The 115,343-nt window shown below is 40.0% G+C and carries 104 protein-coding genes and 1 tRNA gene (1 of these 105 only partly in view); 47 read left to right on the top strand and 58 right to left on the bottom strand.

Features of this window, described 5'->3' with window-relative positions; translation table 11 throughout:
- On the bottom strand, positions 1-355 hold the start of the coding sequence (locus AC3CAU_RS06920) for an SDR family oxidoreductase (RefSeq protein ID WP_131213991.1). The gene continues 452 nt to the left of window position 1, outside the view; only the first 355 of its 807 coding nucleotides appear in the window; it begins with the start codon at positions 353-355; its stop codon lies off the left edge, out of view.
- Positions 356-401: 46 nt separating this feature from the next.
- The gene (locus tag AC3CAU_RS06915; protein WP_131213993.1) at positions 402-1,082 is read right to left on the bottom strand and encodes a hypothetical protein; all 681 of its coding nucleotides are present in this window, start codon (positions 1,080-1,082) and stop codon (positions 402-404) included.
- 185 nt (positions 1,083-1,267) lie between these two features.
- Here AC3CAU_RS06915 and AC3CAU_RS06910 point away from each other — a divergent pair, with 185 nt between their 5' ends.
- The 3 genes from AC3CAU_RS06910 (at position 1,268) to AC3CAU_RS06900 (ending at position 6,340) form a co-directional block, all read left to right on the top strand.
- On the top strand, positions 1,268-4,159 hold the full coding sequence (locus AC3CAU_RS06910; RefSeq protein ID WP_131213995.1) for a valine--tRNA ligase: 2,892 nt from the start codon (positions 1,268-1,270) through the stop codon (positions 4,157-4,159).
- Between the two features lie 62 nt (positions 4,160-4,221).
- Positions 4,222-5,667 carry an AAA family ATPase gene (locus AC3CAU_RS06905; RefSeq protein ID WP_131266930.1) on the top strand — a complete coding sequence of 482 codons (1,446 nt, stop codon included), beginning with the start codon at positions 4,222-4,224 and terminating at the stop codon, positions 5,665-5,667.
- Positions 5,660-6,340 (top strand): HNH endonuclease, encoded by a 681-nt coding sequence (locus tag AC3CAU_RS06900; RefSeq protein ID WP_131215007.1) that lies wholly within the window; start codon positions 5,660-5,662, stop codon positions 6,338-6,340. Before AC3CAU_RS06905 ends, AC3CAU_RS06900 begins: the two co-directional genes overlap by 8 nt.
- Before the next feature lie 49 nt (positions 6,341-6,389).
- Here the strand turns inward: AC3CAU_RS06900 and AC3CAU_RS06895 are convergent, their stop codons facing one another.
- The gene (locus AC3CAU_RS06895; protein ID WP_131215009.1) at positions 6,390-7,439 is read right to left on the bottom strand and encodes a molecular chaperone DnaJ; all 1,050 of its coding nucleotides are present in this window, start codon (positions 7,437-7,439) and stop codon (positions 6,390-6,392) included.
- Between the two features lie 267 nt (positions 7,440-7,706).
- On the opposite strand from AC3CAU_RS06895, the gene AC3CAU_RS06890 reads away from it, so the two are divergent.
- The 5 genes from AC3CAU_RS06890 to AC3CAU_RS06870 all read left to right on the top strand — a co-directional run bounded on the left by AC3CAU_RS06890 (position 7,707) and on the right by AC3CAU_RS06870 (position 11,907).
- Entirely contained in the window at positions 7,707-8,384 is a 678-nt protein-coding gene (locus tag AC3CAU_RS06890) for a DUF421 domain-containing protein (protein WP_447054127.1), read from the top strand.
- Positions 8,385-8,720: 336 nt separating this feature from the next.
- On the top strand, positions 8,721-9,671 hold the full coding sequence (locus AC3CAU_RS06885; RefSeq protein WP_447054126.1) for a transporter substrate-binding domain-containing protein: 951 nt from the start codon (positions 8,721-8,723) through the stop codon (positions 9,669-9,671).
- A gap of 69 nt (positions 9,672-9,740) precedes the next feature.
- Positions 9,741-10,484, top strand: a complete 744-nt coding sequence (locus tag AC3CAU_RS06880) for an amino acid ABC transporter permease (protein ID WP_447054125.1) — start codon at positions 9,741-9,743, stop codon at positions 10,482-10,484.
- Positions 10,484-11,167 (top strand): ABC transporter permease subunit, encoded by a 684-nt coding sequence (locus tag AC3CAU_RS06875; RefSeq protein ID WP_131215017.1) that lies wholly within the window; start codon positions 10,484-10,486, stop codon positions 11,165-11,167. The genes AC3CAU_RS06880 and AC3CAU_RS06875 overlap by 1 nt, the downstream gene beginning before the upstream one ends.
- A gap of 14 nt (positions 11,168-11,181) precedes the next feature.
- Positions 11,182-11,907, top strand: coding sequence for an amino acid ABC transporter ATP-binding protein (locus tag AC3CAU_RS06870; RefSeq protein ID WP_171459134.1), 726 nt, complete (start codon positions 11,182-11,184; stop codon positions 11,905-11,907).
- Between the two features lie 55 nt (positions 11,908-11,962).
- Here AC3CAU_RS06870 and AC3CAU_RS06865 read toward each other — a convergent pair whose 3' ends face one another.
- Positions 11,963-12,700, bottom strand: coding sequence for a carbonic anhydrase (locus AC3CAU_RS06865; RefSeq protein WP_447054124.1), 738 nt, complete (start codon positions 12,698-12,700; stop codon positions 11,963-11,965).
- Positions 12,701-13,304: 604 nt separating this feature from the next.
- Between AC3CAU_RS06865 and AC3CAU_RS06860 the strand changes: the two genes are divergently transcribed.
- Positions 13,305-14,492 (top strand): ammonium transporter, encoded by a 1,188-nt coding sequence (locus AC3CAU_RS06860; protein ID WP_424620350.1) that lies wholly within the window; start codon positions 13,305-13,307, stop codon positions 14,490-14,492.
- Positions 14,493-14,630: 138 nt separating this feature from the next.
- Here AC3CAU_RS06860 and AC3CAU_RS06855 read toward each other — a convergent pair whose 3' ends face one another.
- Positions 14,631-15,317, bottom strand: coding sequence for an HAD family hydrolase (locus tag AC3CAU_RS06855; RefSeq protein ID WP_424620348.1), 687 nt, complete (start codon positions 15,315-15,317; stop codon positions 14,631-14,633).
- Positions 15,318-15,530: 213 nt separating this feature from the next.
- On the opposite strand from AC3CAU_RS06855, the gene AC3CAU_RS06850 reads away from it, so the two are divergent.
- Positions 15,531-16,217 carry a phosphatase PAP2 family protein gene (locus AC3CAU_RS06850; protein WP_447054123.1) on the top strand — a complete coding sequence of 229 codons (687 nt, stop codon included), beginning with the start codon at positions 15,531-15,533 and terminating at the stop codon, positions 16,215-16,217.
- A gap of 7 nt (positions 16,218-16,224) precedes the next feature.
- Here the strand turns inward: AC3CAU_RS06850 and AC3CAU_RS06845 are convergent, their stop codons facing one another.
- The 5 genes from AC3CAU_RS06845 to AC3CAU_RS06825 all read right to left on the bottom strand — a co-directional run bounded on the left by AC3CAU_RS06845 (position 16,225) and on the right by AC3CAU_RS06825 (position 22,562).
- On the bottom strand, positions 16,225-17,547 hold the full coding sequence (locus AC3CAU_RS06845; protein WP_447054122.1) for a sensor histidine kinase: 1,323 nt from the start codon (positions 17,545-17,547) through the stop codon (positions 16,225-16,227).
- A 12-nt stretch (positions 17,548-17,559) separates the two neighbouring features.
- Complete coding sequence (locus AC3CAU_RS06840) at positions 17,560-18,237, bottom strand: response regulator transcription factor (protein ID WP_424620341.1); 678 nt, start codon at positions 18,235-18,237, stop codon at positions 17,560-17,562.
- A 9-nt stretch (positions 18,238-18,246) separates the two neighbouring features.
- On the bottom strand, positions 18,247-19,914 hold the full coding sequence (locus AC3CAU_RS06835; RefSeq protein ID WP_424620339.1) for a phosphoethanolamine transferase: 1,668 nt from the start codon (positions 19,912-19,914) through the stop codon (positions 18,247-18,249).
- Positions 19,915-20,035: 121 nt separating this feature from the next.
- Positions 20,036-21,172, bottom strand: a complete 1,137-nt coding sequence (locus AC3CAU_RS06830; RefSeq protein WP_447054121.1) for a porin — start codon at positions 21,170-21,172, stop codon at positions 20,036-20,038.
- 142 nt (positions 21,173-21,314) lie between these two features.
- Entirely contained in the window at positions 21,315-22,562 is a 1,248-nt protein-coding gene (locus AC3CAU_RS06825) for an MFS transporter (RefSeq protein WP_447054120.1), read from the bottom strand.
- 146 nt (positions 22,563-22,708) lie between these two features.
- Here AC3CAU_RS06825 and AC3CAU_RS06820 point away from each other — a divergent pair, with 146 nt between their 5' ends.
- The 5 genes from AC3CAU_RS06820 to putP all read left to right on the top strand — a co-directional run bounded on the left by AC3CAU_RS06820 (position 22,709) and on the right by putP (position 27,428).
- Positions 22,709-23,335 carry a 1-acyl-sn-glycerol-3-phosphate acyltransferase gene (locus AC3CAU_RS06820; RefSeq protein WP_447054119.1) on the top strand — a complete coding sequence of 209 codons (627 nt, stop codon included), beginning with the start codon at positions 22,709-22,711 and terminating at the stop codon, positions 23,333-23,335.
- Between the two features lie 73 nt (positions 23,336-23,408).
- Positions 23,409-24,317 (top strand): patatin-like phospholipase family protein, encoded by a 909-nt coding sequence (locus AC3CAU_RS06815; RefSeq protein WP_447054118.1) that lies wholly within the window; start codon positions 23,409-23,411, stop codon positions 24,315-24,317.
- 98 nt (positions 24,318-24,415) lie between these two features.
- Positions 24,416-24,889: an NfeD family protein gene (locus AC3CAU_RS06810; protein WP_131215043.1), complete on the top strand. Its 474-nt coding sequence runs from the start codon at positions 24,416-24,418 to the stop codon at positions 24,887-24,889.
- A 14-nt stretch (positions 24,890-24,903) separates the two neighbouring features.
- Positions 24,904-25,758 (top strand): SPFH domain-containing protein, encoded by an 855-nt coding sequence (locus tag AC3CAU_RS06805; RefSeq protein WP_131215045.1) that lies wholly within the window; start codon positions 24,904-24,906, stop codon positions 25,756-25,758.
- A gap of 179 nt (positions 25,759-25,937) precedes the next feature.
- The gene (putP, locus tag AC3CAU_RS06800; RefSeq protein WP_447054117.1) at positions 25,938-27,428 is read left to right on the top strand and encodes a sodium/proline symporter PutP; all 1,491 of its coding nucleotides are present in this window, start codon (positions 25,938-25,940) and stop codon (positions 27,426-27,428) included.
- Between the two features lie 94 nt (positions 27,429-27,522).
- Here the strand turns inward: putP and AC3CAU_RS06795 are convergent, their stop codons facing one another.
- A complete protein-coding gene (locus AC3CAU_RS06795) occupies positions 27,523-28,431 on the bottom strand; it encodes a polyprenyl synthetase family protein (RefSeq protein WP_447054116.1) in 909 nt (302 codons plus the stop codon).
- A 154-nt stretch (positions 28,432-28,585) separates the two neighbouring features.
- Positions 28,586-29,776: a 2-methylaconitate cis-trans isomerase PrpF gene (gene prpF / locus AC3CAU_RS06790; RefSeq protein WP_447054115.1), complete on the bottom strand. Its 1,191-nt coding sequence runs from the start codon at positions 29,774-29,776 to the stop codon at positions 28,586-28,588.
- Positions 29,777-30,096: 320 nt separating this feature from the next.
- On the opposite strand from prpF, the gene AC3CAU_RS06785 reads away from it, so the two are divergent.
- The 4 genes from AC3CAU_RS06785 (at position 30,097) to AC3CAU_RS06770 (ending at position 34,973) form a co-directional block, all read left to right on the top strand.
- Positions 30,097-31,452, top strand: a complete 1,356-nt coding sequence (locus tag AC3CAU_RS06785) for an amino acid permease (RefSeq protein WP_131215052.1) — start codon at positions 30,097-30,099, stop codon at positions 31,450-31,452.
- 91 nt (positions 31,453-31,543) lie between these two features.
- Positions 31,544-31,616 (top strand) — tRNA-Arg (locus AC3CAU_RS06780).
- Positions 31,617-32,211: 595 nt separating this feature from the next.
- Positions 32,212-33,489 (top strand): OmpP1/FadL family transporter, encoded by a 1,278-nt coding sequence (locus AC3CAU_RS06775; RefSeq protein ID WP_131215054.1) that lies wholly within the window; start codon positions 32,212-32,214, stop codon positions 33,487-33,489.
- 329 nt (positions 33,490-33,818) lie between these two features.
- Complete coding sequence (locus AC3CAU_RS06770; protein ID WP_447054114.1) at positions 33,819-34,973, top strand: OmpP1/FadL family transporter; 1,155 nt, start codon at positions 33,819-33,821, stop codon at positions 34,971-34,973.
- A 73-nt stretch (positions 34,974-35,046) separates the two neighbouring features.
- Here AC3CAU_RS06770 and thrH read toward each other — a convergent pair whose 3' ends face one another.
- Positions 35,047-35,664: a bifunctional phosphoserine phosphatase/homoserine phosphotransferase ThrH gene (gene thrH / locus AC3CAU_RS06765; protein WP_131215058.1), complete on the bottom strand. Its 618-nt coding sequence runs from the start codon at positions 35,662-35,664 to the stop codon at positions 35,047-35,049.
- 199 nt (positions 35,665-35,863) lie between these two features.
- Between thrH and AC3CAU_RS06760 the strand changes: the two genes are divergently transcribed.
- Positions 35,864-36,598: a phosphoadenylyl-sulfate reductase gene (locus AC3CAU_RS06760; protein WP_131215060.1), complete on the top strand. Its 735-nt coding sequence runs from the start codon at positions 35,864-35,866 to the stop codon at positions 36,596-36,598.
- Positions 36,599-36,769: 171 nt separating this feature from the next.
- Positions 36,770-38,152, top strand: coding sequence for a WS/DGAT/MGAT family O-acyltransferase (locus tag AC3CAU_RS06755; RefSeq protein WP_131215062.1), 1,383 nt, complete (start codon positions 36,770-36,772; stop codon positions 38,150-38,152).
- A gap of 53 nt (positions 38,153-38,205) precedes the next feature.
- Here the strand turns inward: AC3CAU_RS06755 and AC3CAU_RS06750 are convergent, their stop codons facing one another.
- The 6 genes from AC3CAU_RS06750 to AC3CAU_RS06725 form a co-directional block, all read right to left on the bottom strand.
- Positions 38,206-38,376 carry a PA1571 family protein gene (locus AC3CAU_RS06750; protein ID WP_350416978.1) on the bottom strand — a complete coding sequence of 57 codons (171 nt, stop codon included), beginning with the start codon at positions 38,374-38,376 and terminating at the stop codon, positions 38,206-38,208.
- A 133-nt stretch (positions 38,377-38,509) separates the two neighbouring features.
- The gene (gene rng / locus AC3CAU_RS06745; RefSeq protein ID WP_447054113.1) at positions 38,510-39,964 is read right to left on the bottom strand and encodes a ribonuclease G; all 1,455 of its coding nucleotides are present in this window, start codon (positions 39,962-39,964) and stop codon (positions 38,510-38,512) included.
- Positions 39,965-40,005: 41 nt separating this feature from the next.
- Positions 40,006-40,572 (bottom strand): Maf-like protein, encoded by a 567-nt coding sequence (locus AC3CAU_RS06740; protein WP_447054112.1) that lies wholly within the window; start codon positions 40,570-40,572, stop codon positions 40,006-40,008.
- Complete coding sequence (gene mreD, locus AC3CAU_RS06735) at positions 40,560-41,051, bottom strand: rod shape-determining protein MreD (protein WP_131215068.1); 492 nt, start codon at positions 41,049-41,051, stop codon at positions 40,560-40,562. The genes AC3CAU_RS06740 and mreD overlap by 13 nt, the downstream gene beginning before the upstream one ends.
- Positions 41,038-41,895, bottom strand: coding sequence for a rod shape-determining protein MreC (mreC, locus tag AC3CAU_RS06730; protein ID WP_131215070.1), 858 nt, complete (start codon positions 41,893-41,895; stop codon positions 41,038-41,040). Before mreC ends, mreD begins: the two co-directional genes overlap by 14 nt.
- Positions 41,896-41,911: 16 nt before the next feature.
- On the bottom strand, positions 41,912-42,961 hold the full coding sequence (locus AC3CAU_RS06725; RefSeq protein ID WP_131215072.1) for a rod shape-determining protein: 1,050 nt from the start codon (positions 42,959-42,961) through the stop codon (positions 41,912-41,914).
- Between the two features lie 132 nt (positions 42,962-43,093).
- Between AC3CAU_RS06725 and gatC the strand changes: the two genes are divergently transcribed.
- Genes gatC through gatB form a run of 3 tightly spaced genes read left to right on the top strand, consistent with a single transcriptional unit; the run spans position 43,094 to position 46,432 of the window.
- The gene (gene gatC / locus AC3CAU_RS06720; protein ID WP_131215074.1) at positions 43,094-43,408 is read left to right on the top strand and encodes an Asp-tRNA(Asn)/Glu-tRNA(Gln) amidotransferase subunit GatC; all 315 of its coding nucleotides are present in this window, start codon (positions 43,094-43,096) and stop codon (positions 43,406-43,408) included.
- Positions 43,409-43,460: 52 nt separating this feature from the next.
- On the top strand, positions 43,461-44,939 hold the full coding sequence (gene gatA / locus AC3CAU_RS06715; RefSeq protein ID WP_447054111.1) for an Asp-tRNA(Asn)/Glu-tRNA(Gln) amidotransferase subunit GatA: 1,479 nt from the start codon (positions 43,461-43,463) through the stop codon (positions 44,937-44,939).
- Entirely contained in the window at positions 44,939-46,432 is a 1,494-nt protein-coding gene (gatB, locus tag AC3CAU_RS06710) for an Asp-tRNA(Asn)/Glu-tRNA(Gln) amidotransferase subunit GatB (RefSeq protein ID WP_131215078.1), read from the top strand. Before gatA ends, gatB begins: the two co-directional genes overlap by 1 nt.
- A gap of 47 nt (positions 46,433-46,479) precedes the next feature.
- Here the strand turns inward: gatB and AC3CAU_RS06705 are convergent, their stop codons facing one another.
- Entirely contained in the window at positions 46,480-47,670 is a 1,191-nt protein-coding gene (locus AC3CAU_RS06705) for a phospholipase D family protein (RefSeq protein ID WP_165494025.1), read from the bottom strand.
- A 190-nt stretch (positions 47,671-47,860) separates the two neighbouring features.
- On the opposite strand from AC3CAU_RS06705, the gene AC3CAU_RS06700 reads away from it, so the two are divergent.
- Positions 47,861-48,391: a hypothetical protein gene (locus AC3CAU_RS06700; RefSeq protein WP_424622207.1), complete on the top strand. Its 531-nt coding sequence runs from the start codon at positions 47,861-47,863 to the stop codon at positions 48,389-48,391.
- Positions 48,392-48,448: 57 nt separating this feature from the next.
- Here the strand turns inward: AC3CAU_RS06700 and AC3CAU_RS06695 are convergent, their stop codons facing one another.
- From AC3CAU_RS06695 to sbmA, 5 genes are all read right to left on the bottom strand, one after another.
- On the bottom strand, positions 48,449-48,844 hold the full coding sequence (locus AC3CAU_RS06695) for a lysozyme inhibitor LprI family protein (protein WP_424622209.1): 396 nt from the start codon (positions 48,842-48,844) through the stop codon (positions 48,449-48,451).
- An 80-nt stretch (positions 48,845-48,924) separates the two neighbouring features.
- Positions 48,925-49,449 carry a hypothetical protein gene (locus AC3CAU_RS06690; RefSeq protein ID WP_131215083.1) on the bottom strand — a complete coding sequence of 175 codons (525 nt, stop codon included), beginning with the start codon at positions 49,447-49,449 and terminating at the stop codon, positions 48,925-48,927.
- A gap of 253 nt (positions 49,450-49,702) precedes the next feature.
- Complete coding sequence (locus AC3CAU_RS06685) at positions 49,703-50,671, bottom strand: hypothetical protein (protein ID WP_447054365.1); 969 nt, start codon at positions 50,669-50,671, stop codon at positions 49,703-49,705.
- Between the two features lie 415 nt (positions 50,672-51,086).
- Positions 51,087-52,160, bottom strand: coding sequence for a DUF1176 domain-containing protein (locus AC3CAU_RS06680; RefSeq protein WP_447054110.1), 1,074 nt, complete (start codon positions 52,158-52,160; stop codon positions 51,087-51,089).
- A gap of 225 nt (positions 52,161-52,385) precedes the next feature.
- A complete protein-coding gene (sbmA, locus tag AC3CAU_RS06675; protein WP_447054109.1) occupies positions 52,386-53,582 on the bottom strand; it encodes a peptide antibiotic transporter SbmA in 1,197 nt (398 codons plus the stop codon).
- Positions 53,583-54,256: 674 nt separating this feature from the next.
- Here sbmA and AC3CAU_RS06670 point away from each other — a divergent pair.
- Positions 54,257-54,457 carry a hypothetical protein gene (locus AC3CAU_RS06670; protein ID WP_131215088.1) on the top strand — a complete coding sequence of 67 codons (201 nt, stop codon included), beginning with the start codon at positions 54,257-54,259 and terminating at the stop codon, positions 54,455-54,457.
- A gap of 518 nt (positions 54,458-54,975) precedes the next feature.
- Here the strand turns inward: AC3CAU_RS06670 and AC3CAU_RS06665 are convergent.
- The gene (locus AC3CAU_RS06665) at positions 54,976-55,788 is read right to left on the bottom strand and encodes a hypothetical protein (protein ID WP_447054108.1); all 813 of its coding nucleotides are present in this window, start codon (positions 55,786-55,788) and stop codon (positions 54,976-54,978) included.
- 266 nt (positions 55,789-56,054) lie between these two features.
- The gene (locus tag AC3CAU_RS06660; protein WP_447054107.1) at positions 56,055-56,852 is read right to left on the bottom strand and encodes a hypothetical protein; all 798 of its coding nucleotides are present in this window, start codon (positions 56,850-56,852) and stop codon (positions 56,055-56,057) included.
- A gap of 309 nt (positions 56,853-57,161) precedes the next feature.
- Here AC3CAU_RS06660 and metG point away from each other — a divergent pair, with 309 nt between their 5' ends.
- The gene (metG, locus tag AC3CAU_RS06655; RefSeq protein ID WP_447054106.1) at positions 57,162-59,219 is read left to right on the top strand and encodes a methionine--tRNA ligase; all 2,058 of its coding nucleotides are present in this window, start codon (positions 57,162-57,164) and stop codon (positions 59,217-59,219) included.
- Positions 59,220-59,266: 47 nt separating this feature from the next.
- Here the strand turns inward: metG and AC3CAU_RS06650 are convergent, their stop codons facing one another.
- Complete coding sequence (locus AC3CAU_RS06650; RefSeq protein ID WP_447054105.1) at positions 59,267-61,147, bottom strand: P-loop NTPase fold protein; 1,881 nt, start codon at positions 61,145-61,147, stop codon at positions 59,267-59,269.
- A gap of 114 nt (positions 61,148-61,261) precedes the next feature.
- Here AC3CAU_RS06650 and AC3CAU_RS06645 point away from each other — a divergent pair, with 114 nt between their 5' ends.
- Complete coding sequence (locus AC3CAU_RS06645) at positions 61,262-62,230, top strand: MBL fold metallo-hydrolase (RefSeq protein WP_447054104.1); 969 nt, start codon at positions 61,262-61,264, stop codon at positions 62,228-62,230.
- Positions 62,231-62,277: 47 nt separating this feature from the next.
- On the opposite strand, the gene AC3CAU_RS06640 is transcribed toward AC3CAU_RS06645, so the two are convergent.
- Complete coding sequence (locus AC3CAU_RS06640) at positions 62,278-63,258, bottom strand: sensor domain-containing diguanylate cyclase (protein ID WP_447054103.1); 981 nt, start codon at positions 63,256-63,258, stop codon at positions 62,278-62,280.
- Positions 63,259-63,558: 300 nt separating this feature from the next.
- On the opposite strand from AC3CAU_RS06640, the gene AC3CAU_RS06635 reads away from it, so the two are divergent.
- The 3 genes from AC3CAU_RS06635 (at position 63,559) to AC3CAU_RS06625 (ending at position 68,918) form a co-directional block, all read left to right on the top strand.
- The gene (locus tag AC3CAU_RS06635; RefSeq protein WP_131215101.1) at positions 63,559-63,936 is read left to right on the top strand and encodes a VOC family protein; all 378 of its coding nucleotides are present in this window, start codon (positions 63,559-63,561) and stop codon (positions 63,934-63,936) included.
- Between the two features lie 125 nt (positions 63,937-64,061).
- The gene (locus tag AC3CAU_RS06630) at positions 64,062-65,312 is read left to right on the top strand and encodes an exonuclease SbcCD subunit D (protein WP_447054102.1); all 1,251 of its coding nucleotides are present in this window, start codon (positions 64,062-64,064) and stop codon (positions 65,310-65,312) included.
- Between the two features lie 9 nt (positions 65,313-65,321).
- Positions 65,322-68,918, top strand: coding sequence for an AAA family ATPase (locus AC3CAU_RS06625; protein WP_447054101.1), 3,597 nt, complete (start codon positions 65,322-65,324; stop codon positions 68,916-68,918).
- 62 nt (positions 68,919-68,980) lie between these two features.
- Here the strand turns inward: AC3CAU_RS06625 and AC3CAU_RS06620 are convergent, their stop codons facing one another.
- Complete coding sequence (locus tag AC3CAU_RS06620; RefSeq protein ID WP_447054100.1) at positions 68,981-69,778, bottom strand: thioesterase family protein; 798 nt, start codon at positions 69,776-69,778, stop codon at positions 68,981-68,983.
- Positions 69,779-69,939: 161 nt separating this feature from the next.
- On the bottom strand, positions 69,940-70,626 hold the full coding sequence (locus AC3CAU_RS06615) for a YggS family pyridoxal phosphate-dependent enzyme (protein WP_447054099.1): 687 nt from the start codon (positions 70,624-70,626) through the stop codon (positions 69,940-69,942).
- Positions 70,627-70,749: 123 nt separating this feature from the next.
- On the opposite strand from AC3CAU_RS06615, the gene AC3CAU_RS06610 reads away from it, so the two are divergent.
- Entirely contained in the window at positions 70,750-71,787 is a 1,038-nt protein-coding gene (locus tag AC3CAU_RS06610) for a type IV pilus twitching motility protein PilT (RefSeq protein ID WP_131215111.1), read from the top strand.
- A 25-nt stretch (positions 71,788-71,812) separates the two neighbouring features.
- Positions 71,813-72,934: a PilT/PilU family type 4a pilus ATPase gene (locus AC3CAU_RS06605; RefSeq protein WP_424619882.1), complete on the top strand. Its 1,122-nt coding sequence runs from the start codon at positions 71,813-71,815 to the stop codon at positions 72,932-72,934.
- Between the two features lie 61 nt (positions 72,935-72,995).
- Here the strand turns inward: AC3CAU_RS06605 and fur are convergent, their stop codons facing one another.
- A complete protein-coding gene (gene fur, locus AC3CAU_RS06600; protein WP_131215115.1) occupies positions 72,996-73,433 on the bottom strand; it encodes a ferric iron uptake transcriptional regulator in 438 nt (145 codons plus the stop codon).
- Between the two features lie 112 nt (positions 73,434-73,545).
- Between fur and AC3CAU_RS06595 the strand changes: the two genes are divergently transcribed.
- On the top strand, positions 73,546-73,944 hold the full coding sequence (locus AC3CAU_RS06595) for an outer membrane protein assembly factor BamE (protein WP_131215117.1): 399 nt from the start codon (positions 73,546-73,548) through the stop codon (positions 73,942-73,944).
- A 44-nt stretch (positions 73,945-73,988) separates the two neighbouring features.
- On the opposite strand, the gene AC3CAU_RS06590 is transcribed toward AC3CAU_RS06595, so the two are convergent.
- From AC3CAU_RS06590 to AC3CAU_RS06550, 9 genes are all read right to left on the bottom strand, one after another.
- On the bottom strand, positions 73,989-74,312 hold the full coding sequence (locus AC3CAU_RS06590; protein ID WP_131215119.1) for an RnfH family protein: 324 nt from the start codon (positions 74,310-74,312) through the stop codon (positions 73,989-73,991).
- Positions 74,312-75,394 (bottom strand): hypothetical protein, encoded by a 1,083-nt coding sequence (locus AC3CAU_RS06585; RefSeq protein ID WP_447054098.1) that lies wholly within the window; start codon positions 75,392-75,394, stop codon positions 74,312-74,314. The genes AC3CAU_RS06590 and AC3CAU_RS06585 overlap by 1 nt, the downstream gene beginning before the upstream one ends.
- Positions 75,395-75,535: 141 nt before the next feature.
- On the bottom strand, positions 75,536-75,991 hold the full coding sequence (locus AC3CAU_RS06580; RefSeq protein ID WP_131215123.1) for a bacteriohemerythrin: 456 nt from the start codon (positions 75,989-75,991) through the stop codon (positions 75,536-75,538).
- Between the two features lie 436 nt (positions 75,992-76,427).
- On the bottom strand, positions 76,428-77,276 hold the full coding sequence (locus AC3CAU_RS06575; RefSeq protein ID WP_131215125.1) for a class II glutamine amidotransferase: 849 nt from the start codon (positions 77,274-77,276) through the stop codon (positions 76,428-76,430).
- A 209-nt stretch (positions 77,277-77,485) separates the two neighbouring features.
- The gene (gene argB / locus AC3CAU_RS06570; protein WP_447054097.1) at positions 77,486-78,385 is read right to left on the bottom strand and encodes an acetylglutamate kinase; all 900 of its coding nucleotides are present in this window, start codon (positions 78,383-78,385) and stop codon (positions 77,486-77,488) included.
- Between the two features lie 10 nt (positions 78,386-78,395).
- Entirely contained in the window at positions 78,396-79,820 is a 1,425-nt protein-coding gene (locus AC3CAU_RS06565) for a phosphomannomutase/phosphoglucomutase (protein WP_131215130.1), read from the bottom strand.
- A 461-nt stretch (positions 79,821-80,281) separates the two neighbouring features.
- Entirely contained in the window at positions 80,282-80,734 is a 453-nt protein-coding gene (gene dut, locus AC3CAU_RS06560) for a dUTP diphosphatase (protein WP_447054096.1), read from the bottom strand.
- Between the two features lie 35 nt (positions 80,735-80,769).
- Positions 80,770-82,809 (bottom strand): UvrD-helicase domain-containing protein, encoded by a 2,040-nt coding sequence (locus AC3CAU_RS06555; RefSeq protein ID WP_131215134.1) that lies wholly within the window; start codon positions 82,807-82,809, stop codon positions 80,770-80,772.
- Positions 82,810-82,934: 125 nt separating this feature from the next.
- Positions 82,935-83,585, bottom strand: coding sequence for a YiaD family glycine zipper/OmpA-like lipoprotein (locus tag AC3CAU_RS06550; RefSeq protein ID WP_131215136.1), 651 nt, complete (start codon positions 83,583-83,585; stop codon positions 82,935-82,937).
- Positions 83,586-83,830: 245 nt separating this feature from the next.
- Between AC3CAU_RS06550 and yihG the strand changes: the two genes are divergently transcribed.
- The 6 genes from yihG to AC3CAU_RS06520 all read left to right on the top strand — a co-directional run bounded on the left by yihG (position 83,831) and on the right by AC3CAU_RS06520 (position 88,388).
- Positions 83,831-84,754 (top strand): 1-acylglycerol-3-phosphate O-acyltransferase, YihG family, encoded by a 924-nt coding sequence (gene yihG, locus AC3CAU_RS06545; protein ID WP_131215138.1) that lies wholly within the window; start codon positions 83,831-83,833, stop codon positions 84,752-84,754.
- A gap of 19 nt (positions 84,755-84,773) precedes the next feature.
- Positions 84,774-85,826, top strand: coding sequence for a preprotein translocase subunit SecA (locus AC3CAU_RS06540; RefSeq protein ID WP_447054095.1), 1,053 nt, complete (start codon positions 84,774-84,776; stop codon positions 85,824-85,826).
- A 121-nt stretch (positions 85,827-85,947) separates the two neighbouring features.
- Positions 85,948-86,682: a septum site-determining protein MinC gene (gene minC, locus AC3CAU_RS06535; protein WP_131215142.1), complete on the top strand. Its 735-nt coding sequence runs from the start codon at positions 85,948-85,950 to the stop codon at positions 86,680-86,682.
- 66 nt (positions 86,683-86,748) lie between these two features.
- Positions 86,749-87,561 (top strand): septum site-determining protein MinD, encoded by an 813-nt coding sequence (minD, locus tag AC3CAU_RS06530; RefSeq protein ID WP_067862937.1) that lies wholly within the window; start codon positions 86,749-86,751, stop codon positions 87,559-87,561.
- 3 nt (positions 87,562-87,564) lie between these two features.
- The gene (gene minE, locus AC3CAU_RS06525) at positions 87,565-87,837 is read left to right on the top strand and encodes a cell division topological specificity factor MinE (RefSeq protein WP_004648029.1); all 273 of its coding nucleotides are present in this window, start codon (positions 87,565-87,567) and stop codon (positions 87,835-87,837) included.
- Positions 87,838-88,100: 263 nt separating this feature from the next.
- Positions 88,101-88,388 (top strand): PA4642 family protein, encoded by a 288-nt coding sequence (locus AC3CAU_RS06520; protein WP_447054094.1) that lies wholly within the window; start codon positions 88,101-88,103, stop codon positions 88,386-88,388.
- An 86-nt stretch (positions 88,389-88,474) separates the two neighbouring features.
- Here AC3CAU_RS06520 and AC3CAU_RS06515 read toward each other — a convergent pair whose 3' ends face one another.
- Positions 88,475-89,377, bottom strand: coding sequence for an AEC family transporter (locus AC3CAU_RS06515; protein WP_447054093.1), 903 nt, complete (start codon positions 89,375-89,377; stop codon positions 88,475-88,477).
- A gap of 149 nt (positions 89,378-89,526) precedes the next feature.
- The gene (locus AC3CAU_RS06510) at positions 89,527-92,577 is read right to left on the bottom strand and encodes a DNA translocase FtsK (protein ID WP_447054092.1); all 3,051 of its coding nucleotides are present in this window, start codon (positions 92,575-92,577) and stop codon (positions 89,527-89,529) included.
- Between the two features lie 286 nt (positions 92,578-92,863).
- On the opposite strand from AC3CAU_RS06510, the gene trxB reads away from it, so the two are divergent.
- From trxB to AC3CAU_RS06495, 3 genes are all read left to right on the top strand, one after another.
- Positions 92,864-93,820 (top strand): thioredoxin-disulfide reductase, encoded by a 957-nt coding sequence (gene trxB, locus AC3CAU_RS06505; protein WP_447054091.1) that lies wholly within the window; start codon positions 92,864-92,866, stop codon positions 93,818-93,820.
- A 113-nt stretch (positions 93,821-93,933) separates the two neighbouring features.
- On the top strand, positions 93,934-94,665 hold the full coding sequence (gene aat, locus AC3CAU_RS06500) for a leucyl/phenylalanyl-tRNA--protein transferase (protein WP_424622150.1): 732 nt from the start codon (positions 93,934-93,936) through the stop codon (positions 94,663-94,665).
- Between the two features lie 21 nt (positions 94,666-94,686).
- The gene (locus AC3CAU_RS06495) at positions 94,687-95,502 is read left to right on the top strand and encodes an arginyltransferase (RefSeq protein ID WP_424622152.1); all 816 of its coding nucleotides are present in this window, start codon (positions 94,687-94,689) and stop codon (positions 95,500-95,502) included.
- A gap of 6 nt (positions 95,503-95,508) precedes the next feature.
- Here the strand turns inward: AC3CAU_RS06495 and rimI are convergent, their stop codons facing one another.
- The 7 genes from rimI to AC3CAU_RS06460 all read right to left on the bottom strand — a co-directional run bounded on the left by rimI (position 95,509) and on the right by AC3CAU_RS06460 (position 103,417).
- The gene (rimI, locus tag AC3CAU_RS06490; protein ID WP_131215156.1) at positions 95,509-95,967 is read right to left on the bottom strand and encodes a ribosomal protein S18-alanine N-acetyltransferase; all 459 of its coding nucleotides are present in this window, start codon (positions 95,965-95,967) and stop codon (positions 95,509-95,511) included.
- A 101-nt stretch (positions 95,968-96,068) separates the two neighbouring features.
- Entirely contained in the window at positions 96,069-96,950 is an 882-nt protein-coding gene (locus AC3CAU_RS06485; protein ID WP_447054090.1) for a metal-dependent hydrolase, read from the bottom strand.
- Positions 96,951-97,224: 274 nt separating this feature from the next.
- Positions 97,225-98,415, bottom strand: a complete 1,191-nt coding sequence (gene tuf / locus AC3CAU_RS06480; protein ID WP_131215160.1) for an elongation factor Tu — start codon at positions 98,413-98,415, stop codon at positions 97,225-97,227.
- Positions 98,416-98,508: 93 nt separating this feature from the next.
- Positions 98,509-100,647: an elongation factor G gene (gene fusA / locus AC3CAU_RS06475; protein ID WP_131218521.1), complete on the bottom strand. Its 2,139-nt coding sequence runs from the start codon at positions 100,645-100,647 to the stop codon at positions 98,509-98,511.
- A 126-nt stretch (positions 100,648-100,773) separates the two neighbouring features.
- Positions 100,774-101,244 carry a 30S ribosomal protein S7 gene (gene rpsG, locus AC3CAU_RS06470; protein WP_004648014.1) on the bottom strand — a complete coding sequence of 157 codons (471 nt, stop codon included), beginning with the start codon at positions 101,242-101,244 and terminating at the stop codon, positions 100,774-100,776.
- 177 nt (positions 101,245-101,421) lie between these two features.
- On the bottom strand, positions 101,422-101,796 hold the full coding sequence (rpsL, locus tag AC3CAU_RS06465; protein ID WP_004648013.1) for a 30S ribosomal protein S12: 375 nt from the start codon (positions 101,794-101,796) through the stop codon (positions 101,422-101,424).
- Positions 101,797-101,965: 169 nt separating this feature from the next.
- Positions 101,966-103,417, bottom strand: coding sequence for an EcsC family protein (locus AC3CAU_RS06460; protein WP_447054089.1), 1,452 nt, complete (start codon positions 103,415-103,417; stop codon positions 101,966-101,968).
- Between the two features lie 279 nt (positions 103,418-103,696).
- Here AC3CAU_RS06460 and AC3CAU_RS06455 point away from each other — a divergent pair, with 279 nt between their 5' ends.
- Together AC3CAU_RS06455 and hemJ are read left to right on the top strand one after the other, a co-directional pair.
- Positions 103,697-104,926 (top strand): beta-ketoacyl-ACP synthase II, encoded by a 1,230-nt coding sequence (locus AC3CAU_RS06455; RefSeq protein WP_447054088.1) that lies wholly within the window; start codon positions 103,697-103,699, stop codon positions 104,924-104,926.
- A gap of 70 nt (positions 104,927-104,996) precedes the next feature.
- Positions 104,997-105,449 carry a protoporphyrinogen oxidase HemJ gene (gene hemJ, locus AC3CAU_RS06450; protein ID WP_131218527.1) on the top strand — a complete coding sequence of 151 codons (453 nt, stop codon included), beginning with the start codon at positions 104,997-104,999 and terminating at the stop codon, positions 105,447-105,449.
- 398 nt (positions 105,450-105,847) lie between these two features.
- On the opposite strand, the gene cfa is transcribed toward hemJ, so the two are convergent.
- From cfa to AC3CAU_RS06425, 5 genes are all read right to left on the bottom strand, one after another.
- Complete coding sequence (gene cfa / locus AC3CAU_RS06445) at positions 105,848-106,987, bottom strand: cyclopropane fatty acyl phospholipid synthase (RefSeq protein WP_447054087.1); 1,140 nt, start codon at positions 106,985-106,987, stop codon at positions 105,848-105,850.
- Positions 106,988-107,450: 463 nt separating this feature from the next.
- Positions 107,451-108,881, bottom strand: a complete 1,431-nt coding sequence (locus AC3CAU_RS06440; protein WP_447054086.1) for an amino acid permease — start codon at positions 108,879-108,881, stop codon at positions 107,451-107,453.
- Between the two features lie 163 nt (positions 108,882-109,044).
- Complete coding sequence (locus AC3CAU_RS06435; RefSeq protein ID WP_447054085.1) at positions 109,045-109,404, bottom strand: RidA family protein; 360 nt, start codon at positions 109,402-109,404, stop codon at positions 109,045-109,047.
- Positions 109,405-109,457: 53 nt separating this feature from the next.
- On the bottom strand, positions 109,458-110,561 hold the full coding sequence (gene alr, locus AC3CAU_RS06430) for an alanine racemase (protein WP_447054084.1): 1,104 nt from the start codon (positions 110,559-110,561) through the stop codon (positions 109,458-109,460).
- A 32-nt stretch (positions 110,562-110,593) separates the two neighbouring features.
- Positions 110,594-111,853, bottom strand: a complete 1,260-nt coding sequence (locus AC3CAU_RS06425; protein WP_131217618.1) for a D-amino acid dehydrogenase — start codon at positions 111,851-111,853, stop codon at positions 110,594-110,596.
- 139 nt (positions 111,854-111,992) lie between these two features.
- Here AC3CAU_RS06425 and AC3CAU_RS06420 point away from each other — a divergent pair, with 139 nt between their 5' ends.
- On the top strand, positions 111,993-112,457 hold the full coding sequence (locus AC3CAU_RS06420) for an Lrp/AsnC ligand binding domain-containing protein (protein WP_424620408.1): 465 nt from the start codon (positions 111,993-111,995) through the stop codon (positions 112,455-112,457).
- A 92-nt stretch (positions 112,458-112,549) separates the two neighbouring features.
- Here the strand turns inward: AC3CAU_RS06420 and AC3CAU_RS06415 are convergent, their stop codons facing one another.
- Positions 112,550-113,197 carry an HAD-IA family hydrolase gene (locus tag AC3CAU_RS06415; RefSeq protein WP_424620406.1) on the bottom strand — a complete coding sequence of 216 codons (648 nt, stop codon included), beginning with the start codon at positions 113,195-113,197 and terminating at the stop codon, positions 112,550-112,552.
- Positions 113,198-113,298: 101 nt separating this feature from the next.
- Between AC3CAU_RS06415 and AC3CAU_RS06410 the strand changes: the two genes are divergently transcribed.
- Positions 113,299-114,066, top strand: a complete 768-nt coding sequence (locus AC3CAU_RS06410; protein WP_424620404.1) for a hydroxymethylpyrimidine/phosphomethylpyrimidine kinase — start codon at positions 113,299-113,301, stop codon at positions 114,064-114,066.
- A 154-nt stretch (positions 114,067-114,220) separates the two neighbouring features.
- Here AC3CAU_RS06410 and AC3CAU_RS06405 read toward each other — a convergent pair whose 3' ends face one another.
- Both AC3CAU_RS06405 and AC3CAU_RS06400 read right to left on the bottom strand, forming a co-directional pair.
- Positions 114,221-114,556, bottom strand: a complete 336-nt coding sequence (locus AC3CAU_RS06405; RefSeq protein ID WP_424620402.1) for a YegP family protein — start codon at positions 114,554-114,556, stop codon at positions 114,221-114,223.
- 248 nt (positions 114,557-114,804) lie between these two features.
- Positions 114,805-115,164, bottom strand: a complete 360-nt coding sequence (locus tag AC3CAU_RS06400) for a 5-carboxymethyl-2-hydroxymuconate Delta-isomerase (RefSeq protein ID WP_424620400.1) — start codon at positions 115,162-115,164, stop codon at positions 114,805-114,807.
- Positions 115,165-115,343: the final 179 nt, after the last annotated feature.

Genomic DNA, 115,343 nt, shown 5'->3' with positions numbered 1-115,343 from the left:
AGAAATAATCCACTTCCATAATTGCACGTTCAGTTTGCATGGTGGTATCGCCAATTAAGGCACGCTGACTGAGTCCAGCATTATTAATTAACCAGTCAATACGTCCTTTCTCATTTAAAACCTGTTCATAAGCATGACGAACTTGAGTTTCATCAGTAATATCGGCACTGATACAAATATGTCGATCTGGACTAACTAAACTTTGACGAACATTTTCCAGTTCATCCATACGACGAGCGGTGAGTACAACCTGTGCACCCTGTAAGGCACATTCTTGTGCAAGTGCCTTACCCAAACCTGAAGATGCACCGGTAATCCATACCACCTTATTGTCTAAACTGTCCTGCTGCGCCATATTGCTGTCCCTCATGCTACTTATAGATTGATAATGTATTGATATCTTAATGAATTGATCTGTTATTAGTATTTTCCTCGTGATTTAAAAACATCAGAAAATGATCAAAATAACGATGCGTCAGTTGCGAATCGTAGTGGGTACCCAGCCTTTCTAAACGCTTATAACCCATCTGTGTAGTCAAATGAATCACGCCATTTAAGGTTTTATCGACCACCAAATTGAATTTTAATATGTTTTTAGGTTCACGAACCAGACTGGTCACCCCTTGATCGACCAACTGGGTAAATGCCTTTAAGCCTGGCGAAACATAATGGGTATTGCCCTGTTTCATTTGCTCTACACATTCCAGCAGCTCAACCACCAAGACATGATCGACGCTATAGGAAATATAATTTTGACCATTTTTCTCATAGGCCTTATCTTTTAGATAATTTACCATCGGGACCAAGCGATCATTGCCAAAGAATGAAACCGACCAGGGCATATATTTACGTACGGTCTCTAAAATTTGTTGGACCATCTTTTCGGATTCTCGATCAACCGAAGTCGATAACCGTGCAATTTCCCCAAACACCTGATCGACAATTTCACAGGAAATATCAGCCAAAACCTCGCCTAAAGGTTTGGCTAAACTCTGGCTTTCACCTTGGTTCAATTGCTGATGAATCTGCTGAAAGCGCTGATGGGTTTCCCGGGTTAATTTTAAAGAAATAAAATAGCTCATACCGATAATGTCCTTTTTAGAATTGTTCTGCGACCATTCGCGCTGTTTTTATTCAACTCTTATCATAAGATCTTATTCAGTGTATGCCAATTGCATAAAGTTTGCATTTGGCGAAGCTGCCTCATTCGGTAATTTTTTTGCTACAATAGTCCTAATTTTTCATTCACTTTTGATCTGTTCTGACTATGACTGATTCTGCGCAAAATATTGCTACGACATACGATCCTACCGAGATCGAGAAAAAATGGTACAAGACTTGGGAAGAAAACGGCTACTTTAAGCCGTCTGAAAAAGGCGACTCTTTCTGTATCATGATTCCGCCGCCAAACGTCACTGGTAACTTGCACATGGGTCATGGTTTTAACAATGCCATTATGGATGCCTTGACCCGTTATAACCGTATGTCAGGTAAAAATACCTTGTGGCAACCGGGAACGGACCATGCCGGTATCGCAACCCAAATGGTGGTAGAACGTCAATTGGCTGCACAAGACATCAGCCGTCATGACTTGGGTCGTGAAAAGTTCATTGAAAAAGTCTGGGAATGGAAAGAACAGTCTGGTGGCAACATTACCAATCAGATTCGCCGTTTAGGTTCATCGGTAGACTGGTCACGTGAACGCTTCACCATGGATGATGGTTTATCCAATGCAGTGAAAGAGGTATTCGTACGTTTGCATAAAGAAGGCTTGATTTACCGCGGTAAACGCCTGGTGAACTGGGATCCTAAACTGCAAACTGCGCTGTCTGACCTTGAAGTTGAATCGATAGAAGAAAAAGGTTCACTCTGGCACTTTAAATATTTCTTTGAAGATAAAGACCTTCGCACCAAAGATGGCAACGACTTCCTTGTTGTAGCAACCACGCGTCCGGAAACCTTGCTCGGTGACTCGGCTGTTGCGGTACACCCTGAAGATGAACGTTATGCACATCTTGTCGGCAAGAATATTGTTCTGCCAATTTCAGGCCGTCTGGTTCCTGTGGTTGCCGATGAATATGTCGAAAAAGATTTCGGTACAGGCTGCGTAAAAATCACTCCTGCACATGACTTCAATGACTATGAAGTGGGTAAACGTTGCAACTTGCCAATCATCAACATCTTCAACAAAAATGCTGAAGTGTTGGCTGAGTTTGAATACATTGCCAAAGCGGGTGAACAAATTTCTAAAACCATTGCTGCACCTGCAGACTATATTGGTTTAGAGCGTTTTGCTGCACGTAAAAAACTGGTTGAACAAGCCGAAAGCGAGGGCTGGTTAGAACAAATTCAACCGTACGACTTGAAAGCACCTCGCGGTGACCGTTCAGGCGTCATCGTTGAACCACTTTTAACAGACCAATGGTATGTGAAAATTGCACCGCTTGCTGAGCCTGCAATTAAAGCGGTTAAAGATGGCGACATCAAATTCGTGCCTGAGCAATACAGCAACATGTACATGGCCTGGATGAACAACATTCAAGACTGGTGTATCTCACGTCAACTCTGGTGGGGTCACCGCATTCCGGCTTGGTACGATGTAGATGGCAACATTTATGTAGGTCGTTCTGAAGCGGAAGTGCGCGCGGAAAATGGCATTGCGGCGGATGTAGAACTGAAACAAGACGAAGACGTTTTGGATACCTGGTTCTCCTCTGGTCTTTGGACATTCTCAACTTTAGGTTGGACTGGCGATGCGAAAAAAGATGCTGAAAACTATTTCCTCAATACCTTCCATCCAACAGATGTATTGGTAACCGGTTTTGACATCATCTTCTTCTGGGTTGCCCGCATGATCATGATGACCATGCACTTCATGAAAAATGAAGATGGCACGCCACAAGTTCCGTTCAAAACTGTGTATGTACATGGTTTGGTACGTGATGGCGAAGGTCAGAAAATGTCTAAATCTAAAGGCAACGTGCTTGATCCTTTAGACCTGATTGACGGTGTAGATTTAGAAACGTTGGTACAAAAACGTACCACTGGTCTGATGAACCCGAAACAGGCAGCGAAGATTGAAAAATCAACCCGTAAAGAATTCCCGGAAGGCATTCAGGCTTACGGTACGGATGCGGTTCGTTTCACTTTCTGTGCGCTTGCCAACACCGGCCGTGACATCAAGTTCGACATGAAACGTGTTGAAGGCTACCGTAACTTCTGTAACAAAATCTGGAACGGTACACGTTTCGTTCTGATGAATGTGGAAGGTCAAACTGTAGGTCAAACTGCACGTCCAGATCTTTGGGAATTGCCTGAACAATGGATCATAAGCCGCCTGCAAAAAGCGGAACTTGCAGTTCAACAAGCCTTTGCAACCTATCGTTTAGACTTGGCTGCACAAGCGATTTATGAGTTCATTTGGAATGAATACTGTGACTGGTATGTCGAGCTGACCAAGCCTGTTCTGAACGATGAAAATGTGTCTGAAGAGCGTAAAGCTGAAGTTCGTCGTGTTCTTCTTGCGGTGATGGAAGCATCTTTACGTCTTGCACATCCAATCATGCCCTACTTGACTGAAGAAATTTGGCAAACTCTTGCGCCAATAATTGGTTTGGGCGGTGAAACCATTATGACTGCAGCTTACCCTGTTGCTGACCCAGCGAAAATCAATGACCAAGCTGAAGCTGATATGCATTGGCTACAAGGTTTGATTGGTGCAGTACGTAACATCCGTGGTGAAATGGGCTTGGGTAATGCGCGCTTACTTCCAGTATTGATGCAAAACATCACTGATGCTGAAGTGGCGCAAATTTCACGTATCGAGCCATTGTTTAAAGCATTGGCGAAAGTGGAAAGCATCACTTACTTGGCAGATGGCGAACAACCACCATTGTCGTCTTCATCCGTTGTGGGTCATGCCTCTGTATTTGTTCCAATGAAGGGCTTAATTGATCCTAAAGCGGAATTGGGTCGTTTGCAAAAAGACTTTGATAAAGTTCAAAAGCAACATGACCAAATTGCAGGAAAACTTTCAAATGAAGGTTTTGTGGCAAAAGCACCTGCTGCTGTGGTTGAAGGCGAGAAAGTAAAACTTGCTGAATTTGCTGACCAGTTAGCGAAGATTAAAGCGAATATGGATCAGATTGCAGCGCTTTAAGATGTTGTAATTTAAAAATTAAGATGTAATATAAAAGGCTGATTATTCAGCCTTTTATATTTATGAAGCTTATTAAAGCAATTATCATTAGAGATAAAATAATACCTTTAAACAATAAGAATCTCATTATTATTGGCAATAATGGCTCAGGAAAAACTTATATACTAGATAATATTTATAGTGAAATAAAAAAAATAGTAGCTGGAACAGACTATATTAAAAAAAATACATATTATAAAAGAGAGAAAATACTTGATGAGCTTGGTATTGCATTCAATAATTTCTCAGCTGTATTGGATCTAGATGAGAATGAAAAAAATAGATTTAAAGATTTATTAAATAATATTGAAATTTATAATACTCATGAGTTTTCATCAAAATTATACAATTTGAAAAGTTCAATAACTAATAAATATAATATATTTTTAGAAAATTATAAAAAATTCCTAGAAAATCAAGTTACTGACATTTACACAGAATTTGATCCAAAACCAAAGCTTAAAAATTCATATAAAAAAGAGTATTATTATCAAAATTCTAGTCATCTAAGCTTCTATATTAAAGATTTAAATAGCCAAATAAAAAAATTTACCAGCACATCAGTTTCAATTAAAATTGATAATAATTTTTGTTTCAGCAAAGATACTAGTAATTTAGTTATAAATTTTTTTAATGCAAAAAGAACAGAAACTTCAGAAAGAATTAAAGACTCTACTGAAATTTCAATTTATTCTGATCTTGATAATTTATTTGAAGAATACTTAATATCACAATTTAAATCAAACACTCCCACAAAAAAACTCATAACAGATGAAGAATTCGAGTATTTAGACTCAAAAAACAGCTGGCTTAATAAAGTAGAAAGTGATTTAAAATATATTTTTGAAGAGAAAAATACTATAATTTCATTTGATAAGTTTCAGAAAAAAATTGTAATTATTTCTGGTGAAAAACACTTTAACATGAATAATCTCTCTTCAGGTTTACAAGCTATTTTTAAAATTTACTCTAGTCTTTTAATGAGAACAAAGCTTGCAAGTATAGATCCAACTGAACTATTTGGAATAGTAGTAATTGATGAAATTGATGTTCATTTACATATTTCACTTCAAAAAAAAGTTATGCCATTTTTAACTAAAGCCTTCCCTAAAATTCAATTTATAGTAAGTACACATTCTCCTTTTGTTATCACTTCAACAGATAATGATACTGTAGTTTATGATATTTCTAGTGGTGATTTTTATGAAGAGGATTTAAGCCGATATTCTTATGAATCTGTAGTTAAAGGTTTATTCCATGTCGATGCACAATCCGAACAACTACAAGCCGAAATTAAAGATATAGCTAGAATTTTAAATCATGAAGCAAATAATTTTGAAGAGCTTAGAAATATATTAAGAAAAATTACTCCTTTTGCTAAACAACTTGATGTTGAATCTAAGTCTTTTTACTTCAAAGCATTAAATCATTTATTAGACAATCAAGAACTAGGAGATCTTGATGTTTAAAGTTACACGATCAGATAAACCTGAAGATTGGGAAAATAAAAACTATAGAGACTCTGCTGTGGTGAAACAATTGAAAAGAGATTTTTTTTCAAAATGTTATATTTGTGAGATGAAAGATTTTGGCAATGTGAATATTGAACATTTTGTTCCCCATTTAAACCAAGACAACGACTTAAAGATCGAATGGGAAAATCTATATTATGCCTGTTCTCATTGTAATGGTATTAAAGGGGCAAGACATCGAGAACTTCTTGATTGCTGTAGCAATGACTATAATGTTGCTGATAAAATTGAGTATTATCCTCCTGTCGTTCCAAATGGTACAGTTACAATAAAGAATGCATGTTCAACTGAACTAGAAATACATGCTTTAACTGAGAAAACTATAGCTTTGTTAAACCAATGTTATAACAATTCTAATAATGGTCCTCAAAATGTTAGTCATTCAACCCTAATTCTAGAAATCCATAAGGAATATGGTTACCTTTGGCAAATTAGATTTGAACTCTTAATTAATAAGGATCGTTATACAGAATTTGAATTGAATCAGGCTATTGAAAAAATCATAAATATGACAAAACCTAATTATCCTTTTTCAGGGTTTTGGAGAACATTCATCAATAATGATCCTGATCTATTAGAAATATTATCTGATAACGATATTCAGTTCTAATTTATCATCGGTGCCGAAACCCTCTCCAAAAGGGAGAGGGAGAAAAGCATTAAAGTACTCTATTCTCCAACAACATCTCCAACCCTTTCACCCGACTCATATATTTAAGCCGTTCCTTTTCCCATTTCACTTGCTGTTTAATGGCTGCTGTGTCGGCATCGATTTGCTTATACAAATCCGAAATTTGAACCTTTCCTTTGGACTTTTGCACTGCAATTTTGGCATTCTCTGACCAAACCAATGAATCAATAATTTCATTTATTTCATCATCAAGTTTTTGACTTTGTGCATCAAGTGCCAATTTATAAAACTTGATTTGATCTGCACTTAAACCTTTTTGCACTGCCCCTCTATTCTGCTCAATCTGTATCTGCAACTTGAGTAAATAAAACAAATCCTGCTGCTCATAAGCGGCATTGGCATATTGCAACATTTCAGTTTTTTCAAGTTTCTTGCTTTCATCCTGTTCACGGTCAGGGTGAATAATGGCAGCAATTTTTAAATAAACAGTTTTTAAAGACTGCTCTGCCATTTTCTCAGCTTGCTCGCGCTTCTCTTGTTGTTTTTTAAGTTTGGCTTGTTCACGTTGCTGTTCGTGCTGTGTACTATCCCATTCATCGAAGGGATCAAATGCTGTTTCCTCTTCATCTGAATCAGTATCTTCAAATTTAGAATCTGTTTCAACGAAAGGCTTTTTCTTGGTTTTCTTCGCGTTGGTATGTTCTGTATGTTGCTGGTAAAAGGTATCAATTTCTTCGACTGTATGGGCTTGTTGCGCTGACAAGGCTTTTGAATCTTTTAAATATGCTGCAAGGTGTTGGATTTTTTCATCAAGCTGCATGACTTCCGCTTTTGAAAAATCACTGCCATGTAAATATTTCCATAATTGTTCAAGCTGCTTAAACAATACAGTGTGTAATTCGTTATAAACCGGCACCAAAGTTTGACGTGCATATTGCTGAATATCGTTTTGAGCTTTTTCCCAAGCTGCCAGGTGTATTTTTTGCTGTTCAATTTTTTCAATCAGACGATTCAGCTTTTTTTGTTGTGGAGAAAGCTCTGCATCTGGCTGAACTGTGATTTTTAAATCGAAAGACATAGGAAAGAAAAAAGCAAAAGAAAAACTATAGCAATATTCCTGACTCAATGACAGATAACAGCAAGTAGTCTAAAGCTAGGCAAAAGTTAAAAGTGCACATTTAGTTATTAGATTATTCATTTTTTTATTGCATAAACCTAGTGACTTTAAATTCAGTAAGTTACTAAAATACTGGCGGTTCTTTACCTAAATATAAACATACGCCCTGCTCTACTCAGGCATAGTATAAGAAGAATGATGAACCAATTATAGAAAGGAACAACATTGATGGATTGGGCAACTATCTTTATTCATGACACCACCTGGACATTTGCCGCAGAAATCACCATACGCGTAGTACTTATGTTTAGCATGATCATGATCTTTCTGCGCCTAACCGGGAAACGCGGTATCCGGCAACTGTCCATTTTTGAGCTGGCCATTATTTTATCACTCGGTTCCATTGCCGGTGACCCGATGTTCACCGAAGACCTGCCGCTGATTCAAGCCCTGCTGATCATGAGTATTGTCATTATACTTTACCGCCTGACCACCTGGCTGATGATGAAATACCAGCCTTTTGAAGACTTAATTGAAGGAAAGTCGCTGTATATTGTGGAAGACGGCATGCTGGTGCTGGACAAAATTAAACGCGGTAAAATGTCACATGATGAATTCTTTGCGGAAATGCGTCAGCAAGGCATCGAACATTTAGGTCAGGTACGTGCCGGCTTGCTGGAAACCGACGGTAAATTTAGTATTTTGTTGTTTAAGCCCGATGAAATTCGTTACGGTCTCCCCCTTTTCCCTAAAAAATACAAGGAAGTCACACAGGTAGAATCGGAGATCTATTATGCCTGTATGTACTGCGGCTATGTCGACCATATTTCCAAACCGGATCAGCAGTGTTCTCGTTGCAAATGCTGCCGCTGGGCCAAAGCCATGAATGAGCAGATGCTAAGATAAAATGGTATAAAAACTAAACACTTTCATCTTTTATTCAAATAAAATCCTCTTAAACTTTAGTCGTGAGTCTGAAAAACAGACTCAATCTGGCATGTTTTCTGCTGTAGTTAAAGTCGCTTACTGTCCGGATTTTGTCCTAAAAACTGGTTATTTCCTCAATATTTATCATTAACAAATTCTGCCAAAATTTTGCTTGAGCAATTGTTCAAAACTCGCTTAAGATGAAATCTGATGTATGTATATACATAAAAGAAAACATCTTTTGCATATAAATCGGTGGCGTTCCACCCACAATTCAGCACTTGATGATAATGAAATAAAAAAGGAGTTTTATAGATGACACATAAACGCAGCGTAACATCCCTACTTTGTGCAAGCGCGCTCATGCTTGGTCTGAGTGCTTGTAGTGATAATAAAGCTCCAACATCGGGGGAAAAGGCAGCGGGAACCAGTACCGATGCTGCCACTTCAGGTACCCTCGATAAAATCAAAAAATCTGGCACCATTGTGCTGGGCTATCGCGATTCTTCCATTCCTTTTTCTTATATCGCAGACAATCCAAATCAACCGGTCGGTTATGCGCATGACCTGCAATTAAAAGTGGTCGATGCTGTTAAACAAAAACTGAATATGCCGGACTTAAAAATTCGCTATAACCTGGTGACCAGTCAAAACCGTATTCCGCTGGTTTCAAATGGCACGGTCGATTTGGAATGTGGTTCAACCACCAACAACAAGGAACGTCAGCAACAAGTCGATTTCTCTGTGGGTTTCTTTGAAGTCGGTTCTCGTCTGCTTACCGCCAAAAATTCTGGGGTGAAAGACTTTACGGACCTGAAAGGCAAAAAACTGGTTACGACAGCCGGAACAACATCTGAACGTTATATCCGTCAGCATCAGCAGGAACTCGGGATTGGTGAAATTATTTCTGCCAAAGACCATGCAGAATCATTCTTGATGCTACAAAATGGACGTGCTGCAGCCTTTATGATGGATGACATCTTGCTGGCAGGTGAAAAATCTAAAGCCACTGATCCAAATAAGTGGGAAATTGTCGGTAAAGCACCAATTCACGAAATTTATGGCTGTATGCTGCGTAAAGGCGACACGGGCTTTAAACAAGTGGTCGATGATGCGATTAAAGCCACGTATAGTTCCGGTGAAATCAACAAAATGTACGAGAAATGGTTCCAGCAGCCGATTCCACCAAAAAATATTAATCTAAACTTCAAAATGTCAGATCAGCTTAAAGCGTTAATTGCTACACCGCACGATCGCGATCAATAAACTTTAAAACAACATACGTTCAAGATCAGGTAAACATGGATTTTTACCTGATTCTTCGGTGGAGTCACTATGAATTATAGTTGGAATTGGAGTGTTTTGTGGCAATCCACAGGGGTCGGTGATAGTACCTATTTGCAATGGGTTTTAGTGGGTCTGGGCTGGTTGTTGGTGATTGCCCTTGTCGCGTGGAGCATTGCCATGGTTTTGGGCAGTATTCTGGGCATCATGCGAACCTTGCCGAATAAGACTGCACGCGCGATTGGTACAGGCTATGTCACTATTTTCCGAAATGTACCGTTACTGATTCAATTATTTATCTGGTTTTATGTGGTTCCCAACTTTTTGCCATCAGCTATTCGAGACTGGTGGATCAATGACCTGGGTGCCAATACCACAGCACTGATCTCAGCCAGTGTCGGTTTGGGTTTATTTACCGCTGCACGGGTGTGTGAACAGGTGCGTACCGGGATTGAAGCCTTGCCGGTCGGGCAGGTGAATGCCGGTTATGCCATGGGTTTTAGTACGGCCCAGCTCTATCGCTACGTTATTTTACCGCAGTCCTTTCGGACCATTTTGCCACCGCTCAGTTCAGAACTGACCAACTGTGTAAAAAATACCTCGGTTGCTTCACTGGTGGGAGTTGCAGAAATTATTTCCCAGATGAAAACCATCAGTGAGTACACGCAAAATACCATTGAAATTTACACCATTGTGACCGTAATTTTCATTGTGATTAACGTGTGTTTAATCTCTGCGATGACCCTGCTGGAAAAACGCTTATATGTACCCGGTTTAATTGCAGGAGGTAAATAATGGAATGGCTCTCTGCATTTTTAAATGACTTACAACTGTCTGGTCCTGCCTTATGGCATGGCTTTAGTATCACTTTAAAAGTGGTCTGTATTGCAACCGTCGGTGGTATTCTGATTGGCACCATTTTGGCTTTAATGCGTTTATCTTCCATTAAAGTGTTGAACTGGATTGCACAAGGCTACGTAAACCTGTTTCGTTCCATTCCTTTACTGCTGGTATTGATGTGGTTCTACTTCGCGGTGCCTTTTATTTATACCGCAGTTACGGGAAATTACCTGACCATTGATACCGCATTGGTCTCCAGCATTGTTGCCTTTATGCTATTTGAAGCAGCTTATTTTTCTGAAATTGTGCGTGCCGGCATTCAGTCGATTCCGCGCGGACAATCCGCTGCAGCTTCGGCTTTAGGCATGAGTTATGGGCAATCTATGCGACTCATTATCTTGCCGCAAGCCTTTCGTAAAATGACGCCTTTGCTACTGCAACAAACCATTATCTTATTTCAGGATTCAACCATGGTCTATGCCATCGGTTTACTGGACTTTTTCAGAACCAACTATGTCCGTGGTGACCTGATGTCATTACTGACCCAGTACATTTTATTTGCAGGGCTGGTATATTTCACCATTAGTCTTTTGGCCACGTATGCTGTTAAAAAATTACAAAGAAGGTTACACGTATGAATGATAACAAAGTGATGATCGACATTCAGAACGTGAGTAAATGGTACGATAAATTTCAGGTACTCACAGATTGTACAACGCAAATTCGTCAAGGTGAAGTGGTGGTGGTCTGTGGTCCTTCGGGTTCGGGGAAATCGACCCTGATTAAAACGGTGAATGGTCTGGAAGCCTTTCAGCAAGGCACTATTATGGTAGATGGCATTTCGATTAAAGACCCGAAAACCAATTTAAACCTATTGCGCAGTCGTGTCGGTATGGTGTTTCAGCATTTTGAGTTATTTCCACATTTAACCATTACTGAAAATTTAACCATTGCCCAGATTAAAGTTTTGGGACGTTCTGAAGCCGAAGCCAAGAAAAAAGGTTTGGCATATCTAGATCGGGTTGGACTGAGTGCTCAGGCGGATAAATTTCCTGCACAACTTTCCGGTGGACAGCAACAACGGGTTGCCATTGCCCGTGCGTTGAGTATGGATCCAATTGCCATGCTGTTTGATGAACCGACCTCGGCACTTGACCCTGAAATGATTACCGAAGTTTTAGACGTGATGGTGGGACTGGCCAAAGAAGGCATGACCATGATGTGTGTCACGCATGAAATGGGCTTTGCACGTCAGGTGGCTAACCGGGTAATCTTTATGGATCAGGGGAAAATTGTAGAAGACTGTACTAAAGATGAATTCTTTAATACCCAGCGTGGCGAACGCGCTCAGCAGTTCCTGAATAAAATTTTGCATTAAACCTGAACGTATTTAAAAAGCAGATCTTAAGATCTGCTTTTTTTATGGGAAAAAATTATTCAAGCACCAAGCGTGCATTGGCCGGCTGTACAGGACGATTATTCGGATGTTCTAACAAACTTGAAAATGCCTTGATTTGCTGTTTTGACGCTTGTTGAATATCTTTAAGCACAATCCAGCGTACACCTTCAGAACACGGTGGCGTGGTGAGCGAACCATTAAAACGATAATAATCTAATTTTTCAGGTAGGAAAGCAGCAGCTAAATCTTGATGTTTCAGCTGTACGGCATTGCCTGCTTTTTTCGGCAATTCTTTCCAAAGTTGTTTCAGTTTTTTATTTTCCTGACCCTCATCAAACATCACAGCTACTACTGCCAACTCGCCTTGTTCTGTGGCATGTACCAAATGCATCTCCATCGCAAAACTTTTTCCCTTAATGGTATTTTCGCTTGGACTGTGTAAATGGAATTGTTTGAGATGAAAGAGCTTATGATCCAATTCCAGGGTATTGCCCTCGGCAAAATTAATTTGCACAGTCCGGTTATTATTAATAATCGTATCTGCTTTCGAGCTGTAATTTAATTTTAAAGCAGGCAGTTTTGCTGAGATGGTTTGATCAATATTAATCGGTGCTTGATTCAGCCCTTCGCAGGCTTGATATTCAGATTTAATCTTGCTCCATTGCGCTGGTGCAGTCTGTTGTGCATAACTCCAGTCAAACTGACTGCCCTCTGCTGCAAATGAATAATCAAAACTTACCAGTGCCACTACCGCAAGCATACTCCGCTTCATCTTTAAGACCTAAAATATAATATAAAATGAGCACTTATCTTCCAAGGTTGCAACTGGGATATCAAAACTAAAGCTACCAATTCATTATAGGTTTTGTATCCAATATTAATTAATCATTCACTCTATTTAGAGTTAAAAATTAAGCTCGATTCATTTTTATTTTATTTGTAGCTTCGGCTCCTTGCACTTGAATTCCGAATAACAACGATTTCTTTACACTGCCCCATAATTGATTGTAAAAGCATCTAAAAATTGCTTCATCAAAACGTATATTACTATTTTACTTTTAAATTATTTTTAATATTTTAGATTAATAGCCTTTGCCACTATTCAGTGCCATGAATTCAAAGCTAAAAACCAGAAAAAATAAAAATAAAAAATTAATCTAATTATCATATATTTATTTATAATTTTAGAATAAAAAAGCGCACCATAATGAAACAAATATTGTTTATTAAAGCAACACTCTGCTTTATATCGAGTCTTGATCATTTTTTTGCATCAATGATCAAAATTTCCCTCTTTCAAACATCTTTCTCAAATCCTAGGCCTCGATATACTGATCTTCTTTTTGTGAAAAACAGCACTAAAATGGGGCCAAAATATGCAAAATATAGATTTACTCTTTCTCCTCCTTGGTGCGGTTTTAGTTTTAGCCATGCATGCAGGTTTTGCATTTTTGGAGTTGGGTACAGTCCGACATAAAAACCAGGTCAATGCGCTGAGTAAAATTCTGACTGATTTCTCCATTTCAGCTATCGCCTATTTTTTTGTTGGCTACTATATTGCGTATGGACAGCATTTTTTCCATATTGGCACGACCTTAGCTGCGGATCATGGCTATAACCTGATGCGCTGTTTCTTTCTGCTGACCTTCGCTGCGGCTATTCCTGCCATTATTTCTGGCGGTATTGCCGAACGTGCCAAAATGCGTTCCCAAGCGATTGCGACCTTATTATTAGTCGCCTTGATCTATCCTTTCTTTGAAGGCATTGCATGGAATGGTAATTTAGGACTGCAAAAATGGTTAGCAAGCACATTTGGTGCAAGTTTTCATGACTTTGCCGGTTCTGTGGTGGTGCATGCCATGGGCGGATGGATTGCTTTAGTGGCGGTGCTTTTACTTGGTGCGCGTTATGGACGTTATAAAAAAGATGGCCGAGTGAGCGCACATCCTCCTTCTTCCATTCCGTTTCTGGCTTTAGGTTCCTGGATCTTAATCGTGGGCTGGTTTGGTTTTAACGTGATGAGCGCACAACGTCTGGATGCCATTTCAGGACTGGTGGCAATTAACTCACTCATGGCGATGGTCGGTGGAACTCTGGCTGCCAACTTTATGGGTAAAAATGACCCGGGTTTTTTACACAATGGTCCTTTGGCGGGCTTAGTGGCCATCTGTGCAGGTTCTGATGTGGTGCACCCGGTCGGAGCACTTATTATTGGAGCAGTTGCAGGGGTGATTTTCGTGAAACTCTTTACCTATACCCAAAACAAACTTAAAATCGATGACGTCTTGGGGGTTTGGCCATTGCACGGCGTATGCGGCACATTTGGTGGCTTAGCCGTAGGTATTTTCGGACAACAATGGTTAGGCGGCCTCGGCAACGTTTCCATGATTTCGCAAATGATTGGTACATTCCTCGCAATCTCGATTGCACTTACTGGTGGCTTTCTGGTTTACGGTGCCCTTAAAATCACCATGGGTATCCGCTTATCCCAAGAAGATGAATTTCGTGGTGCGGACTTATCGATTCACAAAATTTCAGCCAACTCAGAAGACGCCCTATTTTAGGGCTTAAATTTTAAACCTGATTTTTAAACCTGATTTTTGAAACTTAATGACGATTTTCAGCGTGACTCGAAAGGGTCGCTTTTTTTATCTGTATAAATATTATTTCTATTTCTGAAAATAGATAAGGGATAATAAACCTTATAAATATTGCTTAATTTCAGCTAAATTTTGAATTGTATTGATGGGTTTATGCGCTCCGGTCTTATGAAAACCCTGCAGCCATAAAGCCTTCATACCGGCTTGAGTTGCGCCTTGTATATCATTGACGGGATGATCGCCAATAAAAAGACAATTTTCCGGGACAATATTTAATTGACGGCTGGTATGCAGAAAAATTTCAGGATTCGGTTTGCTGATACCGACCAGTTCAGAACTGATAATTTCATCGAAATAATGGCTAAAACCCAAGCCTTGCAGAATGGTTAAACGGGTGGCATGTCCACCATTGGAAATGACTGCCAGTTTATAACCCTGCTGTTTTAACTCTGCTAATAAGCTATTCGCACCTGGCATGGCAACCGCAGATAACCCAAATTGCTGAAACCAGAACTGAGTGAGTTCATCCAAGTCCGGCAGACTGCTCCACGTCAGTTCTTGTTGCAGCGCATATCCCACGGAAGCTGCAATACTCGGATGGGTGAGCAACTCTTTTTTAGGATAACCCCCATTATCAATACGGCGAATAATTGACGGGATTTGACTAATCTGATCATGCTGTAATTGCTGCTGATATGTATGAGCCAAATGTTGGCTATACGCCAAGATACTTTGATCACGATGGGTTAAGGTATTATCCAGATCAAATAAAACAGCACGAATCGTCATTTTAATACCTCACAAATCTTGTGGACTAATGTAGCACCGAAGACGTGCCTGCTTAGGCTGTTTCCTTGATAGGTTTATTACGATTCAGCACAAGGTTATTGTCCATCCGCACATAACTTTCTAGGTGATTAGAGCATCTTTGCCGCCATTACTTAAGTCTAGATTAAGTTTTTGTTGCTGTAATAGCACAAATAAAATTAATCGATCTTTTTTATGCACGACAAGCAACGCTTCATCCTTTATCAAGGCTGCTTCCTGGTCATTAGTTTTTGCATGCTTTGGGTGTTTTTTCCTATCGGTGGATCACTCGATCTTGCACTGATTCATCCTTGGGTAAGTGAATCTGGACAATTCTTGCTGCGAGATAACTGGTATTTAGCCGAACTGAATCACCGTTATGTCAAAGATCTGATCATTTTGGTCTATGTCATTTTTTTTATCATGTGGCTGGCGTCTTTTAAAGTTGAAAAGTTAAGACCGGTACGCTGGAGCTATGGCTATTTTTTCGGCCTGGTCATACTATCGACCTCCATCATTGGACTGTTAAAATCTCAATCCGCCCATGCCTGTCCTTGGAATATCACAATACCTACATCTCAAGGCTTCTTTTGGGATTTTTCAGCCACTAAAGGGCATTGTTTCCCGGGTGGGCATGCGTCTACAGGTTTTGCGCTTATGGCAGGTTATGCTGTATTTCGCCTATCCAATAAAAAGCGCGCGTACTTTTTTCTGGTCTCGGGGTGTATTTTAGGTTTTGCCATGGGTTGGGCCCAGATGATGCGTGGAGCGCATTTTCTCAGTCATAATCTGTGGACAGCATGGGTTATCTGGCTGGTTAATGTGGTTTTTTACTTTTTCAATTACAAGCATTTTACCACCACTCACTCATCTCAAGAATAATGGTTCTTTAAATCTGCTTGAACAGCGGCAATTGCACATTCACTTGTAAGCCACCCAGACTGGCACTCGTTGAGAAAGAAATATGGCCTCCTAACCGTTCCGTGGCTTTATCGACAATAGAAAGCCCTAAACCACTACCCATTTCTAAATGATGATGAACCCGATAGAAACGTTTCAGAATTTGCTGGTGTAGCTCAGGGGCTATCCCCGGGCCACTATCTTCGACTTGAACCATGGCGAAACCGTCTTGTTCAAATACAGAAACGTTAATCACGCCTTGATTCGGCGTGTATTTAATCGCGTTATCAACCAGGTTAAAAATAATCGAATGCACAGCAGATTCCTGGCTATTTAGCAGGATTTCTTCCTGACGTTCCATCCCTAAATCAATTTCTTTTTGCATCGCTAAATGAATCAACTGCTCCACACAATTTGCCGCGACCTGATTGAGTAAAAACTGCTGTTTGCTTTCCAGCTCCAGCATCGAAGCGTCTTGTTTTGCCAGATTGAGTAACTGGCTAACCAAATGTTGAATGCGGATTAATCCTTTACTCAAATTCTGTAAATCACGATCTTCTGGAAATTGTTTTAACAGAATTTGCATTTGTAAATTTAGTGCAGTGATGGGGGTGCGTAACTCATGTGCAGCATCGGCAATAAACTGTCGCTGTTCCTGTTGCGAATGTAAAATACGCTCAAACAAATGATTCATTTCGGTAATGGTAGGCTCGATTTCCACAGGATAATCATTGAGTTGTATTGCACTTAGCTCGTCTGAATCACGCTGTGCCAATTCCGCTTTAAAATCATCGAGTGGTTGTAAACTGCGACTAATAATCCAGCTTAATCCCCAAATCACAAAAGGCATAAACAGCAAATAAGGAATAAACATGTTTCCAGCAAGCTCGAGTGCTAAACGCTGCCGTGTCGATTGCTGCTGGCTGACCTGAACCTGATAATGTTCTAAAGGTAAAACATAAGTATGCCAAATGTCTTGTGCGGTTTTGTGGGTATAAAATCCTGCTTTATGAACAGGATGGATCAACAAATTTAAAGCATGACTTTTATGTTCTTCACTTGCATAAGACCACACATCAACAAACAAATCTTCTTCGTGATAATGCTTGGATGGATCAAACTGGCTTTTAACTGGTTCAGGATCATGAGCCGCGACGCGTTCTGCCAAATTTTGCATCTGCGCATCTAAAACTTCATTAATTTCTTGTAGCGCAATCCGATAAGCAGAAAAAATCAGCAGGCAACCCAAGGCAATACTAAAAACAGAAATATAAATAATCAGGCGTTTTCTTAATGAATACTGTGACTGCACCAAATGCTAACCTTATAGTTGTCCGAGTCGATAGCCTAAACCACGAATGGTGCGAATGAAATCTTTGCCCAGTTTGGCACGCAAATGATGCACATAGACCTCAATAGTATTACTGCTTACTTCGCTATCCAGATCATATAACTTATCTTCTAAATTGGCTTTAGAAAAAATCTTGTTCGGATGACTGACCAAAGGAGTTAAAATCGCCCACTCACGATTGGAGAGATCAATATATTGCCCTTTGAACTTGGCAATATGCTGCTCGACATCCAAGACCAAATCGCCATAACTTAAAATTTTCAGACTGTCTTGCAGTGCCGATTCTGCGCCACTACGGCGTAATAAAGCGTGAATACGCGCCAACAATTCATCAAACTCATAGGGCTTGATCAAGTAGTCATCTGCACCATTATTCAATCCGTCCACACGGTTTTGCAACTGGTCACGTGCGGAAATAATCAGTACCGGCAAAGCCGGCCACTGCTGACGAATCTGTTTTAAAACTTGCATACCGTCCATCATCGGTAAGCCAAGGTCGAGCAAAACAATATCAAACTTTTCCTGGGCCAGTTTTTTTAAACCATCAATCCCATTGTTGACCCATTCCACATCAAATTGCTGATATTTCAACAACGTCATGCTGGATTCAGCAATCATAAAATCATCCTCAATCATTAATATTTTAGTCATGCCTTAAACTCACACTTTCTTTTTTGATTCACATTGCTGCAGCATATTATTCTGTTCATCAATAACCTGGGTTTTAACATCCAACAAACTGAGCAGACTTGGGAACAAGTTATCTTGGCTCAATTCTTTGCTTTTTTGCTTGGCTAAGCAAGCGATTTGTGCAGAATTGTGCTGAGTCCATTCCGGTGAAAACCACATCAGCATTGGAATATGAGTTTGTTGCGTTGGTGCAATGGCATACGGTGAGCCATGTAGATATAAACCATGTTCCCCTGTCGATTCACCATGATCAGATAAATACCAGAAGCCAGTTTGATGAGAGCTATTGCCTTTTAACACCTGAATGAGCGAGCTTAAAACATGGTCTGTATAGACAATCGAATTATCATAACTGTTCAATAATTCTGTACTACTACAGCCTTGAATCGCATTGGTATTACAGCTGGGTTTAAACGGTTGGAATTTCTGTGTTGAACGCTGGTAATAAGCAGGTCCATGACTTCCCATTTGATGTATGACAATTAAACGTGGGGTTTTGTCAGCTTCAGGAATCGCTGCAAGATAAGCTTTTAAGCTATCCACCAAAATTTCATCATAACAATCACCATCTTTGGCACACCATTTGTCTTTTAACTGTTGTGGAATTTGATACTGTTCCACTCGATTACACGTCCCTTTACAACCTGAATTGTTGTCTATCCAGGTGACTTTGTAACCTGCTCGCTGTGCAATATCGAGTAGCCCTTCACGGTGACTGGCAAGTTGTGCATCATAATCTGAACGAGGCATCCCGGAGAACATACAAGGTACTGAAACTGCTGTTGCCGTACCGCATGAACTGACCTGATTAAAATTAATGATATCCAGTTTAGAGAGTTCAGGATTGGTATTTTTAGCATAGCCATTTAAAGAAAAACTTTCTGCACGTGCCGTTTCACCGACCACTAAGACCATCAATTTCGGTTTATGCTGTTTACTTACCGGGTCAATCAAATGGGCATCATCACCATAAGTCACTAAAGGCAAATTCTGCGCAGGTTTAGATTTATGATAATAAGAAAGTGTTGATGAGATGGTATTTTGTGGAGAAATCATGCCTTTTAAATCACGATGTTCACGAAAGATTGCTGCATAATCCACATAGAACAGAAATAACAACCCGCCTACCAATAATAATGAAACGATGCTATTGATGAGCTTCTTAGTGACTTTAGATAACAAAACTTCAGGCTTGATACGAACCAAAGCAACCAAAATGAGCGGACAGATCACAAAGCCCACTGTCCACAGTACAAAGCGTAAAGACAATAAACCCCGGACTTCACGCGCATCGGTTTGCATCATATTCTGAACTTGTTCAGGTGAAATCACCACGCCCAGGCTATTCACAAAATATGCAGTAAAACCGCCAATGAAAAGCAATACATAAGCAAATATTTTTGCATTCCATTTCCATTGGATCAGTTGAAAAATGAAGTTATAGGCTGCAACAATCACCAATACGGTTGCCATTAAAAATAAATAGGCTTTAGGGCCTTGATAAGGCGTTAAATTTTGTATTTTTTGAAAAAAAGCAAAATTAAGAACCATACCCAACCAAATCGCCAGCAATAAATTAAATTGGCTTAATGAAATCGGCTTTATCTTATTACGTATTGGACTGATTATATTTGACATGATTGCTGGCTAATCTTTTTACTGATGTCTTAATCTAAAATGCCAAACTTAAAACTCACTTAATAAAAGAAAATAATAAAAAAGGCAATGTTTCCATCACCTTTTAAAATCTAGCTACAGATTAGAATCTGTATTCTAGACCTGTACCTAGTACCGGTTGTTTGTCTTCTTTGGAACCTTGCTCAAGGGTTAAATAACCTGCATAACCGTATGCCTTAACTTGCTTGTTAAATGCATAGTCCAGACCTGCAAGAATTTGTTTGGCTTCAAAGTCATTCGGATCGACTGCGTTTGATTTAAAGGCTGTCGTGTTTTGGCTGTATTGCGCTTTTACAGTCCAGGCCTTTGCAGTCGGAAGATTATATTCAGCTCCCAGCAACCAGCCCTGAGCATCATCAATCGTATTTGCTAAAGCAGCTGTAGCAGGATTCGCATTTGGACGGCCTACATCTGAAGTTTGAAAAAGTGCTCTTAATGACAACCCGCTGTCTAAATTTAAACGACCAATTGCACGAATGGTATCGGCTTCAATGGTCTGATTTAGCGCCAGCGTATTTTCTGTAGAAGTCGCATTCAGGAAACCTTTACCATTGAAACGACTCGGAATCGCTTTGTCATAACCTAGACCGACAACAAACAGATTATCGGTGTAGGTAATAGAGGTAGACCATGAATCCCCTAGACCACGACCCGCAACCTTGGTGCCGCCTTTCGTTGCTTTAATGGTATCGCCTTCACCAGTTGCCAGTAATACTTTTGCTTCTAATTTGCCGGTACCAATTTTGAATGCGGGGGTCTCATATACAAGTACATTATCAATCCGGTTTTCACCGGCCAAAATTCCATTTACATCAGCTGAATTTTCAATGTAATTATTAAAGGTATCTACAGTTGCAGATAACTGTTTGACTGGCGTATCAATTTTACCGGCTTTTAAAGTCCCTAACTTTTCGTCCTTCAGACCAATCAATAAATTACGTGGAACAAACACATCTGTACCATTTTCACCATCATCGACATAAAAAGTAAATTCCGCTTGATACAAAGCACTTAAACGGTCTGTAAGTTTTTCATCACCTTTTAAACCAATAAACGAGTTGTTTGAACTGAGTTCAACCACATCACGGTCTGCGGTATTGGCATTGTTTTCTGGCAAGTAATCTAGAGTTGCATCTACTTCTCCATAGAAGGTTGGCGCTGCAAAAGTAGCGCCTGCAAGTAGAGTTAAAGCAATTGTCGCTGCAATTTTGGTTTTCATTTTTAAATACCCCTAAGTTATTTTGTAACAGATGTTACTGTTTAGAAATATTTAAAAAAATGATTTAGATTTTATTAGGTTATCTTTTTTATTGCTTAGATTTTAAATAGATATTGAATTGAATTAAAAAGCTTTTATCTCATTATTGCAGCGTGGCTTTCCATCTAAGAACAGGCAATAAACAGATCACTGCAACTACTGTAATGAAGGCTAAATAATCTGCATAACCTAACAGATCACCCAATATTCCGCTTAGGCTATATAGTCCCCCACTGACCGTCGCCATCAGCGCCACCTGAAAAGTAAAATCTGTTGCTGCGAAATGTTTGCGGCTGTATTGCATTACCAAAGTCAACATCACCACCAGCAACATGGCTGAAATCATATCTTCAGCGGCATTAATCCCATAAATGAGCCACGGTTTAATTGGTTGTTGTGCTTCATATTGAAAAGCCAGCCATGCGTATGCGGCCAAGCTGAAAATTTTCAAAACAGAAAAACTAAGCAGTGCATTGGCACGAGAAATATATTTCAGACTCAGGCCGGCCAATCCTGCTCCTATAAGTGCAGCCAATGCCCCCAGCATGGTCACATAAATACCAATCTGGGAAAAAGTTAGTCCCATATCCACCATTAAAGGTTTCAGTAAAGGACCTGACAAACCATCGGCCACTTTGAACGTGATCAGTACGACCAGCCATAAAGCCAGACTGCGGCTTTGATAGAAATAACCTAGATAACTTTTGATTTTTTCCCAGCTGAATGATTCTTTATCAGTCGCTTGCTGAATATGCTGGAATCGCACAGGTTCTTTAAAAAACAGAATTGGTAATGTATTTAGAAGAACCAGTCCTGCTAAAACTAAAAAAGTGTTTTGCCAATCCAGCCAGTCCAGTGCCCATAAAATCGCACCGCCCCCGACAATAAACCCCAGCCGTGAACCAATCACCTGAAAAGTATTGCCCCAATGCTGCTGTTCATTTTTAAGAATATTGACTGCCAAGCCATCGGTTGCAATATCTTGGGTGGCACCGACCAGATTCATACTCAATAAAGCCACAAAAAAAGCCAGTAAATATTCAGGTTGATTTAAAGCTTGAATCGGCAAAAAGGATAAGCCGATCAGTACTGCAACACTGAGTAACTGGGTGGGAATAATCCAGCTGCGATAATGTCCAAAAGCTGAAGAACCAAAATGATCAACCCAGGGTGCCCAAAAAATTTTAATTGACCACGGCAACATCAATAATCCGAAGCCGCCAATATGTGCCAGTGACACCCCTTGAGCACGTAAAATCACCGGTAAGGCGTGGGTCATAAAACCCACAGGTAAACCTTGTGCCCAATATAAAGAGAACAACACGATATAAATGTTAGGTGTACCCGGCATAGAGTGCCCTTATGATCAGAACAGGATTGATTATTTATATCAGGCAAGCTGAATGACGCTTTACATTTTGCCAATGAATCTTATTTAACAAAAGCTTAACATTATTAAAACGCGATAAACTTTTGTCAGGGAGGCGGATAATCACCATGTCAGCACATTTCCCCACATTGCCCGATCAAGTGCCTGCTCGCGGTAGCCGCTTAAGCCGAACGATTTTCAAAAAAATATTTCTTGCCCAAGGCTGGCATTTTGAAGGTAAATTTCCTAACTTGCCTAAAGCTGTCGCTATTATTTCGCCACATACATCCAATATAGATGCCTGGCATGGTTTCACAGCCCTGCTTGGACTGGGCATTAAAATTACCATTTTTGGCAAACACACCTTATTTAACACACCGTTGAAACCCTTACTGGAATGGATTGGTGTGATTCCGGTCAATCGCAGTATTCAGCAAGGTACAACTCAGCAAATTATTAACTTCATTGATACCCAAGAGCAGATCTGGGTCGGTATGGCGCCTGAAGGAACACGCAAACAGGCTGAATCGTTTAGAAGTGGGTTTTATCGTATTGCGCTAGGTGCCAATATTCCGATTGTGATGTTTTCTTTTGATTACAACCGTAAAACCATTTACTGCTTAGGTGTGTTTCAACCAACTGGGAATTATGAACAGGATTTAGAACGGATATTGAACCGATACGTGGGGAAATTTTCTCCGAAAAATCCACAGTGGTTGGCCAAGCCCTTACAAAATCGTATAAAAAATAGCTAGCCAAATCAGGCATTATCTGCTGTCATGTGCGCAACTTTTGTCTATTTAACGCCCACCTTTAATTATGAATCTTGTGCAATACTCTTTCATTGCTCTGTTTACGCTTAGCCTGATTGGCTGTGATAAAGCCACTAAAACCTCCCCACAAACAACTACTATAAAAGCACGTGAACCAGTAGTTGCGATAGCTTTAGGGGGCGGCGGTGCCAAAGGATTTGCTCATATTGGGGTACTGAAAGTTTTAGAATCACATGGCATTAAACCGAAAATTGTCACCGGTACCAGTGCCGGGAGCTTTGTCGGCAGTATTTATGCCAGTGGTAAAACCCCTTATCAATTACAGCAAATTGCACTGACCCTTAAAGAATCTGACATTCGCGATTTAACCTTAAACAGCCAAGGCGTGGTGCAAGGTCAAAAATTGCAGAACTATGTCAACAAGCACATTGCCAACAAACCGATTGAGCAGTTTCCAATTCGTTTTGCAGCTGTTGCAACGCGCCTCGACACCGGTCGTAAAGCCGAGTTTATTAAAGGCAATGCAGGCCAGGCGGTTCGTGCCTCCTGCAGTATCCCGAATGTCTTTGTGCCTGCAACCATTGGTGGAAAACAATATGTCGATGGCGGTTTGGTCAGTCCGATTCCAGTGAAAACTGCCAAGGATATGGGCGCCGATATTGTCATTGCGGTAGATATTTCTGCACGTCCAGTTGGTGGCAAACCTCTAAACATGTGGGGTTTGCTCGACCAAACCATAAACATTATGGGACAGCAAAGTATCAATGAAGAACTCAACCAAGCCACTGTGGTGATTCAACCTAAAGTGGGGCACTTGGGAACTTTAGATTTAAAAGCCAGCAACCAGTCGATTCTAGAAGGTGAAAAAGCGGCCCAACTGAAAATCATCGCGATTGACAAAGCCATTTCCGATTTTAAAAAGTCTCCAGCTGCCTTCAAGCCTGCACCCAAAGCCAAAATTTAAAAAAGATGCTTTTTTAATATTCAAAGACTTACTCATCTGCTAAATTGATATAGACGCTTGGTTATCTATATCAATTTTAACAATACACGAGTAGATGTATGGAATTTGCTTTCGAACCTTGGCATTGGTTTGTACTGGGTGTTTTACTCATTCTCTCTGAATTAGTATTGCCCGCTTTTGCTGCACTATGGTTTGGCATTGCAGCCATCATGGTGGGTGTTTTACTGTGGCTGTTCCCGATGATGGGCTTTACCACTCAACTCGTCATCTGGATTGTTTTATCCATACTGTGCACATTACTTTGGTTTAAGTTTATTAAACCGCTTTCAACCGATAAAACCAAAGCCGGTTTATCCCGCGAGGCCACCATTGGTCAAGTCGGCATGGTCATTCAAATTCATATGGAACATGACCTGATTACCGTCCGTTTCCCTATGCCGGTTTTGGGTTCTGACGAGTGGAACTGCCGTAGCTTAGAACCTGTACGTGTTGGAGATCGCGTGCGCGTGGTCGATATTTTAGGTAATGAACTTGTGGTCAAGCCACATCATTCAAATAATGAAAATATATAAAGTGAGGAAATGACATGTCTGGCGGATCTATTATTGTTTTAGCTATCCTGGTTTTTGCAGGCGTTACCATTTTTAAAGGGGTGCGCATTGTTCCTCAAGGTTATAAATGGATTGTACAACGTCTGGGTAAATACCATACCACGCTAACACCGGGTCTCAATTTTGTGATTCCTTATGTTGATGAAGTTGCATATAAAGTCACCACCAAAGACATTGTGATGGATATTCCTTCTCAGGAAGTGATTACCCGTGATAATGCGGTTTTACTGATGAATGCCATGGCCTATATCAATATCACCACTCCGGAAAAAGCAGTGTATGGTATTGAAAACTATACCTGGGCAATTCAAAACCTGGTACAGACTTCACTGCGCTCTATCGTAGGTGAAATGGATCTGGATGATGCTTTGTCATCGCGTGATCACATTAAGGCCAAACTGAAAGCAGCCATTTCTGATGATATTTCTGATTGGGGTATTACACTAAAGACTGTTGAAATTCAGGATATTCAACCTTCAGCTACCATGCAGTCCGCAATGGAAGCGCAAGCAGCGGCCGAACGTCAGCGCCGTGCGACCGTGACCCGAGCAGATGGTGAAAAACAGGCTGCTATTTTAGAAGCAGATGGCCGGTTGGAAGCTTCGCGTCGTGATGCTGAAGCACAAGTAGTCTTGGCTGAATCATCACAACGTGCCATTGAAATGGTGACCTCTGCGGTCGGTGATAAAGAAATTCCGGTGGCTTACTTGCTCGGTGAACAGTATGTCAAAGCCATGCAAGACATGGCGAAATCGAATAACGCCAAAACTGTGGTGTTGCCTGCGGATATCATGAATACCATTCGTGGCGTGATGGGTCGTAATCCATAAACTTTCAATTTTTTATATGAAATAGACAGCTTTAGCTGTCTATTTTTATTTCAGTTGCGAAAAACTCTGCAATCATTGTGAAATTATGCTTAAATTTCGCGTTATTTTTTTGAAATTATTTGTGCTTCTTTTATAAGCCTTTGTTTCGATCTACTGTCCACCTTGTAAATGGATACCGTATGAGCTCCCTGAATCCGACCTTAATTACCTTTCTTTTTTATATTGTCGCCATGATTGCGATTGGCCTGATGGCTTATCGTGCGACAGCCAATTTCTCTGATTATATTTTGGGGGGTCGTCGTTTAGGTAGTTTCGTAACGGCGCTCTCTGCGGGTGCTTCAGATATGAGTGGCTGGTTGCTGATGGGGCTGCCAGGTGCAATTTATCTTTCAGGTTTGTCTGAAATGTGGATTGCCATTGGCTTGATTATTGGTGCATGGCTAAACTGGCGACTGGTTGCCGGACGCCTTCGTGTGCATACCGAAGTTCAGCACAATGCCTTGACTTTGCCAGACTATTTCTCCAATCGTTTTAACGATCAAAAGAAAATCCTGCGTATTGCTTCTGCTTTCATCATTTTGATTTTCTTTGCGATTTATTGTGCTTCAGGCATGGTTGCAGGCGCACGTCTGTTCGAAAGCATGTTTGACATGTCGTATAGCACAGCGCTTTGGATCAGTGCGATTGCGACCATCAGTTATGTATTTATTGGTGGTTTCTTGGCAGTCAGCTGGACGGATACCATTCAGGCCGGCCTGATGATTTTTGCCTTGTTGCTGACGCCTGTAGTTGTGGTTTTAAGCTTTGCCGATATGAATCAAATCACTTTGGCACTTGAAGCGGCTCGTCCGCAAGCCACCGATGTCATAGGCAATTTAAGCTTTGTCGCGATTATTTCATTATTGGCCTGGGGCTTGGGCTATTTTGGTCAACCGCATATTCTGGTGCGTTTTATGGCTGCTGACTCAGTCAAGTCCATTCCCAATGCGCGCCGTATTGGCATGACCTGGATGATTCTTTGCTTAGGTGGTGCAGTGGCTGCCGGTTTCTTTGGTATTGCTTACTTCCAGCAACATCCTGAACTTGCAGGTGCAGTAACTGCCAATCCAGAAACCGTGTTTATGGAACTGACCAAAATTCTGTTTAATCCATGGATTGCAGGTATTGTCTTGGCTGCTATTTTAGCGGCAGTAATGAGTACCTTAAGCTGCCAGTTACTGGTCTGCTCAAGTACCTTAACCGAAGACTTTTACAAATCATTCTTACGCAAAAATGCAACGCAAACAGAACTGGTCTGGATTGGCCGTTTAATGGTGCTACTGATTGCCTTGCTTGCAATCTGGATGGCTGGAAATCCTGAATCTAAAGTTTTAGGCTTAGTGGCTTATGCATGGGCTGGCTTCGGTGCTGCCTTCGGTCCACTGATTATTCTATCCTTGTTCTGGCGCCGTATGACTTTAAATGGTGCACTTGCCGGCATGTTGATTGGTGCGGTTGTGGTGATTATCTGGAAAAATATGTTCAGTGCCACCGGGCTGTATGAAATTATTCCAGGCTTTATTTGCTCACTGATTGCGATTGTCGTGGTCAGCTTAATGGGTAAAGCACCAACGGAAGAAATCACCACGCGTTTCGATGAAGGTGATCGTTTATATCAAGACTCTAAATAGTCTTGAGCAAATAATCTGTAGCGCATAAAAAAGAGGACTTATAAGTCCTCTTTTTTAATTCAATTTTTTCCAGATGCCCTTTCAAACTCAATATTTAACTTTTACGCGACAACAAAAACTGTGAGATCTGATTCAGTTCAGCTGCACTGTCACCAAAAATCTCTAAAGCGCGAAAGGCCTGATCATGCAACTCTTTGGCATAGATTTGGGCATTTTCCAAACCCATCAATGCAGGATAAGTCGATTTATCCACTTGCTGGTCTTTGCCGGCGGTTTTTCCTAGAACTTCGGTATCGGAAATAATATCCAGAATGTCATCTTGCACCTGAAATGCCAGTCCAATCGCTTGGGCATATTCACGTAGTTTAGGAATGGCTTGATCGGTGCCTTCAAATACGCATACTGCGGCCAACATCACCGCGGCAGAAATCAGAGCACCCGTTTTATTGCGATGAATATTTTCCAAAGCTTCCTGATCAACACGCTTGCCTTCTGCCTGTAAATCCAGTACCTGACCACAGACCATTTTTGAACTGGCAGTCGCCAAAATCTGCATCTGCTTTAAAACAATAGACGGATCAACCGTAGGGCCTTGATCAAACAGACGGCTGCCTAATATTTCAAATGCCATCGACTGTAAAATATCACCGGCAAGTAAGGCTGTGTCTTCACCAAAAGCCACATGACAAGTCGGCTGGCCACGACGCAATAAATCATTATCCATACAGGGCAAGTCATCATGCGCCAGTGAATAGCAATGGATCATTTCAATGGCTACTGCCGCACGACGTACCGCAGCAAAATTTGCATTGGGCTTTATGGCTGCCGTTGCATAACAAAGCGCCGGACGTACACGTTTCCCACCGAGCATCACCGCATGATGCACAGCGCCTTTCAGCGGTTCCGGAATGGAAAATGCGTCTAATGCCGTCAATAAATCGTGTTGGATACGTTGCTGTGCTTGGGTTAATACATTTGCATGTACGTCAGTTAAAGATGACACATTCGCCTCGAATACTTTGCTTTGGTGAGTAAATCTAAATCCACAGAAATACTGCCAGATCTAGCTTAATCTAATCTACAACGCTCTTGTCATCATCGACAGAGAACTTGCGACTCATCATACTGCTTTCTCGCAAGATTCTCTATCTGGTTTGTTATTTCAAGCTATCTTCAGGAATTCGCACCCAGCCCTCCATCAACACGCGTGCACTACGGCTCATTACCGCCTTTTTCACCTGCCATTGTCCATTTTCCTGCACTGCTTGCGCACCGACGCGTAAAGTCCCTGAGGGATGACCAAAACGTACCGCTTCACGCGCCCCACCGCCTGCAGCCAAATTCACCAGTGTTCCCGGAATCGCAGCGGCTGTTCCAATGGCGACAGCAGCTGTTCCCATCATGGCATGATGCAATTTACCCATCGACAAGGCACGAACCAGTAAATCGACATCACCGGTTTGAAGGGCTTTACCACTTGAAGATGTATAGGCTTTAGGTTTAGAGACAAAGGCAATTTTAGGCGTGTGTTGACGTTTTTCAGCTTCGGAAATGTCTTGGATTAAGCCCATCTGTTTTGCACCATAGGCACGGATGGTTTCAAAACGTGCCAGTGCCTGAGCATCACCATTAATGGCTTCTTGCAATTCAGTGCCTGCATAGCCAATATCTTCAGCATTTAAGAAGATGGTCGGAATACCTGCATTAATGAATGTCGCTTGGAAAGTGCCGATATTTGGAACGTCCAAAGTATCGACTACATTTCCGGTCGGGAACATGGCACCACCCTCTTCGCCATCATCGGCAGGGTCTAGAAATTCAATCTGAACTTCTGCTGCAGGGAAAGTCACGCCATCGAGTTCAAAGTCCCCAGTTTCCTGCACTTGTCCATTGGTGATGGGCACATGCGCAATAATGGTTTTTTCAATATTCACTTGCCAGATTCGTACCGTGCACAGGCCATTTTCAGGAATACGCTCTGCACTGACCAAGCCGTTTGAAATCGCAAATGAACCGACGGCAGCAGTCAAGTTGCCACAGTTGCCACTCCAGTCGACAAAAGGTTGATCAATCGCCACCTGCCCAAATAAATAATCCACATCATGCTCAGGCTGTGAACTTTTGGCCAAGATCACGGTTTTACTAGTACTTGAACTTGCTCCACCCATGCCATCAATTTGCTTGCCGTATGGATCTGGACTGCCAATCACACGCAATAACAATTGATCACGCACTTTTCCAGGCTGCTGTGCTGCTTCCGGTAAGTCATCCAGTTTAAAGAAAACCCCTTTACTGGTACCACCACGCATATAGGTTGCTGGAATTTTGATTTGTGGAGCAAAACTCATTTTATTGATCCTTGATATTTATCATTGTTTTAAACAACATCTGGGCAATGTTGATCACTTTTATCATAATGCTTTTTTCAGCAAAAACCTTTGTTACAGGACTTAAGTATAAAAAAGAACCGCTTAATCTTATTGATAAAAACCCTTTATAACTTACAAGTCATTGTATTAATAAAATTAATCTATTGATTCGTTTGTTAATTATATAAAAATTCTATTCTTAACTTATTCACATAACAGTGACCAGGCTAGTGTTGTACTAGGCTAATACAAATCAATCCATTACAATCACAAACTTATCCATTGTCGGGCTGAGTACTTTGAACAACGAGTCTTCTACACTTCAGCGTGGCTTAAAGAACCGTCATATCCAACTCATCGCCATGGGCGGAGCAATTGGTACAGGCTTATTCTTAGGTTCCGCACAGGTGATTCAATCTGCAGGTCCTTCCATCATTTTGGGTTATGCCATTGGTGGTTTGATTGCATTTTTAATCATGCGTCAACTGGGTGAAATGATTGTACATGAGCCTGTAGCAGGATCATTCAGCCATTTTGCCTTTAAATATTGGGGGAAATTTCCCGGCTTTTTAGCGGGTTGGAATTACTGGATTTTATATATTTTAGTAGCAATGACAGAGCTGACTGCTGTCGCTAAATATATTAATTACTGGTGGCCTTTTATTCCTGCATGGGCATCGGTACTGTTCTTTTTCGTTGTTATCACCTTGGTCAATCTCGGCAATGTGAAATTTTATGGTGAATCGGAATTCTGGCTTTCTATCATCAAAGTAACCGCTGTTATTTCCATGATTGTCTTTGGTGTGTATCTACTGCTCACCGCAGATGCAGGCTCAAACTCTTCATTTAGCAATCTTTGGACACATGGTGGTTTCTTCCCGAATGGTTTTGAAGGCCTGTTTTATATGCTTGCCTTCCTCATGTTCGCCTTTGGTGGGATTGAGCTGATCGGGATGGCTGCGGCAGAAGCTAAAGATCCTGAAAAAACTATTCCTAAAGCCATTAATCAGGTGGTGTTCCGAATTTTACTGTTCTATATCGGTTCATTGACGATTCTTTTATCGTTGGTGCCATGGAATCAGCTTGAGTTAGGTGGTCTGGATAAAAGTCCATTTGTAATGATTTTCAGTCAACTCGGTATTGGCTGGGCAGCTCACTTACTGAATTTCATTATCTTGACTGCGGCGCTGTCTGTTTATAACAGCGGCATGTATGCCAATAGCCGTATGCTGTTTGGCTTGGCACAACAAGGCAATGCACCTAAAGTATTTAATAAAGTAAATAAACAGGGGGTGCCTATCCCTGCTGTTTTATTTTCCGCACTGTTAATTTTTGGTTGTGTACTTTTAAACTACTTTGTGCCAGAAAATGCCTTAAGCCATCTAATATATGTGGTGGTGGGTGCATTAGTACTCAACTGGGCCATGATTACATTGACGCACTTGAAATTTAGACAGGCGATCAAACAAGCTTCCATCCAAACCAAGTTTCCTGCACTTTGGTCTCCAATCAGTAATTATTTAGTACTCCTCTTCATTGCGACCGTACTTTATATTATGTGGATGCAAGGTTTTAAAGAATCTGTACTGATGATTCCGATCTGGATTGTGATCATGTTTGGTCTATTTAAAGTACTCAAGATGAATAAAACTTAAGCATAAACCTTAAAGATCTGTCTTTTAAAAAGTTATTGTTTCGACAATAACTTTTTTTTTATCCTTATTTGCGCTAAATTAGCTTCGCATTGTGCCCTTAGCTTAACTGGATAGAGCAGTTGCCTCCTAAGTGACCGACGCGGGTTCGACTCCCGCAGGGCGCACAAACTTATAAATAAGGAATAAAATTTTCGTATAAAAAAATCTCTAAGATGCCGCCTCCCTAAATAAATATTAAATCAATTTATTTTTCATGACCTTGTCATTAAGCCTTTGAAATTTATTATTTTAATAAATAAGAGCATGATTTTATTAATAATTAAGAATACATATTAAAGAATTTAAGCTAAAAATAAGAATTTACTCTATTACGATTTAGTCCTTCCGGATCTTACATTTCTGTCGTAAATTTTGTGTAAAAAAATAATGTGATCTACATAACAAATAATTACTACACTTTTCACGATAAATGGTTATTTTTTAATCAAATAAAAATTTACATCTAAATTAAATATATCAATATTTATCAATAATTTAAAATTAAAAAATAATGAGATTTAAATTAAAAACTCCAATAAATAGTATTTTTATTCCAATTAGTTTTTCTAGAGCATTTACTCTTTTTTTTATTGTGTTATTTTTGTCACATGGAGTAACAAATGATATCTGGTTGAAAGACCGATGTTACCAAAAATTAATACTGAGCATAAATAACACTAATCTGCAGTAAAAAATTTGTACCTCAAGGAAAGACATAAAATGAAATTAAAAACACTTAGTACAGCAATTATTCTTGCAACAGTACCAATGACAGGTGCATTCGCAGCAGCTTTAGACCGCTCAGGTCAGTCTATTGCAGCATTCTTACAACCAGGCAATTATTTCGAAGCAGGCATCTCAGTGCTTGATCCAAGTGTATCTGGAACCACTAATGCCAACTTAGGTAGTCAATCAACTGGTGACATGGCGGGCGATTATCACTTTCCAAGCGCAGCTTTAAAATTACAACTTACCGATCATTTCTCTTTTGGTTTACTTTATGACCAACCTTTCGGTGCAGATGCTGAATATACATCTTCAGCGGCTTTCACACATCCATTACAAGGCAATACTTCAGTTGAAGTTGACACACAAAATTTGTCTTTAATTTTAGGTTTTCAACCGACTGAAAACTGGAATATCTATGGTGGTGGTGTTTATCAAACTGTAAAAGGTAATGTTGCATTACGTGGTGCTGCTTATAGCGTATATGGTGGATATGCAGGGGCTACTCCTGTGCCAGCTACAGTAATATCAGGATATGATGCAAATATTAGTGAAGATTCAGCTGCAGGTTGGTTAGCAGGTTTGGCATATCAAATTCCAGAAATTGCACTTAAGGCATCATTAACATATCGTTCTGAAATCAAACATAAAATAGATGTGAATGAAACTATTACCAATACGCTTGCTCACCCAGTACTTGGACTCGTACCAGTTACAGCATTATTGCCTGGTGGTTACGTTGAAGGATCTACTGATATCACTACCCCTCAATCAGTGAACCTAGATCTTCAAAGCGGTATTATGGAAAACACTGTTGCTTTCGCCAATATTCGTTGGGTTAATTGGAAAGATTTCTCTATTCGCCCAAATAAATTTGGTCAATTAGCAAATGCTTTAACTACAGCAGGTTTGGTTCCGGGTCAAACTAATGGTTTTGATTTAGTGGCATATAGTGACGATCAAATTTCAGCAACTGTAGGTGTTGGGCGTAAGTTCGATGAAAAATGGGCTGGTAATGTTTCTGTAGGTTGGGATTCTGGCGCAGGTAACCCAGTTTCAACCCTTGGTCCTACTGAAGGTTACTGGAATGTTGGTTTAGGACTACAGTTCAGCCCAGCACCAAATTATTTTATCGCTGGTGGTGTTAAATACTTCTGGTTAGGTGATGCAAAAGCTCAATCAGGCGCTCAATTTGGTACTGATGGAACAGTTGCGAATTTCGAAGACAATGATGCGCTTGCATATGGCTTAAAAATTGGCTACCGCTTCTAAAATTATTTGATAAATCAATAAAAGACCATTGTTCACAATGGTCTTTTTTACATTACATCTCTTGTTTTTTTAATACTCCAATCTATATGTTTCAAATTTGATCAAAAGGAATTACTGGTATTATCCTAATTTTTTAAGTTTATTACTCTATTTTTTTACTTATAAATCATTAATATACAAAAGTATTGTTAGTACTTTTACTCTATTCAAGTTCATTTTTTGAATTAGTCAGTTCATTATCTAATCATAGCTGAGCATTTACTCTTTTTTTATTTATGTTACTTTTCCTTCAAATTTATTTACATAAAGCTACAACAAGGAAATGTTCCATGAAGTTTACAGCTCTAAGTTCAGCTATTTTACTTAGCTTAATCCCATCAACCTCAGTTTTTGCTGCTGGCCTAGACCGCTCAGGTCAATCCATTTCAGCTTTTTTACAACCTGGTAATTATGCGGAAGCTGGAATTTCTGTTCTTGATCCTAAAGTAAAATCAAACCAACTTAATGTTGGTGATATGGCAGAAGATTATTACTTCCCTTCTGCCGCAGTAAAGGTTCAAGCAACTGATAAAATTTCTGTAGGTCTTTTATATGACCAACCCTTTGGTGCTGATGCACAATATGAAAGTAAATTAGGTGCATTTGGTAATGGGATAGAGGGTACTGGTGTAGAAGTTAAAACACATAACATTACTGCACTGATCGGTTACCAACCGACTGAAAACTGGAACCTCTATGCCGGCCCTGTTTACCAAACTGTGGAAGCCGACATTAAATTACGTGGTGCAGCTTACTCCTTATTAAGTGGCTACAATATTAAAGTTGATCAAGAAGAAGCCTATGGTTGGCTCGCTGGTTTTGCTTATCAAATTCCTGAAATCGCTCTTAAAGCATCAGTAACCTATCGTTCTGAGATTAAACATGAAGCAAAATCTGTAGAATCTACAACTCTCGCATCAATTAATCCTGCTTTATCATTTCTTTCATACAAAGAAAGCACTGTAGATGCGACTACCCCACAATCTGTAAACATTGATTTACAAACAGGTATTGCTCAAAACACTTTAGCATTTGCAAATTTACGCTGGGTACACTGGGACCAATTTGCAGTTAAACCAGAATTATTAGCGCAAGCTTCAGCTTTAGCTAAAGGCAAAGCACAAAATTTAATTGACTACTCCGATGATCAATGGTCGGCAACCGTTGGCTTAGGTCATAAATTTACTAACAAATGGTCGGGTACAGCAGCAGTTGGATACGATTCTGGCGCTGGTAACCCTGTAACAACTTTAGGACCGACTGAAGGTTACTGGAGTGTTGGTCTGGGTGGTCAATACAGTCCTGCTGAAAACTACTTTATTCAAGCTGGTGTTAAGTATTTCTGGTTAGGTGATGCAACCGCACAAACTGGTGGTACTCCAGTAGGCGATTTTGAAGATAACCATGCAATTGGCTATGGTATGAAAATCGGTTACCGTTTCTAATTACGTTAAAATTAGCATTAAACAACAAAGGGCGCTTATAGCGCCCTTTCTTTATTCCAATCTCTATTAAATATTAAGCTGGAATGTCACGGACAGAAGCATTACGAATCGCTTGTTTTAATGCTTCATAACCATGAATTGGCGGGAATTGCGGAAATTCAGCAATCACATTTTCAGGTGCATCAAATAGGAAACCGTGGTCTGCTTCACCCAGCATCGTGGTATCGTTATACGAATCCCCCGCTGCGATCACACGGAAGTTCAAACCATGCAGTGCTTTGACCGCCTGACGTTTTTGATCCGGCTGGCGAAGTTTATAGGCAGAAATCATGCCCGTTTCATCGGTTTCTAGCTTATGACAGAAAATTGTTGGCCAGTCGAGTTGCTTCATAAGTGGATGAGCAAATTCATAGAAAGTATCTGAAAGAATAATGAGCTGGAAATGAGTACTGACCCATTTCACAAATTCTTTTGCACCTGGGAAAGGTCCCATATCTGCAATCACTTCCTGAATATCATTTAAGCCTAAACCGTGCTCTTTTAAAATATTCAGGCGCTGTGTCATCAACACATCGTAGTCTGGGATATCACGTGTAGTGGCTTCCAATGCTTTAATTCCAGTTTTTTTGGCGAAGTTAATCCAAATTTCTGGAACTAATACACCCTCAAGATCAAGACATACGATTTCCATGGGTTCTCCCAATGTCAGTGAAAAAATTTGCGTTATCATAGCTTAAAAATTGACGTTCCATATGCTGTTTTTTAAATCTGTTTTATTCATAAGTATTTATTTTTTAGTGCTAAGCAGGCTATTTCAATTCTATTAAAATTGTTGTGAATTAAATTAATATAGGTGTTTAAGTGTCCAAGCCTATACGCCAGGAACTGTCATGACTACAATCCCCACCATTGACCTTGTTGATGCACTTGCATCTGAATATACTGATAAATCTCCCAGCGAGATTCTGGAGCTTGCTTTAAGTCAAGAAGGTGAAATTGCCATTTCATTTTCAGGTGCTGAAGATGTGGTTTTGATTGATATGGCTTCTCATCTGGGCAAACCGTTCCGTGTCTTTAGTTTAGATACGGGTCGTCTACATGCAGAAACCTATCAATTTATAGAAACCGTGCGTAATCACTATAAAATTGATATCGAAATTTGTTTCCCAGAGACGGAAACTGTTCAGCAATTTACAACTGAAAAAGGTTTATTTAGTTTCTATCGTGATGGACACCAAGAATGTTGCGGTATTCGCAAAGTTAAACCGTTACGTAAAAAACTGGCAACCTTAGATGGCTGGATTACCGGTCAGCGTAAAGACCAAAGTCCAGGTACACGTAATGAAATTCCTGTGGTTCAGGCCGATGCAGGTTTTTCTGGACCCGGAAAGCAACTGATCAAATATAATCCCCTGGCTAACTGGTCAAGCGCTGATGTATGGAATTATATTCGCATGATGGAAATTCCTTATAATCCCTTACATGAACGTGGTTTCATTTCTATTGGTTGTGAACCGTGTACACGCGCTGTCCTCCCAAATCAACATGAACGTGAGGGTCGCTGGTGGTGGGAAGAAGCCACTCATAAAGAATGTGGCTTACATGCCGGAAATTTAAAAAAATAATCTTTTCAAAAAAAGCCACTGTTTTTAGTGGCTTTTTGTTCACTTTTCCTTACATAGAAAGCGGTTCTTTTATTTTTGAAAAAAGATATACTGAAAACACGGTTTTTATAATTCTAACAAGCCTGTTCAAACAAGAACAGCCAATGAAATTGCAGTGAGGCATTCCACGCTATGCGTCCATTACACCCTATTGATTTTATTTTTTTGTCACTAGAAAAACGTCAGCAACCGATGCATGTCGGTGGACTCTTTTTATTTCAAATTCCTGATAATGCACCTGACACATTTATTCAAGACCTCGTTGCCGATATCCGTAAGTCCAAGTGTCTTCCTGTTGCACCTTTTAATAATAAACTGAATGGCCTATTTTGGGATGAAGACCAAGAATTTGATTTAGACCACCATTTCCGTCACATTGCACTTCCTCACCCAGGTCGAATCCGTGAATTACTAACTTATATTTCACAAGAACATAGCGCTTTGCTTGATCGGGCTAAGCCGCTCTGGACCTGTAATATTATTGAAGGGATTGAAGGCAACCGCTTTGCCATGTATTTTAAAATTCACCATGCGATGGTAGATGGAATTGCAGGCATGCGCTTGGTTGAAAAATCATTGTCGCAAGATCCAGCGGCCAAAAGTATTGTGCCACTGTGGTGTGTTGAACCCCCTCGCGCTAAACGTTTTAAAGAACCCCAGAAGAAGAGTCGCATAAAAAAAATTATGGGTGCTTTAAAAGAACAATTAGAGTCGACCCCGAAAGTCATGTATGAATTATCTCAAACCATCTTTAAAGATATGGGACGTAATCCTGACTACGTTTCAAGTTTCCAGGCTCCAAGCAGTATTTTAAATCAGCGTGTGAGTTCATCACGCCGTTTCGCAGCACAATCTTTTGAACTGGATCGCTTAAGCAAGATTGCCAAAGCACTCGGTGTGACCATTAATGATGTGGTACTGGCTATTTGTTCGGGTGCATTACGTGAATATTTGCTCAGCCAACACGCTTTACCGAAAAAACCGCTAATTGCCATGGTTCCTGCTTCAATTCGTGATGATAACTCTGATGTATCTAACCGTATCACCATGATTCTAGCCAATCTGGGCACGAATAAAGAAACGCCATTAGAACGTCTGCAAATTATTCGGCGTAGTGTTTTAAATGCGAAACAGCGTTTCAAACGAATGAATTCAAACCAAATTTTAAACTATAGCGCATTGGTTTATGGTGCAGCGGGCTTAAATATTGTGTCAGGCATGATGCCAAAACGCCAAGCATTCAATATTGTGATTTCCAATGTTCCAGGACCACGTGAACCGTTATATTGGAATGGCGCCAAATTAGATGCACTCTACCCCGCTTCGATTGTTCTAGATGGTCAAGCTCTCAATATTACGATGACCAGTTATTTGGATAAATTGGAAGTAGGCTTAACAGGCTGTCGAAATGCATTACCTAAAATGCAAAATCTCCTGACTCACTTGGAAGATGAAATTCAGCGATTTGAAGAGATCGTGGGTCAAGAAAACTCAAAGTTACGCGCGGTAAGTTAACCGCAATTTCTAAAAAATAAATATGAATAAATTAAGGGGCTTTTATGAGCCCCTTAATTTTTAATACTACGGCATTGATTTAATAATTGATGACAGACCGAACGAATCATGGCGGCAGTAATTTGAACCTCTTTACCCTGCTCATCAACAATATAACCATTTTGTATTGCTTTATTATCTAACGCTTTCAGACTTTTTTTAATAACGACTTGGCTCATACTCATGTCTTACCTCTTTTTGCTAAGCCAAAAAGGGAGAGTTTGGCTTTGGCTATTGGTGTATGACTAGTATTAGAAATTCTACTTCGAAAGTAAAATTTCAGATGTAACAAGTATTTAACGACATTCTGTTACAATTTCAGCTCAGAATGATATCGTATTGCTCTTGCGTATATAAATTTTCCACCTGGAACTTGATCATACGCCCGATAAAGTGCTCTAAGTCGGCCACTGCGGGTGCTTCGGCTGTTAATAATCGGTCAATCACCAAAGGATGTGCTACCACGGTAAATTCACTTTTTGATTCAAAAGCGCGTGCATATCTTAAAATTTCGCGAAAAATTTCATAACACACCGTCTCTGCAGTTTTCACATAGCCACGTCCCTGACAGGTTGAACATGATTCACATAACAAGTGTTCTAAAGATTCACGGGTACGCTTACGTGTCATTTCAACCAGGCCCAACTCTGAAACCTGGGTGATTTTGGTTTTTGCATGATCGCGTTGCAGCATTCGTTCAAACTGGTTCATCACTTCTTCACGGTGCTGTGCTTCTTGCATATCGATGAAGTCAATAATGACAATGCCACCCAAATTACGTAATCGCAGCTGACGGGCAATGACTTGCGTTGCTTCCATATTGGTTTTAAATACGGTGTCTTCTAAAGTTCGACCGCCCACATAGGAACCGGTATTGATATCAATCGTAGTCATCGCCTCTGTTTGGTCTATCATTAAATAGCCACCAGACTTGAGTGCGACACGTGTTTGCAGGGCTTTTTGAATATCTTCTTCTACATTGTACAAGTCAAAAATAGGACGTTCACCCGGATAGTGAGTCAGTCTATCTCGCATAGTCGGCACAAATTCTTCGACAAACTCTTGTAACTTGGCATAAATTTCACGTGAATCTACTGAAATCTTTGCAGTATCTTCATTGGCTAAATCACGAATCACCCGTTGCGGAAGTGGCAGTTCTTCAAAAATTAGTGACGGCGCAGCGATACTAGTTTGTTTGCGCTGAATAAACTCCCAGAGCTTGGCTAAATAAGCCATATCTTGGGCAATTTCTGCTTCAGGAATACCTTCCGCAGCAGTACGTACAATCACACTGCCGGGTAGCTTGTGTTCAGTTTGAATACCTTCAATCATCGAACGTAAGCGATCACGCTCCTGTTCGGATTCAATCCGTTGTGAAACGCCCGTATGATGACCATAGGGCATAAGAACCAGATAACGCGAAGGAATAGAAAGGTCTGTCGATAGACGCGCACCTTTAGTTCCGAGCATGTCTTTCATCACTTGAACAGTGAGGATTTGGCCCGGTTGAAGCAGTTCAAAAACATTAGGCGTGGGTTGATTACGCGGCCAGACCATATCGTTAATATGCAAAAATGCGGTACGTGATAACCCAATATCTACAAATGCAGCTTGCATGCCCGGCAAAACCCGAACCACTTTTCCTTTATAAATATTTCCAACTAAACCACGTTTAACCGTGCGCTCTACAAATAGTTCATTGACCGTACCATTTTGGATTAAGGCCACCCGACATTCCATAGGTGTGACGTTAATCAACAACTCGTCAGACATAATAAGACTCAAAACATTATAAAAATTCTTTTTTTCAGCCGTTAATTTAGTGCCTTAACTGACTGTAATAACTGTACTGTCTCATATAAAGGTAAACCTACAACGTTGCTATAACTTCCTTCTATACGAGGAATATAACGTGCTGCAATCCCCTGAATAGCATAAGCACCCGCTTTACCTACAGGTTCGCCTGTCGCCCAATAACTTTCCATATCATCGAGACTTAATTGTTGAAACTCAACCTGCGTTCGTACCACTATACTTGATTTTTCTGTCCTTGTGCGTACGCAAACCCCTGAAAATACATCATGTTTACGACCTGAAATACGTTGCCACATTTCAAAAGCATGGTGTTTAGATTGCGGTTTACCTAAAATCTGATGATCTACACCTAAACTGGTATCTGCTGCGATAACAATAGCATCGGGGAATTGCTCCAAGACTGCTTGAGCTTTCGCACATGCCAGACGTTCCACATAGGCTGCAATGCCCTCACCTGTTAAGACCGACTCATCAATCTCGGGACTAAAAACTTCAAACTCGAGTCCAAGTTGTTGTAGCAACTCACGACGGCGCGGAGAACTTGAAGCGAGAATTAAACGCGCCATTTTCTTAAGACAAAATAAATAATAGGGAAAACTAAAACACTGCTCACTAGGGGCTGCCAATGTCTTGCAATCGAAAATTGCAAACCGCCCATAATTTGAACCATCCAGATCATAACCAAATGCGCCAACACAGCCAAGAAACTAATGACCCATAGATTGGCAAAAGTCAAAATTCGTCGTTCCCGGGTTAAAAATCTGGCGATAAAAGTAATGATGACAAATGTTAAAGCGTTCATTCCCAAGGGTGCATCTACCAGAAGATCGGTAAAAATACCTGTCGCAAAGGCAAACCAGATTCCACACCAGGTGGGCTGACACATAGTCCAAAAGAGCACCACCAATAGCATGAATAATGGACGTGCCCCTGAAATAGCATAGGACAATGGATAAACGATCAGGACTGAACAGATAATGACTGAAACAATAATGGCAATAAGCGGATCACGATGGTTTTCAGAGCGTAATTTAGCGATTGGCATAAGGCTGCTCCATCGCTAAAGAATCAGAAAAAAGCACCACCACATGATGTCCACCTGCCAATAGAGCGGCTGGAATGACTTCAATTTTGGCAAATTCACCCGTATTATGTCGATTCACTTTAGACACTGTTCCGACTAAATAACCCGCAGGGAAATGTGCACCTAAACCTGAACTATACACTTTCTCACCGACTTTAATATTGGCACTGGTTGGGACATATTCCATTTTCAAATGACCTAAATCACCCGTACCTGTCACAATGGCACGCATTCCGGTATGTTCTAAACGGACAGATAGAGAATGTTCTTTATCCGACAGCAGCATGATGCGGCTACTATGCGGATAGACATTGATAATTTGCCCCATAATGCCTTTGTCATCCAAAACCGTCTGACCGACTTTGAGCTGACTGCTTGCACCACGGTTAATCACAATAATATGTCTGAGGGGATCTGCATCGGTACCAATCACTTCTGCAATTTCCATCCGTCCATCAATAATGAGTGGCGTATCGAGTAAACCTCTTAGACGGGTATTTTCAGCAGAAAGTTCAGATAGTTTTTGCAGACGCACTTGCGCCTGTAGCAGCTCGGCTTGCATCGCGGTATTTTCACGACGTAACTGGGCTTCAGACTTGGTTTGTTGATTTAGCCATTCTCGCGATAACACTGGATAACTTGCCAAGGCATAAATCGGATTATATGCCGCATACAAGACATCACGTGCGGGTTGAATCACATGCGGTATGCGCCAGTTAAAAAATAGCACAACCAAACATGTGATGACCGCAATGATAAATGAGCGAAAAGATGGCGGTTGTCTAGAAAACAGATTTGTTTGCACCCGCCTGGTCCTTAACTTAGCCTACAAATAGCATGTCATGATTCGGGTTATCAAAGAATTCTAAGACTTTACCACCACCACGCGTCACGCAAGTTAAAGGATCTTCTGCGACCACTACAGGTAAACCTGTTTCTTGTGCAAGCAGTTTATCGAGGTTACGCAATAATGCACCACCACCGGTTAAAACAATGCCACGTTCTGCAATGTCAGAGGACAATTCAGGTGGGGTTTGTTCAAGTGCAGATTTCACCGCAGACACAATATTTTGTAATGGGTCAGAAATGGCTTGCATGATTTCATCAGAAGTTACAGTAATTGCACGTGGCACGCCTTCTGCCAGGTTACGACCACGAACTTCAATTTCGAGAGGTTTAGCACCGTCTTCATCCGGTAATGCCATGCCCACTTCTTTTTTAATGACTTCAGCCGTAGTTTCACCAATCACACAACCATGCGCTTTGCGTACATAGTTAATGATCTGTTCATCAAATACATCACCGCCAATACGTAGCGAGTCTGCATAGACACAGCCTTGCAGTGAAATAATGGCAATTTCAGTAGTACCGCCACCAACATCGACCACCATTGAACCACATGCCTGCTCAACTGGCATACCCGCACCAATTGCAGCAGCCATTGGCTCTTCAATTAAGCGAACATCGCGCGCGCCGGCATTGAATACTGCTTCACGGATGGCACGACGTTCTACCAGTGTCGATTTGCAAGGAACACAAACCACAACACGCGGTGCAGGTGGAAATAGACGTCTTTCATGCACTTTACCAATAAACTGGTTCAGCATGGTTTCAGTTACTTCAAAATCGGCAATCACACCATCTTTCATTGGGCGGATTGCAGTAATATTCGCAGGCGTACGACCCAGCATTTGCTTTGCATCAAGACCTACCGCGGCAACGATTTTCTGTGAACCACTGTGACGAATTGCCACAACCGTCGGTTCATTTAATATAATGCCTCGTCCTGGTGCATAAATAAGTGTATTTGCTGTACCTAAATCAATGGCTAGATCGGGCGAAAACAAGCCAATTAGTCTTTTTAGAATCACGGAGACGTTCTCGATTAAACTTTATGTGGACGCAAGGTGGCAACTTTAACTAAATGTGATGATTTGAACAAGTCAATCGCTTATTATAACGCACGATATTTTGAATTTTTTTAATACTGATCAGGTGATGTTATGTCTACAACGGATGCACAGCATTCTGCAGATTTAAATGCACAAACAGTTTCAGCAATCGCCAATCTTGCACGATTGTCGCTAGATGATACGCAATCTGCTGAATATGCTCAAAGTCTAAATAAAATTTTAGGCATGATGGAAACCTTAAAAGGCATTGACACCGATGGTGTTGAGCCACTTAAAAGCCCATTTGACCATCCCCAACCCTTACGTGAAGACGTGGTTTCTGAACAGAATCATCGCGATGAATATCAAGCGGTTGCACCTGCCGTGCAAGATGGCTTGTACCTTGTTCCACGCGTGATTGAATAATCTTTATTCAGTTAAATCATTTTATTAAATCAAACGTAAAGAATTATTTCTCATGACAGATTTACATCGCTTATCGATTCGTGAAATCACTGAGGGTTTAGCTCAAGCCAAATTCTCTTCTCGCGAACTCACTGAACATTATTTAAAACGCATTGAAAAAATTGATGCACAAGTCAAATCTTATGTCACTGTAACGCCCGAGCAAGCATTGGTACAAGCAGATGCGGCCGATGCGCTGCGTCAAGCAGGCAACGCAAATGTACTTACAGGTGTACCAATTGCGCATAAAGACATTTTCTGTACCCAAGGCATTAAAACTACTGCCGGTTCTAAAATGCTAGATAACTTTATCTCTCCTTACGACGCCACCGTTGTAGCGAAAGGTAAAGCTGCGGGTCTGGTCACTTTAGGTAAAGTGAACATGGACGAATTCGCCATGGGTTCGACTTCTGAAAATTCTTACTATGGCGCGACTAAAAACCCGTGGAACCTAGGCCATGTGCCAGGGGGTTCATCAGGCGGCTCTGCATCAGCTGTGGCAGCGGACTTAGCACCCTTTGCAACGGGTACTGACACCGGTGGTTCAATCCGTCAACCTGCGTCATTCTGCGGGCTTACCGGGCTTAAACCGACTTATGGCCGTGTCTCACGTTTCGGTATGATTGCCTATGCATCATCTTTAGACCAAGGCGGCCCGATGGCACGTTCGGCTGAAGATTGTGCCTACCTGATGAACGTGATGGCGGGTCATGATGCTAAAGATTCAACTTCGATGGATCAAGATGTTGATGATTACGTTGCAAACCTGAATGGCACTTCAGTAAAAGGTTTACGCATTGGTATTCCAAAACAGTACTTTAATGTTGCTGGTTTGGATGCTGACGTTAAAGCACGTGTTGAAGAATCATTGAAAAAACTGGAAGACATGGGCGCGACTTTGGTTGAGATTGATCTCAACATGACTGATGCTTATGTTCCGACCTATTACCTCATCGCCCCTGCTGAAGCATCGTCCAACTTACAGCGTTTTGATGGTGTGCGTTATGGTTATCGCTGTGAAAATCCGGTTGATTTAACAGATTTGTACAAGCGTTCACGTTCAGAAGGCTTTGGCCCTGAAGTACAACGTCGTATCTTGATTGGTACTTATGCACTATCTGCCGGTTATTACGATGCATATTATGTCAAAGCTCAAAAAGTACGTCGTTTAATCCAGCAAGATTTCCTAAAAGCCTTTGAATCTGTAGATGTGATTGCTGCACCTTCTGCACCAACGACTGCCTATAAAATTGGTGCGAATCTGACACCAGTTGAAATGTACCTCGGTGACATCTACACCATCGCAGTAAACTTGGCAGGTTTGCCAGCCATCAATGCACCTGTAGGTTTTGACAAAGACAACTTACCGGTTGGCTTGCAGTTGATTGGTAACTACTGGTCAGAATCTCAATTGCTGTCTGTGGTACACCAGTATCAACAAGCAACCGATTGGCATACCAAACGCGCTGCAATTGCTGAGGAGAACGCATAATGGCTCAAGCTCAAAACAATTCTACAAAAGCGACTAAACCAAAATCATTGTTGATTGATGGCTGGGAAGTCGTGATTGGTATCGAGATTCATACTCAGCTTGCGACCAACTCAAAAATCTTCTCAGGCTCTTCGACTGTATTTGGTAATGATCCCAACACACAAGCCAGCCTGGTTGATTTGGCTATGCCGGGCGTATTGCCAGTCCTCAACAAAGAAGTGGTTGATCTTGCGATTCGCTTTGGTTTGGGGATTGATGCTTATATTGACAAAGCATCTGTATTTGCACGTAAAAACTATTTCTACCCGGATTCTCCAAAAGGCTATCAAATCAGCCAAATGGACAACCCGATTGTGGGCTTGGGGCATATCGACATCCAACTTGAAGATGGTACGGTTAAACGCATTGGCGTAACCCGTGCGCACCTTGAGGAAGATGCAGGTAAATCGATCCATGACCAGTTTGAAGGTATGTCAGGTATCGACTTAAACCGTGCAGGTACTCCCCTTCTTGAAATCGTATCTGAACCGGATATGCGTTCGGTTGAAGAAGCGGTTGCTTATATTAAATCAATTCACACGCTGGTGCGTTGGTTGGGTATTTCTGACGGTAACATGGCAGAAGGTTCGTTCCGTTGTGATTGTAACGTGTCGTTACGTCGTCCGGGTCAACCGTTCGGTACACGTTGTGAATTGAAAAACCTCAACTCATTTCGTTTTATTGAACAAGCGATCAATGTTGAAATTGAACGTCAAATGGAAATTTTGGAATGGGATGGCACCATCGACCAGGAAACGCGTTTGTTCGATCCTGTGAAAATGGAAACGCGTTCAATGCGTTCTAAAGAAGAAGCGAACGATTACCGCTACTTCCCAGACCCAGACTTATTGCCTGTGATTATTGCAGACGAGCAAATTGAAGCGGCGCGTGCTGCGTTGCCTGAATTACCTAAAGCGCGTCGTGAGCGTTTTGTCGCTGACTTTGGTGTAACTGAGTACGATGCGCACGTTTTAACGCTTACTCGTGAAATGTCTGAATTTTTTGAGGCAGTAGTAAAAGCTGCGGGCGGTGCTGCACAAGGTAAAGTGTCTGCAAACTGGGTGATGGGTGAATTCTCGGCTGCCTTAAACAAAGCAGGTTTAGATCTGGCGGATTCTCCTGTAACGGCTGAGAAACTTGGTGGCATGATTGCACGTATTGTCGACAACACCATTAACGGTAAGATCGCGAAGCAAGTGTTTGGCTTTATGTGGGAAGAAGGCAAAACTGCGGACGAGATTATTGCTGAGAAAGGCTTGAAACAGGAAACTGATACAGGCGCAGTTGAAGCAATTATTAAAGAAGTACTTGCTGCCAATGAGAAGATGGTTGAAGAGTATAAGTCTGGTAAAGAAAAAGCCTTTAACGGTCTTGTCGGTCAAGTGATGAAAGCAGCAAAAGGTAAAGCCAACCCTGCTCAAGTGAATGAATTAATGAAGAAATTGATTGGTTAATATTGATTAATTTTGGAATAAAAAACCCGCTTTAGAGCGGGTTTTTTTTAATCTTCATGATTGTAATATATTGCATCTATCATTGCTGCTCTCTTAGACCATAAATCATGATCAGCTGAATCTTTTGATATTTCAATTTTATACCAATCTTTTTTATGAATTTCTTGAAGAATATCCCAATAATTATCGATATTAATTTTTGACTTTAAACTCAAAGATTTTCTAATTCTAGTCTCATTTTTCTTATTAACAGGTACAAAGAAGTCAGGACGAATGACAGCTAAAAATCTAGTATAGGTTGCTATTTGGGGACTCTTCTCCTGCCCAGAGCAAGCGATATTAAATAACTTAATGTATTGATTAAAATGTCTTTTTAAAATATTTCCATCACTTGGAATTACATCTAATGCTTTCGTTATTTGGCTAGCATGCACATTAATTACATTCTTCATAAAGCCCGCACCTTCTAATGAACCAAACCAGCCTGAATTGTATGGTAAATTATTCTTCATTCCTGCTATAAGCTTTCTCTCATCTTTTGTCAAATTTTCAAATTTATCAATGTTTAATAAAACTTTAACCTGATCTAACAGCTCTAGACGTTGATTAAATCCATCATATAAATCATTTTCAACCTCTTGCTTAAACTCTTTCCAAGACATATTTAAAGAGCTTTCAGGAGGTAAACAATATTTTAAAGCTTTAACTTGCTTTTTATGCTTTGAATCTTGTAATGAGGAGTTCATCATTTTTTGTACTTTATATTTTTCCTTATATAATTCTAAGTATTCACTTGTAATTTTTTCATTATTTTCACTGTATTCAAATAATTTCTGCATTAATTCAATAAAAGTATCTTCATTCTCATCCATTTCTAATAAGATAGATATTTCATCGTTACTATGGAAAGCACCTGAAGTAAAATTCGCACTGCCTAAAATAATTTTATAACTATTTTTAAACTTAAAAATAAAAACCTTAGGATGAAAAACTCCTGAAACTGTTTTTTTAAAAAAAACTTTTTCATTATCCATAAAACTTTCTATAAATTTTGGACTTGTTTGATAGAAATGTAATCCTACTATCGCCATCTCAATTTTGTGTGCTTGCTCTATTAAGGTATTAAAAACAGAATGCTTATCTGTCGCCCATGCAGTTGCAAAAATAATCTTTTCGCAATTAAGTATTAAATTTTCGAAGGTTTCTGATAGTTTTTTAGGATCCGTTAGCAGTTGCATTTTATAACTCTGTTTTAATAGTTCATTCATTGTACATTTAACATATAATTTACAAAAAGGTTAAACTACAATATTTTTCGACTAAACAATTATTTAGATTTTCAAACTCTAAAAACATGACTATCAAAAAAGTATCCTCTATCTCCAAACTCGAAGACTTAGACGCATTCTGCTTTCAAAGTCATTCTTTATGCGTGATTTCCTCTATAGCGAAATCGCCAATTGGTACGGTGTTCCCAACTTCCCCGACCATCCTGACATTGCCATCCGAACAGGCAAAAAGCTCTGCGAAGAACTGCTTGAACCGCTACAAGAAAAGTTTAGTCGCATCGCAATTCGTTCCGCTTACCGCTCACCTAGCGTCAACCAACTCGGCAATGAAAAAGGACATAACTGCGCAAGCAATGAGAAAAACTTTGCCAGTCATATTTGGGACTATCCCGATGAAAAAGGCTATGGCGCAACAGCATGTATCGTCATTCCATCTTTCTTAGAACTTTATGAAAAAAACCCAAGCAATTGGCAACAACTTGCTTATTGGGTTCATAACAATCTGAACTATAGCCATCTGCAATTTTTCCCAAAATTCTGTGCATTTAATATTGGCTGGCATGAAAAACCTGCACGAGAAATTTATAGCTATATTCAACCCAAAGGCTATTTGTTACGTGGTGAAGCGGTAAATGAGGAATATAAGAATTTTTATCCTGATTTAATATGAATAAGGTAATGATCATAAATCTCCCTCATTAAAAAAGGGAGATTGAATCAGAAAAAATTAATACTCTTCTTTTAAATTTTCTAGTTCAGTCGCGCGCGCAGCAGTCGCTTCCATATAGCAACTGTTGCTATTTACAGCCGCAATGGTACCACCATCAGGATCAGCATAAAACTTGCAATTGGCATCACGATATCGCATCCAAAGACGCTGAACCTCTTGAAGCTGTTTTTTACGAGTTGCATTCAGCGATGCCATTGTCCGCTTGTAGGCATTATTTAAACGTGTATCTTGGCGACTTGTTTCGGCCGCAATACAACCCAACATATTTACAGTAACGCCGCCTGAGCGATCCATACAATTTGAGTATTGCCGACTCAAATCACTTCCCCCTGCGTACAGCGATGGAGAAAATATAAATATACTTAAACCCAATAAAGCGGCGCATTTATGCATAACAACCCCTATTTTTCGTTTATTTTATTCATGATAAATAAATAGCATAATTGAACCATTGCACGCATAAATTAAATCGGTTATTTCCCTCTTAACTGCCCCAACTTATTCCATACATCAGGCGTCAAAAATGTCATCACCAACTTATTCAAATCGACATAACGCAGCACACCTTTAAGCTGACTTTTCACTTCAGGGTTTTCTAAAATTTCCTCACCCGTAATTTTTCCAAGCTCCTGAAAACTATCTCCAACAGCTTGCACTCCTTCAGCAGCAATCACAGCTTTGGTCTGACTCGAGCATTGCTCCACCAAGATGCGTTGTAAAACCGTAGCCAAATTCTTATCTAACTGCTCTTTCTGCACATCAGTCACATTGCTATAAGCTTTCAAGTCGGGATGTGTAGACAACGCCACAAAGGTCCATTGCAATACTGTCTTTTTATCCGTTGCAGTAGTCGATTTCACCAGACAATTACTTAATTGATCTACTGTTGGCCCTGCTGTCGCCAACTGCGCGGAACCCAACAATGCAACCGCTATTAAAGCTGAGAAGCCTATACGTGACCTGCTTTGACGAGCAGAGCTTAGAACTTTGTGAGACATCAGGCGAACTCCAGTGAAAAATCATTATCTTTGTATCACAAGGCTGAGGGTTTTACCTGTTATGACTCTGTAAACTGGACTCACTGAAAATTGAATTAAATCCTAAAAAAAAGGATGTTCTCGATTCAAGTTATCAGATCCAATAATATGCAATTCACTTGGGCAATAATTTAGATTTCATCCGTGATCCAATCATGGGGATAACCTAGCTGACCGGGCAAGTTTTTTAAAATTCTAATTGAATAGTGGCAAATCACTTGATCTGTCTCAACATATTCTTCGCACCTGTATGATTGTAATTATTGGACAGGTTTTGCAAAATCTTGATTGCTTGTCCTTTAGAATTGGTGAAGCGGCTGCTATAACTCGGTACGCTGGTTAAACAGCGCGCGACCAGCATTCCAGATTCCGTATAAACTTTGGTTCCATCTGTTCCCTGTAACTTGCCGTAGTTATAAGCACGTTGTGCATTATTACAGGCAGCCATCTGATTTTTGCCACTATTCAAATCGCGACGTGCCGCAACATAAGATTTGAGCTGTTGTTGCTGTGGTGTTTCCACCAGTTGTATAGCCTGTTTTACGGGCAATTCAGGCGCAAGCTTGGTTTCTTTTTTAGTTTCAGTGTCTTTTTTAATATCAACCTCTTTCTGAGACACCGATTTATTCGCTGTATTTTTGGTCATCTGATTATTTACATTGGTTTTTTTTGCAGCAGAACTATTTGAAAAATGGGCAGCTGAATAAAATTTTTGAGCGTCTGAAGCCGTCATGATTGTAGTTTGCAGTGCAACCGTACGGGCATTGCTGCCATCCTCTAATTTTCGTTCATAAACCGGTTCAATGGATGCAATCCAGCTTTGCCCATCCATTTGCACACATTTATAGACACCTATGCCTTGCTTGACACTGCTATAGCTGGATAACTGTTTTTTATCCGATTGATTCTTTACTAAGTTCATTGAACTTTTATATAAAAGAGAGAATTTTCCGCCCTTTGCAGTACAATAATTATTTAAATATTTTCTTGGATATAAAGCTTGCGGTTCTTTATTGTCTTGTTTGGGTCCCCAATAATAGACATATTCTTTAGCCCGACCGTTGGCAGCATTTATATTTTTTTGAACAATCAGTTCCTGCGGTGAAGCAAAATTCTGAGCTGAATCCGAGCTTAAACTGCCTAGACTTGTACAGCCATGTAAAGCGATGCCCATTCCCCCCATCAAGATTAATGTTCTAAAATTCACGTATCAATTCTCAATTATGCCGTATAAATAAAAATATATGAAAAGCCTCAAAATAACAAACTCATAACTTTGATTTTATTATTGATTTTACTGAATTGTTTTTTATTTTTTGATTCAAAATAGCTCATAAATTGCCAATTTTTAATTGTTTTAGTTTGATAACTTGAACTGCATAACAGTTCAGTCAACTTTTACAAATCTGATCATGGGTTCAAGTAAATGTATCAGCCAAACTATACGACAATTTCACTTATGATCAGATAAAGGAATAGCCAGGTTTAATTATCTGGTTTTGTCTTCTGGTAGATCTATTTATTTAAACCTTTCCGGGTAAGCAATACCTGCCTCAAACCAAGATTTGCTTCAATGTATTGCTTTTTACAGGATGTAGTTACCTTACGACAGATTCAATCAAATCTAAATTCCAGACCCCACCCGCAGCTAAGCCCTTACACATGCCCGACCAGCGGTCTATGCTCTGCACAAAAGTTTTTCCATCCCAAATCCATTCACTCATCGCCCAACAATCGCCTACGCCACGTCCCTTTTGTGAACTTCCTATTTCACCATCGCCAAATTCTGACGCAGATTCTGTCACAAAATTCGCCTTACCTTTTAAGGATTCGTTTATCACCCAAGCCCCATACCCTTCATTATATGCCCCACGCCAGCATAGGGTTGTGGCTAGCACTTTGTGATTAGACAGCTTATACAACTCAATTGCTTGTGGGGTTGCACCTTGTTCCGTATAAATGCCCTCACAAAATGCATGACCGTCTTGCAACTCAGGCTGAGCAGCCAATAAAATCGTATGCAAGGCTTTATAAGATTTCGCATTCGGCTGAAGCGTTAAATAGGGTTTCATGGCCGTTTTGACTTTTTTTACCAGCAGTTTTGGCTGTGGAGTTAAAACTTTTGCTTCATTTACGCTGCCTTTTTTTACCAATGCACCCACTGTCCCGATACGCTTTTGAAAATCATCCATTTTCAATAATGCAGCAGTCATACCGGCATCGGAAACCTGCCATGAGTAATGCATATTTTTAAACACAATTTTTACGTTTTTCTTCACTTGTTGTAATAAACCATTCACTTGTTTGGCATTTAGTGTGCCCATTAAAGGTTCATTCGTTCCATTCAGATGAATAACCCCCAAGTCTTTACCGTTAATATAAAAGTGAATATTTTTAAGCTTCTTTTTATCCAAGCTTTGATCATAATCTGACAAGGCAAATTCAGCCTGAACCGCCTGTTTTGCTCCCGCTTTACGGGTCAATAAAATGGATGCGGGCATAGCTTGGGTCAGGTCATCCTGATAACCTGCGGCACGGCAAGTTCCTGTATTGCTACAGTAGATTTCCCATTCTTGATTTGAAAAAGATGTTCCCTGAATGACGTCTGCAAAAACAAATGAGCTGACAAGAGGAAGACAACCGAGATAAATTAAACTGTAGAGAACTTTCATCTTTTCTTATTCCGCCCTTTTTTTATCAATATACAGGTAAACCATTATTTTCGGTGTTACATAATCTTTTAATTATACAATTTTAAATAATCCAAAATATAACCTTTACAAGGATAATCTATATTACCGTGTAGATAATCGGCTCGATTTAAAGCAGTATGACAAAACCCATCCTATAAAAAACCCGCATTAGGCGGGCTTTTATTTTACAATTCGAGATTCAACTTACTTATCCAAAGTCGACTCAAATGCTCTTAAACGCTTATAAATTGAAAGCAGCTCAATAATCGTTGGCCATGACTCAATCAAATACTGGAATGACTCACGTACCTTACCGAATACATTGGCAATCTGCATCATTAAACCCAGCGTGATTGTACCTGCGGCAATACTCGGGAATAACACAAATAAACCGTACAGATTATCCAGTTGCATATACCAGATACGTACCATATTAAAATAGGCGTAGTGGAAATATAAACGGAAATAGTTAAAACGAACCCTACTAAATAATTCTTTTAAAGTCAGCGGATCTGCACGGTCAGCATAGTCCTCTCCGTACACCAGTTCTTTACGGTATGCGGCTTCCACCTTTTGATTATTGAACTCTAAGCCCGGTAATTTATAGCCCACCACCATCAATACAACTGTACCCAAAACTGCCCAACTAATGGCAGCCCAGACCAGCGCATAAGGAATTTCTCCCACGATCGGCAGTTGTTTTACATGTGAGGACAACTGCAATAACACCGGTAAAAATGCCATTAACGTCATTAAGGCTTGAATAAAACTCACCCCCAGACTTTCTGTAGTCTTGGCAAAGCGCATGGTGTCTTCCTGAATACGCTGCGAAGCCCCTTCAATATGCCGTAACTGTTCCCAATGCGCGGTGTAATAATCATTCATTGCGGTACGCCAACGAAAAATGTAATGACTGACAAAGAACAGATTAAATACTGCAATGGTGACATACACCATGGCAACATACAGGAAGGTCATGGTTTCACTATAAAGTAAATTGACATTTCCACCGCCACTACCAAGCATTTTCTGGATCAAGTCATAAAATGGGCTGTACCATGCATTCACTACAACATTGACTTGTACTGAAAACCAAATATTAAACAGAATAAAGGCAGATCCCCAAACTGACCATCCTTGCCAAGGATTGCTAGATTTAAACCGCCAGAACAGGGCAAAAATAACCGTTGAGACAAGAAACCACAGATAGAACCATAAAAATGAAGGGCTCCAGAAACGACTGACTCCGATAGGCAAATCCGCTTCATGATAGCCGGGTGCAAAGCCTAAAAATGTTCCCCAACTATTTCCACCGGAATACCACAAAGCCACATTGATTAAAAACCAAAGCACCAACGACAAAAAGAACCATTTCGGGCTCGGAAAAAAAGATTTAAACATTGCGTATGGATATTCCTTTTATTTTTAATTCACAACCTAAGTCATCCACTCAGATTAAACAGATTTTTAACCCTATGGATGAATCCGCCATTATTCTATTATTTTCATCTTTGTAACAACTTATTCACTGTTTGGGAAATGTTTTTTCGCGTGAATCAGGTTAAACAATCCCACATTTCAATAAACAATGCACACTTTTGACTTAAGCCATCAATGACATTTCCATCATTCCGCCTCATGATAGATATAAATCTCCAAGAAAATAACTTAAATTTTTCAAAATCAAGTTTTTAGAGATATTGAAGATATAAGTATGGTTTAACATAGTTAAGCAATATTCACATCTCTTGTAAAATACCGAAGCAGCCTGAAAAAACGAAATATTACCTTCTATGACGAACTAAGCTAATATTCATAAATTAAAATAATATTAAAAAAACATTCAATTATTTATTCAGTTGTGCTTTTTATAAAATTAAGGAAAATTATAAAAAATTTAGAACCTAGAATGCTAAAATTTAATAGATTGGCAATTTTGTTTTTAATGGGTATATCACATAAAAATTCCATCTGATTTTTTTTGATTTAACTCTCAATGCTGATAAAATTGGTTAAATACTTATCAAATCATGGTATTATTTAATTACATTCTCAATACTGCTCGGGGAAGCAAAATGGACAGTGACAATTTAGTTATCGAGTTATTAGAACCTATCATTCTAAAAAAAGAAAATTGTAATCCTTTGGTTTTTGAACAAGGGACTATTTTAAAGGTGGTGATGCATACACCTACCGGCCTATTGGTATCTGATGATTCAAATTTCAATTTTACCGTTTCTTTAAATGATAAAAATAAAGTATGGCGTGAACTTTAGATCTCAACTGGTCCTTTCCACGCATAACAGGTTGTATTGTATGATCTAAATTTGAGTATCCCCTAATCTCAAGCTCAAGATCATACTATTTTCAATTTATTATAATAGGTTAGACCTATTCTGGTGTGGTTATTTTCAAACGCAACAGAGCAGCTCCCCTGCTCGACCCATTCTTTTATTTTTAAGTTTCTATCTCGCAGCGATTCAAAACTGCCAATTTAACTAGGTTCTCTATTTCATTTATTCGAAGAAAAATTTGAATTCATCAGCCATGTTTATATATTCCACTACCGGTTCAATAAATAAAGATCCGCTTAATCATTCATTCAATATTTATTGTTCTTTTCATGTATTTTATATCCAAAAATAGAATGGATTAAATATTCCTTTAACAAAGCCTATCTCTATATAACTACACCATCCCTGTATTTGGATGGTGTAGTTAATGGAATGATTTCAGAGCTGCTCTTAAGCAAGTGTCAAAGCAACAAAATTCAACTTAATGATATTCATTTTTATTACTTTCTAAGCGTACTCATAAAACTCACTACCGAAAACAGCCAAATAAACAAGATAAAACTGCGTTCTTTGCTGAAATAACTGACATCGGTACCATGCAAAATATTATGGCGGGTCATGGTCACGGTTGAGCTGCTGTCCATCTTATAGGCTGCCAATTCTGCAAAGTAAATATTCATTTCACAAGCAATTTTGGCTTTATGCCACAAGCTCTTTATTTCATGCCCTTTTAAACCCGGGACAATTTTGTAGACATCGACAAATTTGGTCTGATTCTGTTTTAAAAAACCACGTTCAATTAAAATATCCGTCAATAAACCTTCCAGTTGCGTATATAAAAGCGGAATGCAGCCTGCAAAGCACTGCATTTCATATAATTTAAATGTTTCTTTTATCACCAAACGGCGCTGTGCTTTATTTCCAGCATCAATCTCTAAAGCATCGAAAGCTTCAAGTAGTTCTGCCTGGAAATAATCCGTATTGATCACATCTAAAAGATTTAAGCTTACCACATCATCTTTATGTTGATTGATCAAGCTCCAGATATAAATCAAGTTTAAGGCATCATTAGCAAATTTTGCATCGACCGGTTGATCCAGATTATCGGCAAGTACATCAAAATAAGCTTCAACTTGAGCATATTGACGTAACGCTTGGATTAAATGGGTGTGTTCACCTGCAGATATTTCCTGAAGATATTGCTCGGCATTTTGTAAAATACCTTTCCCCAGTTTGTCTTGAACATTCTGATTTTGTGGAATTCGGATCACTTCTCGTTCCAAATCATCTAAATCAAAATCATCATCAATCATCGCTTTTACTCTTGGCACATTGCTTTAAGTGGCTATTATCACAGGTATTCCATACAGCACATAGCGCTATAAAATAAATACTATGACAAATGACTGAATCCCAATCGAAATTGAGTCCACCTCATAGCCACTAAATAACAGTTCGCCTGATTTAGATATTATCCAATATGCAGATGGTCCATGTTTTTCGGAACGATCTTAAATTTTTCGGCCTTGCTAGCTCCTCTAATCACGCCCTGACTGAAGGAGCCTTTAAGCTAAAATTATTATTTATGATTTTTATTTTGGTCAGACTTTTTTTGCTCAGACTGAGCATTTTTATCATGATCCTTTTTGGAGTCATCTTTTTTATGAGTTTGATCTAAGTCGTTGTCCTTCGACGAAGCATTTTGGTCATCCTTTTTTGATTCATCTGACTGAGATTGATCATCTTTCTTGATTTTGCTCATCGTGTCAGCCGCCATCTGTCTGAGTTCACCGAGTTTGACACTGGCTTCACTCACTAACTCAGTAATCTTCTGTTTGGTGTCTTCAAACTTATGCAGAGCTTCATCTTTTAAATTGGCCACAAGGTCCTGCTGACCACTCTGACCCGCTTTAGAATTTTGTTTATCTGACTGTACCGATTTATCTTGATCAGATTTAGCATTTTTCGAATCTGAACCCTGCACACCATTTTGCTGACTGTCGGACTTGCTATTTTTTAGCTCATTCAGAATCTTTTCGCCTTTTTTCAATAGTTCTTCACCAATGGCGATTGCCTTCGCTTTTAAGTCATCCATCTTAATGGTTTCAGTTTTTTTGTCTGACTCAGTTTCTTTAACATGATCAGAATTATCTTTTTGGTCTGCATGTTCGCCATTTGGCTGAGCGCTTTGCTTAGCGTCAGACTTTTCATCAGTATGGTTCTTCTGGGCTTCTAGTATTTCCTGATATTCTTGCTTGTGCTGTTTATCGATCTCGTTCTGCTTTTGCTCTTTTTCAATTGGATCATTCAGTTCTCGTGCATGTTGTTCTTTATCTTGGTTCTGCTTCGAAATACTGGTCTGGTTATTCTGAGTCATGAGGACCCTCCCTGAGGTGTATAAAAATTATTAGACAATTTTTTTAGCACAAATCATGTAAATAAGCGGGAGAATTAAGCAAACTGCAACAAAGCCTGTACATATTGTTGCTATTGATTGCAAGAAGTAGCGCTCACGTAACACGATCAATTGTTTAATCGTTGCTCATCGGACGATAGCGATTTTTGTATTTGAATGTTCCGGCCGCTTTATTGGTTGTGCTTCAGCTAAAGCATTTCTTTGTAATCCCCTCTGCATCATGTAAAATTATGGCCCATTGCATAATATACGAATGAGAGAGTCAGATCCGTGCGTAATATCCTAGTCACTAACGCCCTTCCATACGCCAATGGTCCAATCCATATGGGTCACTTACTCGGTTATATCCAAGCAGATATTTGGGTTCGTGCCATGCGTGCAATGGGTCATGACGTGACTTACGTCTGTGCGGATGATGCTCACGGTACAGCAATCATGCTGCGCGCTGAAGCAAACGGTATTTCACCGGAAGCGCAAATTGCCAATGTGCAAAAAGAACATATCCGTGACTTTGATGGGTTTGGTGTTCATTTCGACCATTACGACTCGACCAACAGTGAAGAAAATAAAAATCGCTCCTCTGAGATTTATATTAAGAACCGTGAAGCAGGCAATATTGCAGTTCGTCCAGTCAAACAATTGTTCGACCCTGAAAAAGGCATGTTCTTGTCAGATCGTTTCATTAAAGGCACATGCCCGAAATGTAAAGCGGAAGATCAGTACGGCGACTCATGTGAAGTTTGTGGTGCAACTTATAATGCAACAGAATTGTTGAATCCAAAATCGACTTTAAGTGGTGCTGCACCTGTTGAGAAATCATCAGATCATTACTTCTTCAAACTTCCAAATTTTGCTGAATACTTGCAAAAATGGACACGTGACCAAGGTCGCTTGCCAGTTTCTATTGCCAATAAACTGGATGAGTGGTTTGAAGCAGGCTTAAACGACTGGGATATCTCTCGTGATGCACCGTATTTCGGTTTTGAAATTCCAGATGCACCAAACAAATACTTTTACGTTTGGGTAGACGCGCCAATTGGTTATATGTCGAGTTTTGAGAACTACATCAAAACCAAACGTCCTGAATTAAACTTCAATGATTACTGGAAAAAAGACTCTGAAAATGAGGTCTATCACTTCATTGGTAAAGACATCGTGTATTTCCACGCCTTGTTCTGGCCTGCGATGCTTAAAGGTGCAAACTACCGTACACCATCAGGTTTATTCGTAAACGGTTTCTTGACTGTAAATGGTCAGAAGATGTCTAAATCTCGCGGTACATTCATCAAAGCGGAAACTTATTTAGAGCATTTAAACCCTGAATATTTACGTTACTACTTTGCGTCTAAACTTTCGGACAAAGTTGAAGATTCTGACTTGAACCTTGATGATTTCGTTCAAAAAGTGAATTCAGACCTGGTTGGTAAAGTGGTCAACATTGCCAGCCGTTGTGCAAAATTCATCAACACCAAGTTTGATAATAAATTAAGTGCAACATGTGCAGAGCCTGAATTGGTACAAAGCTTTATCGACGCAGGCTCGTCAATTGCTGCCCAATATGAAGCACGTGAATTCTCTGCTGCGATTCGTGAAATCATGGCATTGGCAGATAAAGCAAACCAGTACATTGATGAGAAAAAACCATGGGCGCTTGCAAAGCAGGAAGGTCAAGAACAGCAAGTTCATGACGTATGTTCTGTCGGTATTAACTTGTTCCGCCAATTGGCAGTTTACTTAGCCCCTGTATTGCCGACGTTGGCACAGCAAGTTCAAGCCTTTTTACAACTTGAAAGCTTCAATTTCGAATCTCGTAAAGACATCCTTGTGGGTCATGAAATTGCGTTGTTCCAACCGCTCATGCAACGTGTTGACCCTAAAGCGGTTGCGGCAATGGTGGATGCATCTAAAGACTCTTTAGCTGCCCCTGCTGAAGCACCAAAAGCTGAAAAGAAAAAAGAGAAAGCCAAAGAGAAGAAAGTGGAACCTAAAGTCGGTGAAGCTGAAATCATCACAATTGATGACTTTGTGAAAGTAGATTTACGTGTTGCAGAAGTTGTCGAGGCAGCTACGGTTGAAGGTTCTGACAAGCTGCTTCAACTGACTTTAAATGTTGGTGAAGCTGAGCCACGCAATGTATTTAGCGGTATCCGTGAGTTCTATCAACCTGAAGATCTAAAAGGTAAATTGGTGGTGATGGTGGCTAACCTTGCGCCACGTAAGATGCGTTTCGGTATTTCGAACGGTATGGTACTTGCAGCTGGTAATGGCGAAGGCGTTTGGGTGATTTCACCTGAATCTGGTGCTAAACCGGGTGATAAAGTGTCTTAATGGCCTTATTTTTGATAAAAAATCCGCTTATATAAGCGGATTTTTTATTATTTATTAGCCTCTTTTTTAATTTCTGAAATTTTAGGCAAAATTCTTAAATTGATTTTTGCTTTTAATATCTTATGTGCTGAAGGTAAAATATCTGATTTAATACTATTTTCTACATCAGCAAACCACTTATTTTCTTTAGCATACATATCAAATGAACCTTTAATCGAGTATCGATTCCAAAGTCCATGAAGAATACTATTAGAATGATTACTATTTGTATCACAAAGTTTTTTTGCAAAAACTATTGGATCAATTTCTTTTAAAATTGGATAATCGTAATAATAATTTTCTTCGCTATTAGTAAGGATAATACGTTGAGCAAATAACCAACCATCTGTATCCATTAGATCTAATAAATTTTTTACTCTTTCAATATCTTGCTCACTATATTTCTCTTCATATGAAGCCATCACTTCTTTAATAAACTTATCAAATTCCAATATACCTTTAGCATAAAAGCCATAAGAGCCAGAATGTTCAGTGAAACTAAAATCCTTTATCTCTCTCATTCTTTCATTAATATTAAATAGACTTTTCAAATGTTTTTTAGCAATAGGTAGTAGATCTTCTACAGAGAAATAAATTAAATTATTGTTCTTAAAATAAATCAGCATACTTATGGTATGTAGCACATCAACTGGATTTTCTAGAACATTACTTTCAATTTCGGATTTAGCCTGTTTAATTAATCGTTCAAATTCTAATTCAGGTAAATCCCAAAAATCCATTAACTTAAACCATGTAGGCTGTTCTTCTTTAAGTCTAAAATGAGCCTCATATAACTCACTGTTTATATTTTTTTCATCTAAAATATTTAGATTTAAAATTTCATTCCAAAGTTTTGGTGAAAATATAAAATCATTTAGTGAACAATTATATTTATTCATAAATTTTTCAGAATCAAGGCTTGTAATACCACGAAATGATTTTAAAATCTTAGATGTAGTATCTATCTTTTTTTCATCCTCTAATTTTTCATCTTTTTTAAATTCTAATATTTGTTTTTCAAAACTCCCTTTTTTATTTTCTAATGAAAGAATAAAAAAAGCCTTTAAAACTTTTTTAAAAATTTCTGAGTCAAAAGAACCTTTAAAATCAAAATAGTCTTTTTTGTAAAACCTTTCAAAGTCAAAAATAGCTTGCTTAAATGATCTTAAATTCTTATAGCCCACTTGATTGAATGTTTGCCTAATTAGTTCAAATTCTGAATTTAGAAGGACTTTTAAGCTTTCATCTGAAATTTCACCTAAAATACTTTTAATTGCCATATTTTGGTCTTCGATATAGCTAAAAGTTGCTCCAATTAGTTTTTCTTTTTTTCTAATGTATTCATCATTATCTTTAATTTCTTCTTCATTCGATACTATAAGGGTTTTAATTTTGTCTTGTTCTACAAAGTAATTAATGTAACCTAAGACTTCTTCTTTCTTTAATTCGCATCGCTCTAAGTCGTCAAAAACTAATATGAAGTTATCATTAATTTTTAGATAATCTGGTAATTCAATTTTGGGAATACCACCTGCCATACTTCCATCTGATTTACCATCATCATCTAAATCAACTTTAATTGTTGCTTTCAATGTCCCTTTTAAAATTTGACCTGCTAATTTTGCACCTTTACTACCAAGAATTGGATGAATACTTTTAAAAATAGCTTCATCAATCAAAGAAGTTTTTGAAATACCATTTAAACTTACATAGCAAATTTTTTTACCTTGATCTTCTTTTTTCTCTAGGTATTTTTTTACAAACCATGTCTTGCCACTTCCCCACGCTCCGTTCAATAACACAGCATATTCAAAATTCTTGTTTCCATCGAAGTAATAATCTAAATATTCTTCTATGTGCTTATTTGGTTCTGAAATATAAGTAGACATGTACTTTGACTTCTCCTTTTTTAATTAAAATGAATTGCTTGAATTAAAACTCAATGAAAAATATTTCACAACATGCTAAAAATAATCTATCCCTTTAAGTTTAATAAGAATCCTATGAAAACTTTAAAACCATTTTTCCTCGCACTAGCCCTAAGCACAACAGCCATCACTACTCAAGCCGCTGAACCCGCTATCACAGCTCAAAAACAAGTGGCTGGCTATTACCATCAGCAATTGGGTAATACCCAAATCACTGCCCTACTCGATGGAACCAACTACCTAAACCCATCCATGTTTAAAGGCTTAAGCGACACTGAAAAATCGGACATTCTCAAGAAATACTATGCCGACCAAGCCAAAGGTATCCAAACCTCAGTCAATGCCTTTTTGATTAATACAGGCAATCAGCTCCTGATGGTCGACAGCGGTGCTGCAAGCTGTTTTGGCGCCCACTTAGGTTCGATCTATAACAACTTAAAAGCATCAGGTTATAAGCCTGAACAAGTGAATGAGATTTTCCTGACCCACTTACACCCTGACCATGTCTGTGGTATTTCAAACAATGGTGTAGCCAACTATCCAAATGCCACGCTACACATTGCGAAAACGGAATACGACTATTGGCTCAATCCAAATACGTTAAAGAAACTGCCAAAAGAAAAACAGGCTGGTTTCCTGGGTACGGTTGAGAAAATTAAAGCGGCTTTAGCACCCTATGAAAAAGCTAAAAAAGTGAAGGTATTCTCGGATAAATCATTGGCTTTTGGCAGTATCGAATTTAAACCATCCTTTGGTCATACCCCGGGACATTACAGCTTTAAACTCAAAGCCGATGGTCAGGAAGCGGTATTTATTGGCGATATCGTACATTCGCATACCCTTCAGTTTGACCGTCCCGAAACTGCGATTGAATTTGATGTTGATTCCAAAACAGCGGTACAGACACGTCTGACACACTTTGCTGAATATGCCAAAGAGGGTCAACTGATTGCAGCACCGCATTTACCTTTTCCAGGTTTAGGTCATATTTACTCTAAAGACGGTAAGAGTTATCAATGGATTCCAGTGCATTTTAAAGATTGATTAAAAAACTCCCTTCAATAGAAGGGAGTTTTTTATTTATCTGAGTTTCAATTGTCTGCTGAACTTAAAATTGAATTTGACATTTCATCGGCAACGAACCGCTTACGCCCGGTCTGTTTGGCTTTAAACAGGTTTTTATCGACCGTATCTAAAAAGTGCATTTTGTCATTCTGTGCGGTAGGGATAATACTTTTAACCCCCATACTTAAACTGACCTTGTCTGAAATAGGCGATGCTCGATGCGGCAGATTTGCTTGATCCATCATGTGAAGAATATTTTCTGCCACTTGAATAGCCTCATCTAATTTTGTTTCTGGCAATACAATCGCAAATTCTTCTCCGCCATAACGTGCCACTAAATCACGCGGACGGACACAGCAACTTTCCAGCATCTGCGCAATTTGCTTAATACAGGCATCCCCAATGATGTGTCCATTAAAGTCATTGTATTGTTTAAAAAAGTCGATATCGATCATAATCACTGAGAGCGACTTTTGTTCACGTATTGCGTTATACCATTCACGTGAATAAAAATCATCGAATAAACGGCGATTGGCAATCTCTGTTAAACCATCCTTATAGGAAAATTCTTCCAGTTTGCGGTGTAAGCTATGTAATTCTTCTTCCTTTTTTTTTCGGTCAGAAATATCAAACATAAAACCGACTAAACTTTCAACTTCACCATTTTCCTTGCGTACCACATGGACGACATCCCGAATCCAGCAATATCCACCTGTTGCCTTTAAAGCACGATAATCTGCTTCATGATCTATACCGGCAATGGACTGGCTTACACAGAAATTCAGCACATGATCACGGTCATCACGATGCATGCGGTCTGCCCAATCCTGCACCGACTTCCAGGAATCCTGTTTCCAGCCCAGTAACTTTTCAATTTGAGGACCAATATAACTAAACTGTTTCGTTGCCCAGTCTATACTCCAGGGTATAGCTAAAGTTGACTCTAATAATGTTTTATAAAACATGTCATTCGACAATTGATGCTCATCAAACGGATTATTCGGCATACGACTACTCTAATTTGAATGCGCAAACAATGTCATGACATGCTCTGATTTTGCCATATAAGACATTCCAATACGCTCTTAATAATTAACCTACTTAAAGCAGGTTTCCCCAATAAAAATTGTTTTTCGCAACTGAACATTTTATATTTCAATATGATTAATTATCATACAATTCCTTCCATAAGAAAATATATCCTTTTGGGTAATTGATTTATTTTTAAAGCTATTAAAACTTGCGCATACAACAAATACATCGCATCAATTTTCTGAAATATTCCAAATAATAATCAGGGCTACATCATGAATAACATTGTCTACTTTGAAATCCAGTCTTCAAATCCACCCAGAGACATTGACTTTTACCAGACTGTTTTTGGCTGGAAATTTACCAAGGTTGAAGGTCTTCCTGTTAAATATTACCAGATCGAAACTGAAAACATGTCAGGTGGCTTACTGAAACGCCCTGCAGCTATACTACCTACACATTGCGGAACCAATGCTTTTACCTGTTCTGTGCTGGTCGAAAATTTCGATGAAACATCGAGGAAGATCCTTGCCGCCGGTGGTCAAATTGCCATGCCTAAATTTGCGATTCCCGGTCGTTGCTGGCAGGGATATTTTCTTGACCTGGATCAAAATATCTTCGGTCTGGTTGAAGCTGATGAAAAAGCAAAATAAAAAAAATAGATAAATTCTAATTGTTTAGCATGACTTAAGTAGTCGTACCCGCGATGAATTGCATAATAAGTGGCAGTATTTATGGTAATTTATAGCCTCATCATGCATTGTGATTTGGGGCGTTCATGGCTGTTCATTTTTTTCATACATCAGATTGGCATTTGGGACAATTTTTTTATAACCATTCACGCCAGTATGAACATGAACAGTTTTTAGCCTGGCTACTTGAACAGATCAAACAAAAACAACCGAATGCCCTACTCATTGCAGGGGATATTTTTGATGTCATCAACCCGGCATCTGCTGCACAAAAACAGCTTTACCAGTTTTTAGCCGACGCGCATGCACTTGCCCCGCATATGCAAACGCTGATGATTGCCGGTAACCATGATTCAGGTTATCGGATTGAACAGGTCGAACCCTTACTGGAAAAATACAATGCCAGAACGGTTGGGGTTATTCGCTGGAAGGAAGACAAGACTTTAGATCTCGATCGTTTACTGCTGCCGATTTATGACCTGAATAAAAAGGTTGTCGCATGGTGTTTGAGTCTGCCTTTTTTACGTGCTGCTGAAATTACCGGTTTTAATGAACATACTACAAATAGCCAAAATGCGATTGGCTATTTGCACCAGCAACTGATTAGTGAAGCCAAAAAACGCAAGACCAATGATCAGGCGCTCATTTTAATGTCACATGCGCATATGCAAGGCGGCGAAACTTCCGACTCTGAACGCCCGATTATTATTGGCAATGAAGAAGCCCTCTCTACTGCATTATTTGATGATGTGATTGATTACGTAGCGCTCGGACATTTACATAAACCACAAAAAGTCCAGCATCCGCATATTCGTTATAGTGGCTCCCCGATTCCACTTTCATTCAGTGAAATTAACTATAAGCATCAAGTGGTTGAAGTCAAAATTAAACCCTCAAAAGCAGATCAATCTGCTTTTCAATTTGAAGCCTTGCCTGTTCCTCGCAGCATTCAACTGCACCGCGTTCGGGGAGAGCTGAATGAGGTATTTACCCAACTTAAAGCGATGGCAGATGGTGAAATTGCTAATATTGACCAACGTGAATATATCGATATTGAATATCATACCGATACCCCTCCGCTACCCAATTTGAGACAACAGTTTGAAGATGCCTTGCCTAAAAACCGTTACCGACTGGTGAAAATTTCACGCCAGTACAAAAATCTTCAAGTGCAAAACTGCGCTACAAAAATTCAGCTAGAACCGCCAACGCCAGAAAAATTGTTTGAACAAATTTGGCAAAACAAAGGTTATGTACAAGATGATGCCGTGTTAAAAGATTTTCAGAGTCTGGTGCAAGAAGCACATCAATCGCTTGAAAATAAAAACACGATTTAAGGATGTGCCGTGAAAATTTTATCTATCCGTATAAAAAATCTGGCATCTCTTGCTGGCGAACATTTTATTGATTTTGAAAGTGAACCTTTGGCCAATGCCGGGCTGATTGCCATTATTGGCAAAACAGGTGCAGGCAAATCCACAATTCTTGACGCCATGTGTCTGGCGCTCTTCAATCAAGTGCCGCGTCTTAAAGGCAGTGATGGCAAATTGGTTGATGTGGATGGTTCTGAATTACTCACCAATTCACCGTTAACCGTGCTTCGCCGTGGTACCGGACATGGTTTTGCCGAACTGGTCTTTGTGGCACAGGATCAAAAGCATTATCTGGCACGTTGGGAAATTAAACGTGCGCGTGAAAGTGCCACTGGTAAATTACAAAGCGTCCAACGCCATTTAACATGTTTAACCGATGGTGTGGTAATTGCGGATAAAGCCAAAGCAGTCGATGCCAATATCCTCAAAATCACCCAACTCAGTTTTGAGCAATTTACCCGTGCAGTTTTACTGGCTCAATCTGAAGTCACTGCCTTTTTAAAAGCCCGAGATAATGAACGTGGCGCTTTACTGGAATACTTAACCAACTCCAATATTTTTGCCAAAATTGGTGAAATTGCATTTCGTAAAACCGCCGATATTGAAAAAGAGCGTAAAAAACTCGAAGAAATGATCGGTCATATTGATATTTTGTCAGATGAAGCAATTGCTGAACTGAATCAGCAATTTACAATCGCAAATATTGCATACAAAAAACTAGAAACTGAAAAAACACATCTAAGCAAACAACAGCTTTGGTTTGAAGAACATCAAAAGCTGGAAAACCAAATCATTGACAAACAAAAAAATTATGATGATCAATTTTGTGTTCAACAACAATTAGCCCCTGAACGTCATAAACTGAACCGTTTAGAAGTATTTTCAAGTATTCGCCCAACTGTGTTTCAACAAGCTCAATTATTCAAAGCCCAACAACAGCTTGCCCCCCATATTCAGCAACTCCAAAATTCTTTTGATGTGGTTTCAAAGCAATTTTATAATGAACAACAACAGTATAAAAAAGCGGATACTGAACTTAAAGTTCTACAAGATTTTGAATTCACCCATGCCGCGGCTTTAAAACAAGTTCGAAGCTGTATTCAAGAACGTGATTTTATTGGGGCTGAATTTAACAAGCTGAAAACCAGATGCGTAGAATTAGATGCACAACAACAACCATTAAATGCGCAAAAACAAAATATTGAACTGGATATTTCAAGGCTGTTCGATCAGCAAAAAGCAATTCAAAAGCAATTATCCGAAACTGAAAAATTCAGTCCGCTGGATCAAAGTATTCATGCCCATATTCAACAATTACAGCAATTCATTACTCAATATCAAACGATTGAACAAAGTCTAGGAGATCTGACCCAAGCGCAATCAAAATGTGCAGAAGATCAACGCAAACTAGATCAGCTCCAGACTGAATTTGGTGCTGTCACGCAGATTGAACAGCAATTGCTAAAATTAAATACAGAGCGTGAGCTAGGAATTTTCCAGCTTAATCAGTTAGATCTTGCACAACAAAAGTTAAAGCAATATTTTGAATTACATGCGGATCTATCTCATCATCAAACTCAATTACAGACATTCAGCTCACAAGTACTTGAACTGAATCAGGCAAATATACAAGCAGAAAAAACCTTTGAAACGGCAAAAAATGACCGGGTTCAACTGCAAGAAATTTTGCAAAAACAGCGCTTATTGCATGCAGAAAATATTGAACAATTACGTATCAATTTAGTGGCAGATAAGCCTTGTCTGGTGTGTGGTAGCACCTCTCATCCTTATAAAAATGACGAATCGCAAGTTTCAAAAGCCTTGTTTGAATTGCAACAACAGCAAGAACAACACGCCATTCAAAAAGAGCAGGAGAATTTTCAACGCTGGCAAATGGCACAACAACAGGCGACCAAAGCGCAATCTGAACTGGATCAACTCACAAACAGCATTCAAAGCAATATTAGAAAATTAGAAATCCAGCAAAATGAAATAATGCAGCAGTTTTCAAATTTGCAGATTTCAATCAATTTTGAACAATCAGCTCATAATATTGAAAAACAGGTCTTAGCGGCTTTAACTCAATTTAAAAATGCAAAACAAGCTATTGAAGATCAATTAAGAACCCTCAATCAGGTTCTTAAAGATCAACATCATTTAGCCCAGCACATTCAAAGTATTCAATATCAACTGAACAATGCAGAAAACTTGCAACAACACATTCAGCATGTTGTTGCTTGTTTAAGTGATGCTGAACAACAGCAATGGACAATGCACACCACGGCTCAAGCAAAAGTTGTTTTAACCACATTATTCAATCGTGCTCAACATCTAACCAGCTTAGATAAGCTCGCTAAAGATCAAGACAATCTTCATCAAACTTTAACTTTAGTTAGCACAAATCAGAACAACCTCCTAAAACTCATTTATGAATCGACCGAAGCACGTGATCAAGCCTATGCCAGAGGGCAACAAAATACTCAACTTGCCACTCAACTGATTCAACAGATGACTGATTTAACGGCAGTCAAACCGCATGAATGGTTAATTCAACATGATGAAGACCGCCAACAAAAACAACAGGCTTATCAGCAGCAAAAACAAAGTTTTGAACGATTGAGGATCGATTTTGAAAGACAGCAGAGTGATTTGAAGCAATTGATTTCTCGACAGGCTGAACACCAAAATATGATTAATCAGCTGAATGTTGAAATTGAAGACTGGTTGAAAGCTCATCAAGATTTTACAACCCAGGATTTGACCGACTTAGTACAGATCAGTTCTGCGCAAGAGCAAGAGATCCGGTCTCAACTGCAAAATGCTGAACGCTTATTAAATGAAAGTGCATCGGCTTTAAAAACTTTACAAGAGCAACAGACGGCGCATCTCAGCCAGCAACCGAATATTGAGTTCAATGTCTTAGCACTGCAAATTGAAGACAATCTGGCAGCTTTAACTGCTCAATCTGAGGTCTTAGATAAACTTAAAGTCGATCTTGCACGCCATCACGATAATCTTGATAAGCAGGCCAAATTTGCCGATCAGATTCAAAACATTCAGCAACAGGAACACCGCTGGGGCAAAATCTCCGGACTCATGGGGGATGCAAACGGTAAAAAATTCCGTGATTACGCTCAGCAATATAATCTGGACATTCTGGTTGAACATGCCAATCAGCAACTTACCATGTTGTCGCAGCGTTATACCCTCAAACGTCTGGATCACTCATTAAGCCTTGCGATTGTCGATCATGATATGGATGGTGAAACCCGTTCAGTCTCCTCTCTTTCTGGCGGTGAATCCTTCCTGACTGCGCTAGCCTTGTCTTTGGCTATTGCCAATATGGCATCAGGTTCGATGAAAATCGAATCGCTGTTTATTGATGAAGGTTTTGGAACTTTAGATGCATCTTCTTTGTATATGGTGATGAATGCATTGGATCAATTACAAAACCAAGGGCGTAAAGTGGTGCTGATTTCACATATTCAGGAAATGCATGAGCGTATTCCGGTACAGATTCAGGTGAAACCGTTAGGTGCCGGTGCGAGTACCATTCAAGTGGTTGGGTAATTTTAAAATCCGAAAATCATAAAAAAGCCTAGAAAATGCACTAGGCTTTATTTGCAAAAAAACTATGCCATGGGGCGCAAAGTCAGAATCTGTTCACTGCGCCCGAAGGGTCCGGAAAGATCATGCAACACTGAACTGGTTAGACCTATGCCATCATCTCCATATTGTTGTGTGGTTTCTAAGCCCAGCCACTGACCTTGCGGTAAACGGTGCATATGAATCTGTAAATCCAGATTAGGAAAGCCCCAGCTAAAGGGTGTTTCTAGACGTGGCACAATGCCATTGGCGGTATCGACCATCCCCATTAAGCGGACAAAATCACTGGTAGGTTCACCTTCAACCATATCATGTGGCGTTCGCAGCCAAACAATGCCCTTCCCAGCACGACGCTGATGACTTCGTGCTTCTATCGACTGAATATATCCACCCGGCCACTGACGAATTCCTTCCCACACTGGCGCATTTTCAGGCATATTTCCATGCGCATCTTCCAGGCCTTTTATCAACTGGCTATTTTGCGTCATCATGCGCCAGGTTCTTGCAACAACACACGTTTTACCCTGAGCCATCATTTCTGACTCAATCAGTTCAATGGTCTTGCCCGGGCGAATTACTTTGGTGGTGATACTAAACTCTCCGGCAGGAATAAGACCTAAAATATCTAAACTGATCCGGCCAATGCGCATATCACTACGCGGTGCGAAAAGGTCCAATTCCGCACAGATAATTCCAGTCGCTGGTGCCATATGCTGCTCATGCTCATTCCATGCCCCTTGAGCCAGTATGGTTGAGCAATAATGCGCAGTGACTTTTCCGGTGGTATCCGTATTTCGCCCGATCAGTTGATAATATGCCGTCATACACTTCCCTATTTTCTTGGTCGAATAAATAATTCTTATCCAGATTATGTCCTTAGACAGTTCCTTTTGTACTCAACTTTAGTGGAAAGCTCAATTTTTAAAACAAAAACTGAACCCTAAAGTTCAGTTTTCAAAATAATCAAAATGGATTTGAGTATTCGTTACTTGGAATAATCTCGCGCGCCGAACAATGCTGTTCCAACACGAACCATGGTTGAACCTGCTGCAATTGCTTCTACCATATCTCCAGACATGCCCATGCTTAAAGTATCCCAGTCTTCAGGATGTGCATGTTCTTTTTTAACGATGTCAAAAAGCTGCTTCGCATTTGCAAAAGCTTGGCTATTGTGAAGTGCGGGAATCACCATCAAACCGCGCAATTTTAAATGAGGCAATTGGCTAATCTTTTGAACCAGTTCCGCCACTTCACTCGGCCGACAGCCGTCTTTGGTGTCCTGTGCATCAATATTCACTTGTAAACAAATATTCAGCGGCGCTTGAGCGGCTTCACGCTGACTGGATAACCGCTCGGCAATGATTAACCGATCCACCCCATGAACCCATGCAAAATTTGCAGCCAGATGTTTGGTTTTATTGCGCTGTACATGGCCAATGAAATGCCACTCGATATCTAAATCATTTAAAGTTCCAATTTTCTCCAGCGCTTCTTGTAAGTAATTTTCTCCAAAGGCACGCTGCCCAGCTTGGTACATTTCACGTAGCGACTCACTTGGATGAGTCTTCGAAACAGCCAGTAACTGTACGGTTTCCGGCTCACGCTGTGCTTGTTTACATGCATCCTGAATTTGCTGTAAAACTTTATTTCGTGACGCTTGAAGACTATTCATTGACCAGATTCTCATTTTCATTCATATTTTTCGCTTTCCCCTTAAACTAACTGTTGGTTAAGCTCCAGGAAAGCCTTATTATTCTAACAAAATAAATAACATTTAAATGATCTCGGGGAAATTATGGACATCACTGAACTTTTAGCCTTTTCTGCTAAAAATGGGGCGTCAGACTTACATTTATCAGCGGGTATGCCACCACTCATCCGCGTCGATGGCGAAGTTCGTCGTATCAACTTACCCGCTTTAGAACATAAAGAAGTACACAAACTTGTGTATGACATCATGAACGATAAACAGCGTCGTGATTTTGAAGAAAAGTTAGAGACAGACTTTTCTTTTGAAGTGCCGGGTGTGGCGCGTTTCCGTGTCAATGCATTCAACCAGAACCGCGGTGCGGGTGCAGTCTTCCGTACCATTCCATCAAAAGTACTGACCATTGAAGACCTGGGCATGGGTCAAATCTTCAAAGATATTTGTAATTTCCCACGCGGGATTGTACTGGTCACAGGTCCAACCGGTTCGGGTAAATCAACCACCCTTGCTGCGATGATCGACTATATTAATGATAACCGTTATGACCATATTTTAACGGTCGAAGACCCGATCGAATTTGTACACGAATCGAAAAAATGTTTGATTAACCAACGTGAAGTACATCGTGACACGCATGGCTTTAACGAAGCACTACGTTCTGCCCTGCGTGAAGATCCTGACATTATTCTGGTCGGTGAGATGCGTGACCTTGAAACCATCCGTTTGGCATTGACTGCTGCCGAAACGGGTCACTTGGTTTTCGGTACCCTACATACCACTTCTGCTGCCAAAACCATTGACCGTGTCATTGACGTATTCCCGGCAGAAGAAAAAGACATGGTTCGTGCCATGTTGTCGGAATCCTTACAAGCCGTGATTTCTCAAACATTATTGAAGAAAAATGGCGGTGGTCGTGTGGCGGCACATGAAATCATGATCGGTATTCCTGCCATCCGTAACCTGATTCGTGAAAACAAAGTAGCGCAAATGTATTCAGCCATTCAAACTGGTGCCAACTACGGTATGACCACGCTTGATCAAAGCCTAAAAACGCTGGTCTCTAAAGGCGTTATTAGCCCGCAAACTGCCCGTACTATGGCGAAACAACCAGAATCATTCTTATAAGCTTAAACGGATTTGGGGCTAAGTTATGGATTTTAACGACTTACTGAATTTAATGATTCAACAGCAGGCATCCGACTTATTTATTACTGCCGATGTTGAACCGTCGATGAAAATTAATGGTCAGATTGTTCCAATTGCGAAAACCAAACTGACTGGGGAAATTGTCGGGCAGCTTTTAAACTCGATTATGAGTGAGAAACAGCGTAAAGAATTTGCTGAAACCCGTGAATGCAACTTTGCTATCAGCAACCGTGACAAGACTGCCCGTTTCCGTGTCAGCGCATTTCAACAGCGTGATGAACCGGGCATGGTATTGCGTCGGATCGAAACCGTTATTCCGACTATGGAACAGCTGAAGTTACCGCCTATTTTAAAAGAATTGGCCATGACCAAGCGCGGTATCATCATGTTCGTGGGTGCGACTGGTACAGGTAAATCGACCTCTTTGGCTTCCATTATTGGCTATCGTAACCAGAACTCCAAAGGGCATATCATTACCATTGAAGACCCGATTGAATTTATTCATGAACACGCGGGCTGTATTATTACCCAACGTGAAGTCGGTATTGATACTGACTCTTTCGAAATTGCTTTAAAAAATACCTTGCGTCAGGCACCCGACGTTATTTTGATTGGTGAGATCCGTTCGCGTGAAACCATGGACTATGCCATTGCCTTTGCCGAAACCGGTCACTTGGTATTTGCCACACTACACGCTAACAACGCCAACCAGGCCATTGACAGGATTATTCACTTCTTTGATGCTGACCGTCATAATCAATTATTTATGGATTTGTCACTCAACTTAAGAGCCGTGATTGCGCAACAGCTTATTCCATCTGTTGATGGGCAGTCTCGTCGTGCAGCGATTGAAATTTTAATCAACTCGCCTTTAATTGCAGACATGATCCGTAAAGGTGATGTACATGAAATTAAAGAATTGATGAAGCGTTCACGTGAACTGGGTATGCAAACTTTTGACCAGGCCCTGTTTGACTTGTATAAAGCCAAACAGATTACCTATAAAGATGCATTAAAACATGCTGACTCACCGAACGATCTACGTTTGCAAATCAAGCTATCCGAAGAAGGTGGGGATCGCTTATTGCATGCAAGCTCGAACATTACCTTCGATGGTCAGGCTTAAAAGCAAAAAAAACAGGCTTCATAGTAAGCCTGTTTTTTTTAACTGATTTCTTAAGTCAGTATTATTTTTTACGTAAGGCGTCCTGACATTCTGGTGCATCACAGTAACCATATAGATTCAAAGAGTGACCTGTCAAAGTGAAACCATAGTTTTCAGCCACTTCATGTTGCTGATGTTCAATTACGTCATTAATGAATTCAACGACTTTGTTACAATTTAGGCAAACAATATGATCATGGTGATCTTCTTGCATAATTTCAAAAACGGAATGATTGTTTTCGAAATGATGGCGCTGAATAATACCCGCAGCTTCAAACTGTGTTAACACGCGGTACACAGTTGCTAAACCGACATCTTCACCCTGTTCGAGTAAAGTTTTATAAATGTCTTCTGCGCTTAAATGATGTTGTCTTGAATTTTCTAATAATTCCAATATTTTTATTCGTGGAAGCGTAACTTTAAGTCCAGCTTTGCGTAAATCTTGATTTGAAATAGGCATGTAAAAAGGTCTCTCAACAAATTTAAAGTTGGAATATGCAACAAAGTTTAGATGCAGTATGATCTATCGGTGGATCAAATGCATCATAATTAATTTGGGATAGTGTAGCAAAATGCAAAAAATCATGTTGACGTTGTTCGTCACTTCACTGCTCGCAGGCTGTTCGACCTTGGGCGTGTATAAAGTTGATATTCCGCAAGGGACACCATTAACTCAAGCACAAGCTTCAAAAATTCAGGTCGGTATGAGCCACCAACAAGTTCGCTTCTTGCTCGGTAGCCCTACAGTTTCAGATCCAATGAATCCTTTACGTTGGGACTACATCTACGACTACACACCAGGAACATATGCTAAAAAAGCCAACATTCCTGCAGCTCACGGTCAACATTTAAGAATCTATTTTGATCCAACAGGAACAGTACAAAAGATTGAAGGCTTGGAAACCATTCCAGAATCTCAACCCGGCTTACCAGGATCAAAAGAAGCGATTCTAACTGCGCCCCCACTATAGCCACTTTAAAATAAAAATAAACCCCTCAATGAGGGGTTTTCTTATCACTTCAATTGTTTAAAGCGATTTCCACGACAATAAAGTCCAACCGGATTTTCTGCAGCACGTTTTCGACGAATATCTTTCGGATTAACCGTTAATGCACGATAAATCTCGACACGATCACCGACTTCCAAAATTTGATTTGGATCTTGCAATCGCATCCCAAAAATCCCCAATGAAAGTGGTTCGGGTAACTGAATTTGTATCCGTATACCACTTTGCTCAATCGCATCTAGAGCGGTCATCCCTTGTCGAAAAGGCACAGCAAGATGAAACTGTTGATTCTGGGCTGCATATGCCACCCAAACCTGTTGTATCTTACTCATTAGACCCATTGTCCAATAATCGCCACTATTGCCAAGATAATCGATACAGGCAGCACCACACGTACTGCAATACGCCACAGGTTATAAAATAGCTCATTGCTAAAATTCATCGATTTACGTAAATGGCTAATTTTCATGACCCAACCAGCGAAAATGGCATAGATCAAGCAAATGATGAGACCCCAAAGCATAAGTAGCGTATTAAAAATTGGACTGATTGTAGGAATTGCCCAAACAAATACAGCAACTAAAATCACGAGCCATTGAATCGCGATATTCAATTGACGTTGTAATAATTGTTCACGTGCCATATTGAGCAAAAGTGCTGCCATACTGACTACAGCAACCACGAAGGCAAAACTTGGAATTTCAGTATTGGCAGCAAAGAAGCCAAAGGCAATCACTGCAAATAATTGTGCAATCCAAATAGGTAATGCAGTTTTGGTTGCAACATCTCGTTGCTTAATCATAGGCAAACTACTTTGCCAGTACAAACCCATACCCAAACCACTGGCAACAAGTGCCAATACGGTTGCACTGCCCCACTCACTAAATTCAACGGGTGTCACTTGCCAAGCAGGCAAAGCCGTTCCCATCACGTTCGCTAGAATTAAGGAAGCTAAAACTCCAACAACATTTAAGATGACAATAATTTTTCGCGGTGCAAATGAAAGTGTAATTGCACCAATCGCCAAGCCAACGAATAACAGATTCGGAGCAACCCCATTGAAGGCAAAATGCCCCAATAGCTGGCTGGCATTAGACAGCATGCCACCTGCCAAGAAAGGAATAAAGACCACGGCCAACCAACCGACGATACGCCATTTCTGCGAGGCATCTGCATCACGCGTTAAACTGGACAATGCATTTAAGGCAGTGGTTTTTGAACGCTTCGCCAAAGCAATTTCTAAATAACAGATCGGTAATGCCAAAATAAGCATGGTACCTAACCATAACAACCAGAAATCAAGTTGACGTTCAACTTGGATCCCGACAATCGGTGCCAATGTGGCAATGATGATAAAAGATAAACAAAATGCCATCAGCGGCGATAGCCATCGTGACATAGCATTGTCCTGCATGATGCGTTCCTAAAAAAAGTCTTTCGCTATTTTGCCTTTGTCATGCGGGAAAATCAAAAAGAAAAAGCAAACCATCATTATTGATGATTTGCAGCGCAAGTTTATTGTGACTTGTAATTGTTATTATCTCGTTTATCTTTTTTATGAAAAGAAACGAGCAAACCAGTTTTTGCCTTTTTTCTGTTCTTTTTCTTTAATGATACCCATCATATTTTCTTTTACGGCACCGACATAATCGGCATCATCGTGCTGAATATGATTAATCAGCCATTTTGAAAGCACTTCATGTAACTCACCTTCAATCGCTTGTCCCATTTCAAAACGGTCACGGTAAGATTCAATCTTTTTAATAAATAAATCATGGACACGTTTATGCGGTACACGATATTTATAACCGGCTTCTTCTTGCAAAGATTCTTCAAAAGTAAAATGCGACTGCGTATAATCAATAATATTTTCAAGAATCTGTTTAATACGAATACGATCCATATTACTTGAAATATCATCAATTTCATTAATATAATCCAGAATTCTTTTGTGTTGATCGTCAATCACATCGATACCAGTATTATATTCTGGAACCCATTTCATTTTCATTACGACCGCCTATAAATATATACAATTCATCACGTAAATTTATAATATATTGATTTTAAACAAATAAAAATGAACTAAAACGGTTGGTTTTAATAAAAAAACTTAGTTTATTACTTAAGCACATGATATCTATTGTTTTTAAAGTTAATCCCAATCAAAAGGATAAAGTATTTTTTAACCAATTCTCTTTAATCAATCCTGTTTTAAGTGATATTTTATCAAGGGGAAAATCTATAAAAACAAAAGATTAAATATTATTTTAATAAAAAATCTTTTTATAGCACATAAAGATTTAAAAAAATGATATTTAAAACTCATCAAACCAAGTAGAAAATACTATTATATTTATTGAAAACCAAATTTATAAATCAATAAAAAAATCTATACAGCTAGTTAAATCAACATCTCTATAGATTTAGAAATATTTAGCCATCACTTAATATTGATCGGCTCTGGTTATTCGTTTTAATTCTGGATTTAAGCGTTCACGCTCTAAACGCTCGACATGAGTCTGCTGTTCTCGAACAGGTCGACCATCCTGGAATAAGATCATCTCTCCCGGCACAAAAGCATTCCAGGTTTCATTTTGCGTTAAAGGTTCGGTGGTAATGACTGCGACGCGATCTTCCGGAGTAGTCACCTGACTAAAATCGACTTCTACATCAAGATCAATCAATTGAGCCGGTTTGAATGGATATTCCCGTACTAACCAATGCAATTTGGTGATGGCATAGGTAAATAGAGCCTGACCATTCGACAAGCAAAAATTGAATGTTCCATGTTCTGCTATTTTTGGAGAGACTTCCGCTAACAAATCAAAAATTTGATCAAGTTTCGGTTCATGATAACCAAATTTATGCACCAACTGATCGAGTAAAAAACAAAATGCGCGTTCACTGTCGGTATTTCCCACTGGGGTAAAACGACCGGATAAAATGGGATTATAATCATGCAAATCGCCATTATGGGCAAAAATCCATTGCCGTCCCCACAGTTCACGACTAAAGGGATGCGAGTTTTCTAAATTAATTTTACCTTGCGTCGCTTTGCGAATATGGGCAATCACATTGCGTGACTTGATTGGATAATTACGCACCAGTTCTGCAATCGGAGATTCAACTGCCGATTGGTTATCGACAAAAAGGCGACAAGCTTTATCTTCAAAAAAAGCAATGCCAAAACCGTCACAATGGTCAGAGGTAATGCCTGCGCGTTGAGAAAAACCACGAAATGAGAAAGTCACATCCGTTGGCGTAGCACAATTCATTCCGAGCAACTGACACATAGTCTTGATCAAACAGCAAATACAGGAATTTTCTATTTTGCATGACTGGGCTGGGGCTTGCAAATCTCAATTTACAATACGCATCACTATTTTATGCATTAGTTCAGGAATAATACTCAAATAATTAATTTCATTCAAAATTCTATATAAGTTAGTCTAATCAAAGCAATAAAAAAAGCCTCACAAGGAGGCTTTTTAAAGTGATTCATTTAGTGCTTGGCACGGTTGGTAATTAAGGTCCCTACCCCATGATCAGTGAAGATTTCCAATAAGGTTGCATGTGGAACACGACCATCCACGATATGCGCGCTGACTACGCCTCCTTTCACTGCATCCAGTGCACAACCGACTTTAGGAATCATACCACCGTAAATCACGCCGGTTTCAATCAAACGATCGACTTCCTGAGTGGTTAGACCTGTGAGCAAGTTTTTATTTTCGTCAAGAACACCAGTAATGTTGGTCAGAAGAATGAGCTTTTCTGCACCCAAGGCTTCAGCCACTTTACCCGCGACTAAATCGGCATTGATGTTGTAAGTATTACCTTCATCATCTACACCCAGTGGTGCAATCACAGGAATGAAATCGCTGTTCGTGAACATTTCAAGTACGTCAGTTTTCACACCAATGACTTCACCGACCAAGCCAAGATCAATCTGTTTTACTGTGCCGTCTTCCGCCGTTTTCTCCATCAACAGCTTTTGAGCGCGAAGTAAATTACCGTCTTTACCGGTTAACCCAATAGCACGACCGCCATGTTGATTAATCAGGTTGACGATAGATTTGTTCACACTACCGCCCAAAACCATTTCAACCACTTCCATGGTTGCAGGATCGGTTACACGCATGCCATCAATACGGTCAGATTCACGACCGAGTTGCTTCAAGAATGAATCCACTTGTGGACCACCGCCATGCACCACGATTGGATTTAAACCGACGGTTTTCAACAATACAATATCACGTGCAAACGAGCTTTCCAGCTCCGGGTCGGTCATTGCGTTGCCACCATATTTCACTACTAGCGTCTTACCCGCAAAACGTTGAATATACGGCAAAGCTTCAGTCAAAATTTGTGCTTTGTCGATGCCAGTATGCTGATGTGGCATTCGCCTCTCCTTATTGAGCATCTAAAATGTCTTGTGCGATTTTAGGATATCGGTCACTTAACATGGAAACAAATGTGTGTCGAATCGCGTTTAATCTTACAGGATTGTCCGCATCAAAGCGTACTGTAAAATATTCACCGGTATTCGATGCTCGAATAATGCCAAATCCATCTTCAAAATCAAGTCGCACACCATCAATTTTACTTAATTGTGCACCTAAATTCTGACTTTTAACCTCAACATCATGTAATACCGCTGTAGGTTCTTCACTATGGGTACTAATATAAAGGTCTTCAGTGCAACTGCGCTCAGGATAAACCCGCAATGCTTTTGATAGGGTTAAACCTGGTTGTTGACTCAAATATTCCAGCACACGTAAGGCTGCATATAAACCATCATCATAGCCAAAACCACGCCCGTCATTAAAAACATAATGACCTGCGTATTCTCCACCAAAAACCGCTTTTCCTTTAGATTGCGACATATAAGTACGCAAGAAGGAACTGCCTGTACGAATCATTTTCGCCTGTCCACCTAATTGATGAACGGTATTCCTGACCATGGTCGAACATTTCACATCATAAACAACTTCATGACCGGGATGCGTTTTCAAACACATTTCAGAAAATAAAGCCAATAATCGATCTGCTGAAATAATAGCACCATATTCATCAATTAATACCAGGCGATCACCATCACCATCCAACGCAATTCCGATATCTGCTTGCTGCTCAAGTACAGTTTTTCGTAATTCAACAAGATGTTTTTCTTGTGAAGGGTCTGGTGCATGATCGGGAAAATCACCATTCGCTTCACATCGGATGGTTGTGATTTCACAACCTAATTTTTTTAACACCAATGCCGCACAGCGCCCTGCCGAACCATTTAAACCATCGAGTACCACTTTAAAAGGACGCTTTAACTGGATATCTTGTAATAATGCTTGCTGATATTCGAGACAATATTCAATAACGACTTCATGCTGAACAGGTTTGGTCACTAATTTTTGTAATGGATCAAAAACGCTACTAGCACTTATACCGACTTGTTCAATCATTGCTGGACAGGGTGGTTCATTTTGAATGATCCACTTAATTCCATTATCTGTTTTAGGATTATGACTGGCGGTCAGCATGATTCCATTGCCACCGAATTGGCGTGCAATAAAATATAATAATGGCGTTGAACAACAACCAATGATAGTCGCATGCAGTCCTTTTTCTTCACACACCTGTCTGATGATTTCTGCATATTGCGGACTGGTTAAACGCGCATCATAACCAATAGCAAGTCGCGTCTGCCCCACCTTAAGATATTGAGCAATCAATCCATAGGCAATCGCTTTAACAATTTCAGGTGTCAAAAGTGATATTTTTCCACGAATATCATAGGCACGAAAAATTTGTAATGGGAATTTTTTATTTTCAAAATTCATGATGACATCTGCTACTTAGGAGTAGGCCATAAAATTAGAACTTTATGGAAAATTTAATAAGGTCAGTATTCATAACCAGTGCATCACTTTAAAAGAGAAGATTAGCATTATAAAAGTATTTCATATTTTTAATCAGCGGCAAAAAAATCTTACAAATAATTATATAAAAAAGATTATATTTATTCGAAAAAAATCTTTTATTTAATTTTAAGACAAATATTATTAAATATTTTCATTTAAATATCATTAATTTAAAAAAAATTAAACCAGATTTCACCTAAAGATAAAAGCAATACTTCTGGTGTAAGTATTGTAAATCTTTGTTTACGAATTCTTTTATTATAAAGGGAGTTAAAGTTTCTAATACAAAAATTATATAAAATAAAGAATATAACCTGATAAAAAAACAAATATTACTGTTCATTTATCAGGTTATAAATTCTTTAAACTCAATTTATAGTTTAGCCTTTACCGGTATGACCAAAACCACCTGACCCACGTTCAGTCCCAACAAACTCATCGACTTGTTCAAATTCAGCATGCACTACAGGAACAAGTACATATTGAGCTAAACGCTCACCTGGCTCTAAAGTAAATGCTGTTTGGCTACGGTTCCAGACCGATACCATCAATTCGCCCTGATAGTCTGAATCGATTAAACCGACAAGATTACCTAGAACAATGCCGTGTTTATGACCTAAGCCCGAACGCGGTAAAATCAAACCTGCAAATTGAGTATCTTCAATATAAATAGCTAGACCTGTTTTAACCAATACAGTCTGACCTGGTTCAATGACAGTAGCTTCTTCTACACAAGCACGTAAATCTAAACCTGCTGAACCCGAAGTCGCATAGGTTGGCAAAGGCCATTGACTGCCTAACCGTGTATCGAGTACTTTCACTTGAACTTTCATCTGTTCTTTCCTAATTGCATGGTTTAAAGAGTGGATTAACGCTTAATTAGCGCACGTAAATTTTCGAGATAATGCTGTGCTTGTAATTTTGGATCAATATTACCTGCCAATTTTTTCTTGCGACCCAGCCAGTCCAAATCATCTTGCGGCAATTCATCCAGAAAGCGACTTGGGGTCATTTGCTTCATTTGTCCGCCATTTTTACGCTGTTCGGCCAGCGTAATGGTTAAGCCTTGCCGTGCGCGAGTAATTCCCACGTACATTAAACGGCGCTCCTCCTCAACGGTTTCTGCAGCAATCGAATTTTTATGCGGTAGTAATTCTTCTTCCAGACCAATCAGATATACATAAGGAAATTCAAGACCTTTTGAAGCATGCAAAGTCAGTAAATTAACCTTGTCGGTATCTTCTTCTTCCTTCTGCTGCTCGAGCATATCCAGCAACACCATTTTACGAATCACACTTTCAATGTTTTTTTCATCGACATCTTCAGCGCGATTAATCAGACTTTGAATGCTGCTGTACAAAATTTCAATATTATCGAGCTTGGTTTTTTCTTGCGCGGGTGTTGCTGCCTGCTCTTTAATGTAATCGATATAGCCGGCTTCAAGCATCATCTGACGAATAATCGGCACTGGCTCGTCATCTTCCAGCAAGTTACGGGTGAAGCTACCAATAAAATCGGCAAATTCTGCCAGTTGTGTGGTGGCTTTTTTCGGAATCACCATGGTCAAGCGCTGATCACCCGCTGCTGTTAATAATGACAGATGATTTTCCTGCGCGAATAATCCCAACTTCTCCAAAGTCACCGGACCAATCGCACGTTTAGGCGTATTAATAATGCGCAAAAAAGCACTGTCATCTTCTGGATTAATGATGATACGTAAATAACTCATTATGTCTTTGATTTCAGCACGACCAAAGAATGACTGACCACCAGATAATTTATACGGAATTTGCATTTGACGTAGTTGTGTTTCTAAAACACGAGCCTGGAAATTACCCCGATATAAAATCGCATAATCTTTCCAGCTTTTGCCATTCATCAGCTTATGAGTGATGATATCTTTAACCACGCGTTCAGCTTCATCATCATCATTACGGCAAGTAATGACACGAATCACTTCACCATGACCTTTATCTGACCAGAGCTTTTTTTCAAAAATATGTGGATTGTTACCAATGACTGTATTGGCAGCTTTTAAAATACGACTGGTCGAACGATAATTCTGCTCGAGTTTGATCACTTTTAAATTAGGAAAATCTTCCTTCAACAACGCCATATTTTCAGGCTTTGCACCACGCCATGCATAGATCGACTGATCATCATCCCCTACCGCGGTGAATTGACCCATCACACCAACCAGCAGTTTGACCAGAATATACTGCGCAGTATTGGTATCTTGATATTCGTCGACCAACAGGTAACGAACACGGTTTTGCCACTTATCCCGGACTTCGGCATTTTCTTGTAATAAACGGGTCGGCATTACAATCAAGTCATCGAAATCGACCGCATTATAGGCACGCAAGTTGCGCTCATACAGTTGATACAAATGCGCAAATTGCACGTCTTCTGCTGTTTCGCATGTGGTATGCGCTTGTTCGGGTGGAATCAGATCATTTTTCCAGTCCGAAATCATTCTCATGGCTTTGGCAATCAGTTCTTTACTTTCGGCACCGGACAAATTATCACGATGCATTAAGTCCATCAGAATGCGCTTGCAATCATCGGCATCTAAAATTGAAAAATTATTTTTTAAGGGTGTATGTTTCAGTTCTAGACGCAGTAAATTCAAACCGAAGGTGTGGAAAGTCGAAACTGAAAGACCTTTGGCCTCTTCACGAGACAATAATTTTCCGACACGCTCTTTCATTTCACGTGCAGCTTTGTTGGTAAAGGTCATTGCAGTAATACGATATGCAGGAATACCGCAGTTCTGAACCAAATGGGCAACTTTTCGTGTGATTACGGATGTTTTACCTGACCCAGCCCCTGCAAGTACTAACAAGGGTCCTTGAGTGTATTTCATGGCTTCAAGTTGCTTGTCATTGAGTTGACTTGCCGACGACATAGGATTTCCTCGTTTTGATTCGAGCTAGATTATAGTCGGGTCAGACAAACTTTCATAACCTAAAATACAGGTTTGACATTTATAAAAAAACCACCCGAAGGTGGTTTTTATACATTCAGTAAAACTTATTGAACTGCGTAAATGCTAATTTCTACACGACGGTTTTGTTCTTTACCTGCTGCAGTTGAATTGCTTGCGATCGGGTTCGCTGAACCTTGACCTTGTGCATTAATGCGTGAAGTAGAAACACCTTTAGATGCAAGATAGCTAGCTACTGATTGTGCACGTGCTTGAGACAGTGGAATATTGATTGAGTCATTACCTGAACTATCGGTATAACCGGTTACCAAAATACCGCTCTTGTTATCTTCAGTTAAAGTTTGCGCAACTTTGTTCAAAGTAGCATAGAAGTTCGGCTTGATATTTGATTTGTTGGTATCAAAAGTAATGCTACCAGGCATTACTAAACCGACAGAACCATCTGGATTACGGTTTACGTCTACACCCGTACCAGCCATCTGTTGACGAAGTTTTTTCTCTTTGTTGTCCAGATAAACACCCGCAGCACCGCCCACTACAGCACCAATTGCTGCTGCACGATTATTTTGTGCACTGGTATTAGCATTGCCTTTGGAAATACCATAACCTGCTGCAGCGCCAATTAAGCCACCTAAAGCAGTTTTGTCATATTCTACGCCACCTAAGTTATTACCTGTTGTCGAACAACCTGATAATACCATTGCCCCTACTACTGCTGAAATTGCTAGTGCACGCATTGCATGCCTCCTTCTTGTGTTTTATCGTATAGTGGAATGATGAATTAAAAAAAATGGGCATACCATTGATTTTTTGTAAATAATATAAGCCCCAGTTACATTTTGTAATAATCTATGCGGGTGATCAAGATCCCTTGGTCACAATTTCTACATAGTTATATGAATAGGCTTTTTAATTTTAAATTCTACAATTATATTAAATGGTGAAAAAAATTAGGCGACTTCATCTTTAGGACCGTTCTTCTATGTCATCGCAAATCAAGAAGCAATCTATATTAAAAAAATTATCTCGTGGATTAACTGTAGGCTCAGTGATTACCGGAAGTACGTTTTTTCATGGCCCTCCAGTGCTTGCATTGGGCTTGACTAAACTGGTCAAAAAATCACGTAAAGTAGACGAAACTAATATTCAGATTACCAACAGTTGGCTCGGTGTCAATAATTGGCTGATCGATCATGTCTTACCTCATTTAAAATGGGATATTAGTATTGATGACGATTTAGATCTGAGCATGCAGGGTCGTTACCTGATGACCTGTAACCATCAAAGCTGGGTCGACACTACGGTGAATCAATATTTTGGTTTAACCCGTATGCCCCTGACCCGTTTCTTTACCAAGTGGGAACTGATCTTTATTCCGTTCGTTGGACAAGCCTTTAAAATCTTGGGTTTTCCAATGATGAAACGTCATAGCAAGGAACAAATTGCTAAAAATCCAGAGCTCAAAACACGTGATATAGAAGAATCACGCAAGGCCTGTGAACAATTATTGAGTCAACCTTTTACCTTGCTGAACTATTTAGAAGGTACGCGTTTTACCCCAGAGAAACATGACGCACAGCAATCTCCCTATAAGCACCTCCTCAAACCTAAAGCGGGTGGCTTAGCTTTGGCCCTAAATATTTTAGGTGACAAAATTGATGCCCTGGTAGATATGACCATTGTTTATCCTGATGGCGCACCAGGCTATGGCGATTTTTGGTTGGGTGATGTTAATCGTATTGCAGTCAATTTGCGTAAAATTGAGATTCCAGATTGGGCTTTAAGTGGCAATTACGAAGAGGATGCTGAATATCGTGAACACTTTCAGCAATGGGTCGATGAATTATGGACTGAGAAAGATCAACTAATTGAACGCATGAAACAAGACTTGGCTGCAAAAGCATAAATAACATTTAAGGAAGAAAATGAAGCAAGATGACAAAATAGCCAAGCCAACCTTTCATTTCGTGAAAAAAGATTCTTGGGGCTGGAAAGTTGCACTGTGCTATGACATTTTTATGATGCTTTTGATCATCATCAACTTGTTTTGCTTAAGTGCCAATGCCATTCTCATGAGTGATTTTGGTGGTTGGTTATTTAACTTTATCCATCTTCCTGAACTATTGCAGTTTTATAGGACAGAATTACGTCCTTGGGTAATTATTACCGAAAGTTGGTTTACCAGTTTTCTTGTGATTGAACTGCTGATCCGTTGGGGAATTGCCATCATCGGGCAACATCATAAACGCTGGTTTTTCTTTCCTTTTATTCATTGGTATGAAATTCTGTCGATTATTCCACAACTGCGTTTTTTGCGTTTATTACGTGCCGGTTCAATCGCCTACAACCTGCATGAACATGGCTATAAAGTGATTCCTGATAGTTGGTATAAGCGTGCCAAATTTTATTACCATCTGGTGCTCGAGGAACTCACTAGCCGTATTGTAATTACTGTTTTAGATAGTATAAAACATGAACTTTCCACCAGTACCACGCATAAAAAACTGATTGAAGATTTGGTCGCCCATCACCGTGAAATGTTCGCCACTGCCCTTGCCGATATTTTACAAGAATCTTTGGGCAAAGAGTTGCAAGCGCAAAGAGTAACCATTGCAAAAAATGTCGGAAGTATTGTGAATCAGGCGATTGAAGATACGCCTGAATTAACACAATTATTACGTCTAATTCCGATTGTGGGTGGACGTATAGAACAGCAGATTCAAAGTATTGGGCAACGTTTGGGTGAAAATATTACCCAAGGGCTGATTGAGCCTTTCGCTCAAAGTAATAAAAACAAAGAAAATCTGACTTATTTAGAAATTTCGAATAGAATCAGTCAAATACAGTTTGAAAATAATATCCATGTTGAAAAACTGGTTGAGTCTGCCGTTTTTGAGAGCTTAGAAGCGATTCGTCAACAGGTTAAAGTAAAGCAATGGCAACAAATGCTGGAACAACATGATCAAGTTAAAGAATGATCATCAGATAAAAATATTTAAAACGTTGCTAGAGAAATCATTCAATTTGTTCTAGGATTTGCTCTATTTACAACATCACTTCGACATAAAATGAATGAGTCAGAAGTATTAAGGAATAATTATGGCTGATATACGGATAAAGGGCAGAATGGTCAATGCGATTCGCATTAACTTAGATACCAATGATCATGATGCAATCCGCCAGCAACTCGCGCCAATGCTACAAAAAGCATTTCCACCGGGTACATTAGTTGTGATCGAAAGTTCAGTTGACCAAGAACTTATTGCCTTAATTCAATTATTGATCAGCCTAGAAGTACAACCTATGGCTGTAACTGAAGGTTTACTTGCTGATCAAGCGCGCGCAATTCAATTTCCTGTTCTGCCTTCAGACACTAAACCGTTGCAACGTATTAAACCGACTAAAGAACAGGTCGTTGAAGTAGAAGCCGACACTACCAGTAATAATGAAGCGGAAAATTCAGAGAAATCAGAGGAAAAACCTGCCCGTGTGGTGAGTCATGTGACCTCTTATCACGATGAAATTCTGCGCACCGGTCAATGCTTGGTACAAGATCATGGCGATATTATTCTTAATGCAGGCATTAATAGCGGGTCTGAAGTCATTGCTTCAGGAAATATACATATTTATGGTAGCGCGCGTGGTAGAGTCATCGCCGGCGTAGGCGGGAACGGTGCAGCACGTATTTTCTGTCATTCCCTAGAAGCAGAACTGGTATCGATTGCAGGTACATATTGTGTAGCAGATGACATTCCACAGCATGTCCTCAAAAAAGCTGTGCATATTTGCTTGAATGATCAACAAGAACTTATGTTTGAAGTTCTCGAGTTTTAATGTATAAATAAACACCAAAAGCCCCATATCTAAAAGGGGATTTGAACCATAACAGGAGTGGATTCGGTGGCGAAAATTGTTGTCGTAACATCAGGCAAAGGTGGTGTAGGTAAAACTACGACTAGTGCATCTTTTGCAACAGGTTTAGCCCTTCGCGGTCACAAAACTGTTGTGATCGATTTTGACGTGGGGTTACGTAACCTAGATTTAATCATGGGTTGTGAACGCCGTGTTGTTTATGATTTTGTGAATGTTTTAAATAACGAAGCTCGTCTTCAACAAGCGCTTATTCGCGATAAAGATATTGAGAACTTATATATCCTTCCTGCATCACAAACCCGTGATAAAGATGCCTTGACAGATGAGGGTGTCGCACGTGTAATGGATGAACTTTCGCAAGAATTTGATTACATTATTTGTGACTCACCTGCGGGAATCGAGCGCGGTGCAATCATGGCGATGTACCATGCCGATGAAGCGATCATTGTGACTAATCCTGAGATTTCTTCAGTACGTGACTCTGACCGCATTATTGGAATGCTCGACAGCAAAACCAAAAAAGTAGAACAAAACGAAGGTCGTATCCGTAAACATTTGTGTATTACACGATTCAATCCAGAACGTGCTGATAAACAAGAAATGTTAACGATTGACGATATTTCTAAAGATATTTTACGCGTACCAACACTGGGTGTCATTCCTGAGTGTCCAAGCGTATTACAAGCATCAAATGAAGGTAAACCAGTGATTCTGTTTACTGAAGATGCAGCAGGTCAGGCTTATGATGACCTTGTAGCACGCTTTTTGGGTGAAGAACGTCCTTACCGTCACATTTCGGTAAAACCTAAAGGTTGGTTAGCACGATTATTTGGAGCGTAAGAAATGGCAGGATTCTGGAGTAAATTATTCAGCAACGATGATAAACCTTCAAGCGCACAAACTGCTAAAGATCGCTTAAAAGTAATTGTTGCCTCTGAGCAAGGTTTAGGTAAACGCTTAAGCCAAGACAAAATTGACCAAATGAAGAAAGAAATCATGCAGGTGGTCAATCGTTACGTTCGTGGTGTAGATGAGCAGCATATTCAAATGTCTGTTCGTTCTGAAGCAAACATCGAAATGTTAGAAATGAATATCAATTTGCCTGAAGAGCGATAATCTGAATTCTGATTAGTCAAGCAAATTGAATCAAGGCAAAATATGAGGCTGGATCAGTAAAGTACTACTTTGCCCAGCCGCAAGATGAGAAGCTGTGCTTCGAATGGACTGGATCAGCAAACTTAAAGCAATGCTTTAAGGACTTGCCCAGCCGCAAGATGAGAAGCTGTGCTTCACAGTTGGCCCGGTCAAGCAAAACTACTTTCTCTTGTCCTTCATATTTTGCTTTTTTATTTTATTCAATTTACCAAGGAGAGATTGCGATGGCATTATCTCAGCCAGCAACGTTCAATGAAGAATGGTCAGACGAGCGTGTATTTGCCTATTTAACACAGCTTCCTCCTGCAGGAGTGAATGCCGATTTTCACGTACTTTATCACGCATTCAAACATATGCGTCCAAATGACTATGAACGCTTATTGACGCAATTCGTTGCCGATGGTCATGATGTCAATGCAACCAATCCTGAAGGCCAACGCATTCATGATGTGATTGCTGAATACCCTCGTCAAAGCGAAGGCTTCTTAGAAGTTTTGGCTAAGTTTGCCTAATTTATAAAAGTACCGCTAAAAAACAAAAAAGTCTGTTTGTTTAAATAATACCGACAGGCTTTTTATGAGAAGCCAAGACAATCACATTAAGTTAGCAATATCATTAGTACAGGAAACGTGACTGCAAAACATAGTGTTTGTAGACTAATAATACCTGCCATCAGTTGACTGTCCCCCTGAAAATAACGGGTTAAAATATAAGAAGCAGAGGCAGTAGGCAAAGCAAAAAAGACCACCAATATAGTGGTTTCAAAATGATTTAAATTTAATACAGAACAAATCAAATAAGCTAAACATGGCATTAGCAATAAACGTCCCAAAGTATTCAACAAGAGTCTTGAATAATCATGTTTCAATTCTGCAAACTGTAAGGCAGCGCCTACAGAAATTAATCCCAATGGCAAACTCATACTGGCTAAAATCTTAAACAATTGTTCCACACCAGAAAATAATGACAATTGCAGCAGATTAAAAACAATTCCAACCACACAGCCCAGGATCAAGGGGTTTTTTATCAAAGAAAGTAGAATTTGTGTTGGCTTTAGACCCTGCCCTTGGGAAAAAGCCAGCACTGAAATCACATTGACCAAAGGGATTGTCAGTGCAATCATCATGGCAAAAATTTGCATGCCCTGAGCGCCGAACAGTAATAAGATAATGGATAAACCCATATAGGTATTAAAACGAATGTGACTTTGCACATACACGCCAAAACGCGCGATAGGAATATGAAATAACGCTTTCGCTATCCACAGCATTAAAGTACTCATAATGATGACAATAAATAGAGCTAATAGCACCTGAGCAAAGGTTGCAAGTTCCAGTTTTATATAAGCCAGATTATTAAAAAGTAATACCGGAAATAAAATCAAGTAATTCAGTTTTTCAGCGCCACGCCAAAATTCATCCGTTAAAAACTGTATCCTTTTAAAGATATAACCCATGGCAATTAAAATAATTAATGGAAACAAAGCCATTACCATATTCATTCTCTATTTTTCATCCCTAAATTTCATTTTCCTTACCTGACGTGAATAATCTTTATCGCCTTCATGATTATGCATGTAACTTTAAAATAAGTATTTTTAATGTCCAGAAAAAGGCCTGCATAAGCAGGCCTTGAACTCAGTATAGAAATTTAGACTAAAATTTCACGTTTACCGTTGGCACCCATACTACTAACAATTCCATTTTCTTCCATCTGATCAATAATACGTGCAGCACGATTATAACCAAGGCTAAACTTACGCTGTAACGACGAGGTTGAAGCCTTGCGTGTTTCCAGAACAAAAGACACACATTGGTCATATAAAGCATCTCGATCCGAACCACCATCACCATCTTCAAGACCACGTGAAGTTGGTTCTTCATCATAAGGCGTCAGAATTTCATCGACATAATTCGGAGCAGCACGTTCACGCCATGCATCACAGATATTGTTTACTTCATCATCGGAAATAAAAGCTCCATGAACACGTTCAGGCTCAATTTTACCCGGTCCAAGGAACAGCATGTCACCATGACCTAATAGGTCCTCTGCACCACCCGCATCCAAAATAGTCCGTGAGTCAATTTTACTGTTTACCCGTAAAGCCACACGGGTTGGAATATTGGCTTTAATCAACCCGGTAATCACATCCACCGATGGACGCTGAGTTGCAAGTAACAAGTGAATACCAGCTGCACGAGATTTTTGCGCCAAACGGGTAATCATCTCTTCAGCTTTTTTACCTACCTGCATAATCATGTCGGCAAATTCGTCGGCAACAATCACAATGGATGGTAACGGCGTTAAACGTGGTGCACGCTCTCCTACAACTGAGTCGCTCGCTTTCCAAGTCGGATCAATTAAGTCTTCACCATTGGCAATCGCTTCATCGACCTTGCGGTTGTAGTCACTGAGTTTACGAATCTTCAAGTAAGACATCAGCTTGTAGCGACGTTCCATTTCATTGACACACCAGTTTAATGCATTGACGGCATCTTTCATGTCAGTCACGACTGGCGTAAGTAAATGTGGAATATCGTTATAGTTGGCAAGTTCCAGCTGTTTCGGGTCAATCAAAATTAAACGTAACTGGTCAGGCGTATATTTTAACAGCATCGATAAGATCATCGAGTTCACTGCCACCGATTTACCTGAACCGGTTGTCCCTGCGACCAGCATATGCGGTGCTTTACCTAAGTCAGCAATGACCGGATTACCCGAAATATCTTTACCCATCGCCATCGAAAGAATGCTATTGGGGTCGGTAAAAGCAGGAATGGTCAGCAACTCAATCAGACGTACCATTTCACGGGCACTATTCGGTACTTCAATTCCGATATATGGTTTACCCGGAATCACTTCAACCACACGAACCGAGGCCATTGACATAGAACGTGCAAGATCGCGGGAAATATTGGTGACTTTAGACGCCTTCACCCCTGGTGCCAAATCCAGCTCAAAACGCGTTACCACAGGCCCGGGTTGTGCTTCAACCACTTTGGCTTTGACATTAAACTCTTGCAGTTTAATCTCTAAAAGTTCAGATAAACGCGCTAACTGTTCAGCAGTAAAGTTCACTTTTTTATTTGGATCAACTTTATCCAGTAAATCCAGTCCCGGTAATGGGGACAAATCTTTACGACGTGCCGCAACCTGCATCGCAAGTGACATCGGACGACCTGAGGCATCGGTTAATGGTGCATCAAAATCGAACTCATCTTCCTCGACGGGTTTACCTGCCGTTTCCTGCCACACTTCACGGAACACATCTTTATTTGATGAAATTAAAGCTTTTTCATCTTCCGAAATAATCGGTTGCTGAATCTGGGTCTTTATTTGGCTGCTTATAAAGGCTGAAGATTGCGCATAACTACTGGTACTACGTACTGGAGCAGGTTTTTCTTCAATATCATCAATCAGCAAATCATCGACCAATAGATCATCAAGTCCATCAAACTCATTATCTAAGGCTATATTCTTAGGTGTAGGATGGTTCGAAGATGAAGCTGCTAGAGTAGGTGCAATTACAATCTTTTCTTCAACACTAGAGAGCAAAGATTCACTGTCTACATGATTAAATGGGGTATGCACATCCGTCGCTGTTTTTCCATTGGGAACAGCGGCAAGTAATTCATCAAAAATTTCATCATCATCCCAGTCCAAATTCTGTTTAGACTGTGGTGTAGCGATTGATGCAGGCTGCTCATGTACAAATGTCTTAAAATGTTCATTTGGTGTATGCAGATCAGATTCTTCTGCAGCTTTTAACAAGGCATCAATATCTTGTTTATGTTTTTGATTTTCATCCGAGTTTAATGCACGCCAAACTTCACCGGTTGCCACCACACGTCGAGTATTTTCTTCTAGGCGATGTGCTTTTTCCAAGACTTGTGCGAATTCTGCTTCATCTTCAGCATCAATGAGTTGCTGTTGTGCATATTGTTCTTTTTCTACCATATCGTTAAACAAGCGTTCCGCAGCCTGATCTCGCACCAGAGATGAGGTCTCTGGAATTTCACGATGTTCTGGAGCAGGTGTTAAAGTTTCTGTAGCTATTTTTTGTTTGACACTGGCCACTGATTTTTTGATTTCAGGTGCCGTACGATCAAATGCAGACTCGCTTTCCGGAACATTTTTATAGAATAAGTCTTGTAAATAAGCAGGAGTCGCTTTAAGCGTAACCCATGTTTTATTCCACTTCACTCCAAATGCCAGGGTAAATAGCACCACCCAAAACACCACTAGAAATAAGGTCGCACCATAAATCGTTAAAATTTGAGACAGACTTTGCCCCAATTCATAACCAATAATACCGCCAGATGCATTGTCTAGCGTATCTGCCGGAACTTGCCAAAATAAATACAGTAAACTTGCTGTCGCCAGTAAAATAAAGAACTGTGCAGCATAACGGAAAGGCTTATTCAAAAAGCTATACGGCCACCAGACCTGAATTGCCTCGACAAATAGAAAGATTGGAATGAGTAAACTTGCCCACCCCAAAAAACCGAACAGTAAATCTGCAATCCAGGCACCTGCCACACCGCTGGCATTCGATACCTGCTGTGTATCACTGGAAATATGCATCCAGCCTGGATCAAAAGGCGTATAAGTCACTGTTGCAAGGAATAAATAAATTCCAAAAGAGACTAAAAATAATGTCATTATTAAGCGCTGTGCGTAAGCACTCGACACCGCAGTCATATACTGTCCTGTAACCAATTTTTCATTCATGTTTTTGTAAGAAACTAAGACAAAATAGTTTCGCAATTAAACTCGATATTATGCACCTGTTCCAAGGAAAAAGATGCAATATTATGTATAGGCTGTGGATGCCTATACTATCAATGCAGTATCTAGCACCGCATGGTTATTGTATATAGCTCAAATCGATTTCAATGATCAATAATATCGACATCGAACGCACACAACTGTTATCGAGTTTCACGTATAATTTCACAAATTTCTAAATAAAAAAAGGATGCCGCGAATGAGCGCTCGTCACTCACGTTTGATTATTCTAGGTTCAGGCCCGGCTGGTTATAGCGCAGCTGTATATGCTGCACGTGCCAACTTAAAGCCAATGCTGATTGCAGGCTTACAATTGGGTGGTCAATTGACCACGACAACTGAAGTCGACAACTGGCCGGGTGACCCTGAAGGTTTAACAGGCCCTGCACTCATGGAGCGTATGCAGGCGCATGCTGAACGCTTTGGTACAGAGATTGTCTATGACCATATCAACGAAGTTGATTTAAGCGTTCGTCCATTCGTTTTAAAAGGCGATATGGAAGAGTTCACTTGTGATGCATTAATTATTGCAACTGGCGCTACTGCACAATATTTGGGTCTTGAATCTGAAGCTGCATTCATGGGTCAAGGTGTCAGCGCATGTGCAACCTGTGACGGTTTCTTCTATAAAAACCAAAAAGTTATGGTTGTGGGTGGCGGTAATACTGCGGTTGAAGAAGCCTTATATCTTTCAAACATTGCTTCACACGTGACTTTAGTTCACCGTCGTGATTCTTTGCGTTCAGAGAAAATTCTGCAAGACCATCTGTTCGAGAAAGAGAAAGAAGGCAAAATCAGCATCATCTGGAATCATCAGGTAGATGAAGTTCTGGGTGACAGCAAGTCAGGGGTAACTGCTGTTCGTCTGCAATCGACTCAAGATGGCTCTAAGCAAGATGTAGAAGTCACCGGCTTATTTGTTGCCATTGGTCATAAGCCAAACAGCGGCATGTTTGAAGGTCAATTGAACTTACGAGATGGTTATATTCAAGTTCACAGTGGTACAGCAGGTAATGCGACTGCTACTTCTGTAGCCGGTGTATTTGCTGCCGGTGATATTGCGGATAGCGTTTACCGTCAGGCGATTACCTCAGCGGGTTCAGGCTGTATGGCTGCGCTGGATGCTGAAAAATATCTTGATGCTTTAGCTGACTGATTTAAACAAATCAATTCAACTCAATAAAAACCGTCCTTCACTGGGCGGTTTTTTGTATGATAAAAATCACAACCGCTTATTGCGAGTTTTTCTTTTCGTTCAGGCTGAATCCCATGCATCCATTAGCACCCTCAGAATTTATTTTTCCCGATCCCATCGAAGCTGATCCCGATGATCAGGGGTTAATTTGCATCGGTGCCGACCTCTCCCCTGCTACGCTTTTTGAAGCTTATACTCACGGTCTGTTTCCATGGTTTAGTGAGGGCGAGCCTATTTGCTGGTGGAGCCCTGAACCACGTTGCGTTATCCGTCCGCTAGATTATCATCCTAGCAAGTCCTTAATTCGCAATATGAAAAAGTTTGATTATAAAATTACAATTAATCAAGCGTTTGAACACGTCATTCGTTCCTGCTCCCTACCACGCAGTTATGCGGAAGATACCTGGATTTCTGAAGAGATTATTGATGGATACTGCCAATTATTTGATGCAGGCTATGGGTATAGTATTGAGGTTTGGGATGAAAGCAAAGTGGTGGGTGGTTTGTATGGCGTGACCATTGGACGTGGCTGTTTTGGTGAATCAATGTTTAGCACCCAAACTGATGTTTCTAAAATGGCTTTTTATACTTTAATGCTCATTGGTCAGGAAAATCATCTCCCTTGGATTGACTGCCAACTGGTCAATGACCACCTTTTAAGCTTGGGTGCTTGCACACTTTCTCGCCAAGCGTATCTTAATTCGTTACAAGATGTTGTTAAACAGCCCTCTATAGATTGGAAAAAATATCAAGAGGGTGTATTTTCAAGTAAAACAATAGCGCAACACGCACAATTAATTGAATGAAAATAACAGAGGGATCTTGCTATGAATTCGTATCACCCAAAGTCCCTATTGAATGATTTACAGTATTATATTACCCCACCGCATAGCTGTAGTTACCTGGAAAATAAATCAGCGCGGATGGTCTTTTTAGATCCTGCACATCGCATTGACGTGGTCAGTCTATCTGAACTTTCTCGAGTCGGTTTTCGTCGTAGTGGCGATTTTGTTTATCGTCCTGAATGTCACTTATGCCGTCAATGCTTATCTAGTCGCGTACCTGTTGCTGATTTTCACATGAACAGTACGCAAAAAAAAGCCTGGAAACGCAATCAAGACCTAAGCATCAAAATTACGCGTACTGCGGATGCATCTGATCTTCATTATGCCTTGTATGAACGCTATATCAATGAGCGTCATGCCGATGGCGATATGTTCCCCCCTAGCCTAGATCAATTCGAAAAATTTTTAGTGCATAGCTGCACGGACAGTTTTTTTCTCGAATTCTGGAAAGATGACAAACTTATTTGCGTATCAAGTTGTGATCCTTTAGATGATGGAGTTTCTGCGGTTTATACTTTTTTCGATCCTGATGAGAGTCGACGTTCACTCGGTGTATTTGCAGTACTTAAACAAATTGAACATGCACGAGCTTTAAATTTGCCTTATGTTTATTTAGGTTATTGGGTGCCGCATTCCAATAAAATGAATTACAAATCTCAATATGTACCTTTGGAGCTACTGATTGATGGACAATGGCGCCGATTAAACCGTTTGCTCAATCAAGAAGAAATTCAACAATTGGGAAACTCGCTCATGACGACATTGCCCTCTGGATGGAATAACCCAATTATCAAATAGTATTAGTTATTTAAAAAGCTGTGAAAAATCATCACTGCATGATTTCACCATAATAATGGCATGCTCGCGTGAGCCATCAGGATTGGGATAATAATTTCTACGTAAATCAATCTGATGAAAGCCGGCTTTTTCATACAATGCAACCGCAGTTTGATTACTTTCTCGCACTTCTAAAAAAATTTGCAGCGGATTATTTTTCAATTGGGCAATTGAAGCTTCAAGCAATTGATAACCTAACCCCTTACCCTGCTGACTCGGATGAATGGCCATCAGTAAAAGATTGGCTTCATCCAACACAGGTTGCAAGATACAAAAACCGACCACCTGTCCTTGATGCTCAATCACGGTACTAATATAAGAATCAATGGATTCTTCAAACTGTTTTGCCGTCCATGGATGGCTTTGTACCAATTGCTCAATTTGCGTGATGCGACTTACATCCGCTTTTTGCATTAAACGAATCATCTTCGTTCATCTTTTAAATACCAGAAGTTTCGCATTATAGAAACTTTGCATAAAAAATCGAGAAAAAAGGCAATATTTATTGCCCCAATAGTTAATACTGCTTAAAAACCTAATTTAATTTTCCAAGTGTCTAGCAAACTGACAGTATCCAAATCATTCGGATGAAAACCTGGTTTAAAATAAGCCAGCATTTCCTTACCCATGCCGGCAATAATGCCTGTAGAGGGTTTATAGGCATAAGCATAAATTTCTTTTAATGATTTCAGATTTAGCTGTTTATCCTCTTTTAATAAGCGTGCAAGAAAATAGGATTGAGTGATAAAAAGAATTACCATTGCTAAGCTTAAAGAGCTGGTACGTAATATATAGGCTTTAAGACCTCGACCAAACACGCCCTCAAAAACATCGTAGGCTACCGCTTTATGTTCATTTTCTTCAATTGCATGCCACGCCCACATGGTTGCCATCGTCTGGTCCGTCATCAGCTCTTGAATATGCGGATTACGCAGCAATTCAGACGCAATAGTGGCGGTGAAATGCTCAAGTGCGGTAGTTGCAGTTAAATCAATCATTTCCTGCGTAATACCTAAAGGTTTTGCCATTTTTACAAATATTCTACGGAAAGTTTGAATCACACTATCTGTTTTGGATTCTAAAGCAGCAATATCATGCCCATATTTTTGTGCTGAAGCATTAAAACCGACATGCTCATGGGTATGCATGGCTTCTTGACCAATAAATGCACTGATTTCTTTTTGTAAGTGCTGATTATCTTTAATAGCAGGATGGTGGCGAACAGCTCGAACACTTTCAATAAAAAATTTTTCACCTGCCGGAAATAATGCAGACAATGCCGTCATAAAATGGGTAAGACCTGGCGAGCCATTCATCCAGTATTCTGGCACATTATTAAAATCGAAATTCATTCGACGTACAGGAAAGCTTGCACCTGCACGATTGGTGATATTGACCTTTGCATTCATGACTTTTACTCCTATCTAGCAAAATAATATTGCTCAATTCACTTATGTTTGTTTTTCTTAATTCCTATATTACGTATTTAAAAATTTGCTATAAGTGCAGATAAGGTCAGGAAAATATCAGTTAAGGACATGAGGAGAAATAAAGTGCTACTTTATTTTGACGCAAGGGAAAAAATGATAAGTGAAATTATTTTTGACTTAAAAACCCAAGTAAAAAAATATTAGCCATAAAAAAGCGCCCCCAAAGGAGCGCTTTTTATACAATCAATACTGATTATAGAGTTACTTTAGCAACTACACCAGCACCCACTGTACGACCACCTTCACGGATCGCAAAACGTAGACCTGGGTCCATTGCGATTGGGTGGATCAATTCTACTGACATTTCAACGTTGTCACCAGGCATTACCATTTCCACGCCTTCTTGTAATTGGATTGCGCCAGTTACGTCAGTTGTACGGAAATAGAATTGTGGACGGTAACCGTTAAGGAATGGAGTATGACGGCCACCCTCTTCTTTAGAAAGTACGTATACTTCTGCGTCAAATTTAGTATGCGGTTTGATTGTACCTGGTTTAGCCAGTACTTGACCACGTTGAACGTCTTCACGTTTAGTACCACGTAGAAGAACACCACAGTTCTCGCCAGCACGACCTTCGTCAAGCAATTTACGGAACATTTCTACGCCAGTTACAGTCGTTACAACTGTATCTTTAATACCAACGATTTCAACTGATTCGCCAACTTTAACGATACCAGATTCAACACGGCCTGTTACTACAGTACCACGACCTGAAATTGAGAATACGTCTTCGATTGGCATCAAGAATGCTTTGTCGATTGCGCGTTCTGGTTCAGGAATGTAAGAATCAAGCGCAGCAACCAATTCGATTACAGCAGATTCGCCATACGGACCTTCATTACCATTCAATGCTTGAAGCGCTGAACCACGGATGATTGGAGTGTCATCACCTGGGAAGTCATAAGTAGAAAGAAGTTCACGAACTTCCATTTCTACCAATTCAAGTAATTCTTCATCATCAACAAGGTCACACTTGTTAAGGAATACAAGAATGTAAGGTACACCAACCTGACGAGAAAGAAGGATGTGTTCACGAGTCTGTGGCATAGGACCATCAGTCGCAGCACATACAAGGATCGCGCCGTCCATTTGAGCAGCACCAGTGATCATGTTTTTAACATAATCGGCGTGACCTGGACAGTCTACGTGAGCGTAGTGACGAGTTGGAGAATCGTATTCTACGTGTGAAGTATTAATGGTAATACCACGCGCTTTTTCTTCTGGTGCAGAGTCAATTGCTGCGTAATCTTTAGCTTCACCGCCGTAAGTTTTTGCACAAATCGTTGCAATTGCAGCAGTTAAAGTTGTTTTACCATGGTCGACGTGACCAATTGTACCCACGTTTACGTGTGGCTTATTACGTTCAAACTTAGCCTTAGCCATGAGAGCTTCCTTTTATAACTACTCATGCAGGGTTACTGCATGAGCACTTGGTTTTTAACTATGAATTAGTTTGGGCTTATAGTAATCGAAAGATTACTCGTCGTCACCTTTTTTACCGCCAGATTGGAATTTAGAAATGATGCCTTCCGCCACGTTACGTGGAGTTTCAGCATATTTTGCAAATTCCATAGAATAAGTCGCACGACCTTGAGACATAGAACGCATAGAAGTTGCGTAACCAAACATCTCTGCCAATGGAACTTCAGCTTTAATTGCTTTAGTACCACCAGGTAAATCGTCCATACCTTGAACCATACCGCGACGACGGTTTAAGTCACCCATGATATCGCCCATGTAGTCTTCTGGAGTTTCTACTTCAACTTTCATGATAGGTTCAAGAAGGATTGGATCCGCTTTCATGAAACCATCACGGAAGGCATAAGAACCCGCCATTTTGAACGATAATTCATCAGAATCGACATCATGGTAAGAACCATCGAATAATGTCGCTTTGATACCCACAACAGGGTAACCAGCCAATACACCATTCTTCATACGTTCTTGAATACCTTTGTCAACCGCACCAAAGAATTCTTTAGGTACAGTACCACCTACGACTTCTTCAGCGAATAGGTATTCTTTACCAGCTTCTTCGACATTCATAGGCTCTAAACGAACATATACATGACCGAATTTACCTTTACCACCCGTTTGACGTACAAATTTACCTTCTTGCTCAACAGTCTTTTTGATTGTTTCGCGGTAAGCAACCATTGGTTTACCAATGTTCGCTTCAACGTTAAATTCACGTTTCATACGATCAACAAGAATGTCAAGGTGAAGCTCACCCATACCAGCAATAATTGTTTGACCAGATTCTTCGTCTGTGCGAACACGGAACGATGGATCTTCTTTAGCCAAGCGACCAAGTGCGATAGACATTTTCTCTTGGTCAGCTTTTGTCTTAGGCTCTACAGCTAAAGAAATTACTGGCTCAGGGAATTCCATACGCTCAAGTGTAATGATGTTTTTCTCATCACAAAGTGTATCACCAGTGGTAACGTCTTTAAGACCTACACATGCAGCGATGTCACCAGCGCGGATCTCTTCAACGTCTTGACGTTCGTTCGCATGCATTTGCACGATACGGCCGATACGTTCACGTTTAGATTTCACTGGGTTGTATACTGGGTCGCCTTGTTTAAGCACACCAGAATAAACACGTACGAAAGTTAAGTTACCTACGAATTTGTCGTTCATGATTTTGAACGCAAGTGCAGAGAACGGAGCTTCGTCAGATGCTTCACGAATCGCTTTAGTTTCAGCTTTGTCGTCAAGAATACCTTCGATAGGCTTAACTTCTGTAGGCGATGGTAAGAAATCAATCACAGCATCCAACATACGTTGAACACCTTTGTTTTTGAATGCAGTACCACAAAGCATTGGTTGGATTTCGCAAGCCAAAGTTTGAGCACGAATACCAGCAACGATTTGTTCTTTTGTCAAATCGCCATTGTTTAGGTATTCATCCATCAATTCTTCAGATGCTTCAGCCGCAGCTTCAACCATGTTTGTACGCCATTCTTCAGCAAGTTCTTGAAGATCGGCCGGGATTTCACCGTATTCGAACTGCATACCTTGAGAAGCTTCATCCCAAATGATCTGTTTCATTTCGATCAAATCGATAACGCCGGTGAAGTTTTCTTCAGCGCCAACAGGGATAACTACAGGTACAGGGTGTGCACCCAAACGCGTACGCATTTGTTCAACAACGCGGAAGAAGTTTGCACCAGTACGGTCCATCTTGTTCACGAATGCTAAACGAGGCACTTTATATTTATTTGCTTGACGCCATACAGTTTCTGACTGAGGTTGAACACCACCTACAGCACAGTAAACCATACATGCACCGTCAAGAACACGCATAGAACGCTCAACTTCGATTGTGAAGTCAACGTGTCCTGGGGTGTCAATTACGTTTACACGGTGTTCTGGATATTGTTTACCCATACCAGACCAGAAACAAGTGGTAGCAGCTGAAGTAATGGTAATACCACGTTCTTGCTCTTGTTCCATCCAGTCCATTGTTGCTGCACCATCATGCACTTCACCAATTTTGTGAGATACACCTGTGTAGAACAAGATACGTTCAGTAGTCGTGGTTTTACCAGCATCAATGTGTGCTGAAATACCAATGTTACGGTAACGAGAAATTGGGGTTTGACGAGCCATGATTTCTTGCATTCCTAAATTTGTTGTTTAAAACAGGACACTTTAAGCTGCAACAGCAGCTTAAAGTGTTTGACGATAGTTCAGTAAACCGACCTATCATCTTCCTGATTAAGGTCTTTAAACCTATTAGAAACGGTAGTGAGAGAAGGCTTTGTTGGCTTCAGCCATACGATGCACATCTTCACGTTTCTTAATCGCTGAACCTTTACCTTCAGCTGCATCAAGCAACTCACCAGCAAGACGTAAAGCCATAGTTTTTTCAGAACGCTTAGCAGCAGCATCTACTAACCAGCGCATAGCTAAGGCAGTACGACGGGATGGGCGTACTTCCATAGGCACTTGATAAGTAGCACCACCAACACGGCGTGCTTTTACTTCGACCATAGGACGAACTTTTTCAAGAGTAGTCTCGAAAAATTCAACTGGATCTACTTTAGATTTTTCTTGAACGCGGTCTAAAGCACCGTAAACGATACTTTCAGCAATAGATTTTTTACCATCTTGCATTACGTGGTTCATGAACTTAGCGATTGTTTGGCTGCCGAACTTAGGATCCGGAAGGATTTCACGGGCAGCAACTACGCGACGTCTTGGCATTTTAACACCTATAAATATGACACTTCAGGTTTATCCAGCATGAGTACAAAGTGTCATGTACTGTTCGCTGGCCTTACTACACGTCGCTTGAATTTTACAAAATTAAATGCAGAAATCAGACAAGCGAGACGATAAAGGATTGCGGTTCTACGTTCTTAAGAAGCTAATCTAAAAAGATTATTTCTTAGGACGTTTAGTACCGTATTTAGAACGAGACTGGTTACGATCTTTAACACCAGCGCAGTCTAAAGAACCACGAACGGTATGGTAACGTACACCTGGTAAGTCTTTAACACGACCACCACGGATAAGAACAACACTGTGCTCTTGTAGGTTATGGCCTTCACCACCGATGTAGCTTGATACTTCAAAACCTGAAGTTAAGCGAACACGGCAAACTTTACGCATTGCTGAGTTAGGTTTTTTAGGTGTAGTAGTGTAAACACGTGTACAAACACCACGACGTTGTGGACAAGCCTTCAACGCAGGAACTTTTGATTTTTCAATCAAAGTCGTACGACCCTTACGGATCAACTGATTTGTTGTTGCCATTTGGCAATTCTCCCGTTAATAAAAATCCTCAAAAAAATACTACTTTTTTGAGGGCACACAATTGTAAGCGAAGATAGAAAGATGGTCAATATTCGATGCTCTATCAAATATCAACCATTTCCTTATAATTAGGGTGGTGTAAGGGATTTACTAGGCTTAAGCCTAGCTTTTAGGATTTCTTTTTTGTAACTTTACGTTTTATTGGAGCAGTTTCATCCTGTGCTTCAGATGTATCGTTAGAAGATTGCTCTAATTTCTCTTCACTTTCACTTCCCTCAAGTTCTGGCTCATAGTCTTCTTTAGCTTGCTCCAATTCTGGATCCTCTAAAGGAACAGCAGGTTTTTGAGGTTCAACCTGTTCATGTGGTTCAACCATTTGCTCAGCTAAAGCTTCCAGACCCTGTTCAACCTGTTCATCCTTTCGGTTTTCATCAACTTCGCGGGTTGCTGTTTTCTTTTTGATGGTAACACTAGAAATAGCTTTATTATCAGGTATTTGAATATCCTGATCTAATTTAATCTCACTTGACTTATCATCAACTTTAGACAAATGTTCCAATAATTTTGGCGTTGCTTGAGCCAATAATGCCAAAGATTTTTCATAAGCCGCAATCGGGGATAACTCTACTCCTTGATGTTGTTGCAAGTAACTTCGGGCATGAGAAAAAATTTGTTGCGCTTTCTGATTTACATCTTCAACCAGTTTCCAGCTATACGCTGCACTAATGCCCGCTTCTGCGACTGGTGTCAATTTGCTGATAATCGAAATTTTAGGAATATGATTCAACCACTCCCATTTCATTTCACCGTTTTCATTGCTTAACCATTTTTTCAGCGAAGCAGTATCATTACTAGAACCCAGCATTTGTTGAAATTGAGAAATATCATGTGTTTTTAACATATTAGATAGCGCTTTAAGTGCCATCAAAACACTTTGCTTTTCAGCAATCTGCCCCAAATCAATTTGTTTAAATACAAACTGGACAATATCCTGTTCTGTCTCTTTATTTAGCTCAAAACCATAGGCACGGCCAACCTGATAAATCATGCGCAAAGACATGACTAATGACAAAGGTACATCAATCGCTGAACCGACCACCCCAGTGGCCCCGGTTACCGCCCCCTGGATAGAGGCAATCCATTTATTCTGTTCTGCCAAAGCCTGACTAATTCGCTTTGATCGGTCCACGTCTTGGGTCAGCTCTTGTAAATCTTTTGCTCCAGCCTGATCCAGCACTGCATCGACTGAACTTATATTTGAGGTAAATTGATTCAGCTGCTCAAAAAAATAATCCGATACTTTGTCTGAAAATTGTGGGGAAACAAAATTGGCGATACGCGTCACTTTACCATACTGATGACCGAGTAATTGTTTCGAGACACCGGGTAAGTACTGGCGCAGCATTTGTTGAGGATTATCATATTTTTGGACTTCAAAAGTGCTTGATTGATGAGCACCTCCATTAACCACCTTGCCATTTTTTACGGGCTGCATGACCTTGGTCAAACCGTTCGGTGCGGCATGATTCAGTACATCCATTCCAGCTGCACTGATCTTTTTAGCCACTCCAAAGGCATTTGAGAAGAATCCATGCGAATGTTTATTATTGATATCAGTCATTCTTTATCCTCATTTTCAATTCTTACAATTATTGATAAATACTAGGTACAGTCTAAGTTTATCTCAATTTTAATATGTATCTTTTAGTTAATTAAACCGGAGAATTTTCACAAATAGATACAGAGGGAAATAGGCATAATATTTGCCATAAGAATTCAAAAACCTTTCTGCTATTATGAATGTAATTGAAATACATGAGTAAGGCGCTGGGTTTTGCTTGAGGCAAACAGTTCATTCAGCCGCATTTACTCAAACCACTACCATATAAGGGATCTGTAGATGAAACGTGTTGTAATCACTGGCATGGGCATTAACTCATGTATTGGTAATTCTTTAGAAGAAGTAACAAATTCTTTGCAAAACGGTATTTCTGGAACACGTTTTAACCCGACTTATGCTGAACTCAATTTTAAAAGCCACGTGAGTGCAGCAGCAGAACAAAACTTTGACAATATTGACCGTAAACTCAAACGCTTTATGGGTGTTTGTGCAATGTATGCCTATAACTCGGCTTTAGCTGCGGTAGAACATGCAGGTTTAAACGTTGATGATCTAGCGGGTAACCCACGTTACGGTATTACCGGTGGTTCAGGTGGTGGTTCAACTGCTTCTGTTATTGAAATGAACGAATTATTGCAAACCAAAGGTGCACGTAAAGTTGGTCCTTTCTTTGTTCCTCGTAACATGACCAATACCATTACAGCAAACGTTGGTGTTGCATTCAAATTACAAGGTGTGGCGCATACCATTACCAGCGCATGTGCGACTTCTGCCGATGCAATTGGCTATGCTTACAATCTGATTCAATTGGGCAAACAAGATTTAATGCTGGCAGGTGGCGGTGAAGAAGATCACTGGTCACAAAGCTTGTTGTTTGATGCCATGGGTGCGCTTTGCTCTAAATCCAATGACACGCCAGAAAAAGCTTCTCGTCCATATTCTGCTGACCGTGACGGTTTTGTGATTGCGGGTGGCGGCGGTTTTGTAGTGCTTGAATCACTTGAACATGCGCAAGCACGTGGTGCAAAAATCCTTGCTGAAGTTGTCGGCTATGCTGCAAACAGTGATGGTGCAGACATGGTTGCGCCAAGCGGTGAAGGTGCAACACGTTGTGTACTTCTGGCTTTAGAAGAAGCAAAACAACACGGTGTAGATAAAATTGACTATGTAAATACGCATGGTACCTCTACTCCAGCGGGTGACATCACAGAACTTAAAGCCATGGAACGTGCATTTGGTGAAGGTCAGGTTCCTCCACTGAGCTCAACCAAGTCAATGACGGGTCACAGCCTGGGTGCTGCCGGTGTTCAAGAAGCAATTTATTCGGTTCTGATGATGCAAAATGACTTTATTGCACCAAACATCAACGTGACTGAACTGGATGAAGGCGCAAAACCATTTGATATCGTGCTTGAAAAACGTGACACAAAATTGAATACTGTGATGAGTAACAGTTTCGGTTTTGGCGGTGTAAATGCCTGTCTTGTTTTCAAAAAATGGGAAGGCTAAGCTAAGAATTGTTGATCATTCGGCAACGGATGATCAACTTCTGCCACACTGCCCTTAAAAGGGTGAATAGATGGATGCTCCTTCTGATGCTTTCTTGTGGGTAAAAGCATTACATATTATTGCTGTAGTTTGCTGGTTCGCCGCTTTGTTCTACTTGCCACGTTTATATGTTTATCATGCGATGAGTGAGGATGTCACGAGTCATCAGCGCTTCCAGATTATGGAACGCAAGTTGTACCGCGGCATTATGTGGCCTGCAATGGTTGCAACACTGATTACAGCGCACTTTTTAGTGGATTGGGGAGATGCAACTCGGCATTACCATGAAGCACTCTGGTTTTACCTGAAAGTTGGCTTAGTCGGTTTACTGGTGATTTACCATTTTGTTTGTGGCTATTACCGTAAAAAACTGATGGTCGATGCGCATTATAAATCACATAAATTCTGGCGTTACTTTAATGAAATGCCAACGCTGATTTTATTTGCGGTGGTGATTTTAGTGGTAGTTAAACCGCAGTTTTAATCTATTTGATTTAAAAGGGCCTCCAAATAGGAGGTTTTTTTATATTTTTTTACTTACTCATCCGAATCCTGCTTAAGCCGATTTTTCCATAATATGAATATAAGCATCCGGTGAACCCCAGTTTTTCTCACTTAGCAATACCAGGATACTGTCCAATTTATTAGGCCTTAATATAAATAATTTTCTTATGACTCACTTCTTTAATTCAGTTTGCTTCTTCATGACTGCTGCTTTTGCATTTTTCTTAGCTTAAGTCTCAAAATCATTTTCAGTCCGAAAATCGCTCTGAATTGATCTTGAGGAATGTAGAAAAGTAACATGGTGGGATATAAGCAATAATTTCTTTTTTGATTTTAAAGAAAAATTTCTAATCCGTAACTCAAGGTTAATCTCCTATTCTAACGTGCAATTCGAACTTCACCTTCTATCCCCTTTGGGCTGAATACGATTTGCCATAATTGTAATTCTCGTGCACGAAATGCTCCTGCACAGGCATTTAAGTAATAATTAAACATTCGCTTAAAGCGGATACTATAATTGGCTTCAATTTCTGGCCATGTTTGAATAAATCTTTCCGACCAAGCCCGAAGTGTTAAGTCATAGTCGGTACCAAAATTATGCCAATCTTCCATAATAAATTTGCCACTACTAAAATGAGCAATTTTTTCAATTGAGGGTATGTATCCATTGGGGAAAATATATTTACTTATCCAAGGATCAGTACTGATTCTTGTTATATTAGAACCAATGGTGTGCAATAAAAACAATCCATCAGCATTCAAATTACGTTGTACGACTTGAAAATAGGTGTTGTAATTTTTCAACCCTACATGCTCAAACATGCCTATTGATGCAATACGATCGAAGCGATCATTTAAGTTGCGATAATCCATGAGCAAAATTTCAACATCGAGTCCTTTACATCGCTCAACTGCTAGTTTTTGTTGTTCTTTAGAAACGGTAATACCTGTAACCGAAACCTGATAATTTTTAGCTGCATACTCGGCTAACCCTCCCCAACCACAACCAATATCTAATAATCGCATACCGGGTTTCAAGTCAAGTTTACGACAGATTAAATCGAGTTTTTGTTGTTGGGCTTGGAAAAGATTATCGGTATTTTTCCAGTAGGCACAGGAATATTGCATAGATGGATCAAGCATATGGGTAAAAAGATCATTGCCGAGATCGTAATGTTCTTCACCCACCTTCCATGCTCTTTTTTGAGTCTGTAAATTTCTAATTCGAGCAATCGCAATTCTGAGGATATCTTTTAAATTGTGCGGTAATTTTTCATCTAATTTGGCACGTAAAATTTTATAAAATAAAATATCCAACCTGTCGCAATCCCACCAGCCATCCATATAACTTTCACCCAGACCTAATGAGCCTTGCTGTAAGACACGGTTATAAAAATTATCATTATGTATGTGTATGTCATAAGGCTGGTCACCATTAATATGAATACCCGCTTCATCCAATAATTTTACCAAGATATCTCTTAGGCCATCGTTTTTATGCCCAACATAGATATTCATATTCACTCCTATTTATTCTATTTTTTTTGAGTTTTATTAAATAGTTATTTAATTCTAGATTGTTCAACCTCTTGTGAAGGTAATTCCACATATCAAATCAAGCTTATTTTTTTAGCAGCAATTTATCAGCCATTTGAGAATCCGGACTTTGCACTCTGAAGAGATTAGCTAATCATTGCAAAATTTTGGCTCTTAGACTGTTTTTCTAATGTTAAGAGATAGGATTTCTATTGTAAGTAATTTATTAAAAAAGGATTTTCTCATCAATAGAGTCAGCGTCTGCTGAATCCGCGACCTATTTTTTAATTTTGATCGGGTTTGGCTCTGGTTCGGCTTTTTTTCAAGTTAATTTCTTGGCCGCCATTCTTGGTTAACTCAATTTTCAATCATTATTAAAAATGAGCCTCATAAAAAAGAGAGTGGATAAAACCACTCTCTTTTTAATTGTCTGAATCAATAGTTACTATATGTCTAAAGACTGAATACGCTTCTTCATCCGTGGTTTATATAGCAATTGATAAGTTACCCCAAGAATTAGTAACCAAAGCGGACTAATCATTAGGGCTTTTAAAGTATCAGCCTCTAAACTCAAAATAATTAAAGCAAACAGCATGAAAGCTAAAATAATATATGACATCCATATCCCACCCGGCATTTTGAAAGTCGATTTGGCATGCAATTCAGGACTACGTTTTCTATAGCGAATGTAGCAGACCATGATCAGGCTCCAGATACTAATGAACAGGATTACGCATAATGAACTGGCCAAGGTAAACGCTTCAATAGTATTCGGTACGAAATACTGCAATGCTGCGCCCGCCATAATAAAGCAGCAAGAAAAAATAAGCCCTTTGGCAGGAACTGCACGTTTGGACAACTGGCTTAGGGTTTGCGGTGCCTGACCATCTTTAGCCAAACCAAACAACATCCGGCTGGTAGAGAAGACGCCACTATTCATGGAGGACATCACTGAAGATAAAACCACCAGATTCATAATAATGGCAGAGGTTGGAATTCCAGCATGCAGGAATAAAGTCACAAATGGACTCTGATCCCCAGGAATCTGGTTCCATGGTGTAACCGACATCACCACAAAGAGGGACAGAACATAAAATAGAATAATTCGGGTCGGAATTGCATTAATTGCTTTAGGCAGATTCTTTTCAGGATCTTTAGTTTCCGCTGCCATGGTTCCAATCAGCTCTACCCCAACAAAGGCAAATAGTGCAATCTGGAAGCCGGCTAAAAACCCGCTTGCGCCTTTCGGGAACATGCCACCATGTGACCAGACATGACTAAAGCTTGCTACAGCACCTTGCGGTGGCTGGAACTGCATGAACACCATATATCCGCCAATACCAATCAAGCCCAAAATGGCTAAAATTTTAATCAGCGCAAACCAGAATTCAATTTCACCAAACAGTTTTACGGTCAGCAGATTAATACCTAACACCAACAGTACACAGCCTGCACTGATGGCGGCCTGCCCCATAGGGGTAAAAGCTTCTCCAGGCGGCAGCCAAAAACCGAGATAATTGATAATGGCAGCCAAATCCGCAATACCGACTAACACCCAGCCCAGCCAATACGACCAGCCGATATAATAACCCGCAGCCGGGCCAATCAGATCATGCGCCATATCGATAAAGGATTTGTAATGCAGGTTGGAAAGCAAAATTTCACCTAATGCGCGCATCAGGAAAAAAAACATCGCACCAATAATCATGTAGATGATCAGAATAGACGGTCCAGCCAAGGAAATGGTTTTCCCGGAACCCATAAACAAACCTGTACCAATGGCGCCACCAATCGCAATCAACTGTAGATGACGGTTGGAGAGTTTCCTTTGTAATTCATGCGGAGAGGATGAATCATCCAATTGATTCGTTTTCATATTTCAACATCCTTATAGCACTGTATAAATCAGGCATTCTGAATTGAGTGAAGGCTTCCACTGCACTCAATCCTGCCTCTTGATAAATTTCTGCTTTAATCAAGACAGTTGCACTATTCCTTATCTGGTTGTGGGAGAGTATTAAAAAAATAAAAGTTAAAAATTACTTTTGTGCTGCGGTCACCGCAATTTCAATCAACCAATCCGGATTCACCAGATTCGCCTGAATGGTGGCACGTGATGGTGCTACGCAGTCTTTTAACCAATCGACCCACACTGTATTCATAGTTTTAAAATCTTCAAGGTTTTTTATGTAAATCTGCGCTGATAATAATCGTGACTTATCACTATTGGCCTGCGCCAACAAGCTGTCAATTGTGGCGAGAATATCCTGAGTTTGCAGTTCAATATCCTGTGCTGTGGTTTTTGGAACCTGCCCAGATAAATACACGACTTGATTAAAAATCGTGACTGCGCTCATGACTTCAGTGCTGTTGATTTTTTGGATATCTGAATGTGACATATTAATTTCCCTATTGTGAATAACTGGATCTTGAATCAATAAACTTTAAAATTCTAATGCTCAATTTCAAATTGAACCCGAGCCGTGACTGCACACATTAATTCGTAGCCGACCGTTCCTGAACTTGCTGCCACATCATCAATGGCTAAAACCGCACCTGTTGAGGAGGTCCCCCAAAGCACGACTTCACTGCCAATTTCAGCATCGGGAATGTGGGTCAGATCAACTGCCAGCATATCCATACTGACCCGACCTAGCGTTTGGGTTCGAACTGAATTGACCAGCACAGGCGTGCCGGTTTTCGATATGCGCTGATAACCATCGGCATAGCCACAGGCAACAATGCCAATCTTTAAGGGTTCGGAGGCAATAAAATGTGAACCATAACCAATACTTTCACTGGCTTTGACTTCTTGCACAGCAATAATTTTACTTCGCAGGGACATGCTCGGTTGGAGCTGCCAGTCCTGAATGCTATGTGTAGGATAATCGGGGGAACTGCCGTAGAGCATAATGCCGCTGCGGATATAATCGGAATGTAGCTGTTGGGAATAACGCAGGATGGCGGCACTATTACTGATCGAGCATTTTCCCGGTAAATCTTTGATGATTTCTTCAAAAATATGTTGTTGATAGAAAATACCCGGCTCACCCAAGCGTTCACCATCCGCGTCGGAAAAATGCGTCATATGCGTTACAGATTTCACACACCCAAGTTGCTTCAAACTGTGCCATGCCGCTTGATAGGCTTCAGGATTAAAGCCCAAGCGATTCATGCCACTGTTCATTTTCAGAAACACATCAAACTTTGCGGAACCTTGAAACTGCTGCAACCAGTCTATTTGATACTGACTGTGGACGGTAAAACTGAGATTTAATTCGGCACAATCATGCAAATCCTGAGCATCAAACAGACCTTCGAGAAGCAAAATCTGACCCTGCCAACCCAGTCTGCGAATACGCTTTGCTTCCGCAATATCGAGTAAGGCGAAACCATCTGCCTGTTGAAAAGCATCGTAAACATGCTCGATGCCATGACCATAGGCATTGGCTTTGACCACGGCAAAAACCTGACTGTCAGGCATCATTTGACGTGCAACCGCTAAATTATGGCGTAATGCCGGCTGATGGATCACAGCAGTAATGGGACGTGACATCTATTCATCCTTGAATATGGATTTGGGGTAAATTAAGCCGCGCTCGGATAACGCTGAATCGATAAACCTTCGGTATTAATATCGGTTTTATGATTGAGTACTAAATCACTGATCAATTTGCCTGAACCACACGCCATGGTCCAACCCAAGGTGCCATGACCGGTATTTAAAAACAGGTTACTGAAACGGGTCGCACCAATAATTGGTGTGCTGTCCGGTGTCATTGGACGTAAACCGGTCCAGAATGTCGCCTGTTGCATATCACCACCCGGGAATAAATCCTGAGTCACCATTTGCAAGGTTGCACGGCGATTTTCATTTAAGCCATGATTGTAGCCGCTGAGTTCTGCCATACCGCCGACACGAATACGCTCATCAAAACGGGTAATCGCAATTTTATAAGTTTCATCAAGTACCGTAGATTGCGGAGCAAAAGCCGGGTCTACAATTGGGATAGTGAGTGAATAGCCTTTCACTGGATAAACGGGTAAATCCAGATTCAGCGGTTTTAAGAAATCACGTGAATAACTACCAAAAGCCAGTACATAACGATCTGCGGTGAGCACTTTTCCATCTACCACCACACCTTTGATTTCATCACCTTCGACCACCAGTTTTTCAACGCTCTGGTTAAATTTAAAATCGACACCCATATTTTTGGCAAGGTTGGCTAAGGCATTGGTAAACAGGTAACAATCCCCTGTTTCATCATTCGGCAAATGCAAGCCACCCACCAGTTTATCTTGGGCAAAGGCTAAGGCAGGCTCGACTTTAGCTAAATCTTCTTTAAGCAGTAATTCATAATCCACGCCGCATTCTTTCAGTACTTGAATATCACGCTGTACAGCTTCAAGTTGTGCTTCATTACGGAAGACTTGCAGAGTGCCTTTAGAACGGTTTTCATAGTGAATACCGGTGGCTTTACGCAAGTCTCTTAAGCAGTCGCGACTATATTCGGCCACGCGTGTCATACGTTCTTTGTTAATCGCATAACTTTGCGGGTTACAGTTTTTCAGCATTTGCGCCATCCACTGCAACTGCCACATGCTGCCATCCATATTGATGGCGAGCGGTGCATGATGTTGAAACATCCATTTCACTGCTTTAAAGGGAATACCAGGTGCTGCCCATGGCGTTGAATAGCCGGGAGAGATTTGACCTGCATTACCAAAACTGGTTTCTTCTGCCGGGCCTGCCTGACGGTCTAACACAGTCACACTTGCACCTTGCTGCGCGAGGTAATACGCACTTGCAACGCCAATAACACCACTACCCAATACAATTACGCGCATTTCAAATCCCTCGAGCAACATCTAGTTTATTTACCTAGTATATTTTCGGTTTAATAGTTTTTTTCACTGTTTTATTGACTATAATCTAGGTAATTCGATGGATTTATCGTGAAAAAAATCTAAAAAAAGGAAAAAACTGATGCGTAAATTAGACCGTACCGATCATCAGATTTTAGACATCTTGCAAAAAGATGGACGGATTGCGATTAGCGAATTGGCGGCTCGGGTAAATTTATCTACCACCCCCTGTTCAGAACGGGTGAAACGTTTAGAACGCGATGGCATTATCATGGGCTATTACGCACGTTTAAACCCGCAACTGGTCGATCGGAATTTGCTGGTGTTTTTAGAAATCAAATTATCTGCCAAATCGGGAGATGTGTTTGACCAGGTAGCACGTGATTTAGTGGAAATTCCGGAAGTTTTAGAATGTCACCTTATTTCAGGCGAGTTTGATTATCTGGTCAAAGCACGCCTCAAAGAAATGAGTGCTTATAGACGATTATTGGGTGACTTGTTAAAAAAATTGCCTTCCTCTGCTTCCTCGCACAGTTATATTGTCATGGAAGAAGTCAAAGAAACTTTATATCTGGATCTGGGTTGATTCAGTGAATGTTTATTTTAATTCTAGAAATTAAAAAGGATCAGCAGATCCTTTTTAGGGATTGAAAAATAAATTTTAATTTAGCGTTCAAGCTAGTTTAAATGATCCAGCAACTCGGCAAAGCTCTGTATTCTGGCTTTCGGTTTTGCTGCAGTGAGTTCCTCATCTGCACCATAGCCATATTCTACGGCGATGGTTTCGATTCCATTGTGACGCGCCCCAAAAATGTCATGTTCACGGTCTCCGACCATTAAGCATTCTTCAGGCTTTAATTGCTCTTTTTCAATAATATAAGCAATTAATTCGGCTTTATGGGTACGCTCGCCATTGAGCTCGCTGCCATAAGGATGCACGAAATATTGCAACAACTCGAAATGCTCTAAAATTTGTCGTGCATATACTTCAGGCTTCGCGGTAGCTAAAAATAAACGATAGCCTTGTTGCTGCAAGGTTTTTAAAGTTTCAGCCACATCATCAAATACATGATTTTCATATAAACCCGTGACAGCAAACCGTTCCCGGTACCCCATCAAGGCTTGTTCAGCCAAAACATCATCAACGGCCACATTTAAAATTTTTGCCAAGGAAGCTTTGAGCGGCGGGCCAATGATCCAGTCAATATTGACATCATCTGCAATCGGATGACCCACTTTATTTAAGCCATAACGTGTGCTGGTGGTAATCCCCACTTTTGGATCGGTTAATGTTCCATCTAAATCAATCAAAATATTTTTAATCACAGACTGACCCTTTCCTCTTAAATTTTTACTTCACAAATACTATCGAGACTTGGCTCAAAGTTGCCTATACTAACGCAAATTTTGTAAAGAAGGACATCATTGTGCGCCCTACTGTACTTTGCTTTTCTGGTTTAGATCCCTCGGGTGGAGCTGGCTTGCAGGCAGATATTGAAGCGATTGGTCAAAGTGGGGCACATGCAGCAATTGCCTGTACTGCCCTGACCATTCAAAACTCGCAACAGGTGTTTGGCTTTGAAGCAACTTCAAAAGAATTACTGCTGGCTCAGGCCAATGCAGTCGTGAATGATTTACCGATTAAATGCGTTAAATCTGGCATGTTAGGTACTACAGATAATATTGCAGCTTTAGCCGATTTTTTACGCGAACATCCTGAATACCTCTACGTTCTTGATCCGGTGCTGGTCGCCAATAGCGGTGGCTCACTGGGTAATCAAGAAACACTGGTAAAAGCTTTTATAGAGTTGATTCCGCTTGCCACAGTCCTTACCCCCAATACGGTAGAGCTTCGTGCATTAACTGGCGTTGAAGACCTTGATCAAGCGACCGCCAAGCTGTTTGAAATGGGTGCCAAAGCCGTGTTAGTTAAAGGTGGACATGAAAACACCCCAGACTATATTCGCAATGCTTTATATATAGATGGCAAGCTGGTTTCTGAAACCCGATGCCCTCGCCTTGAAGGTGAATACCATGGTTCGGGTTGCTCACTCGCAAGTTTCATTGCCGGTCGTTTAGCGCAAGGTGATGATTTGAAACAAGCGGTAAATCATGCTGAAACCTGGTTGTTTGGAGTACTTAAAAAAGCCGAAATACCTGTACCAAACGGACAACGAATTCCTAAGCGTTTCTAAAAAACATGAATGATAAACCTGATCATCAACTGCTTTATATCCTTGGAGATCAGGTTTTTTGTATTTACTTTTAGTAGCTAAACTCTGGATTTTATGAGGCCACTAAAAAATAAGACATGGATGAAATATGTTTTATGATGTTCATCATTTAAAACTAGACTATAAGTTCTTTAATCTTGGTCGTCGATCCATTTTTTTTGACTGATTCTATGCCTTTCTCACGTGATTGTTCACTTGAATAAAATCGACTGCGTCCAATAATCTGATAATTCACAGCTTTTAAATTGAAATAAGGCTTACCATTTTTCGCTTCTAAGCGTTCGTAACGGCTGTCATTTACGCTATTTCTCCGAACTGATTCAATGCCTATATGTACGGAAGATTTTGCCTTATATAATTCACTGCTCAGAATCACTTCGCCATTTCCAGCTTTTAACACAAAGCGATATTGTCCATCATCTGTTTTATTGATCTCATACCATCCCGCCATATATAAACCTTTCTTATTATTTTTAAATTTATAGGGAAATTATAGTCTTAGTTCTAAAAAATATTATTGTTTTATAAAATATAAATAATTATTAGTTTTTAATAGGGTTATTTTGTAATCAAAAATGGTTATGGTTAGGTTCAATAAAAGTTCATTCTACACAACTAAATTTGGCTTAAATCTCTTAAATAAAAAAACAAAGATCAAGAGAATAAAGGAATATCTAATCTCTTAATCCCTACTCAGGTCTAGATAATTTTCTTGGAATAAGTGGCTTTCTGCATTTCTAAAATTTCCACACAAATCTGTAAGCTCAGTTGGCTTTGTTTGGGTAAGTACTGCTCGAGTGTGGTTAATAACAATTGTGAAATTTCCTGTTGTAATTCCACACTGCGACCAGTCAATAAAGAAACTTTGGCATGTACATAAGCTTGTGAAGCATCTCCCGCACCAATCACATAATCGTGCTGGCAAATGGCACGACTTTTGACTTCATTCGCAGAACCTACATAGGCGCCATCTAAGAGAGCTTGATTTAAAGCCAGCAGGAGAGGCTTGGTTTCCAGGCTTTCAATATTGTCTGAATATTCAAGGTGGATATGGGGCATAACAAAAATTCTTTAAAATGATTTCTGGTGTTATACCATGCCATTTTCTCAATCATAAAGGCAATCAATGTTTAATCAACAGTGCCACTCTTTATAAAAGAAATAATAAGAATAACTGCCGCCTTTTAATAAAACTAAATCCAAAAATATCTATCCACAAAAATAACGGTTCAAAAATT

The sequence above is a fragment of the Acinetobacter sp. GG23 genome (assembly GCF_057766365.1).
The sequence above is the reverse complement of the archived record's forward strand: the minus strand, read 5'-3'. Positions and strand labels throughout refer to the sequence as shown.

Excerpts from the sequence above, each read along its gene's own strand:
- AC3CAU_RS06915 (WP_131213993.1), bottom strand. The coding sequence starts at position 1,082 with ATGAGCTATTTTATTTCTTTAAAATTAACCCGGGAAACCCATCAGCGC.
- AC3CAU_RS06910 (WP_131213995.1), top strand. The coding sequence starts at position 1,268 with ATGACTGATTCTGCGCAAAATATTGCTACGACATACGATCCTACCGAG.
- AC3CAU_RS06905 (WP_131266930.1), top strand. The coding sequence starts at position 4,222 with ATGAAGCTTATTAAAGCAATTATCATTAGAGATAAAATAATACCTTTA.
- AC3CAU_RS06900 (WP_131215007.1), top strand. The coding sequence starts at position 5,660 with ATGTTTAAAGTTACACGATCAGATAAACCTGAAGATTGGGAAAATAAA.
- AC3CAU_RS06895 (WP_131215009.1), bottom strand. The coding sequence starts at position 7,439 with ATGTCTTTCGATTTAAAAATCACAGTTCAGCCAGATGCAGAGCTTTCT.
- AC3CAU_RS06890 (WP_447054127.1), top strand. The coding sequence starts at position 7,707 with ATGGATTGGGCAACTATCTTTATTCATGACACCACCTGGACATTTGCC.
- AC3CAU_RS06885 (WP_447054126.1), top strand. The coding sequence starts at position 8,721 with ATGACACATAAACGCAGCGTAACATCCCTACTTTGTGCAAGCGCGCTC.
- AC3CAU_RS06880 (WP_447054125.1), top strand. The coding sequence starts at position 9,741 with ATGAATTATAGTTGGAATTGGAGTGTTTTGTGGCAATCCACAGGGGTC.
- AC3CAU_RS06875 (WP_131215017.1), top strand. The coding sequence starts at position 10,484 with ATGGAATGGCTCTCTGCATTTTTAAATGACTTACAACTGTCTGGTCCT.
- AC3CAU_RS06870 (WP_171459134.1), top strand. The coding sequence starts at position 11,182 with ATGATCGACATTCAGAACGTGAGTAAATGGTACGATAAATTTCAGGTA.
- AC3CAU_RS06865 (WP_447054124.1), bottom strand. The coding sequence starts at position 12,700 with ATGAAGCGGAGTATGCTTGCGGTAGTGGCACTGGTAAGTTTTGATTAT.
- AC3CAU_RS06860 (WP_424620350.1), top strand. The coding sequence starts at position 13,305 with ATGCAAAATATAGATTTACTCTTTCTCCTCCTTGGTGCGGTTTTAGTT.
- AC3CAU_RS06855 (WP_424620348.1), bottom strand. The coding sequence starts at position 15,317 with ATGACGATTCGTGCTGTTTTATTTGATCTGGATAATACCTTAACCCAT.
- AC3CAU_RS06850 (WP_447054123.1), top strand. The coding sequence starts at position 15,531 with ATGCACGACAAGCAACGCTTCATCCTTTATCAAGGCTGCTTCCTGGTC.
- AC3CAU_RS06840 (WP_424620341.1), bottom strand. The coding sequence starts at position 18,237 with ATGACTAAAATATTAATGATTGAGGATGATTTTATGATTGCTGAATCC.
- AC3CAU_RS06835 (WP_424620339.1), bottom strand. The coding sequence starts at position 19,914 with ATGTCAAATATAATCAGTCCAATACGTAATAAGATAAAGCCGATTTCA.
- AC3CAU_RS06830 (WP_447054121.1), bottom strand. The coding sequence starts at position 21,172 with ATGAAAACCAAAATTGCAGCGACAATTGCTTTAACTCTACTTGCAGGC.
- AC3CAU_RS06825 (WP_447054120.1), bottom strand. The coding sequence starts at position 22,562 with ATGCCGGGTACACCTAACATTTATATCGTGTTGTTCTCTTTATATTGG.
- AC3CAU_RS06820 (WP_447054119.1), top strand. The coding sequence starts at position 22,709 with ATGTCAGCACATTTCCCCACATTGCCCGATCAAGTGCCTGCTCGCGGT.
- AC3CAU_RS06810 (WP_131215043.1), top strand. The coding sequence starts at position 24,416 with ATGGAATTTGCTTTCGAACCTTGGCATTGGTTTGTACTGGGTGTTTTA.
- AC3CAU_RS06805 (WP_131215045.1), top strand. The coding sequence starts at position 24,904 with ATGTCTGGCGGATCTATTATTGTTTTAGCTATCCTGGTTTTTGCAGGC.
- putP (WP_447054117.1), top strand. The coding sequence starts at position 25,938 with ATGAGCTCCCTGAATCCGACCTTAATTACCTTTCTTTTTTATATTGTC.
- prpF (WP_447054115.1), bottom strand. The coding sequence starts at position 29,776 with ATGAGTTTTGCTCCACAAATCAAAATTCCAGCAACCTATATGCGTGGT.
- AC3CAU_RS06775 (WP_131215054.1), top strand. The coding sequence starts at position 32,212 with ATGAAATTAAAAACACTTAGTACAGCAATTATTCTTGCAACAGTACCA.
- AC3CAU_RS06770 (WP_447054114.1), top strand. The coding sequence starts at position 33,819 with ATGAAGTTTACAGCTCTAAGTTCAGCTATTTTACTTAGCTTAATCCCA.
- thrH (WP_131215058.1), bottom strand. The coding sequence starts at position 35,664 with ATGGAAATCGTATGTCTTGATCTTGAGGGTGTATTAGTTCCAGAAATT.
- AC3CAU_RS06760 (WP_131215060.1), top strand. The coding sequence starts at position 35,864 with ATGACTACAATCCCCACCATTGACCTTGTTGATGCACTTGCATCTGAA.
- AC3CAU_RS06755 (WP_131215062.1), top strand. The coding sequence starts at position 36,770 with ATGCGTCCATTACACCCTATTGATTTTATTTTTTTGTCACTAGAAAAA.
- AC3CAU_RS06750 (WP_350416978.1), bottom strand. The coding sequence starts at position 38,376 with ATGAGTATGAGCCAAGTCGTTATTAAAAAAAGTCTGAAAGCGTTAGAT.
- rng (WP_447054113.1), bottom strand. The coding sequence starts at position 39,964 with ATGTCTGACGAGTTGTTGATTAACGTCACACCTATGGAATGTCGGGTG.
- AC3CAU_RS06740 (WP_447054112.1), bottom strand. The coding sequence starts at position 40,572 with ATGGCGCGTTTAATTCTCGCTTCAAGTTCTCCGCGCCGTCGTGAGTTG.
- mreD (WP_131215068.1), bottom strand. The coding sequence starts at position 41,051 with ATGCCAATCGCTAAATTACGCTCTGAAAACCATCGTGATCCGCTTATT.
- gatC (WP_131215074.1), top strand. The coding sequence starts at position 43,094 with ATGTCTACAACGGATGCACAGCATTCTGCAGATTTAAATGCACAAACA.
- gatA (WP_447054111.1), top strand. The coding sequence starts at position 43,461 with ATGACAGATTTACATCGCTTATCGATTCGTGAAATCACTGAGGGTTTA.
- gatB (WP_131215078.1), top strand. The coding sequence starts at position 44,939 with ATGGCTCAAGCTCAAAACAATTCTACAAAAGCGACTAAACCAAAATCA.
- AC3CAU_RS06705 (WP_165494025.1), bottom strand. The coding sequence starts at position 47,670 with ATGCAACTGCTAACGGATCCTAAAAAACTATCAGAAACCTTCGAAAAT.
- AC3CAU_RS06700 (WP_424622207.1), top strand. The coding sequence starts at position 47,861 with ATGCGTGATTTCCTCTATAGCGAAATCGCCAATTGGTACGGTGTTCCC.
- AC3CAU_RS06695 (WP_424622209.1), bottom strand. The coding sequence starts at position 48,844 with ATGCATAAATGCGCCGCTTTATTGGGTTTAAGTATATTTATATTTTCT.
- AC3CAU_RS06690 (WP_131215083.1), bottom strand. The coding sequence starts at position 49,449 with ATGTCTCACAAAGTTCTAAGCTCTGCTCGTCAAAGCAGGTCACGTATA.
- AC3CAU_RS06685 (WP_447054365.1), bottom strand. The coding sequence starts at position 50,671 with ATGGGGGGAATGGGCATCGCTTTACATGGCTGTACAAGTCTAGGCAGT.
- AC3CAU_RS06680 (WP_447054110.1), bottom strand. The coding sequence starts at position 52,160 with ATGAAAGTTCTCTACAGTTTAATTTATCTCGGTTGTCTTCCTCTTGTC.
- sbmA (WP_447054109.1), bottom strand. The coding sequence starts at position 53,582 with ATGTTTAAATCTTTTTTTCCGAGCCCGAAATGGTTCTTTTTGTCGTTG.
- AC3CAU_RS06670 (WP_131215088.1), top strand. The coding sequence starts at position 54,257 with ATGGACAGTGACAATTTAGTTATCGAGTTATTAGAACCTATCATTCTA.
- AC3CAU_RS06665 (WP_447054108.1), bottom strand. The coding sequence starts at position 55,788 with ATGATTGATGATGATTTTGATTTAGATGATTTGGAACGAGAAGTGATC.
- AC3CAU_RS06660 (WP_447054107.1), bottom strand. The coding sequence starts at position 56,852 with ATGACTCAGAATAACCAGACCAGTATTTCGAAGCAGAACCAAGATAAA.
- AC3CAU_RS06650 (WP_447054105.1), bottom strand. The coding sequence starts at position 61,147 with ATGTCTACTTATATTTCAGAACCAAATAAGCACATAGAAGAATATTTA.
- AC3CAU_RS06645 (WP_447054104.1), top strand. The coding sequence starts at position 61,262 with ATGAAAACTTTAAAACCATTTTTCCTCGCACTAGCCCTAAGCACAACA.
- AC3CAU_RS06640 (WP_447054103.1), bottom strand. The coding sequence starts at position 63,258 with ATGCCGAATAATCCGTTTGATGAGCATCAATTGTCGAATGACATGTTT.
- AC3CAU_RS06635 (WP_131215101.1), top strand. The coding sequence starts at position 63,559 with ATGAATAACATTGTCTACTTTGAAATCCAGTCTTCAAATCCACCCAGA.
- AC3CAU_RS06630 (WP_447054102.1), top strand. The coding sequence starts at position 64,062 with ATGGCTGTTCATTTTTTTCATACATCAGATTGGCATTTGGGACAATTT.
- AC3CAU_RS06620 (WP_447054100.1), bottom strand. The coding sequence starts at position 69,778 with ATGACGGCATATTATCAACTGATCGGGCGAAATACGGATACCACCGGA.
- AC3CAU_RS06615 (WP_447054099.1), bottom strand. The coding sequence starts at position 70,626 with ATGAATAGTCTTCAAGCGTCACGAAATAAAGTTTTACAGCAAATTCAG.
- AC3CAU_RS06610 (WP_131215111.1), top strand. The coding sequence starts at position 70,750 with ATGGACATCACTGAACTTTTAGCCTTTTCTGCTAAAAATGGGGCGTCA.
- AC3CAU_RS06605 (WP_424619882.1), top strand. The coding sequence starts at position 71,813 with ATGGATTTTAACGACTTACTGAATTTAATGATTCAACAGCAGGCATCC.
- fur (WP_131215115.1), bottom strand. The coding sequence starts at position 73,433 with ATGCCTATTTCAAATCAAGATTTACGCAAAGCTGGACTTAAAGTTACG.
- AC3CAU_RS06595 (WP_131215117.1), top strand. The coding sequence starts at position 73,546 with ATGCAAAAAATCATGTTGACGTTGTTCGTCACTTCACTGCTCGCAGGC.
- AC3CAU_RS06590 (WP_131215119.1), bottom strand. The coding sequence starts at position 74,312 with ATGAGTAAGATACAACAGGTTTGGGTGGCATATGCAGCCCAGAATCAA.
- AC3CAU_RS06585 (WP_447054098.1), bottom strand. The coding sequence starts at position 75,394 with ATGCAGGACAATGCTATGTCACGATGGCTATCGCCGCTGATGGCATTT.
- AC3CAU_RS06580 (WP_131215123.1), bottom strand. The coding sequence starts at position 75,991 with ATGAAAATGAAATGGGTTCCAGAATATAATACTGGTATCGATGTGATT.
- AC3CAU_RS06575 (WP_131215125.1), bottom strand. The coding sequence starts at position 77,276 with ATGTGTCAGTTGCTCGGAATGAATTGTGCTACGCCAACGGATGTGACT.
- argB (WP_447054097.1), bottom strand. The coding sequence starts at position 78,385 with ATGCCACATCAGCATACTGGCATCGACAAAGCACAAATTTTGACTGAA.
- AC3CAU_RS06565 (WP_131215130.1), bottom strand. The coding sequence starts at position 79,820 with ATGAATTTTGAAAATAAAAAATTCCCATTACAAATTTTTCGTGCCTAT.
- dut (WP_447054096.1), bottom strand. The coding sequence starts at position 80,734 with ATGAAAGTTCAAGTGAAAGTACTCGATACACGGTTAGGCAGTCAATGG.
- AC3CAU_RS06555 (WP_131215134.1), bottom strand. The coding sequence starts at position 82,809 with ATGTCGTCGGCAAGTCAACTCAATGACAAGCAACTTGAAGCCATGAAA.
- AC3CAU_RS06550 (WP_131215136.1), bottom strand. The coding sequence starts at position 83,585 with ATGCGTGCACTAGCAATTTCAGCAGTAGTAGGGGCAATGGTATTATCA.
- yihG (WP_131215138.1), top strand. The coding sequence starts at position 83,831 with ATGTCATCGCAAATCAAGAAGCAATCTATATTAAAAAAATTATCTCGT.
- AC3CAU_RS06540 (WP_447054095.1), top strand. The coding sequence starts at position 84,774 with ATGAAGCAAGATGACAAAATAGCCAAGCCAACCTTTCATTTCGTGAAA.
- minC (WP_131215142.1), top strand. The coding sequence starts at position 85,948 with ATGGCTGATATACGGATAAAGGGCAGAATGGTCAATGCGATTCGCATT.
- minE (WP_004648029.1), top strand. The coding sequence starts at position 87,565 with ATGGCAGGATTCTGGAGTAAATTATTCAGCAACGATGATAAACCTTCA.
- AC3CAU_RS06520 (WP_447054094.1), top strand. The coding sequence starts at position 88,101 with ATGGCATTATCTCAGCCAGCAACGTTCAATGAAGAATGGTCAGACGAG.
- AC3CAU_RS06515 (WP_447054093.1), bottom strand. The coding sequence starts at position 89,377 with ATGAATATGGTAATGGCTTTGTTTCCATTAATTATTTTAATTGCCATG.
- AC3CAU_RS06510 (WP_447054092.1), bottom strand. The coding sequence starts at position 92,577 with ATGACTGCGGTGTCGAGTGCTTACGCACAGCGCTTAATAATGACATTA.
- trxB (WP_447054091.1), top strand. The coding sequence starts at position 92,864 with ATGAGCGCTCGTCACTCACGTTTGATTATTCTAGGTTCAGGCCCGGCT.
- aat (WP_424622150.1), top strand. The coding sequence starts at position 93,934 with ATGCATCCATTAGCACCCTCAGAATTTATTTTTCCCGATCCCATCGAA.
- AC3CAU_RS06495 (WP_424622152.1), top strand. The coding sequence starts at position 94,687 with ATGAATTCGTATCACCCAAAGTCCCTATTGAATGATTTACAGTATTAT.
- rimI (WP_131215156.1), bottom strand. The coding sequence starts at position 95,967 with ATGATTCGTTTAATGCAAAAAGCGGATGTAAGTCGCATCACGCAAATT.
- AC3CAU_RS06485 (WP_447054090.1), bottom strand. The coding sequence starts at position 96,950 with ATGAATGCAAAGGTCAATATCACCAATCGTGCAGGTGCAAGCTTTCCT.
- tuf (WP_131215160.1), bottom strand. The coding sequence starts at position 98,415 with ATGGCTAAGGCTAAGTTTGAACGTAATAAGCCACACGTAAACGTGGGT.
- fusA (WP_131218521.1), bottom strand. The coding sequence starts at position 100,647 with ATGGCTCGTCAAACCCCAATTTCTCGTTACCGTAACATTGGTATTTCA.
- rpsG (WP_004648014.1), bottom strand. The coding sequence starts at position 101,244 with ATGCCAAGACGTCGCGTAGTTGCTGCCCGTGAAATCCTTCCGGATCCT.
- rpsL (WP_004648013.1), bottom strand. The coding sequence starts at position 101,796 with ATGGCAACAACAAATCAGTTGATCCGTAAGGGTCGTACGACTTTGATT.
- AC3CAU_RS06460 (WP_447054089.1), bottom strand. The coding sequence starts at position 103,417 with ATGACTGATATCAATAATAAACATTCGCATGGATTCTTCTCAAATGCC.
- AC3CAU_RS06455 (WP_447054088.1), top strand. The coding sequence starts at position 103,697 with ATGAAACGTGTTGTAATCACTGGCATGGGCATTAACTCATGTATTGGT.
- hemJ (WP_131218527.1), top strand. The coding sequence starts at position 104,997 with ATGGATGCTCCTTCTGATGCTTTCTTGTGGGTAAAAGCATTACATATT.
- cfa (WP_447054087.1), bottom strand. The coding sequence starts at position 106,987 with ATGAATATCTATGTTGGGCATAAAAACGATGGCCTAAGAGATATCTTG.
- AC3CAU_RS06440 (WP_447054086.1), bottom strand. The coding sequence starts at position 108,881 with ATGAAAACGAATCAATTGGATGATTCATCCTCTCCGCATGAATTACAA.
- AC3CAU_RS06435 (WP_447054085.1), bottom strand. The coding sequence starts at position 109,404 with ATGTCACATTCAGATATCCAAAAAATCAACAGCACTGAAGTCATGAGC.
- alr (WP_447054084.1), bottom strand. The coding sequence starts at position 110,561 with ATGTCACGTCCCATTACTGCTGTGATCCATCAGCCGGCATTACGCCAT.
- AC3CAU_RS06425 (WP_131217618.1), bottom strand. The coding sequence starts at position 111,853 with ATGCGCGTAATTGTATTGGGTAGTGGTGTTATTGGCGTTGCAAGTGCG.
- AC3CAU_RS06420 (WP_424620408.1), top strand. The coding sequence starts at position 111,993 with ATGCGTAAATTAGACCGTACCGATCATCAGATTTTAGACATCTTGCAA.
- AC3CAU_RS06405 (WP_424620402.1), bottom strand. The coding sequence starts at position 114,556 with ATGGCGGGATGGTATGAGATCAATAAAACAGATGATGGACAATATCGC.
- AC3CAU_RS06400 (WP_424620400.1), bottom strand. The coding sequence starts at position 115,164 with ATGCCCCATATCCACCTTGAATATTCAGACAATATTGAAAGCCTGGAA.